93 protein-coding genes, 2 pseudogenes and 2 riboswitches (2 of these 97 running past the window's edge) are annotated in these 114,599 nt (G+C 72.2%); of the genes and pseudogenes, 62 read left to right on the top strand and 33 right to left on the bottom strand.

Going from position 1 to position 114,599, the window contains the following annotated elements; translation table 11 throughout:
* From ACIBVL_RS18275 to groL, 4 genes are all read left to right on the top strand, one after another.
* Positions 1-105: the 3' end of a polysaccharide deacetylase family protein gene (locus ACIBVL_RS18275; RefSeq protein WP_399098441.1), read on the top strand. Its footprint begins 780 nt before the window's first position; only the last 105 of its 885 coding nucleotides appear in the window; its start codon lies beyond the left edge, outside the window; its stop codon occupies positions 103-105.
* Positions 102-929, top strand: a complete 828-nt coding sequence (locus ACIBVL_RS18270) for a polysaccharide deacetylase family protein (protein WP_399098199.1) — start codon at positions 102-104, stop codon at positions 927-929. The genes ACIBVL_RS18275 and ACIBVL_RS18270 overlap by 4 nt, the downstream gene beginning before the upstream one ends.
* 243 nt (positions 930-1,172) lie before the next feature.
* Positions 1,173-1,481, top strand: a complete 309-nt coding sequence (gene groES, locus ACIBVL_RS18265) for a co-chaperone GroES (RefSeq protein WP_020132158.1) — start codon at positions 1,173-1,175, stop codon at positions 1,479-1,481.
* Positions 1,482-1,593: 112 nt separating this feature from the next.
* Complete coding sequence (gene groL / locus ACIBVL_RS18260) at positions 1,594-3,219, top strand: chaperonin GroEL (RefSeq protein ID WP_399098198.1); 1,626 nt, start codon at positions 1,594-1,596, stop codon at positions 3,217-3,219.
* A 103-nt stretch (positions 3,220-3,322) separates the two neighbouring features.
* Here the strand turns inward: groL and ACIBVL_RS18255 are convergent, their stop codons facing one another.
* The 3 genes from ACIBVL_RS18255 to ACIBVL_RS18245 form a co-directional block, all read right to left on the bottom strand.
* Positions 3,323-4,030, bottom strand: a complete 708-nt coding sequence (locus ACIBVL_RS18255; protein ID WP_399098196.1) for an ester cyclase — start codon at positions 4,028-4,030, stop codon at positions 3,323-3,325.
* An 86-nt stretch (positions 4,031-4,116) separates the two neighbouring features.
* Positions 4,117-4,890, bottom strand: coding sequence for an SDR family NAD(P)-dependent oxidoreductase (locus tag ACIBVL_RS18250; RefSeq protein ID WP_399098195.1), 774 nt, complete (start codon positions 4,888-4,890; stop codon positions 4,117-4,119).
* Between the two features lie 96 nt (positions 4,891-4,986).
* Positions 4,987-5,655 carry an MOSC domain-containing protein gene (locus tag ACIBVL_RS18245; RefSeq protein WP_399098194.1) on the bottom strand — a complete coding sequence of 223 codons (669 nt, stop codon included), beginning with the start codon at positions 5,653-5,655 and terminating at the stop codon, positions 4,987-4,989.
* Positions 5,656-5,735: 80 nt separating this feature from the next.
* On the opposite strand from ACIBVL_RS18245, the gene ACIBVL_RS18240 reads away from it, so the two are divergent.
* Positions 5,736-6,635 (top strand): LysR family transcriptional regulator, encoded by a 900-nt coding sequence (locus tag ACIBVL_RS18240; RefSeq protein WP_399098193.1) that lies wholly within the window; start codon positions 5,736-5,738, stop codon positions 6,633-6,635.
* A gap of 54 nt (positions 6,636-6,689) precedes the next feature.
* On the opposite strand, the gene ACIBVL_RS18235 is transcribed toward ACIBVL_RS18240, so the two are convergent.
* A complete protein-coding gene (locus ACIBVL_RS18235; RefSeq protein ID WP_399098191.1) occupies positions 6,690-7,019 on the bottom strand; it encodes a WhiB family transcriptional regulator in 330 nt (109 codons plus the stop codon).
* 379 nt (positions 7,020-7,398) lie between these two features.
* On the opposite strand from ACIBVL_RS18235, the gene ACIBVL_RS18230 reads away from it, so the two are divergent.
* The 4 genes from ACIBVL_RS18230 to ACIBVL_RS18215 all read left to right on the top strand — a co-directional run bounded on the left by ACIBVL_RS18230 (position 7,399) and on the right by ACIBVL_RS18215 (position 12,053).
* Positions 7,399-8,010 carry a response regulator transcription factor gene (locus ACIBVL_RS18230; RefSeq protein WP_003948568.1) on the top strand — a complete coding sequence of 204 codons (612 nt, stop codon included), beginning with the start codon at positions 7,399-7,401 and terminating at the stop codon, positions 8,008-8,010.
* Positions 8,011-8,590: 580 nt separating this feature from the next.
* Complete coding sequence (locus ACIBVL_RS18225) at positions 8,591-9,178, top strand: sigma-70 family RNA polymerase sigma factor (RefSeq protein WP_399098190.1); 588 nt, start codon at positions 8,591-8,593, stop codon at positions 9,176-9,178.
* A gap of 143 nt (positions 9,179-9,321) precedes the next feature.
* Positions 9,322-10,824 (top strand): IMP dehydrogenase, encoded by a 1,503-nt coding sequence (gene guaB, locus ACIBVL_RS18220; protein WP_399098189.1) that lies wholly within the window; start codon positions 9,322-9,324, stop codon positions 10,822-10,824.
* A gap of 104 nt (positions 10,825-10,928) precedes the next feature.
* The gene (locus ACIBVL_RS18215; RefSeq protein ID WP_399098188.1) at positions 10,929-12,053 is read left to right on the top strand and encodes a GuaB3 family IMP dehydrogenase-related protein; all 1,125 of its coding nucleotides are present in this window, start codon (positions 10,929-10,931) and stop codon (positions 12,051-12,053) included.
* Between the two features lie 157 nt (positions 12,054-12,210).
* Here the strand turns inward: ACIBVL_RS18215 and ACIBVL_RS18210 are convergent, their stop codons facing one another.
* On the bottom strand, positions 12,211-13,419 hold the full coding sequence (locus tag ACIBVL_RS18210) for a nucleotide sugar dehydrogenase (protein ID WP_399098186.1): 1,209 nt from the start codon (positions 13,417-13,419) through the stop codon (positions 12,211-12,213).
* A 291-nt stretch (positions 13,420-13,710) separates the two neighbouring features.
* On the opposite strand from ACIBVL_RS18210, the gene ACIBVL_RS18205 reads away from it, so the two are divergent.
* The 9 genes from ACIBVL_RS18205 (at position 13,711) to ACIBVL_RS18165 (ending at position 31,382) form a co-directional block, all read left to right on the top strand.
* Positions 13,711-15,417: a glycerol-3-phosphate dehydrogenase/oxidase gene (locus tag ACIBVL_RS18205; RefSeq protein WP_399098185.1), complete on the top strand. Its 1,707-nt coding sequence runs from the start codon at positions 13,711-13,713 to the stop codon at positions 15,415-15,417.
* 253 nt (positions 15,418-15,670) lie between these two features.
* A complete protein-coding gene (locus ACIBVL_RS18200) occupies positions 15,671-17,797 on the top strand; it encodes a serine/threonine-protein kinase (protein ID WP_399098184.1) in 2,127 nt (708 codons plus the stop codon).
* 166 nt (positions 17,798-17,963) lie between these two features.
* Positions 17,964-20,432 (top strand): protein kinase, encoded by a 2,469-nt coding sequence (locus tag ACIBVL_RS18195; protein WP_399098440.1) that lies wholly within the window; start codon positions 17,964-17,966, stop codon positions 20,430-20,432.
* A 168-nt stretch (positions 20,433-20,600) separates the two neighbouring features.
* Entirely contained in the window at positions 20,601-22,301 is a 1,701-nt protein-coding gene (locus ACIBVL_RS18190) for a serine/threonine-protein kinase (RefSeq protein ID WP_399098183.1), read from the top strand.
* 60 nt (positions 22,302-22,361) lie between these two features.
* Complete coding sequence (locus ACIBVL_RS18185) at positions 22,362-24,071, top strand: protein kinase (RefSeq protein WP_399098181.1); 1,710 nt, start codon at positions 22,362-22,364, stop codon at positions 24,069-24,071.
* A gap of 51 nt (positions 24,072-24,122) precedes the next feature.
* Positions 24,123-25,739, top strand: a complete 1,617-nt coding sequence (locus ACIBVL_RS18180; RefSeq protein WP_399098179.1) for a serine/threonine-protein kinase — start codon at positions 24,123-24,125, stop codon at positions 25,737-25,739.
* 20 nt (positions 25,740-25,759) lie between these two features.
* Entirely contained in the window at positions 25,760-27,592 is a 1,833-nt protein-coding gene (locus ACIBVL_RS18175) for a protein kinase (protein ID WP_399098178.1), read from the top strand.
* Positions 27,593-27,718: 126 nt separating this feature from the next.
* Positions 27,719-29,350 (top strand): succinic semialdehyde dehydrogenase, encoded by a 1,632-nt coding sequence (locus tag ACIBVL_RS18170; protein ID WP_399098177.1) that lies wholly within the window; start codon positions 27,719-27,721, stop codon positions 29,348-29,350.
* A gap of 250 nt (positions 29,351-29,600) precedes the next feature.
* On the top strand, positions 29,601-31,382 hold the full coding sequence (locus ACIBVL_RS18165) for a GMC family oxidoreductase N-terminal domain-containing protein (RefSeq protein WP_399098175.1): 1,782 nt from the start codon (positions 29,601-29,603) through the stop codon (positions 31,380-31,382).
* Positions 31,383-31,448: 66 nt separating this feature from the next.
* Here ACIBVL_RS18165 and ACIBVL_RS18160 read toward each other — a convergent pair whose 3' ends face one another.
* Both ACIBVL_RS18160 and ACIBVL_RS18155 read right to left on the bottom strand, forming a co-directional pair.
* Positions 31,449-32,504, bottom strand: coding sequence for an LPXTG cell wall anchor domain-containing protein (locus ACIBVL_RS18160; RefSeq protein WP_399098174.1), 1,056 nt, complete (start codon positions 32,502-32,504; stop codon positions 31,449-31,451).
* 658 nt (positions 32,505-33,162) lie between these two features.
* Positions 33,163-33,453: pseudogene (locus tag ACIBVL_RS18155) on the bottom strand (chorismate mutase); the annotation flags it as partial.
* A 324-nt stretch (positions 33,454-33,777) separates the two neighbouring features.
* Between ACIBVL_RS18155 and guaA the strand changes: the two are divergent.
* Positions 33,778-35,352 (top strand): glutamine-hydrolyzing GMP synthase, encoded by a 1,575-nt coding sequence (guaA, locus tag ACIBVL_RS18150; RefSeq protein WP_399098172.1) that lies wholly within the window; start codon positions 33,778-33,780, stop codon positions 35,350-35,352.
* Here guaA and ACIBVL_RS18145 read toward each other — a convergent pair whose 3' ends face one another.
* The gene (locus tag ACIBVL_RS18145) at positions 35,353-35,826 is read right to left on the bottom strand and encodes a pyridoxamine 5'-phosphate oxidase family protein (RefSeq protein WP_399098171.1); all 474 of its coding nucleotides are present in this window, start codon (positions 35,824-35,826) and stop codon (positions 35,353-35,355) included. It lies immediately after the preceding gene.
* Between the two features lie 148 nt (positions 35,827-35,974).
* Between ACIBVL_RS18145 and ACIBVL_RS18140 the strand changes: the two genes are divergently transcribed.
* A complete protein-coding gene (locus ACIBVL_RS18140) occupies positions 35,975-36,769 on the top strand; it encodes a class II aldolase/adducin family protein (protein ID WP_399098170.1) in 795 nt (264 codons plus the stop codon).
* Positions 36,770-36,788: 19 nt separating this feature from the next.
* On the opposite strand, the gene ACIBVL_RS18135 is transcribed toward ACIBVL_RS18140, so the two are convergent.
* Positions 36,789-37,676, bottom strand: a complete 888-nt coding sequence (locus ACIBVL_RS18135; protein WP_399098169.1) for a DUF4429 domain-containing protein — start codon at positions 37,674-37,676, stop codon at positions 36,789-36,791.
* Positions 37,677-37,878: 202 nt separating this feature from the next.
* On the opposite strand from ACIBVL_RS18135, the gene ACIBVL_RS18130 reads away from it, so the two are divergent.
* Both ACIBVL_RS18130 and ACIBVL_RS18125 read left to right on the top strand, forming a co-directional pair.
* Positions 37,879-39,168, top strand: coding sequence for a hypothetical protein (locus ACIBVL_RS18130; RefSeq protein ID WP_399098168.1), 1,290 nt, complete (start codon positions 37,879-37,881; stop codon positions 39,166-39,168).
* A gap of 138 nt (positions 39,169-39,306) precedes the next feature.
* Positions 39,307-39,819 (top strand): DoxX family membrane protein, encoded by a 513-nt coding sequence (locus ACIBVL_RS18125; protein WP_399098167.1) that lies wholly within the window; start codon positions 39,307-39,309, stop codon positions 39,817-39,819.
* Positions 39,820-40,160: 341 nt separating this feature from the next.
* On the opposite strand, the gene ACIBVL_RS18120 is transcribed toward ACIBVL_RS18125, so the two are convergent.
* Positions 40,161-40,406 carry a hypothetical protein gene (locus ACIBVL_RS18120; protein ID WP_399098166.1) on the bottom strand — a complete coding sequence of 82 codons (246 nt, stop codon included), beginning with the start codon at positions 40,404-40,406 and terminating at the stop codon, positions 40,161-40,163.
* Positions 40,393-41,811 carry a PspC domain-containing protein gene (locus ACIBVL_RS18115; protein ID WP_399098165.1) on the bottom strand — a complete coding sequence of 473 codons (1,419 nt, stop codon included), beginning with the start codon at positions 41,809-41,811 and terminating at the stop codon, positions 40,393-40,395. The genes ACIBVL_RS18120 and ACIBVL_RS18115 overlap by 14 nt, the downstream gene beginning before the upstream one ends.
* Before the next feature lie 143 nt (positions 41,812-41,954).
* On the opposite strand from ACIBVL_RS18115, the gene ACIBVL_RS18110 reads away from it, so the two are divergent.
* Both ACIBVL_RS18110 and ACIBVL_RS18105 read left to right on the top strand, forming a co-directional pair.
* Entirely contained in the window at positions 41,955-43,280 is a 1,326-nt protein-coding gene (locus tag ACIBVL_RS18110; protein ID WP_399098164.1) for a PspC domain-containing protein, read from the top strand.
* Complete coding sequence (locus ACIBVL_RS18105; protein WP_399098163.1) at positions 43,277-44,014, top strand: LuxR C-terminal-related transcriptional regulator; 738 nt, start codon at positions 43,277-43,279, stop codon at positions 44,012-44,014. Before ACIBVL_RS18110 ends, ACIBVL_RS18105 begins: the two co-directional genes overlap by 4 nt.
* Before the next feature lie 18 nt (positions 44,015-44,032).
* Here ACIBVL_RS18105 and ACIBVL_RS18100 read toward each other — a convergent pair whose 3' ends face one another.
* Complete coding sequence (locus ACIBVL_RS18100; protein WP_399098161.1) at positions 44,033-45,112, bottom strand: NlpC/P60 family protein; 1,080 nt, start codon at positions 45,110-45,112, stop codon at positions 44,033-44,035.
* A 496-nt stretch (positions 45,113-45,608) separates the two neighbouring features.
* Here ACIBVL_RS18100 and ACIBVL_RS18095 point away from each other — a divergent pair, with 496 nt between their 5' ends.
* A complete protein-coding gene (locus ACIBVL_RS18095; protein ID WP_399098159.1) occupies positions 45,609-45,962 on the top strand; it encodes a hypothetical protein in 354 nt (117 codons plus the stop codon).
* On the opposite strand, the gene ACIBVL_RS18090 is transcribed toward ACIBVL_RS18095, so the two are convergent.
* Together ACIBVL_RS18090 and ACIBVL_RS18085 are read right to left on the bottom strand one after the other, a co-directional pair.
* Positions 45,940-46,926: a tellurite resistance/C4-dicarboxylate transporter family protein gene (locus ACIBVL_RS18090; RefSeq protein WP_399098158.1), complete on the bottom strand. Its 987-nt coding sequence runs from the start codon at positions 46,924-46,926 to the stop codon at positions 45,940-45,942. The two genes, ACIBVL_RS18095 and ACIBVL_RS18090, sit on opposite strands and share 23 nt — an antisense overlap.
* 240 nt (positions 46,927-47,166) lie before the next feature.
* On the bottom strand, positions 47,167-48,315 hold the full coding sequence (locus ACIBVL_RS18085; protein WP_399098157.1) for an NlpC/P60 family protein: 1,149 nt from the start codon (positions 48,313-48,315) through the stop codon (positions 47,167-47,169).
* A 7-nt stretch (positions 48,316-48,322) separates the two neighbouring features.
* Positions 48,323-48,496: riboswitch (cyclic di-AMP (ydaO/yuaA leader) on the bottom strand.
* Positions 48,497-48,729: 233 nt separating this feature from the next.
* Between ACIBVL_RS18085 and pcrA the strand changes: the two genes are divergently transcribed.
* Positions 48,730-51,219, top strand: a complete 2,490-nt coding sequence (pcrA, locus tag ACIBVL_RS18080; RefSeq protein ID WP_399098156.1) for a DNA helicase PcrA — start codon at positions 48,730-48,732, stop codon at positions 51,217-51,219.
* 58 nt (positions 51,220-51,277) lie between these two features.
* On the opposite strand, the gene ACIBVL_RS18075 is transcribed toward pcrA, so the two are convergent.
* Together ACIBVL_RS18075 and ACIBVL_RS18070 are read right to left on the bottom strand one after the other, a co-directional pair.
* Positions 51,278-52,816: a M23 family metallopeptidase gene (locus ACIBVL_RS18075; protein WP_399098155.1), complete on the bottom strand. Its 1,539-nt coding sequence runs from the start codon at positions 52,814-52,816 to the stop codon at positions 51,278-51,280.
* A gap of 241 nt (positions 52,817-53,057) precedes the next feature.
* The gene (locus tag ACIBVL_RS18070) at positions 53,058-53,957 is read right to left on the bottom strand and encodes a lipase family alpha/beta hydrolase (RefSeq protein WP_399098154.1); all 900 of its coding nucleotides are present in this window, start codon (positions 53,955-53,957) and stop codon (positions 53,058-53,060) included.
* A 346-nt stretch (positions 53,958-54,303) separates the two neighbouring features.
* Here ACIBVL_RS18070 and ACIBVL_RS18065 point away from each other — a divergent pair, with 346 nt between their 5' ends.
* Positions 54,304-54,720: a cobalamin B12-binding domain-containing protein gene (locus tag ACIBVL_RS18065; RefSeq protein ID WP_399098152.1), complete on the top strand. Its 417-nt coding sequence runs from the start codon at positions 54,304-54,306 to the stop codon at positions 54,718-54,720.
* A gap of 134 nt (positions 54,721-54,854) precedes the next feature.
* Here ACIBVL_RS18065 and ACIBVL_RS18060 read toward each other — a convergent pair whose 3' ends face one another.
* Together ACIBVL_RS18060 and ACIBVL_RS18055 are read right to left on the bottom strand one after the other, a co-directional pair.
* Complete coding sequence (locus ACIBVL_RS18060; RefSeq protein ID WP_399098150.1) at positions 54,855-56,477, bottom strand: DUF5691 domain-containing protein; 1,623 nt, start codon at positions 56,475-56,477, stop codon at positions 54,855-54,857.
* A gap of 41 nt (positions 56,478-56,518) precedes the next feature.
* Positions 56,519-57,880, bottom strand: a complete 1,362-nt coding sequence (locus tag ACIBVL_RS18055) for an SWIM zinc finger family protein (RefSeq protein ID WP_399098149.1) — start codon at positions 57,878-57,880, stop codon at positions 56,519-56,521.
* Positions 57,881-58,036: 156 nt separating this feature from the next.
* On the opposite strand from ACIBVL_RS18055, the gene ACIBVL_RS18050 reads away from it, so the two are divergent.
* From ACIBVL_RS18050 to sucD, 7 genes are all read left to right on the top strand, one after another.
* Positions 58,037-59,167 (top strand): AAA family ATPase, encoded by a 1,131-nt coding sequence (locus ACIBVL_RS18050; RefSeq protein ID WP_399098148.1) that lies wholly within the window; start codon positions 58,037-58,039, stop codon positions 59,165-59,167.
* Positions 59,168-59,306: 139 nt separating this feature from the next.
* Complete coding sequence (locus ACIBVL_RS18045) at positions 59,307-61,913, top strand: DUF5682 family protein (RefSeq protein WP_399098147.1); 2,607 nt, start codon at positions 59,307-59,309, stop codon at positions 61,911-61,913.
* Positions 61,910-63,073, top strand: a complete 1,164-nt coding sequence (locus ACIBVL_RS18040) for a VWA domain-containing protein (RefSeq protein WP_399098146.1) — start codon at positions 61,910-61,912, stop codon at positions 63,071-63,073. Before ACIBVL_RS18045 ends, ACIBVL_RS18040 begins: the two co-directional genes overlap by 4 nt.
* A 126-nt stretch (positions 63,074-63,199) precedes the next feature.
* On the top strand, positions 63,200-64,042 hold the full coding sequence (locus ACIBVL_RS18035; RefSeq protein ID WP_399098145.1) for a hypothetical protein: 843 nt from the start codon (positions 63,200-63,202) through the stop codon (positions 64,040-64,042).
* Between the two features lie 108 nt (positions 64,043-64,150).
* Positions 64,151-65,926, top strand: a complete 1,776-nt coding sequence (locus ACIBVL_RS18030; protein WP_399098144.1) for a hypothetical protein — start codon at positions 64,151-64,153, stop codon at positions 65,924-65,926.
* A 471-nt stretch (positions 65,927-66,397) separates the two neighbouring features.
* Positions 66,398-67,576, top strand: a complete 1,179-nt coding sequence (sucC, locus tag ACIBVL_RS18025; protein ID WP_399098143.1) for an ADP-forming succinate--CoA ligase subunit beta — start codon at positions 66,398-66,400, stop codon at positions 67,574-67,576.
* 19 nt (positions 67,577-67,595) lie between these two features.
* The gene (gene sucD, locus ACIBVL_RS18020) at positions 67,596-68,480 is read left to right on the top strand and encodes a succinate--CoA ligase subunit alpha (RefSeq protein ID WP_399098142.1); all 885 of its coding nucleotides are present in this window, start codon (positions 67,596-67,598) and stop codon (positions 68,478-68,480) included.
* 97 nt (positions 68,481-68,577) lie between these two features.
* On the opposite strand, the gene ACIBVL_RS18015 is transcribed toward sucD, so the two are convergent.
* Positions 68,578-69,441: an RNA polymerase sigma factor gene (locus ACIBVL_RS18015; protein ID WP_399098439.1), complete on the bottom strand. Its 864-nt coding sequence runs from the start codon at positions 69,439-69,441 to the stop codon at positions 68,578-68,580.
* Positions 69,442-69,690: 249 nt separating this feature from the next.
* Here ACIBVL_RS18015 and ACIBVL_RS18010 point away from each other — a divergent pair, with 249 nt between their 5' ends.
* The gene (locus ACIBVL_RS18010) at positions 69,691-71,193 is read left to right on the top strand and encodes a DUF6350 family protein (RefSeq protein ID WP_399098141.1); all 1,503 of its coding nucleotides are present in this window, start codon (positions 69,691-69,693) and stop codon (positions 71,191-71,193) included.
* A gap of 26 nt (positions 71,194-71,219) precedes the next feature.
* On the opposite strand, the gene ACIBVL_RS18005 is transcribed toward ACIBVL_RS18010, so the two are convergent.
* On the bottom strand, positions 71,220-72,017 hold the full coding sequence (locus tag ACIBVL_RS18005) for a hypothetical protein (RefSeq protein ID WP_399098140.1): 798 nt from the start codon (positions 72,015-72,017) through the stop codon (positions 71,220-71,222).
* Between the two features lie 284 nt (positions 72,018-72,301).
* Here ACIBVL_RS18005 and purN point away from each other — a divergent pair, with 284 nt between their 5' ends.
* Together purN and purH are read left to right on the top strand one after the other, a co-directional pair.
* Complete coding sequence (purN, locus tag ACIBVL_RS18000) at positions 72,302-72,934, top strand: phosphoribosylglycinamide formyltransferase (protein WP_399098139.1); 633 nt, start codon at positions 72,302-72,304, stop codon at positions 72,932-72,934.
* The gene (gene purH / locus ACIBVL_RS17995; protein ID WP_399098138.1) at positions 72,931-74,499 is read left to right on the top strand and encodes a bifunctional phosphoribosylaminoimidazolecarboxamide formyltransferase/IMP cyclohydrolase; all 1,569 of its coding nucleotides are present in this window, start codon (positions 72,931-72,933) and stop codon (positions 74,497-74,499) included. The genes purN and purH overlap by 4 nt, the downstream gene beginning before the upstream one ends.
* A gap of 83 nt (positions 74,500-74,582) precedes the next feature.
* Here purH and ACIBVL_RS17990 read toward each other — a convergent pair whose 3' ends face one another.
* Complete coding sequence (locus tag ACIBVL_RS17990) at positions 74,583-75,263, bottom strand: hypothetical protein (RefSeq protein ID WP_399098136.1); 681 nt, start codon at positions 75,261-75,263, stop codon at positions 74,583-74,585.
* Between the two features lie 196 nt (positions 75,264-75,459).
* Between ACIBVL_RS17990 and ACIBVL_RS17985 the strand changes: the two genes are divergently transcribed.
* The 13 genes from ACIBVL_RS17985 to ACIBVL_RS17925 all read left to right on the top strand — a co-directional run bounded on the left by ACIBVL_RS17985 (position 75,460) and on the right by ACIBVL_RS17925 (position 90,812).
* Positions 75,460-76,314 (top strand): bifunctional methylenetetrahydrofolate dehydrogenase/methenyltetrahydrofolate cyclohydrolase, encoded by an 855-nt coding sequence (locus ACIBVL_RS17985; RefSeq protein WP_399098135.1) that lies wholly within the window; start codon positions 75,460-75,462, stop codon positions 76,312-76,314.
* Positions 76,304-76,777 (top strand): DUF3017 domain-containing protein, encoded by a 474-nt coding sequence (locus ACIBVL_RS17980; RefSeq protein WP_399098134.1) that lies wholly within the window; start codon positions 76,304-76,306, stop codon positions 76,775-76,777. The genes ACIBVL_RS17985 and ACIBVL_RS17980 overlap by 11 nt, the downstream gene beginning before the upstream one ends.
* A 371-nt stretch (positions 76,778-77,148) precedes the next feature.
* The gene (locus tag ACIBVL_RS17975) at positions 77,149-77,598 is read left to right on the top strand and encodes a helix-turn-helix domain-containing protein (RefSeq protein ID WP_399098133.1); all 450 of its coding nucleotides are present in this window, start codon (positions 77,149-77,151) and stop codon (positions 77,596-77,598) included.
* 63 nt (positions 77,599-77,661) lie between these two features.
* Positions 77,662-78,585 carry a DUF2690 domain-containing protein gene (locus ACIBVL_RS17970; RefSeq protein WP_399098131.1) on the top strand — a complete coding sequence of 308 codons (924 nt, stop codon included), beginning with the start codon at positions 77,662-77,664 and terminating at the stop codon, positions 78,583-78,585.
* Between the two features lie 355 nt (positions 78,586-78,940).
* On the top strand, positions 78,941-79,930 hold the full coding sequence (locus tag ACIBVL_RS17965) for a malate dehydrogenase (protein ID WP_399098130.1): 990 nt from the start codon (positions 78,941-78,943) through the stop codon (positions 79,928-79,930).
* A 267-nt stretch (positions 79,931-80,197) separates the two neighbouring features.
* Positions 80,198-81,940: a hypothetical protein gene (locus ACIBVL_RS17960; protein ID WP_399098129.1), complete on the top strand. Its 1,743-nt coding sequence runs from the start codon at positions 80,198-80,200 to the stop codon at positions 81,938-81,940.
* A complete protein-coding gene (locus ACIBVL_RS17955; protein WP_399098127.1) occupies positions 81,927-82,280 on the top strand; it encodes a hypothetical protein in 354 nt (117 codons plus the stop codon). Before ACIBVL_RS17960 ends, ACIBVL_RS17955 begins: the two co-directional genes overlap by 14 nt.
* A 10-nt stretch (positions 82,281-82,290) precedes the next feature.
* The gene (locus tag ACIBVL_RS17950; protein WP_399098126.1) at positions 82,291-83,385 is read left to right on the top strand and encodes a hypothetical protein; all 1,095 of its coding nucleotides are present in this window, start codon (positions 82,291-82,293) and stop codon (positions 83,383-83,385) included.
* Between the two features lie 264 nt (positions 83,386-83,649).
* Entirely contained in the window at positions 83,650-85,170 is a 1,521-nt protein-coding gene (locus tag ACIBVL_RS17945; protein ID WP_399098125.1) for an aldehyde dehydrogenase family protein, read from the top strand.
* A gap of 39 nt (positions 85,171-85,209) precedes the next feature.
* Positions 85,210-86,733, top strand: coding sequence for a GMC family oxidoreductase (locus ACIBVL_RS17940; protein WP_399098124.1), 1,524 nt, complete (start codon positions 85,210-85,212; stop codon positions 86,731-86,733).
* Positions 86,733-87,923: a glycine betaine/L-proline ABC transporter ATP-binding protein gene (locus ACIBVL_RS17935; RefSeq protein ID WP_399098123.1), complete on the top strand. Its 1,191-nt coding sequence runs from the start codon at positions 86,733-86,735 to the stop codon at positions 87,921-87,923. The genes ACIBVL_RS17940 and ACIBVL_RS17935 overlap by 1 nt, the downstream gene beginning before the upstream one ends.
* Positions 87,923-89,863 (top strand): ABC transporter permease subunit, encoded by a 1,941-nt coding sequence (locus tag ACIBVL_RS17930; RefSeq protein WP_399098121.1) that lies wholly within the window; start codon positions 87,923-87,925, stop codon positions 89,861-89,863. The genes ACIBVL_RS17935 and ACIBVL_RS17930 overlap by 1 nt, the downstream gene beginning before the upstream one ends.
* A gap of 1 nt (position 89,864) precedes the next feature.
* Complete coding sequence (locus ACIBVL_RS17925) at positions 89,865-90,812, top strand: ABC transporter substrate-binding protein (RefSeq protein WP_399098120.1); 948 nt, start codon at positions 89,865-89,867, stop codon at positions 90,810-90,812.
* A gap of 6 nt (positions 90,813-90,818) precedes the next feature.
* Here ACIBVL_RS17925 and ACIBVL_RS17920 read toward each other — a convergent pair.
* Positions 90,819-90,896: pseudogene (locus ACIBVL_RS17920) on the bottom strand (carboxymuconolactone decarboxylase family protein); the annotation flags it as partial.
* Positions 90,897-91,031: 135 nt separating this feature from the next.
* Here ACIBVL_RS17920 and ACIBVL_RS17915 point away from each other — a divergent pair.
* A complete protein-coding gene (locus ACIBVL_RS17915; RefSeq protein WP_399098119.1) occupies positions 91,032-91,517 on the top strand; it encodes a carboxymuconolactone decarboxylase family protein in 486 nt (161 codons plus the stop codon).
* A gap of 66 nt (positions 91,518-91,583) precedes the next feature.
* Here ACIBVL_RS17915 and ACIBVL_RS17910 read toward each other — a convergent pair whose 3' ends face one another.
* From ACIBVL_RS17910 to ACIBVL_RS17885, 6 genes are read right to left on the bottom strand one after another with little or no spacing between them, the layout of a single operon-like run.
* Positions 91,584-92,381 (bottom strand): aminotransferase class IV, encoded by a 798-nt coding sequence (locus ACIBVL_RS17910; protein WP_399098118.1) that lies wholly within the window; start codon positions 92,379-92,381, stop codon positions 91,584-91,586.
* 10 nt (positions 92,382-92,391) lie between these two features.
* Entirely contained in the window at positions 92,392-93,570 is a 1,179-nt protein-coding gene (locus tag ACIBVL_RS17905) for an FAD-dependent oxidoreductase (protein WP_399098117.1), read from the bottom strand.
* Positions 93,567-95,135 carry a class I adenylate-forming enzyme family protein gene (locus tag ACIBVL_RS17900; RefSeq protein WP_399098116.1) on the bottom strand — a complete coding sequence of 523 codons (1,569 nt, stop codon included), beginning with the start codon at positions 95,133-95,135 and terminating at the stop codon, positions 93,567-93,569. Before ACIBVL_RS17900 ends, ACIBVL_RS17905 begins: the two co-directional genes overlap by 4 nt.
* 23 nt (positions 95,136-95,158) lie before the next feature.
* Complete coding sequence (locus tag ACIBVL_RS17895; protein WP_399098115.1) at positions 95,159-96,721, bottom strand: benzoate-CoA ligase family protein; 1,563 nt, start codon at positions 96,719-96,721, stop codon at positions 95,159-95,161.
* On the bottom strand, positions 96,718-98,853 hold the full coding sequence (pabB, locus tag ACIBVL_RS17890; protein ID WP_399098114.1) for an aminodeoxychorismate synthase component I: 2,136 nt from the start codon (positions 98,851-98,853) through the stop codon (positions 96,718-96,720). Before pabB ends, ACIBVL_RS17895 begins: the two co-directional genes overlap by 4 nt.
* A gap of 29 nt (positions 98,854-98,882) precedes the next feature.
* Positions 98,883-99,479, bottom strand: a complete 597-nt coding sequence (locus ACIBVL_RS17885; protein ID WP_399098113.1) for a hypothetical protein — start codon at positions 99,477-99,479, stop codon at positions 98,883-98,885.
* 219 nt (positions 99,480-99,698) lie between these two features.
* On the opposite strand from ACIBVL_RS17885, the gene ACIBVL_RS17880 reads away from it, so the two are divergent.
* Positions 99,699-100,487, top strand: a complete 789-nt coding sequence (locus tag ACIBVL_RS17880) for a DUF3050 domain-containing protein (RefSeq protein ID WP_399098111.1) — start codon at positions 99,699-99,701, stop codon at positions 100,485-100,487.
* Positions 100,488-100,502: 15 nt separating this feature from the next.
* Here the strand turns inward: ACIBVL_RS17880 and ACIBVL_RS17875 are convergent, their stop codons facing one another.
* Positions 100,503-101,321, bottom strand: a complete 819-nt coding sequence (locus ACIBVL_RS17875; protein WP_399098438.1) for a hypothetical protein — start codon at positions 101,319-101,321, stop codon at positions 100,503-100,505.
* A 155-nt stretch (positions 101,322-101,476) separates the two neighbouring features.
* Between ACIBVL_RS17875 and ACIBVL_RS17870 the strand changes: the two genes are divergently transcribed.
* Both ACIBVL_RS17870 and ACIBVL_RS17865 read left to right on the top strand, forming a co-directional pair.
* Positions 101,477-101,833: a hypothetical protein gene (locus ACIBVL_RS17870; protein WP_399098110.1), complete on the top strand. Its 357-nt coding sequence runs from the start codon at positions 101,477-101,479 to the stop codon at positions 101,831-101,833.
* 13 nt (positions 101,834-101,846) lie between these two features.
* Positions 101,847-103,034: a glutathionylspermidine synthase family protein gene (locus ACIBVL_RS17865; RefSeq protein ID WP_399098109.1), complete on the top strand. Its 1,188-nt coding sequence runs from the start codon at positions 101,847-101,849 to the stop codon at positions 103,032-103,034.
* On the opposite strand, the gene rocD is transcribed toward ACIBVL_RS17865, so the two are convergent.
* Positions 103,024-104,238: an ornithine--oxo-acid transaminase gene (gene rocD / locus ACIBVL_RS17860; protein WP_399098108.1), complete on the bottom strand. Its 1,215-nt coding sequence runs from the start codon at positions 104,236-104,238 to the stop codon at positions 103,024-103,026. The genes ACIBVL_RS17865 and rocD overlap by 11 nt on opposite strands.
* 82 nt (positions 104,239-104,320) lie before the next feature.
* Positions 104,321-104,410, top strand: a riboswitch (ZMP/ZTP riboswitch).
* A gap of 49 nt (positions 104,411-104,459) precedes the next feature.
* Between rocD and ACIBVL_RS17855 the strand changes: the two genes are divergently transcribed.
* The 3 genes from ACIBVL_RS17855 to ACIBVL_RS17845 all read left to right on the top strand — a co-directional run bounded on the left by ACIBVL_RS17855 (position 104,460) and on the right by ACIBVL_RS17845 (position 107,831).
* Positions 104,460-105,911: a glycine hydroxymethyltransferase gene (locus ACIBVL_RS17855; protein ID WP_399098107.1), complete on the top strand. Its 1,452-nt coding sequence runs from the start codon at positions 104,460-104,462 to the stop codon at positions 105,909-105,911.
* Between the two features lie 113 nt (positions 105,912-106,024).
* On the top strand, positions 106,025-107,038 hold the full coding sequence (gene trpS / locus ACIBVL_RS17850) for a tryptophan--tRNA ligase (RefSeq protein WP_399098106.1): 1,014 nt from the start codon (positions 106,025-106,027) through the stop codon (positions 107,036-107,038).
* Between the two features lie 214 nt (positions 107,039-107,252).
* Entirely contained in the window at positions 107,253-107,831 is a 579-nt protein-coding gene (locus ACIBVL_RS17845; protein ID WP_399098105.1) for a 2'-5' RNA ligase family protein, read from the top strand.
* 47 nt (positions 107,832-107,878) lie between these two features.
* On the opposite strand, the gene ACIBVL_RS17840 is transcribed toward ACIBVL_RS17845, so the two are convergent.
* Both ACIBVL_RS17840 and ACIBVL_RS17835 read right to left on the bottom strand, forming a co-directional pair.
* The gene (locus tag ACIBVL_RS17840; protein ID WP_399098104.1) at positions 107,879-108,634 is read right to left on the bottom strand and encodes a decaprenylphospho-beta-D-erythro-pentofuranosid-2-ulose 2-reductase; all 756 of its coding nucleotides are present in this window, start codon (positions 108,632-108,634) and stop codon (positions 107,879-107,881) included.
* 16 nt (positions 108,635-108,650) lie between these two features.
* Entirely contained in the window at positions 108,651-110,000 is a 1,350-nt protein-coding gene (locus ACIBVL_RS17835) for an FAD-binding protein (RefSeq protein WP_399098103.1), read from the bottom strand.
* 133 nt (positions 110,001-110,133) lie between these two features.
* On the opposite strand from ACIBVL_RS17835, the gene ACIBVL_RS17830 reads away from it, so the two are divergent.
* The 4 genes from ACIBVL_RS17830 to ACIBVL_RS17815 are packed head-to-tail and all read left to right on the top strand — an operon-like array spanning position 110,134 to position 113,004.
* Complete coding sequence (locus ACIBVL_RS17830; RefSeq protein ID WP_399098102.1) at positions 110,134-110,658, top strand: phosphatase PAP2 family protein; 525 nt, start codon at positions 110,134-110,136, stop codon at positions 110,656-110,658.
* Positions 110,655-111,668, top strand: a complete 1,014-nt coding sequence (locus ACIBVL_RS17825; RefSeq protein ID WP_399098101.1) for a decaprenyl-phosphate phosphoribosyltransferase — start codon at positions 110,655-110,657, stop codon at positions 111,666-111,668. Before ACIBVL_RS17830 ends, ACIBVL_RS17825 begins: the two co-directional genes overlap by 4 nt.
* On the top strand, positions 111,662-112,099 hold the full coding sequence (locus ACIBVL_RS17820) for a GtrA family protein (RefSeq protein WP_399098100.1): 438 nt from the start codon (positions 111,662-111,664) through the stop codon (positions 112,097-112,099). Before ACIBVL_RS17825 ends, ACIBVL_RS17820 begins: the two co-directional genes overlap by 7 nt.
* On the top strand, positions 112,087-113,004 hold the full coding sequence (locus ACIBVL_RS17815; RefSeq protein ID WP_399098099.1) for a YihY/virulence factor BrkB family protein: 918 nt from the start codon (positions 112,087-112,089) through the stop codon (positions 113,002-113,004). Before ACIBVL_RS17820 ends, ACIBVL_RS17815 begins: the two co-directional genes overlap by 13 nt.
* Here ACIBVL_RS17815 and ACIBVL_RS17810 read toward each other — a convergent pair.
* Positions 112,958-114,304, bottom strand: a complete 1,347-nt coding sequence (locus ACIBVL_RS17810) for a D-alanyl-D-alanine carboxypeptidase family protein (protein WP_399098098.1) — start codon at positions 114,302-114,304, stop codon at positions 112,958-112,960. The genes ACIBVL_RS17815 and ACIBVL_RS17810 overlap by 47 nt on opposite strands.
* A 91-nt stretch (positions 114,305-114,395) precedes the next feature.
* Here ACIBVL_RS17810 and ACIBVL_RS17805 point away from each other — a divergent pair, with 91 nt between their 5' ends.
* A protein-coding gene (locus tag ACIBVL_RS17805; RefSeq protein ID WP_399098097.1) for an SCO4848 family membrane protein crosses the window boundary here: on the top strand, positions 114,396-114,599 show its 5' portion. It continues 36 nt past the right edge of the window; the window shows 204 of its 240 coding nt (coding positions 1-204); the start codon lies at positions 114,396-114,398; its stop codon lies off the right edge, out of view.

Raw genomic sequence — 114,599 nt, 5'->3', positions numbered from 1 at the left:
GGCCGGGGCGACTGGAAGGGCACGATGCCCGACATGGTCCGCCGGTTCCTGAACAAGGTCACGCAGAAGGGGTACGCGGTGGCACGCCTGGAGGACTACCTGTGAGAACGCGGGGGCTGCCGGCCGTCGTACTGGCGCTGACGGTGACGGTCACGACCCTGGCCGGCTGCGCCCAGTCCGTCGACCCGATCGAACGACTGGGCAAGAAGGCGGCGCAACGCGCACACGCGGCGCACCGGGCCGACGAGGAGCCGCCCCACCGCCGCTGGGGCCTGACGGCACCCCTGCGCCCCGCTCCCGCCCGCTCCTCGGGACCCCTGTACGGCAGCCGGGGTGATCGGCAGGCCCTGCCCCCGGTCGTCGACCACGTCCCCACCCACGACAAGGTCGTCTTCCTCACCTATGACGACGGCGCCGAACGCGACCCCCGCTTCGTCGACATGGTCCGCGAACTCCGCCTCCCGGTCAGCATGTTCCTCACCGACAGCGTGGTCGGCCCCGGTTACGGCCACTTCGCCCGCCTCCAGTCGGTCGGCGCGACCCTTCAGAACCACACCCTCGACCACGCCGCCCTGCGCGGCCTCCCCTACGCCGGCCAGCGCGCCGAGATCTGCGGCCAGCAGGAGAAGCTCCGCTCCCGCTTCGGGCTGCGCCCCCGCCTCTTCCGCCCGCCCTACGGCACCTACGACACCACCACCCTCCGCGCCGCCGCCGACTGCGGCATCACCGCCCTCGTGCTCTGGCGGGCCTCGATGGGCCCCACCGCCCTCACCTACGCCCACGGCCCCCACGACCTCCGCCCCGGCGACATCGTCGCCGTGGACCCGGACGAGGCGATGGGCCCGGGGCTGCGGGAGCGGACGACACGGCTGCTGCGGCGGGTGCAGGAACGGGGGCTGACGGTCGGCAGGCTGGAGGACTACCTGTGATCACCAGCCCGCCCGGAGTGCGGAGGCGGAACGCCCGAAGGGCCGAAAACCCTCCGACGCGCCGCGGGCATTGGCACTCCGCTTGACCGAGTGCTAATCCCGGTCATAGTCTCGGCTCTGGCACTCACCACTGGAGAGTGCCAACACAGCGACGGGCAGGTCCGGCACCCGCGACGACGGATCCACCTGGTCGCCACCTCAGACAGTTAACCCCGTGAGATCTCCGAAGGGGGAGGTCGGATCGTGACGACCACCAGCTCCAAGGTTGCCATCAAGCCGCTCGAGGACCGCATCGTGGTCCAGCCGCTCGACGCCGAGCAGACCACCGCCTCTGGCCTGGTCATCCCGGACACCGCGAAGGAGAAGCCCCAGGAGGGCGCCGTCCTCGCCGTGGGTCCGGGCCGCTTCGAGAACGGCGAGCGCCTGCCGCTCGACGTCAAGGTCGGCGATGTCGTCCTGTACAGCAAGTACGGCGGCACCGAGGTGAAGTACAACGGCGAGGAGTACCTCGTCCTCTCGGCTCGCGACGTTCTCGCGATCATCGAGAAGTAATTCACCCAGTTTTGCAGTGAACTGCGCCCCTGGCCCCCGCGACTTTGTGAAGCCGGGCGCTGGGGGCGCAGTTCGTTTCTCCCACGTTTTCCGAGAGGGCTGAACCGCTCCCATGGCGAAGATCCTGAAGTTCGACGAGGACGCCCGTCGCGCCCTCGAGCGCGGCGTCAACAAGCTGGCCGACACGGTCAAGGTGACCATCGGCCCCAAGGGCCGCAACGTCGTCATCGACAAGAAGTTCGGCGCCCCGACCATCACCAACGACGGCGTCACCATCGCCCGTGAGGTGGAGATCGAGGACCCGTACGAGAACCTCGGCGCGCAGCTGGTGAAGGAGGTGGCGACCAAGACCAACGACATCGCGGGTGACGGTACGACCACCGCCACCGTGCTCGCCCAGGCGCTCGTGCGCGAGGGCCTGAGGAACGTCGCCGCCGGCGCCTCCCCGGCCGCCCTGAAGAAGGGCATCGACGCCGCGGTCAAGGCCGTCTCCGACGACCTGCTGGCGTCCGCCCGCCCGATCGACGAGAAGTCCGACATCGCCGCCGTCGCCGCGCTGTCCGCCCAGGACCAGCAGGTCGGCGAGCTCATCGCCGAGGCGATGGACAAGGTCGGCAAGGACGGTGTCATCACCGTCGAGGAGTCCAACACCTTCGGCCTGGAGCTGGACTTCACCGAGGGCATGGCCTTCGACAAGGGCTACCTGTCGCCGTACTTCGTGACGGACCAGGAGCGCATGGAGGCCGTCCTGGAGGACCCCTACATCCTCATCAACCAGGGCAAGATCTCCTCGATCGCCGACCTGCTGCCGCTCCTCGAGAAGGTCATCCAGACCAACTCCTCCAAGCCGCTGCTGATCATCGCCGAGGACCTGGAGGGCGAGGCGCTCTCCACCCTCGTCGTCAACAAGATCCGCGGCACCTTCAACGCGGTCGCCGTCAAGGCCCCCGGCTTCGGTGACCGTCGCAAGGCGATGCTCCAGGACATGGCCGTCCTCACCGGCGCCACCGTCATCTCCGAGGAGGTCGGCCTCAAGCTCGACCAGGTCGGCATCGACGTGCTCGGCTCCGCCCGCCGCGTCACCGTCACCAAGGACGACACCACGATCGTCGACGGCGCCGGCGACTCCGCCGAGGTGCAGGGCCGCGTCGCGCAGATCAAGGCCGAGATCGAGAACACCGACTCCGACTGGGACCGCGAGAAGCTCCAGGAGCGCCTCGCGAAGCTGGCCGGCGGCGTGTGCGTGATCAAGGTCGGCGCCGCCACCGAGGTGGAGCTGAAGGAGAAGAAGCACCGTCTGGAGGACGCCATCTCCGCGACCCGCGCCGCGGTCGAGGAGGGCATCGTCTCCGGTGGTGGCTCCGCGCTGGTCCACGCCGCCAAGGTGCTGGAGGACGGCCTGGGCAAGACCGGCGACGAGGCCACCGGTGTCGCCGTCGTCCGCCGCGCCGTCGTCGAGCCGCTGCGCTGGATCGCCGAGAACGCCGGCCTCGAGGGCTACGTCATCACCTCCAAGGTCGCCGAGCTCGAGAAGGGCCAGGGCTTCAACGCCGCCACCGGCGAGTACGGCGACCTGGTCAAGGCCGGCGTCATCGACCCGGTCAAGGTCACCCGCTCCGCCCTGGAGAACGCCGCCTCCATCGCCTCCCTCCTCCTGACGACCGAGACCCTCGTCGTCGAGAAGAAGGAAGAGGAAGAGCCGGCCGCCGCGGGCCACAGCCACGGCCACGCCCACTGAGGCAAGCGGCCACGCCCACTGAGGCAGGCAGCACGAAGAAGCCCCCGTTCCGTTGCGGAACGGGGGCTTCCCCCTTCGCGGGCGGTCCTGTGGCCTACGGCTCTCAGGTCTCCAACGTGTCCAGCGCCCCCAGCTGCTCCATCAGCCCCAGCCGGTCGTACTCCCACCAGGCCTCGGCGATCTTGCCGCTCCGGTCGAACCGGTGGATGGTCGTCCCGGTCATGCTGACCTGCCTGTCGGTCGCCGGGAGGCCCATGAACTCGCCCTTGTGGGTCCCGCGCCAGGTCCACCGGTTGCACACCCGGTTCTCCTGCGCGATCTGGTCCTCGATCTCGAAGGAGAAGTCGAAGCCGGCCCGCCACAACCCGACGACGCGACGCATCGCGTCCATCCCCATGGTGTCCTGCTCGGTGGAGGGATCGTGGTCGTGGTAGTCCTCGGCGAGCAGCCCGTCGAGCGGCGGCAGCTCCCCGTGCACGGCCACCGTCTCGAAGAACCGCCGCGAGGTCTCCGCGTACAACGTCTCGTCCCGTACGACGTCGAGATCCGTGAACGTCGGCATCTCGTCGCACAGGGCCACCAGATCCCGGAAGATCTTGTCGGTCTCCGGCAGGTTCGAGTTCCGCATCGCCTCCTCGTACGACGGGAACTCCACGATCTCGATGAAGTGCGACGCGTCCGAGCGGTCCTTGCCGACCACCGCGTGCGTCGCCGTCCGCTTCCCCTTGGTCTGTTCGACCCACGTGTCCATCAGCCGGTTCATCTCGTCGAACCGGCTGGTCCTGCAGTCGATGAGCTGTACGAACGTCATGCGCGCCTCCGGCCCCCCTGGGTCCGGTTCCGTCAGGCCCATTTTCCCACCGGAGCGCCGACACCACCTGCCCACCACGGTCGTCGTCAGCGGGGCCCGTACTTCCGTCCCGTCCTGGAGCTGATCCCGCCCAGCAGCGAGCGGGGCGTCACCTTCACCAGACCCATCAGCGCCTTGTAGCGCGGGTCGGGGATCGACAACGACTTCCCGCGCGCCAGGTCGTCCAGCGCGGCCGCGACCAGCTTGTCCGCGTCCAGCCACATCCAGCCCGGGATGTTGTCCGTCCCCATCCCGGCCCGCTCGTGGAACTCCGTCCGCACGAAGCCCGGGCACAGCGCCATCAGACGAACGCCCGTACCGGCCAGGTCCCTCGCCACGCCCTGCGTGAACTGCACGACCCACGCCTTCGACGCCCCGTACGTCCCGCGCGGCACGAACGCCGCCACCGACGCGACGTTGACGACACCCCCGCGCCCGCGCTCCCGCATGGCCGCCGTGGCCGCGGACGTCAGCCGCAGCACCGCCTCGCAGTGCACCTTGAGCATCTTCAGCTCGTCGGCCACGGTGACGTCGAGAAAGCGGCCCTTGTTGCCGAAGCCCGCGTTGTTGATCAGCAGGTCGACGGGGTTCTTGCGGTCGCCGAGCCGGGCGGCGACCGCCTCGATGCCCTCGTCCGTGGCGAGGTCGGCGGTCAGCACCTCCGCCTCGACGCCGTGCCGGTCGTGCAACTCGGTCGCCTGCTCGCGCAGCCGATCGGTGTCCCGTGCCACGAGGACGAGATCATGCCCGTCCGCCGCGAGGCGCCGCGCGAACGCGGCGCCGATACCAGCGGTCGAACCCGTAATGAGAGCCGTTGTCATGCGAGAAGGGTAGTGACCCGGAGTGCGAGGGTCCGTTCTCTGCACCCGGCCTCCCGAACGTGAAGGACCCGTGCGGACCGCTCCCGCGGCGGCGGCTCAGCCGCCGTGCTGCGCCACGTACTTCCGGGCCGCCGCAAGGGCCTCCGGATGCAGGGCCTCGCCCGCGGCGAGCAGCCGCGGCAGCAGCTCCCGGTGTGTGGTGGTCGCCTGGAACTCCATCCGTGCCGTCACCTCGTGCTCCGGTACGTGGACGATCTCGATCGCGTCCCCCGCGCGGACCTCACCCGGCTCGATCACCCGCAGATACGCGCCGGTCGCCGCCTTCGCCGTGAACCGCTTGACCCACTGCTTCTCGCCCACATGGCCCTGGAAGGTGAGGCACGGTATCCGCCCGGAGGTCACCTCCAGCACCACGTCGAGGCCGATGCGCCAGCGCTCGCCGATCCGCGCCCCGGAGACGTCGAGGCCGGTGGTGGTGAGGTTCTCGCCGAACGCGCCGGGCGCGAACGTGCGCCCCAGCTCGCGCTCCCAGTCGTCGAGATCCTCGCGGGCGACCGCGTACACCGCCTGGTCGTCCCCGCCGTGATGGCGCAGGGAGCACACCGTGTCCCCGGCCAGCCCACTGCCGCCGACGCCCTTCGGCCCGGGTGCCGAGATCCGCACGGGTCCCTCGACCGGCCGCTTGTCGATGCCGGTCAGACCCTGCGGGTGGTCGGTGTAGGGCACGGCCTTCGGACGGCCCAGGTTGACGGAGAGAAGCCTCATGACCGCACGGTAGGTGACCGGAGCCCAAAGTGTCGACGTGTTTTTCGACGCCGTACCCAAGGTGGGCTTATGCTCGGAGGGTGATCGAGGCCCGTCATCTCCGCGTGCTGCGCGCCGTGGCCGCCACCGGCTCCTTCTCGGCCGCCGGGCGCGAGCTGGGCTGCACCCAGCCGGCGGTCAGCCAGCAGATGAAGGCCCTGGAGGCCTCCGTCGGCACGCCCCTGCTGGTCCGCAGCGGCCGGGAGATGCGCCTGACCCAGGCCGGCGAGGCCCTCGTACGGCACGCGGCCGGGATCCTCTCCGGTCTCACCGCCGCCGAGGAGGAGGTCGCAGCCATCGCGGGCCTGCGCGCCGGCCGGGTCCGCCTGGTCTCCTTCCCCAGCGGCAGCTCCACGCTCGTTCCCACCGCCCTCGCCGCCCTGCGCGCCGACCACCCCGGCACCCGGGTCTCCCTGGAGGAGGCCGAGCCGCCCGAGTCGGTCGAGATCCTGCGCGGCGGCGACTGCGACATCGCGCTCGCCTTCCGCTATCCGCGCGCGGGCGGCGCCGAGGAGTGGGACGACCTGGTCGTCCGGCCCCTGCTGACGGACCGGCTGGTCGCCCTCGTTCCGGAGCGCCACCGGCTCGCCCGCGCGGAGGCAGTCGCCATCGGCGAACTGGCCGCCGAGCCGTGGATCGCGGGCTGCCCGCGCTGCCGCGGCCAGCTGGTGGACGTGTGCGAGCGCGCGGGCTTCACGCCCCGTATCGACTTCGCCACCGACGACTACCCAGCCGTCGTCGGCCTGGTGGGCGCCGGGCTCGGCGTGGCCGTCCTGCCCCAGCTCGCGATCGAGTCCGTACGGCCCCGTGGCGTGCGCGCGGTGAACCTGGAGCCGGCGGTGCGGCGGGAGATCGTCGCGCTCACGCTGCCCGACCTGGCACAGGTGCCGGCGGTGGCGGCGACGCTGGAGCGGCTGGGGCGGGCGGCGCGGAGCAAGTAGAACGGCGGGCACGCACGCGTGCCCGCCGTTGATGCAGAAACGTTCCTTCAGGCGTCAGGTGTTCGACGAGACGTCTCTCGCACCCGACGACGCCGACACCAGGCGGTTGCGCGCCCGGCCCATGAGCTCCTCGCGCTCGTCCTCGGTCAGCCCGCCCCACACGCCGTACGGCTCGCGTACGGCCAGCGCGTGCGCCGCGCACTGCGCTCGGACCGGGCACCTCATGCAGACCTCCTTGGCCGAGTTCTCGCGAGCGCTCCGAGCCGCCCCGCGCTCACCCTCCGGATGGAAGAAGAGCGAACTGTCCACACCGCGGCAGGCGGCCAGGAGCTGCCAGTCCCACAGGTCCGCGTTCGGTCCGGGAAGGCGGGAGAAATCTGCCATTGCGTGACCCCTTGTAGCCGTTCTGAGCGGATACGGTGCCCACGACCGTACAACTACGATCTAAGGAGATGAAAATATGACTCATTGCGAATCTAGCCTCAGACACCAGCTAAAGGGAAGAAATAGGGCCGAATGGGGCACCGGTTGTGATGAAAGCTTGAGGGTCCGCGCGGCTGTCTCCACCGTGTCCGCACCCTCACGTAGAGTGCCGAAGAACGCACGCAGCCCCGTAACTCTTTCGAGTGACCGTCGTTGAGAGAGCGGTGGCGGTTGAAAACACAAACGCTCGGGCAGGCGTCCGAGCCGGTCGACCGCACAGGTGACGATTCGTACCAGCCTGGAGGCACAAGGTGACGCGCATCAGCTGCGGAGGGCGGCCATGACTTCCGTCCTCGTCTGCGACGACTCCCCGCTTGCCCGAGAGGCGCTCCGCCGCGCGGTCGCGACCGTGCCCGGCGTCGAGCGCGTGACGACGGCGGCCAACGGCGAGGAAGTCCTCCGCCGCTGGGGCGCCGACCGCTCGGACCTCATTCTGATGGACGTGCGCATGCCCGGACTGGGCGGCGTCGAGACCGTACGGCGGCTGCTGTCCGCCGATCCCGGCGCGCGCATCATCATGCTCACCGTCGCCGAGGACCTGGACGGCGTCGCCCTCGCGGTCGCCGCCGGCGCCCGCGGCTACCTGCACAAGGACGCCTCGCGCGCGGAACTGCGGGCGACCGTCACACAGGCCCTCGCCGACCCGACCTGGCGCCTGGCCCCGCGTCGGCTGCGCTCCGCCGAGATGGGAGCCGCTCCCACGCTCACAGCGCGTGAGATCCAGGTCCTCGAGGGCATGAGCCACGGCCGCTCCAACGCGGAGATCGGCCGCGAGCTGTTCCTCTCCGAGGACACCGTCAAGACGCACGCCCGGCGCCTCTTCAAGAAACTGGGCGCCTCGGACCGTGCCCACGCGGTGGCCCTCGGCTTCCGGTGGGGGCTGGTCCGTTAGGACTGCCCCGGCTTCCGGTGGGGCGGTCCGTCGAAGGGTCGCCTCGTGGATCCGGTTGAATCCGGTGGGGCGGTCTGCCGGGATCCTGCCTTTGGTCCCGGTGGGGCGGTCTGCCGAAAGGCGGCCTGATTTTCCGGTGTCGTCTCCGGTCCCGGTGGGGCCGGTCCCTCGTGGGGCCGCCGCCTCCGTCGGGGTCCGCGGCCCGGGTCCGGCCCGTGGGCGGGTTCGGGGCCGTTCGGCGGATCCGGCCGGTTTCGCCGGGCGCCGGTCGGTCGGTGCCCGGTCAGACAAGAGGAGCGGGGCATGAGGGAACCTCCCTGCTCAGGCAGGATCGAGAGCCCGGGGGAGAACCCCGCCCCCCGTGCGGTGGACGGGGGTGGCACGGGGCACCGCCCGGTGCCCGCTGCTCGTTTCGCCGCGGATGCCGCATCCTTGAGATGTGGAGTCTCTCGGGGACGAGTCGGTCGAGCGGAAGGGGAGGGCGCAGGGGATGAGTTCCGGCGCACCTGCTCATAACGCTTCGGTGCACAACGACGGGCACGGTGCCGCGGCTGGTCCGGCCGCAGTGCACCATGGACCGATGCGCGAGGACGAGGCGGTCACTGCCGTGGGGACGATCGGAGCACTCGTCCACCGCGCCGTCGACGGGGACGAGCAGGCCACCCACGACCTCCTCGCCCATGTCCACCCCCTCGCGCTGCGCTACTGCCGCACCCGGCTGTCCCGGCTGCCCGGCGACGCGCGCCACTTCGTGGAGGACCTCGCCCAGGAGGTCTGCGTGGCGGTCCTCCTCGCCCTGCCCCGCTACCGGGACACGGGCAGGCCCTTCGAGGCCTTCGTCTTCGCCATCGCCGCCCACAAGGTCGCCGACCTCCAGCGGGCCGCCATGCGCCACCCCGGCTCCACGGCGGTCCCCTCGGACGAGATGCCGGAGCGCCCCGACGACTCCCTCGGCCCCGAGGAGCGCGCCCTGCTCAGCAGTGACGCCGAGTGGGCCAAGAAACTCCTGGCCAACCTGCCCGAGAACCAGCGGGAGCTGCTCCTGCTGCGTATCGCGGTGGGTCTCACGGCCGAGGAGACCGGCCAGATGTTGGGAATGTCACCCGGAGCGGTCCGCGTGGCCCAGCACCGGGCCCTGAGCAGGCTGCGGGCGCTCGCCGAGCAGTAGTCGTGCCTTCGGTGAACAGGCGGCCTGTGATCTCCGTACGAACAGACGAAGCCCCGAGTCACCCCCAACCGTGGAATTCGGGAGGTGCTGCTTCCCGTTAGCATGGACATCCGCACCGATCAAGGCCATTTGGGGAAGGTGTCATGACTGCCAACGTCGACGGAGTGCCCGCCAAATTCGCGACCCTCGGGCTCACCTACGACGACGTGCTGCTGCTGCCGGGTGCATCCGAGGTGCTCCCCAACGCGGTCGACACCTCGTCCCGTATCTCCCGTAACGTCCGGGTCAATATCCCGCTGCTCTCGGCGGCGATGGACAAAGTGACCGAGTCCCGCATGGCGATCGCGATGGCCCGCCAGGGCGGCGTCGGCGTGCTGCACCGCAACCTCTCCATCGAGGACCAGGTCAACCAGGTCGACCTGGTGAAGCGCTCCGAGTCCGGCATGGTCACCGACCCCATCACGGTCCACCCGGACGCCACGCTGGCCGAGGCCGACGCCCTGTGCGCCAAGTTCCGCATCAGCGGTGTCCCGGTCACCGACGGCGACAAGAAGCTGCTGGGCATCGTCACCAACCGCGACATGGCCTTCGAGAGCGACCGCTCGCGCCGGGTCCGCGAGGTCATGACGCCGATGCCGCTGGTCACCGGGCACGTCGGCATCTCCGGCACCGAGGCCATGGAGCTGCTGCGCCGCCACAAGATCGAGAAGCTTCCCCTGGTCGACGAGGCGGGTGTCCTCAAGGGCCTCATCACGGTCAAGGACTTCGTCAAGGCCGAGCAGTACCCCCGTGCCGCCAAGGACGCCGAGGGCCGGCTGCTCGTCGGTGCCGCCGTGGGCGCCAGCCCCGAGGCGCTGGAGCGCGCCCAGGCCCTCGCCGAGGCCGGCGTCGACTTCCTGGTCGTCGACACCTCGCACGGCCACAACAGCAACGCCCTCAGCTGGATGTCGAAGATCAAGTCCAGCGTCGGAGTCGACGTGATCGGCGGCAACGTCGCCACCCGCGACGGCGCCCAGGCACTGATCGACGCCGGTGTCGACGGCATCAAGGTCGGCGTCGGCCCCGGCTCCATCTGTACGACCCGTGTGGTCGCCGGCATCGGCGTTCCCCAGGTCACCGCCATCTACGAGGCGTCCCTGGCGGCCCGTCCGGCCGGCATCCCGCTGATCGGTGACGGCGGCCTGCAGTACTCCGGCGACATCGGCAAGGCGCTGGCCGCCGGCGCCGACACCGTGATGCTCGGCAGCCTCCTCGCGGGCTGCGAGGAGTCCCCGGGCGAGCTGCAGTTCATCAACGGCAAGCAGTTCAAGTCGTACCGCGGCATGGGCTCGCTCGGCGCCATGCAGTCGCGCGGCCAGGCCAGGTCGTACTCGAAGGACCGCTACTTCCAGGCCGAGGTCGCCTCCGACGACAAGCTCGTGCCCGAGGGCATCGAGGGCCAGGTGCCCTACCGGGGTCCGCTGGGCAACGTGCTGCACCAGCTCGTCGGCGGTCTGCGCCAGACCATGGGCTATGTGGGGGCCGCCACCATCGAGGAGATGGAGAGCAAGGGCCGCTTCGTACGGATCACCTCCGCGGGCCTCAAGGAGAGCCACCCGCACGACATCCAGATGACGGTCGAGGCGCCGAACTACAGCAGCAAGTAGTCATACGCGTTCCCGAGGGCGGTTCCGGAGGCTCCGGGGCCGCCTTCGTCGTACCCGTCGGCGATACTGGAAGACGCTGAAACGCATCACGAAAGGCCACAGACGTGACTGAGATCGAGATCGGGCGCGGCAAGCGCGGCCGCCGGGCGTACGCCTTCGACGACATCGCCGTCGTCCCCAGCCGCCGTACGCGGGACCCGAAGGAGGTCTCGATCGCCTGGCAGATCGACGCCTACCGCTTCGAGCTGCCCTTCCTGGCCGCCCCCATGGACTCGGTCGTCTCCCCGGCCACCGCGATCCGCATCGGCGAGCTGGGCGGCCTCGGCGTGCTCAACCTCGAGGGGCTGTGGACCCGGTACGAGGACCCGCGGCCGTTGCTCGACGAGATCGCCGACCTCGACGCGGACACCGCGACCCGGCGCCTGCAGGAGATCTACTCCGCCCCCATCAAGGAGGAGCTGATCGGCGCGCGCATCAAGGAGGTGCGCGACTCCGGCGTGGTCACGGCCGCCGCGCTCTCCCCGCAGCGCACGGCCCAGTTCTCCAAGGCGGTCGTCGACGCGGGCGTGGACATCTTCGTCATCCGCGGTACGACGGTCTCGGCGGAGCACGTCTCGGGTTCGCACGAGCCGCTGAACCTGAAGCAGTTCATCTACGAGCTCGACGTCCCGGTGATCGTCGGCGGCTGCGCCACCTACACGGCCGCCCTGCACCTGATGCGCACCGGCGCGGCGGGCGTCCTGGTCGGCTTCGGCGGCGGCGCGGCGCACACCACGCGCAACGTGCTCGGCATCCAGGTCCCGATGGCCACGGCGGTCGCGGACGTGGCGGCGGCCCGCCGCGACTACATGGACGAGTCCGGCGGCCGGTACGTGCACGTCATCGCGGACGGCGGTGTCGGCTGGTCCGGCGACCTCCCCAAGGCGATCGCCTGTGGCGCCGACTCGGTGATGATGGGCTCCCCGCTCGCCCGCGCGACCGACGCGCCGGGCCGCGGCCACCACTGGGGCATGGAGGCCGTCAACGAGGAGCTGCCGCGCGGCAAGAAGGTCGACCTGGGCACGGTCGGCACCATCGAGGAGGTCCTCATGGGCCCGTCGCACACTCCCGACGGCTCGATGAACTTCTTCGGCGCGCTGCGGCGGGCGATGGCCACCACCGGCTACAGCGAGCTGAAGGAGTTCCAGCGGGTCGAGGTGACGGTGGCGGACTCGGTGCACCGGCGGTAGGCCGCAGGACGCGGGAAGGGGCCGGGCGCTCACCTGGATGAGCGACCGGCCCCTTCCGCGTGCCCGGGCGGGCTGGGCGTGTGGGGTGGGGGCGCGCGGTTGCGTGTCGTCCACCGGGTCGATGATCCCCGGGGCCCGGCCCGCCCACGCGCCCCCTTCACAACCGATGCGCTGCTCCGGTAGGCGTGGCCCCTCGCGTGTCCAGCAACAACTGCGCCTTCACCGACAGGCCCTGCAGGTCGTACGTGCGGTGCTGCTGGAGGAGGATCGTGAGGTCGGCGTCGGCGGCGGCCTCGTAGAAGGAGTCGGCTCGGGGGACCGGGCGGTCGAGGATGCTCCAGGACGGGACGTGGGGGTCGTGGTAGCTGACGGCGGCGCCGAGCTCCATCAGGCGGATCGCGATCTCGCGTGCGGGGGTGTTCTGCTGGTCGGCGAGGTCGGGTTTGTAGGTGACGCCGAGGAGCAGGACACGGGCGCCGCGGGCGGACTTGCCGTGCTCGTTGAGGAGGGCGGCGGCGCGCTGGACGACGTAGCGGGGCATACGGCCGTTGACCTGCTGGGCCAGCTCGACCATGCGCAGGGGACCGCCGAGGTGGCCCGTGCGGTCCAGGGGGACGGAGTGGCCGCCGACGCCGGGGCCGGGGCGGAAGGCGTGAAAGCCGAAGGGCTTGGTCTCGGCGCAGCGGATGACGTCCCACAGGTCGACGCCCAGGTCGTGGCAGAGGACCGCCATCTCGTTGACGAGGGCCATGTTGACGTGCCGGAAGTTGGTCTCCAGGAGCTGCACGGTCTCGGCTTCCCGCAGGCCACGCGCGCGTACCACCTTGTCGGTGAGACGGCCGTAGAAGGCGGCGGCGGATTCGGTGCACGCGGGTGTGAGACCGCCGATGACCTTCGGTGTGGTGGCCGGGGTGAAGGTGCGGCTGCCGGGGTCGACCCGGCTGGGGGAGTAGGCGAGGTGGAAGTCGCGGCCCGCGCTCAGCCCGGATGTTTCCTCCAGCAACGGTCGCAGGAATTCCTCGGTCGTCCCCGGGTACACGGGCGACTCCAGGATGACGGTGGTGTGCGGGCGCAGATGCCCGGCGAGGGTGCGGGCGGCCGCCTCGACCTGGCCGAGGTCGAGTCCGCCGTCCGTGTCGCGCGGGGTGGGGGCGCAGATGACGGCCGTACGAACCCGGCCCAGTTCCGCGGGGTTGGTGGCGGGCCGGAAACCCCCCGAGAGCATCCGGCGCAGTTCGGCGGGGCTGAGGGAACCCGCCTCGGGGCCGGTCCGGTAGCCGAGGGTGGGGATGCCGGCGGCCACGGCGGCCTGAGCGAGGGGCAGGCCGAGCGGGCCGAGTCCGATGACGGCGAGATCTGCGGGCATGGCGTGGGCCGTCCTTCCCAATAACCGAAGCGGGACAGGTGCGCAAACCCTGTGGACAGGATGGGCGAGCGCAATGTCAGACTAGGAGTAAATATGACCGTTATGCGGGATTGATCGGCTGTGTTGATCAGCCTTTTCCGGCTGGCCCGCTCCGGTTCCGTGAGAGTTGTCCACAGGCTGGGGGCCAGTGGTGGCTGAGGTCGGGCAAGCCGGTCAGAATTTGGGCAGGGGGATATGAAGCGGGTCTCGCCCTGACGGTGCGGCCGACGCTACGGACAGCGGGAGGCAGCGGTGAGGACAGCGACACTGGGGCCGGCGCAGCGAGCCGAGTCACTGGCGGCCATGGCCGAGCGCGAGCTGGACGTGCTGGTCGTGGGAGGCGGAGTGGTCGGCGCGGGCACCGCCCTGGACGCCGTGACCCGCGGCCTGTCCACGGGCCTGGTCGAGGCGCGCGACTGGGCGTCGGGCACGTCGAGCAGGTCCAGCAAACTGATCCACGGCGGCCTGCGCTATCTGGAGATGCTCGACTTCGCCCTCGTCCGCGAGGCGCTGAAGGAACGCGGTTTGCTGCTGGAACGGCTCGCACCGCACCTGGTGAAGCCCGTCCCGTTCCTGTATCCGCTCCAGCACAAGGGCTGGGAGCGCTGGTACGCCGGCTCGGGCGTCGCGCTCTACGACACGATGTCCATGGCCCGCGGGCACGGCCGCGGCCTGCCGATGCACCGTCACCTGACCCGCCGCCACGCCCTGCGGGTCGCCCCCGCCTTGCGAAAGGAGGCGCTGGTCGGCGCCTTGCAGTACTACGACGCCCAGATGGACGACGCCCGCTTCGTCGCCACCCTCGTGCGCACGGCGGTGTCCTACGGCGCGAAGGCGGCCAACCGCGCGCGCGTCACCGGCTTTCTGCGCGAGGGCGAACGGGTCGTCGGGGCGCGTGTGCAGGACGTCGAGGGCGGTGGCGAGTACGAGGTCCGCGCCCGCCAGGTCGTCAACGCCACGGGCGTGTGGACCGACGACACACAGGCGATGGTGGGGGAGCGCGGCCAGTTCCACGTCCGCGCCTCCAAGGGCATCCATCTCGTCGTCCCCAGGGACCGCATCAGCTCCTCCACCGGTCTGATCCTGCGCACCGAGAAGTCCGTGCTGTTCGTGATCCCCTGGGGCCGGCACTGGATCGTCGGCACCACCGACACCGACTGGGACCTCGACAAGGCACACCCGGCCGCCTCCAGCGCGGACATCGACTATCTGCTGGAGCATGTGAACTCGGTCCTGAGGGTGCCGCTCACCCGGGACGACGTCGAGGGCGTGTACGCCGGTCTGCGGCCGCTGCTGGCCGGTGAGTCGGAGGCCACCAGCAAGCTGTCGCGCGAGCACACCGTCGCCCATCCCGCGCCCGGCCTGGTGGTCGTCGCGGGCGGCAAGTACACGACGTACCGGGTGATGGCCAAGGACGCGGTCGACGAGGCCGTGCACGGGCTGGACATGCGCGTCGCCGACTGCGTCACCGAGGAGGTGCCGCTGCTGGGCGCGGAGGGCTACCGGGCGCTGTGGAACGCGCGGGCGCGGATCGCCGCGCGCAGCGGTCTGCACGTGGTGCGCGTGGAGCATCTGCTGAACCGTTACGGGGCGATGGCCGAGGAAGTGCTCGACCTCATCGCCGCGGACCCCTCGCTGGGCGAGCCGCTCCAGGCCGCCGACGACTATCTGCGCGCCGAGATCGTGTACGCCGCCTCGCACGAGGGGGCGCGTCACCTGGACGACGCCCTGACCCGGCGCACCCGCATCTCGATCGAGACCTTCGACCGCGGCTCGCGCAGCGCCCGGGAGGCGGCCGAGCTGATGGCGCCGGTGCTGGGCTGGGACAAGGGGCAGATCGAGCGCGAGGTCGAGCACTACGAGAAGCGGGTGGAGGCGGAACGGGAGTCGCAGCTGCAGCCGGACGACCAGACGGCGGACGCGGCCCGACTGGGGGCGCCGGACATCGTGCCCCTCTGACCCCCACCGCGACGCCGGACGTCGTGCCGCTGTCACGCAACCGTGACGTCCCAATTCCGTCGGTGCTGACCGCTGTTGACGGGGCGAAAGGGCCGTCGTGCCAGGATTTGGCCGGAGCGTGCCGCACCTTCTGGCCGGAATGCTCCCGTCCCGGGATGCGGTCAGGACGCGATGAGGGGCACCCTGGGCGTCGGGCACTTGTCGGGTGAGGGACAATGGAGGCTCTTTCAGGGCGGGTTGCATGAGGGGACGCATGTCGGAGGCGGAGCGGGCGGGGACACCCCGTCAGGACAAGAGCGCACGTCTCCTCGCCGGGCGGTACCGGCTGGGAGGCGTACTCGGCCGCGGCGGCATGGGGACGGTGTGGCGCGCCGAGGACGAGACCCTCGGGCGGACGGTCGCCGTCAAGGAGCTGCGGTTCCCGTCGAACATCGACGAGGACGAGAAGCGCCGCCTGATCACACGGACGCTGCGCGAGGCCAAGGCCATCGCACGGATCCGCAACAACAGCGCGGTGACGGTCTTCGACGTGGTCGAGGAGGACGACCGGCCGTGGATCGTGATGGAGCTCGTCGAGGGCAAGTCGCTCGCCGAGGTCATCCGTGAGGACGGCGTGCTGGAGCCGAGGCGGGCGGCCGAGGTCGGGCTCGCCATCCTCGACGTGCTGCGCTCGGCGCACCGCGAGGGCATCCTGCACCGTGACGTGAAGCCGTCCAACGTGCTGATCGCCGAGGACGGCCGCGTCGTGCTCACCGACTTCGGCATCGCCCAGGTCGAGGGCGACCCGTCCATCACCTCCACCGGCATGCTCGTCGGCGCCCCCTCCTACATCTCCCCGGAGCGTGCCCGCGGGCACAAGCCGGGGCCGGCCGCCGACCTGTGGTCCCTCGGCGGTCTGCTGTACGCCTCGGTCGAGGGCGCGCCCCCGTACGACAAGGGCTCCGCGATCGCCACGCTCACCGCGGTGATGACCGAGCCGCTGGAGGAGCCGAAGAACGCCGGTCCGCTGAGGGACGTCATCTACGGGCTCCTCACCAAGGATCCCGAGCGCCGGCTCGACGACGCCGGGGCGCGGGCGATGCTCAACGCCGTGATCCACGCGCCCGAACCCAAGGAGGCCGAACCGGCGGACGCCACCCGGCTGGTGCCGCTGCCGATCCAGCCGGACGGCCCCGACGGCAAGGGGAGTTCCGCCGGGGAGGCGGGCGAGAAGCTGCGCGGGGCGCTGCGTTCCGTGCGCAAGAAGGCCGCCGTCGCGGCGGGGGCCGCCACGGTCGCGGCGGTGTCCCGCACCAAGTCGGCCGGCAGCGGTACGGCGGCTTCCGGGTCCACCCCGGCCTCCGGGGCCACGGCTTCCGGGGCCACGGCTTCCGGTTCCACGGCGGCTTCCGCTTCCGTGGGGACCGACGAGGCGAGGAGGACCGAGCCGGTCACCAGGGCGACGACGGCCCCGGCCGCCTCGGCGTCCGCTGCCCGCTCCGCGTCCGTGTCGTCCTCCGGTTCCGCCGCGGGCGGCAGCCGGGGCGGCCAGGGGACGCAGGGTGCCACCGGGGTGAACGGCCAGACGGGCGGCCGCAGTTCCGGATGGCCCGTGATGACGCCGCCGGACCTGCCGCCGCGGCCCGTGCCCAGGGCACCGCTGACCGACGTGGTGCCGAAGCGGACGCTGGTGATCATCGCCGCGGTGGTGATCCTCGCGGTGCTCGGTACCGTGCTGGCCCTCACGTTCGGTGGCGGGGACGACGACGGCGCCGGCGGCTCGGGGAGCGGCGGCGGGTCCAAGACCGTCGCCGGCGGCAGCGCGAGCGCCGAGACCAAGGAGGACAAGGACAGCGGGACCCGCGCCGACGGCTCGGCCTCGCAGTCCGCCCCCGGCACCACGCCGAGCGGCAGCGACACCTCCACGACCGGCGGCACCGGGTCCGACGCCTCCACCGACGAGGCCGGCCGGACGGCGAAGACGTACAAGGGCGGCCAGGGGTACTCGATCGGGCTGCCCACCGGGTGGAAGTTCCAGAGGGCGAGCTCCGCGGGCGACCGGTTCACCGGGCCCGACGGACAGATGCTGCTGGTCGCCTGGACGACCACGCCCAAGGGCGATCCCGTCGCCGACTGGGAGAACCAGGAGCGCTACATGAAGCGCTCGCAGTACAAGAAGATCCGCATAGAGGCGGTGGCGTACCGGGGCTGGAACACGGCCGACTGGGAGTTCACCTACGTGGAGAGCGGGACGAAGTACCGCACCATCGACCGCGGGTTCGTGGTGAGCAACAGCCAGGGGTACGCGCTGATGTACACGGCGAAGGCCGCCAAGTGGGCCGGGGATCTGCGCGAGACCACCTGGAAGACGCTGGCGGATACCTTCACGCCCAAGAAGTAGCGGGGACCGTGCGGGCGCGAGATGTCGCATCCCCGCTCTGCGGGTTGCCTCAGGCACGTATCGTGAGTGCTTGCGGACCGTACGCATCCAGCTCCATGGCCGGATACGGCTGGAACGGCCCGCGAGGCGAGCGGAACTGACCGACCGGACGGCCGGGGGAGGCAACGTGGACGACTATGCGGGACGGGTACTCGCCGACCGCTACCGCCTGCCGCTGCCGCCCTCCGAGGAGTACGAACTCACCGAGACCCGGGCTTTCGACACCTACAGCGGGCAGGAAGTCCTGGTCCGGCAGGTGCCGTTGCCGGAGGTCGTCGAGGCCGAGGTGCTCGACGCGGAGGGGCTGCCCGAGGGGTTCACGGCGCGTGAGCGCAGAGGCGCCGGGCGGATGCCCGGCGCGCGCGGGGGCGGGAGCACACGGCGGCCCGCCGACCCCGTCGTACGGCGGGCGGTGGAGGCGGCGCAGGCCGCGGCGAGCATTCCCGACCATCCCCGTCTCGACCAGGTCTTCGACGTGTTCGCCGAGGGCGGTTCGCTGTGGATAGTGAGTGAGCTGGTGGCCGCGAGGCCGCTCGCCGCGCTCCTCGCCGAGCAGCCGCTGACCCCGTACCGGGCGGCCGAGGTCGCCTCCGACGTACTGATGGCCCTGCGGGTGCTGCACGCGCACGGCTGGATCCACCGGAACATCACCGCGCGTACCGTCCTCGTCTGCGACGACGGGCGGGTCATGCTGACCGGGCTGGCGGTCGGGGCGGCCGAAGAGGCGCTGTGCGGGTACGACCCGGTGCCCGTGGAGGAGACGGAGACCGGGAGGGGGCCGGCGGCGCCCGTTCCCGCGTCTGCGCGGCCGACGACTCCCGCCCCCCATCCCGGAACCGGCGGTTCCGGCGCCGTCGATCCCGAAGCCGCCCGGCGGGCCGCCATCGAGGCGCGGGCGGCCGGGGGGCTGCCGGGTCCGGCGGGTGAGCCGGCGAGCGGGAGTGGGGCGTCGGGTGCGGTGGCCCGGAGGGCGGCCGTGGAGACCGGCGAGGACATCCGTGCCGCGCGGGCCGGGGCGATCGCCGCGTACCGGGCCGGGGCACGGGCGGCGGCCCGGGTGCAGGAGGCCCAGGAGGCCCAGCAGAACGGCCGGGCGGCCCTGCCCGGCGCCCGCACACCGGCCGGGAACGACAACGGAACCGTGACGGCCTCGCCGTACGGCGCGCCCACCGGGAATCCCCCCGGCCAGGTCGCCGATCCCTACGGCGTACAGGGCGCGCCCGCGCCGAGTCCGGGTGCCGGCCCGCACCCGGCCGTTCCCGTTCCTGTTCCCCTGCCCGGCCAGGCTGCCGGGGCCCGTTGGGACGATCTCGTCGCCGCCGCACCCGGCGGTGCCCCCGCACGTCGTGGTCCCGCCACCGCGCTCGCCGCCGAACGCGCCCGGCAGGCGCGGATGGCGGTCGTCGGCCCCGTCACCGAGCGGTGGGCGCCCGAGCAGGCCGGCCCGGTGCACGAGAACTGGCAGCTGGCCGCGCCGATCGGTCCCGCGACCGATCTGTGGGCGCTCGGCGCGCTGCTCTTCAGGGCCGTACAGGGACACGCGCCCTACCCGGAGGAGTCGACGGCGGACCTGGTGCAGATGGTGTGTGCCGAACCGCCCGCTTTCGCCGAGGAGTGCGGGCCGCTCAGGCCGGTCGTGGAGTCGCTTCTGCGCCAGGACCCCACCGAGCGCCTCGACTTCGAGGAACTGCGCGGCTGGCTGCGCTCGCTGGTGCGGTCCGCGCCGGAGCCGGAGGCGGGGACGTACGTCGTCGCCGCGCCGCCCGACCCGCGCCGGCTGCCGATCGTGCGCCGCAAGGGCGAGCTGGTGCGCAGGCGGCGCGCCGGGCTGCCCGCGACGCACGGACGGCACAAGCGGTCCCGGCAGGAGACGGGCCGTTCGCCGCGCAGCCTGGGCCGCACCCTGCTGGTGCTGATACTGCTGTTGCTGGCCGGGGCCGTCGCGTACGCCGTGATGTTCATGCCCAAGGCCGGCGAGGAAGGCGCGGCCGGAACCGGCGGCACCCGGGCGACCGGGGCCACCGCCACCCCACCGGCCGGCCAGGCGCCCGAGGCGAGCAGCGAGCCCCGGCCCGACCAGACCTCGCCGGGCGGCAGCACCGGTGCGGAGGCCACCGAGACCCAGACCGGGTCCGGCTCCGGCGTCGCCGACGGCTTCACCCTGCGCAAGGATGCCGCCGGTTTCCGGATCGCCGTCGCCAACGGCTGGGGCCGCACCGGAAAGAACGGCCGGGGGCAGGTCGTGTACGCGCAGGGCGACTTCGAGCTGATCGTCGTACCCGGACGCGACAGCGCCTCCTCGTACGGCAGCGACCCGATGGCCTACCAGCGGGAGAAGGAGAGCGAACTGCAGCCGTACCGCGACTCCAGCTGGGCGACCGCCTCCGGGCTGCGGACGACGACGGTGGGCACGCGGACCATGGCCGAAGGCCAGTTCACCTGGACCGACGGCGGGCGCGAGCTGTACGTCCGCAACCTGGCGATTCTCATCGGCGGCCGGTACCACATCGTGCAAGTGAGGGGACCCGAGGCCGAGCGGGACGAGGTCACGCGGCTGTACGAGCAAGCAGCGGCCACTTACCAGTACACGGGCTGAGCAACGCCGTTCCTCCTTGATTCCCGCATGGCTTCTCCATGGTTCCCGTGCGGCCCCGCAAGCGACAACCGTCACAGTGGTGTCACCTTGGTACCCCGCTGGTTCCCCGGACGCGGCCCGGTCTTTACGCTGACCCTGTCAAGACCATTGCGGGGCAACGTGAATCAGATGCAGGGCCTGCTCCTCGCGGGCCGCTACCGGCTCGCCGACTCCATCGGCAGCGGCGGCATGGGCCGGGTGTGGCGCGCCCACGACGAGTTGCTGCACCGGGGCGTCGCCATCAAAGAGCTGACCGCCGCGCTCTACGTCTCCGAGAGCGAGCAGGCGATCCTGCTCGCACGCACCCGGGCCGAGGCGCGCGCGGCCGCACGGATCAACCACTCCGCCGTGGTCACCGTGCACGACGTACTCGAACACGACGGCCGGCCGTGGATCGTGATGGAGCTCGTCGAGGGCCGTTCGCTGGCCGACGCGGTCAAGGAGGACGGGCGGATCGAGCCCGTCGAGGCCGCCCGGATCGGCCTGTGGGTGCTGCGCGCCCTGCGCGCCGCGCACTCCGCCGGTGTCGTGCACCGCGACGTCAAGCCCGGCAACGTCCTGCTCTCGCACGACGGCCGCGTCCTCCTCACAGACTTCGGCATCGCCCAGATCGAGGGCGACACGACCATCACCCGCACCGGAGAGGTCGTCGGCTCCGTCGACTACCTCGCCCCCGAGCGCGTACGCGGCCAGGACCCCGGCCCGTCCTCCGACCTGTGGGCGCTCGGCGCGACGCTCTACACGGCCGTCGAGGGGCGCTCGCCGTTCCGGCGCACCTCGCCCCTGACCACCCTGCAGGCCGTCGTCGAGGAGGAGGCCGCCGAGCCGCGCCACGCCGGCCCGCTCGGCCCCGTCATCACCGCCCTGCTCCGCAAGGACCCGGCCACCCGCCCCGGCACCGCCGAGACCGAACAGCTCCTCGCCGAGGCGGCGGAGGGCCGCCGCCCGAGCGGGGCGCAGGCGTTCGTGCCGACGCAGTACGCCGGACCGGGCCCGTACGGCGGACCCGACCGGGGGACGAGCGGTACGGGAGGTACCGGGGCCCCGTATGCGCCCGCCGGAACGCCCGTCAGGCCCGTAGTACCCGCGGTGGGGGACGCGCCGACGCCGGCACCCGGAGCCACCGGCCCGACCGCCTTCGGGCCCGCGCACCCCGGCGCCGCATCCGCTCCGGCCCCGCGCCGTCGCCGGCCGCGCACGCTCGCGCTCGTGGTCGTCCTCGCCGCGTTGGTCGGCGGCGGTACGGCGGTGGCCTTCCAGAAGTGGGACGCGAGCCGGGGGACGACCGGCGGGACCGCCTCCGACTCCGCCTCCCCCTCGCCCAGCCCCACCGCGTCCGGCACGGGCGGCACAGCCGGCTCCTGGACGCCGATCAACGACCCGCTGGGCTTCGGGCTGTCGCTTCCCGACACGTCCTGGAAGCGGTCGGTCTTCCAGGACGACGGCGACCTCAAGCAGATCGACTACAGCCCCGACGGCGGCGAGCACTTCGTACGCATCGCCCTCGACACCTCGCCCGACTACGACGACCCGTACGCGCACCAGAAGGGCCTCGAACAGCAGCTCCAGGGGTTGGTCGACTTCCACACGGTCACCATGGAGAGGAACGACTACCGCGACCGCGAGGGCTCCGAGTGGGAGTGCACGTGGACCGCGCAGCCGAAGGACACGGAGTTCCCCGGTCCGCGCCGGGCGATCGAGGAGACGTACATCTCCCACGACGGCACGGAGTACGCGATCTACATGTCCTCCCCGGCGAAGGACTGGGCGACGACCGCCAAGCAGTTCAAAGCCGTACTGCAGAGCTGGCGGGAACCCGGCGCCTCCTGACGGGGGGTTGGCCGGTCGGCGACCCGGAGGCGGGGCGTCCGTTGGTGCATGATGGGGCGCATGGGGACCGAGGGGGACGCCGTCCGGGTCATCGCGGGCCGCTACCGGCTGGAGGCGAGACTCGGGCGGGGCGGCATGGGCGTGGTGTGGCGTGCCACGGACGAGCTGCTGGGACGGCGGGTCGCGGTCAAGGAGCTGGCCCAGGACGACACGCTCTCCGCCGAGGAGGCGCGCGGCCGCCGCGACCGGACGCTGCGCGAGGCCCGCGCCGTCGCCCAGCTGAGCCACCCGCACATCATCGTCGTGCACGACGTCGTCGAGGACGGCGAACGCCCCTACATCGTCATGGAGCTGATCGACGGGGGCTCGCTCGCCGACCGGATCGCCGCGCACGGCCCGCTCGACCCGCAGGAGGCGGCCCGGATCGGGATCGCCCTGCTCGGCGCCCTGCACGCCGCGCACGAGGCGGGGGTCCTGCACCGGGACATCAAGCCCGCGAACGTCCTGCTCGAACGCGACAGCGACCGTGTGGTCCTCACCGACTTCGGCATCGCGCAGGTCGCGGGGGCCACCACCCTCACCGAGACCGGGTCGTTCGTCGGCTCGCCCGAGTACACCGCGCCGGAGCGGATGTCCGGGGCCCGCACCGGCCCCGAGTCGGACCTGTGGTCGCTGGGCGCGCTGCTGTGCACCGCGCTGAGCGGCGAGTCGCCGTTCCGGCGCGACTCCTTGGGCGGCATCCTGCACGCCGTCGTCATCGCCGAGATCCGTACGCCCCCGCAGGCCGCGCCGCTCCTGCCCGTCGTACGGGGCCTCCTCGAGCGCGATCCGGAGCGGCGGCTGGGCGCGGCGGAGGCGGAGCGGATGCTGCGCGCCTTCCGGGACACCGGGCGTACGCCGCCGGTGACGTCCGGGTACACGCCGACCCAGGAAGAACTGCCCCAGCGGAGGCTGTCCCAGCACGGGCAGGCCCAGCAGGCGTTGTTCCAGCCGGGGTTGCCCCCGCAGGGTCAGTCTCGGTCGCCTGTGGATCCGCCCGTCCGGGAGCGGTCCACGCGGGGTGTGCTGATCGCCGCTCTGCTGGTCGCCGCGATGGCGGGCGCGGGCGTGTCGGCGGCGGCGCTGCTGGTGAACCGGGACGGCGAGGGGGGTGGTCCAGGAGGTTCCGCCACGAGCTCGGCGCCGCACGAGTCGACGAGCGCGGCGGTGAGTCCGTCGGCGAGCGGTACGCCGAGCCCCACGGCCGCCTCGCGTACGCCCGCGCCCTCTCCGACGGCCACGCACGCCCCCACCGCCCTCCCCACCCCCGCCTCCGACGACCGTCCCACCGCACCCTCGGGCTACCGGGTCGCCGACGACCCGGCCGGGTTCTCCCTCTCCGTGCCGGACGGCTTCACGCGCGTGCCGCAGGGCGAGCGGGTCTTCTACATGTCACCGGGGCAGACCTTCCGGCTCGGCATCAAGATCACCGACCCCGAACCGGACGGCCCGCTCGGCGTGATGCGGCGCGCGGCCGCCAAGGGCCCGGACACCAACCCCGGTTACCACGACGGCAGGGTCACCGAGACCACGCACGCCGGAAACCCCGCCGCGCTCTGGGAGTTCACCTGGGACGGCTTCAGCGCGGCGGAGGGCTCCCGGCACACCTACGACCTGTGCTGGGAGGAGGGCGGGCGGATGTACGACGTGTGGGTGTCGGCACCGGTCGGGAAGGTGCGGGAGGCGCGGGAGTACTTCGACGTCGCGGTCGACACGTTCGTGACAGGGTAGTTTCGGTTCTGCGGTGGATACCGGCCTGCCCGGCGCGATATGGATGGACGCATGAGTCACAACGGGGGCGTGGGCCACGAGTCCGACGAGACGACGAGTTTTGTTCTGCAACCGCCGAACCCGAGACCGGCCGCGGTTCCGGCACAGCCCGCCCCCGCGCAGGAACCCGGTGTCGGGCGGCTCATCGCCGGGCGCTACCGGCTGCTGGCCAAGCTCGGGCACGGTGGCATGGGGACGGTGTGGCGGGCCAAGGACGAGACGGTGGACCGCGAGGTCGCCGTCAAGGAACCCCGGGTGCCGGACCATTTTCCCGAACGTGAACGGGCCAACGCCTTCGAGCGGATGCGGCGCGAGGCCCGGGCGGCAGCCCGGCTCGACCATCCGGCCGTGGTCACTGTGCACGACGTCGCCGTCGTCGACGGCCGGCCCTGGATCGTGATGGAACTGGTCCACGGCCGTTCGCTCGGCGACGCGCTCCAGGAGGGCACGCTCGGCGCGCGCGAGGCGGCCCGGATCGGACTGGAGGTGCTGGGCGCGCTGGAGTCGGCGCACGCGGCGGGCATCCTGCACCGGGACGTGAAGCCGGACAACATCCTCCTCGGCCGCCACGACCGGATCGTCCTCACCGACTTCGGCATCGCCCAGATCGAGGGCGAGACGAATCTGACCGACACCGGCGGTTTCGTCGGCTCACCCGAGTACATCGCGCCCGAGCGGGTCCTCGGCCAGCGTCCCGGACCGGCGTCCGACCTGTGGTCACTCGGGGTGGTGCTCTACGCGGCGACCGAGGGCGTGTCGCCGTTCCGCCGCAGCAACACGCCGGCCACCCTCCAGTCCGTCCTCAACGCCGCGCCCGCCCCGCCTGCCGCCGCGCACGGCCCGCTGGCCCAGGCGATCAACGGGCTGCTGGAGAAGGACCCGGCCCGCCGCCCCGGCGCCGCGCGGGTACGGGCCCTGCTGGAGGCGGCGGCCAAACCGCCCGCGCCGCAGCCGACGGCGCAGCCGACGCAGGCCGTCCGCCAGGCGGAGGGTGCCGCGGGGCGGCGCCGGTTCGGCCGTACGGCGTGGATCGGGGTCGGGGCCGCGGTCGTCGCGGCGGCGGTGACGGCGTATCTGGTGCTCGCCGATCCGTTCGCCGGACCGCTGCCGGACGGCTGGAAGACGCGTCACGAGAAGGACGTCACCGCGACCCTCGCCGTGCCCGGCACCTATGTGCGGAGCGAACCGGAGAAGGAGGACCGGGACGACCAGCACTGGGTCAGCTACACCGACCCGAGCGGTGCGATCTCGGTCGTCCTGGAGGTGTTCCGCAGGGCGGAGGACACGAGCAAGGAGATCAAGGCCTCCGCGGCGGCCGAGATGTACGCCGACGACGGGGACTTCAAGGAGTCCGGCAGCTACGAACTCGACATGCCGAAGGCGCCGCGCACCCGCACCGACGACAACGCGAAGTACCGGAACAGACCGGCCGCCGAGAACACGGTGGTCTATACCACCGACGACAGTGCGGACCCGAGCCTGCGCGAGCTGAGGATCTTCTACTACAAGTCGACCACCGGTGACATGTACAAGCTGCTGATCGGGTATCCGGGCAAGGGCGATTTCACCGGGCGTGGCCGCGAGGTGGCCCGGACGGCGATCGCGAACCTGGACGTCGACAAGCTGTAGGTCGTGGTAGGCATGGGGGCATGAGCAACGACGGTGACGCCGTAGGCGCCAAGGACCGTACCGTGGGCGGGCGTTACCGGCTGCTCGAACGGATCGGCTCGGGCGGGATGGGCACCGTCTGGCGGGCCCATGACGAACTCGTGGACCGCGAAGTCGCCGTCAAGGAGCCCCGGCTGCCCGGCGAGCCGGGGGACGAGGCCCACCGCAGGGCCGCCCACCGGCTCTACCGTGAGGCCAGGGCCGCCGCCCGCGTCGACCATCCGTCCGCCGTCTCCATCTACGACGTGGTGGTGGAGGACGCGCAGCTCGATGCCGTCGGGGACGGACTGCCCTGGATCGTCATGGAGTTGATCCGTGGTGAGTCCCTGCACGAGGTGCTCGGGCGGGGGCCGCTCGACCCCGCCGAGTCCGCCCGCATCGGCCTCGCCGTCCTGGGCGCACTGCGTGCCGCGCACGCCGTCGGCATCGTCCACCGCGACGTCAAGCCCGCCAACGTCCTCCTCGGCGCGCACGGCCGCGTGATCCTGACCGACTTCGGCATCGCCCACATCCAGGGCGAGGAGCCCCTCACCGCCACCGGCGAGTTCATCGGTTCCCTGGACTTCATCGCCCCCGAGCGCATGTCCGGCCGCGGCGCCGGCCCCGCCTCCGACCTGTGGTCCCTCGGCGTCCTCCTCCACACCACGACCGAGGGCCGCCCCCCGTTCCGCCGTGCGACCCCGGAATCCACCCTCACCGCGATCCTCACCGAGACCCCGCCCACCCCCGAAAACGCCGGCCCCCTGACCCCCCTCATCCTCCGCCTCCTGTCCCGGACCCCGGAACAGCGCCCGGAGGCGGACGAGGTCGCGGCGGTGCTGGAGGCTGTGGCCGAGGGGCGGGGGGCGGTGTCGTCCGCTGTGGGCGCCGTCGCCGCCGTACCGGAAGCCGGGCCGGGGCTGCCCGCCGGGCCGGAGGCCGTACGCGCTGCCGATCCGGCAGCGGCGCCATTGCCGGCCGCTGCCGTCACCGCCGTACCGGACCCGGCGCCGGCGCCGCCCGCCACGTCGGAGTCGGTGTCCGCCGCCGCGTCGGATCCGGGCCTGTCTCCCGCGGCCGTGCCCGGCCGTCCGGAGGCGGCGCCGGTGTCGGTCCCGATGCCCTCGCCCGGCTCGGCGTACTCCGGCGGCCCGACCGTCTCCCCCGAGCCGCCGAAGCCCCCCGCCCCCCGAATACCCGCCCCCGCTCGCCTTCGTCCCAGCGGGCTTCGGCCCCTGTCCCTCGCCCTGCTCGCGGCGCTGCTCGTCGGCGGGGTCTGGGCGGTCGAGGTGGAGTGGGGCGAGTCGGACCGGGGGGCGATCACCGAGTGGACCGGGCGGTATACGGCGGCCCCGGAGCCCACGGGGTTTCCGTCGCCCTCCGACTGGGTCGCCCACGACGAGGCCGCCATGGACGCCGTGCTCTCCGTCCCGTTCGGCTACGAGGCGTCCGCCCGGCAAGGTGGCGCCGACGCACAACCGCGGCGGGCGGTCTACTCGGACGGGCCCATCGACGTGCGCCTCACCCAGTGGGACAAGGCCCCCGCCGCCCCGATGGCCCGGGCGGCCGAGGCGCACGAGACCTGGACGGGCCACGACCGGGACGCGCGCACCCAGACCACCCGCACCAGCTTCCACGGCTACGAGGCGGCCCTCGCCGACACCACCTACGGCCTGGACAAGACCCCGACCCGCGTCATGCAGCTGTTCGTCCGCACCGACGACGGCCGCATGTACGAGCTGCGCGTCGACATGCCGAAGGGGACGCCACGGGAGAAGCAGGGCACGTCCGTGTTCAAGGGGGCACGTGACCGCCTGAAGATCGAAAGCCCCTGAGACCTGGCACTCGACGCCCTGATCAGCAGGTTCGTTGCCAGTGAACACTGGCGTCGTGTGTGCGGTCGGTGAATGCCCATTACCGGCGGGTACCCAAAGTCCTCCCCGCGTCATACCCTGCGCGTCATGACGGACTCGCAGGCCCCGGAAGTGACCGGCACCAAGACCACGGCCGGTACGAACCCCCTCGCCCCCACCCCCGTCGGCGTCCGCACCGCCGCCGACGTGGTCACCCCCCAGCTCGTCGCCCAGCTCACCAAGGGCGTCGTCGGCTCCGGCCGTACCGCGAACCACACGCCGTTCACCGGCGAGAAGCTCGCCGACCTGCCCGAGTCCACCCCCGACGACGTACTCCAGGCCTACGAGACGGCCCGCGCCGCGCAGGCGGTGTGGGCACAGACGCCGGTGCGGGAGCGGGCCGCCGTCCTGCTCCGCTTCCACGACCTCGTCCTCGAGCGCCAGGCCGAGGTCCTCGACCTCATCCAGCTGGAGACCGGCAAGGCGCGGCTGCACGCCCACGAGGAGGTGCAGGCCGTAGCGGTGGCGGCGCGGCACTACGGCCGCAGGGCGGCCGCCTATCTGAAGCCGAAGCGGCACGCCGGCGCCATGCCGACCCTGACGAAGGTCACCGAACTGCGCCACCCGCGCGGTGTCGTCGGCCAGATCGCCCCCTGGAACTACCCCCTGGAGCTGTCCGTCGGCGACGCGCTCCCCGCGTTCGTCGCGGGCAACGCGGTGGTGATGAAACCGGACACCGAGACCTGCCTGACCGCCCTGTGGGCCCGTGACCTGCTCATAGAGGCCGGGCTGCCCGCCGACGTGTTCCAGGTCGTCCTCGGCGAGGGCCCCGTCGTCGGCCCCGAGGTCGTCAAGCACGCCGACTACGTCTCCTTCACCGGCTCCACCCGCACCGGCCGCGAGGTCGCCCAGGGCGCCGCCGCCCGTCTGGTCGGCGTCTCCCTCGAACTCGGCGGCAAGAACGCCATGCTGGTGCTGGACGACGCCGACATCGAGAAGGCGGCCGCCGGCGCCGTCCGCGCCTGCTTCTCCTCCGCCGGCCAGCTCTGCATCTCCATCGAGCGGCTGTACGTCCACGAGTCGGTGGCGGACGCGTTCCTCGAGCGCTTCGCCACCCGCACCAAGGGCATGCGCCTCGGCAACTCCCTCGCCTACGGCGCCGACATGGGCTCCCTGGTGGGGGAGCGGCAGCTGGAGACCGTCACCCGCCATGTCGAGGAGGCCGTGGCCAAGGGCGCGAAGGTCGTCGCCGGCGGCGTCGCCCGCCCCGACATCGGCCCCTACTTCTTCGAGCCGACCATCCTCGACGGCGTCACCGAGCCCATGGCGGTGTGCACGGAGGAGACCTTCGGGCCGGTCGTCTCGATCTACCGTTTCACGACGGACGACGAGGCGATCGAGCTCGCCAACTCCACGCCGTACGGCCTGAACTCCTCGGTCTGGACGAAGGACGCCCGCCGCGGCCGCGAGGTCGCCGCCCGGCTGCGCACCGGCACGGTGAACGTCAACGAGGGCTACGCGCCCGCCTACGGCAGCGTCCAGTCCCCGATGGGCGGCATGAAGGACTCCGGCCTCGGCCGCCGCCACGGCTCCGAGGGCATCCTCAAGTACACGGAGGCCCAGACGGTGGCCCAGCAGCGACTGCTGCCGATGGCACCGGCACTGGGCATGACCGACGAGAAGTACGCCGAGTTCATGAGCACGAGCCTGAGGGTGATGAAGGCACTCCGGCTGCGCTAGGGGGCGTTTCGAAAGTCCCGCACAGCACCCACGGCGCCCGGCACGCCCTCTCGCCGCAGCGGCCGAAAGCGCAAGTACGTCCAGTACGAGGGCTTCCGTCCGGCACACCGAGAGCACGCACCGGACACCGCGGGCACCGCACATGACTTTCGAAACACCCCCTGGTGCCGTGACCGGGAAGGTCCACCGGCTCGCGCACACGTCGCCTGCCGCGGCACCAGACACCACCCGTTCTCAACGAGGAGAGCCTGTGTCCCAGGACACCTACGACTACGACGTCATCGTCGTCGGATCCGGCTTCGGCGGCTCGGTGACCGCCCTGCGCCTGACGGAGAAGGGCTACACGGTAGGTGTCCTGGAGGCCGGCCGCCGCTTCACCCGCGCCACCCTCCCCAGGAACTCCTGGGATCTGAAGAACTACCTCTGGGCCCCCAAGCTCGGCATGTACGGCATCCAGCGCATCCACCTGCTGGGCAACGTCATGGTCCTGGCCGGCGCGGGCGTCGGCGGCGGCTCCCTCAACTACGCCAACACCCTGTACGTCCCGCCGAAGGCCTTCTTCGACGACCCCCAGTGGCGGGACATCACCGACTGGCAGGAGGAGCTGGAGCCGTACTACGGCCAGGCCCGCCGTATGCTCGGCGTACGGCTCAACCCCACCATGACCCCCTCCGACGTGCACCTGAAGGCGGCCGCCGAGCGGATGGGCGTGGGGGACACCTTCCACATGGCCCCGGTCGGCGTGTTCTTCGGCGACGGCGAGGACGCGGACGGTCGGATCAAGGCCGGGCCGGGGGAGCGGGTGGCCGACCCCTACTTCGGCGGCGCGGGACCCGACCGCAACGCCTGCACCGAGTGCGGCGAGTGCATGACCGGCTGCCGCCACGGCGCGAAGAACACCCTCAACGAGAACTACCTCTACCTGGCCGAGAAGGCGGGCGCGGTCGTGCACCCCCTGACGACGGTCGTGTCGGTCACGGACGACTCGCGGGGCGGCTACGCGGTGGCGACCCTGCCCACCGACGACCGCCGCAGGGCGAAGGGGCGGACCTTCAGGGCCCGCAGGGTCGTCCTCGCCGCCGGGACCTACGGCACCCAGACCCTGCTGCACCGTATGAAGGCGAACGGACAGCTTCCCCATCTGTCGGACCGGCTGGGCGACCTGACCCGCACCAACTCCGAGGCCCTGGTGGGCGCCCAGACCGACGACCGCCGCTACCGCAGGGCGACGGGCCGGGCGAGGGCCGACTTCACCCGCGGCGTCGCCATCACCTCCTCGATCCACCCGGACGAGAACACCCACATCGAACCGGTCCGCTACGGCAAGGGCTCCAACTCGATGGGCGGCCTGTCGATCCTGCAGGTGCCGTACGCGGAGGGTTCGTCGAGGGTGGCCGGCTGGCTGGCCAACGCCGTCCGCCACCCCCTCCTCGTCCTGCGTTCGCTCTCCAACCGGCGCTGGTCGGAGCGGACCATCATCGGCCTGGTGATGCAGTCGCTGGACAACTCGCTGACGACGTATCTGAAGCCGGCGGGCGTGGGCAAGGGCCTGCTGACCGCCCGCCAGGGGCACGGCGCCCCCAACCCCAAGCAGATCAGGGCCGCCTCGGAGGCCGCCTCCGCGATCGCCGCCGACATCAACGGCTTCGCCGGCTCCAACGTGGGCGAGCTGATGGGCACCCCGCTCACCGCCCACTTCCTCGGCGGCTGTCCCATCGGCGACTCCCGCGAGACCGGCGTCATCGACCCGTACCACCGCCTCTACGGACACCCCGGCATCTCCGTCGTCGACGGCGCCGCGGTCTCGGCGAACCTGGGCGTCAACCCGTCGCTGACGATCACCGCGCAGGCCGAGCGGGCGATGTCGTACTGGCCGAACAAGGGCGAGGCGGACCCGCGGCCCGCGCAGGGGGCGGGGTACGAGCGTCTGAAGCCGGTGGAGCCGCGTGAGCCTGCGGTCCCGGCGGACGCGTTCGGCGCGCTGCGGCTGCCGTTCCTGGGGACGCCGACGGTGCCGCCGAAGAAGCGGTGAACGCGGCAAGCGAAAGGGACCTGCACCCCCCTCCGAGCGCAGGTCCCTTCGCTGGTCTGCGGTGTGTTACGCGTGCGCGCCCGTCTTGCGGCGGCGGACGGTGAACACCGCGCCCGCACCGGCCACGACGGCGACGCCGCCGAGCAGGCCGATCATCGGGAGGGTGGAGTCGGCGCCGGTGGAGGCGAGGCTGCCGCTGATCGGCTTGGCGCTGCCCTGGGGCTTGGTGCCACTGCTGGGCTTGTCGCCGTTGGGCGTGGCGTCACCGGAGTCGCCCGTGTCGCTGCCGGCGGCGAGGATCTCGACGTCGTAGAAGTCACCGTTGAAGTGGCAGTCGGCGTCGTCGCCCACGTAGATGGCGTCGCTCATCGCGAACGACGAGCCCGCCGGGGCCGACGCCTTCACCTTCACCCGGAGGTCGAGGGTCGCGGAGGCGTCCTTCTCCAGATCGTCGAGCAGGGCCACGAAGGAACCGGTGACGTTGACCGTCTTGCCGTTCTCGTCCTCGTAGGAGTCCTGGTAGGCGTTGGTCCACTTGCCGTCCTCCTTGACCTGGATGACGGCGAGTCCTTCGGAGAGCCAGACGTCTTCGTTGTCCTCGTAGTCCAGGAACGTGGTCATGTAGACGTTCTTGAGGTCGGCGTCGCCGTTGTTCTCGACGACGTAGGTGAAGTCGTGCCAGCCGGATCCCGCGACGATCTTGCTCGGCAGCCCGTTGATCGTGGCCGAGAGGTTCTCGTCAAGGTCCAGGGACCTGCAGTCCGAGGGGTCGAACGAGTCGTCCGCACTGGCCGACGAACTCGAGGAGGACGACGCGGACGAGGAGGACGAGGACGACGCGGACGAGGACTGGGAGCTGGAGGCGGACGCCGAGCTCGACGACCCCTGGGTCTGCGACGACGTCGAGGGGGACGTGGTGTCCGACGAGGACGCGGACGCGCCCGAGGTCTCCGACTGGGACGGGGCGGAGGTGGTGTCCTGCGACTCGGTGATGCTCGCGGTCGGCGAGCCGCTCCCCTCCGCGAAGGCGGCGGGCGCGGACAGCAGTGCCAGGGGCGCCATCGCGGCCGTCGCGGCGGCGGTGACCAGAGTGCGGCGAAGCTTCATGAAGACCTCGGACATTCAGTTCGGGGGAGGCCTTCCGCGAGTGTGGGGCGCGGGAGTGACCCTTGTTTCGGTAGGTGTGACCCGCGAATCCTGTGAACAGTTGTCTTCGCCTCACAGACTCTTTATATGAACTGGATCACATCCGCGATGGCCGGCGGGCGAGGGCATGAAGAAGGGCCCCGCGGCGCGGGGCCGCGGGGCCCTTCTTACCGTCAGCACCGGCGTCAGGGCAGCGCCGGTGCCTGGGAAGCGGCGCCGGGGGGTGCGCCGCCTATTGGTCTAGACCTCTGGCAGTCATGCGGGACAATGCACGCAATGCGCTTGTCCAGGAAGGGACTTGGGGCTGTTGTGGGGCTTTCTACGCATCGTGCTGGATGAATGCGGCGCCCGCAACCGTTTGATCCGGCCCTTGTGCATTTTTGCCATTCCGCCGGTCGGCCCCGGGCGTCCCCGAGGCCGACCGTTTCTCTTGGGTGACCGGGCTGCTGTCCCCTGCCGTCCGGTCACTTCCCTGGAGCGAGGTCCCACGGCGCACGGCACGATCCGTCCGCCTCATCGCTCCAGTGAGCCACGCGTGGTTCTTCCGGGCCCGCCCCTGGCTGGAACGGACACCGGGACCAACGAAGCGTGCCCACGGCGGTCACGCGCCGTACGGGTGAGAGGGGGCCCGAACTCAGATGCGACCCCGGCACAGTTCGAGGAGCGTCATCGCGAGGGCCGTACCCGGCTTGCCCAGCGCGTCCCTGTAGTGGCCGAGGACCTCCATCTCCCGCGAGAGGTTCACGCGCCGGCCGCCGGAGGTGATCCGGGCCTCCTGGACGACGGCGGAGACCGCCATCCGTTCCTGGATCAGCCCGATGATCCGGTCGTCGAGGGCGTCGATCCGCTCACGGGCACCGGTGATCACGTCGGCGGCCTCGGGGGTGCGGGCGCCGGTCATGTCGAGGGCGGTCATAGGGGGCTCCTCATCCGAAGGGTGGGACGCCCCGGAACGGCGGGATCCGGAAAAACGCCAGGCGCCCCGGACCTTGTCGGCCCGGGGCGCCTGGGAAGTCGCTTGTCAGTTGCTCAAGCAGCACGACCATGGCAGCCGGTGGGCCGGATGCCATAGGTAAAGAGGAAGGTCGGGAGCTTGCGCATGGCGCCAGTATGCCACGGGAGGATGTCGGCGCGTGCCGCCGGGGGCCGGGGGCCCGGGGCGGAGGCCCCAGGACGAGGGCGAGGTCACCCACGCCCACCCCGTTAGACTCGTTACCACAGCCCCTCGCCCCACGCCGGAAGGCACCCCGTGTCATCAGCGACCCACGCCGCCCCCGACACCGTCCTGGTCGTCGACTTCGGCGCGCAGTACGCCCAGCTCATCGCCCGTCGAGTCCGCGAGGCCCGGGTCTACAGCGAGATCGTGCCGAGCACCATGCCGGTCCAGGAGATGCTCGCCAAGAACCCGGCGGCGATCATCCTCTCCGGCGGCCCCTCGTCCGTGTACGAGGAGGGCGCCCCCCGCCTCGACCGCGAGATCTTCGAGGCCGGCGTCCCGGTCTTCGGCATGTGCTACGGCTTCCAGCTGATGGCACAGACCCTCGGCGGCACGGTCGACAACACCGGCGCCCGCGAGTACGGCCGTACGGACCTGCACGTGTCGAAGGCGTCCTCGACCCTCTTCGAGGGCACCCCCGCCGAGCAGGCCGTCTGGATGTCGCACGGCGACGCCTGCTCCGCCGCCCCCGAGGGCTTCTCCGTCACCGCGTCCACGGACGTCGTCCCGGTCGCCGCCTTCGAGAACGACGAGAAGAAGCTGTACGGCGTCCAGTACCACCCCGAGGTCCTGCACTCCACGCACGGGCAGCAGGTTTTGGAGCACTTCCTCTACCGAGGCGCGGGCCTCACCCCGGACTGGACCACGGGCAACGTCATCGACGAGCAGGTCGCCGCGATCCGTGAGCTGGTCGGCGACAAGCGCGCCATCTGCGGTCTGTCCGGCGGCGTCGACTCCGCCGTGGCCGCCGCGCTCGTCCAGAAGGCCATCGGCTCGCAGCTGACCTGCGTCTACGTCGACCACGGCCTGATGCGCAAGGGCGAGACCGAGCAGGTCGAGAAGGACTTCGTCGCCGCGACCGGCGTCCAGCTGAAGGTCGTCGACGCGGAGGAGCGGTTCCTCAAGGCGCTCGCCGGGGTCTCCGACCCCGAGGAGAAGCGGAAGATCATCGGCCGCGAGTTCATCCGTGTCTTCGAGCAGGCCCAGGCGGAGATCATCGCGGACGAGGGGCCCGAGGTGGCCTTCCTGGTCCAGGGCACCCTCTACCCGGACGTCGTCGAGTCCGGCGGCGGCACCGGCACCGCCAACATCAAGTCCCACCACAACGTGGGCGGGCTCCCCGAGGACCTCGAGTTCCAGCTGATCGAGCCGCTGCGCAAGCTCTTCAAGGACGAGGTCCGCATGGTCGGCCAGGAGCTCGGCCTGCCGGAGGAGATCGTCCAGCGCCAGCCGTTCCCCGGCCCCGGCCTGGGCATCCGTATCGTCGGCGAGGTGACGAAGGAGCGCCTGGACCTCCTGCGTGACGCCGACGCGATCGCCCGCGAGGAACTGACGGCCGCCGGTCTCGACCGCGAGATCTGGCAGTGCCCCGTGGTCCTGCTCGCGGACGTCCGCAGCGTCGGCGTCCAGGGAGACGGCCGCACCTACGGCCACCCGATCGTCCTGCGCCCGGTCTCCTCCGAGGACGCGATGACGGCCGACTGGTCGCGTCTGCCGTACGACGTCCTGGCGAAGATCTCCACCCGGATCACCAACGAGGTGCGGGACGTCAACCGAGTCGTCGTCGACGTCACCTCCAAGCCGCCGGGCACGATCGAGTGGGAGTGATCACTTGCGCTTGATCACGCGCAAGGCCTCACCGGGCTTCCAGACCTGCACGACGAGATACGTCTCGTCCTCGACGTAGGTCCGTACGACCTCCGTCAGCTCGGTGCGGAAGAGGTGGAACGGCTCCGGCGGTTCCACCTCTTCCGTATAAGCGCCCTTGACCGCCGGATCGTCCACCTCGACCGCCCGCCCGCCGATCCGTACGTCCCCGCCGCCCATCCCCGTGCCCTCGCCCGGATTGGCCTGGAGGGCGAAGCGCGGGTCGCGGCGCAGGTCGAGCGCCTTGACCGAGCCCGGCATCATGCCGAGCCACAGCTCACCGCCCAGGAAGCGGACCTCCAGCCCGGTCGTCCGCGGGGATCCGTCCTTGCGCAGGGTCGCCAGAATGTGGTGGGTGAAGGCGGAGAAGCGCTCCTCGACGGTCTTCGCGAGTTCCGGTTCCGCCGCGGCGAACGCCGCCCAGTTCGATGTCATACGGGGAGTGTGACTCCGAATCGGGACATCTTCTGTCGGAGTTGTGTCGCGTTGCGGCGCCGCACGTCATCTTTGCATAACAACCCTGTTCTCCTGCGCTGACCGAGGGTAACTTCCGCCCGTACACCCACCCAGTGCTGGAGGACCGATGCACGGGCCCACGCCGCCTGCCCCGCTGCCCACCGACCGGCTGCAGTTCGCGATGCCGCCGATGCACGACTCGGTCGAGGACGAGCGCCGGCACCGCAAGGAACGTCTGGCGGGCGCCGTACGCCTGTTCGGGCGGTTCGGCTTCGAGGACGGGGTCTCCGGGCACATCACCGCCCGCGACCCCGAGTTCAGCGACTGCTTCTGGGTCAACCCGTTCGGCATGCCGTTCAAGCACGTCACCGTGAGCGATCTGGTGCTGGCCAACTCGGAGGGACAGGTCGTCGAGGGCCGCTACCACGTCAACCAGGCCGCCTTCACCGTCCACGCCCAGGTCCACGCCGCCCGCCCGGACGTCGTCGCCGTCGCCCACTGCCACTCGGTGCACGGCCGTGCCCTCGCCGCCCTCGGCGAACTGCTCGACCCCATCACCCAGGAGAGCTGCGCCTTCTACGAGGACCACGCCCTCTACGACGCCTACACCGGCGTCGCCGTCGACACCGAGGAGGGCCGGCGCATCGCGAGCGCCCTCGGCTCCCGCAAGGCTCTCGTCCTGCGCAACCACGGACTGCTCACCGTGGGCGACTCGGTCGACGCGGCGGCCTGGTGGTTCTTCTCCATGGAACGCTCCAGCCAGGTCCAGCTCACCGCCCGCGCCGCCGGCCGGCCCCTCCTGATCGACCACCGGGCGGCGGTGGCGACCCGGGAACAGCTCGGCGGCGACCTGGTCGCGTGGATCAACTACCAGCCCCTGTGGCAGGACATCAGCAGGAGCGAGCCGGACCTGCTGAGCTGATCGGCTCTCCGCCGGGTGCTCAGAAGTCCCGCAGTATCACTGCCTTCGTCATCGCGAACTCCTCGTCCGTGAGCACCCCGTCCCGGTGCAGCTCACCCAACTCGCGCAACTGCCGCAGCAGTACGTCGTGGTGGTCGCCCTGCGCCGGAACGGCTGCCGCGGGCCGCTCCGTCCGCTCCGCCCCGTCGACGCCGCCCTGCGTGGACGGGTGCGGCAGCCGCGCGGTGACCGCCGTCGCCACCAGCGCGGTCAGCAGATCCCGGCGCACACTGCCCCACAGGTCCAGCGCGTACGGGTCCTTCTCCGCCGGCAGCTTCGAGAACACCGTCTCGCGGGTCACGAACCGCAGAAAGCCGTCCTCGTAACCGGAGTTGGGCAGCCATTCGACCTGCACGAGGTCCCCGACGGCGATGATCCGCGGCCCCGTCGCCCGCTTCACCCGGTCCGAGGTGTCCGCCCAGTCGATCCGGACATGGGTGCCGTCGAAGGAGACCGTGCCGTCGGAGGAACGCACCGACACCGGCACCGGCGGGCCCGGCAGCAGATAGGTCTGGGTGGGCTCCTTCGGAACCTGGTCGAGCAGCAGCGCGTGCCGGATCTCCTCCGCGACGTACTCCGCCACCCCGGACCGGTCCACGTCCACCGCCAGCCGATACGGATCCGCCGCCTCGGGCAGCCGCCCGCCCGTCGCCTGCAGCAGCGGATCGGCGCCCTCCCTGAGCCGCATCCGCAGCCGCCCACGCCGGCGTTCGGGCTCGTAGACGATCCCGGCGACCGCCTCCAGCGGCACGGCGATCTCCCCGTACGTCTGCCGGAACAGCGGCACGGAACGGTGCAGGCCCGGCGTGATCCGGACCGTCGTGCCGTCGAAGGCCCAGCTCCCGTCCCGCTGGATGATCTCGGCCATACGCGAATTCTCGCAGCCGGGTCAACACGACCCCTGCCCCCTTCACCCGCTCTGACCAGACCTGCCGATGCCGGACGGTGTGCCGTAGGGCACAATTCGCTGACATCGCGGGGGAGTTGTCAGCAGGTCGGCGGCCGGAGTTCTCATCGGGTTCTTCAGGGGCCGCCGTCCGTTCGTGTCACGGGGAAGGCGGGCGTCGGACGTGGCGGTGCAGGAGGCGAGACAGGGCGCGAACCCGGGCACGGGCGCGGGCGCACACGACGGCGGCTGCACCTGCGGGGACTGCCCGCACGGTGCCCGCGAGGGACACCGGCGCGCGGTCGCCGCATTCCTGCTGAAACGCGACGAGTTCGCCGCCGGTCAGGGCCTTCCCGCCGCCGTCGCCCACTCCCCCTCGGCCTCCCGCCAATGGGTCTCCGAGGAACTCACCCAGTCCGCCGAACTCGTCGCCGAACGCGGCCGCGCCGAGGGCGAGGCCTGGCTGACCCGCCTCTGGCTGCGCACGGCGGTCGCGGTCTGGGCGTCGGTCGTGACGCTGTTGCTGGTCCAGGCCCTGACGGCGATCGGGGCGGGCTGGACCTCGGCCCGCACCGCTGGACTCCTCGCCGCCCTCCTCGTGGCGGGCGCCCTCACCACCGCCTCCTGGTTCCACCGTGCCCGCGGCGGCGCCCTCGCCCCCGTCATCGGTGAGGACAACCGCCTCTCCACCTCCCGCGCGGTCGCCGCCTCCTGGGTCCTCCTCGTCGCCTACGCCGTGCTCGTCCTCGTCGGCCGCCTCGCCGCCGCCTCCGGCCACGCCGAGCGCGACGCACTCGTCTCCGGGCTCGACCTGGCCCGCGGGGCCGGTGTGGTGACCGTCCTCGCCGTGGTCTGCGGCATCGCCGTCCTGGTCCGCCGTGTGGTCGGGCTGCGCGTCCTGGCCCAGCGCCTGCAGAAGGCACGGGCACACCGCCCCCGGGCCGCCGACCTCCTCACCGACGACTCCGGCCGAGGCAGCTTCGCCGACATCCAGTACGTCGTGATCAGCGCCGTGGCCCTGGTGTTCGCCGCGGTCCGCCTCGCCCGCCGCCCCGACCAGCTCCCCGACCTGCCCTGGGGGCTGGCGGTCGTGGTCCTGGTCTCGGCCGCGACCTACCTCGCCGGCAAGTACGCCGAGGGCGGCCGCCCCATGATCCTCTCCGTCGTCCGCTCCCGCGAGGCCGGCGACCTCGACGCCCCCATCCGCACCGGCGACGACATCGAGATCCGCGGCGCCGGCTTCGTCCCGCCCGGCGCCCAGTCCGCCGACCGCCTCTCCCGCATGGTCGTCCGCATCGGCCCCGTCCATGTCCACGTCCCCCTCGTCCCGGTCACCGGCGGCTTCAGCAACCCCACCGATGCCGTCCTCACCGTCCCGGTCCCCGCGGACGTGGAACCAGGCCGGGTGGACGTGCAGGTGGTCACCGCGGCCGGCGTGGAGACCAACCGGTACACGATCGACGTCACCGAGTGAGACGTCACCGAGTGAATGCAGGGGCGGAGTGAACCGACGGGGCGGAGAGCTCGTGCAAACAGGTGAGCGCACCCCCTATTTCGTACGTATGGTCTGTTGAGGGGTCCCACCACTCCGGGCGAGAGGCGGCTACGGGCGATGACTCACAGCATGCGGACGGACACCCACCCCCATCTCGACGGCGGGGGCCGGGGCTGGCGGGACACCGCCTCCCGGTATGCCCTCCTTCCTCTGCGGATCTTCCTTGGCGTCACCTTCATCTACGCCGGTCTCGACAAACTCACCGACAACGCCTTCTTGAAGGACGGCGGTGCCGGCTCGATCGGCGACACCATGCGGGCCGTCCGCGACTCCTCGGCCATCCCCGCCCTGGTCGACCTGGCGCTGAAGAGCCCGATCGGCTTCGGCTACGCCATCGCCCTCGGTGAGGTCGCCGTCGGCATCGGCACCCTGCTGGGACTGCTCACCCGCCTCGCCGCCCTCGGCGGCGCCCTGATCTCCCTCTCCCTCTGGCTGACGGTGAGCTGGGCCTCCGACCCGTACTACTACGGCAACGACCTCATCTACCTCATGGCCTGGCTCCCCTTCGTCCTCGCAGGCGCCCCCTATCTCTCCCTCGACGCAGCCTGGCGCAACCGACGCCGGCAATGAGCGGGTGGCGTCCGCCAGGGCGTGTGGTGAAAGTCCCGCCTGCCCGGCGGCGCCTGGCACGCACGCTCGCCGCGTTTTGTCGGGGTCCCACCGATATGTCCAGTATTGGGGGGACCCTCCGCCTTGCGATCGCACGCACCAGGCACCTCCGGGCCCGCCCTCCGGGCCCGCCCTCCGGGCGGACGACGCTACTTTCCCAACAAGCCCGAGTGCCGCGGCAGGCAACGTCTGCCCGTCAAGGAGCGGCGCGACGGGGCGAACGCTGCGTGCCGCCGCACTGGCCATCGGCCACAGCCCCGGTCCCGGCCTCGGTCCGGCGCGCGCGATCAGGCAGGCCGGGCTCAGCCCGGTGTCTCCGGGCCCGTGTCCCCGGGCGGTGCGGCCGGGCGGGGGCCACGTCGTCTGCGCAGGGAGCGGGTCGTCGCGCCCGTCGCCCCGGCCAGGGAGAGGCCGATCACGACCAGCGGGATGATCGCGAACCACGGTGTCTCCCAGAGGCCGCCCGCGTCACCTGCGTAGAGGACACCCCCGAGCGTGAAGAAGGCGCCGGCGACCAGCCTGCCCGGCTGGAACTCATGACGCAGCACGGGTCACCTCCACCTGTCCCACCCCGGCCTGAAGGTCGAGGTCGAGCGTCCCGGCGTCCTTGGCGCCCGACACCGGTGACAGTGTCACCGTCCTGTGCTTGCCAGGCTCCACGTCCACATCCTTCTTGTTCTCACCGGGCAGTTGTACGTCGCCCAGCCCGACATCGATGCTCACCTTCACCGTCACGTCCGACGGCACGATCACCCGCAGCCGGCCCGCCCCCACCTCCGCGTTGGTGCTCACCGTCTGCCCCTTGGCCAGGTCGAGCCGGGAGAGGTCCAGGGTTGCGTCACCGGTGCCGAGGTCGTAGGCCCCCCGCACCTCCGCCACCGTCGCGGGCCGCCAGCTCGTGTCGATCCAGTGGGTACTCACGTCCTTGGGCAGCACCGACGAGGAGGCCAGCAGGCCCGCCGTGACGATCGCCAGGAACACCGAGCCCGCGCCTGTGCGCCCCAGGAAGGAACTGACCGCGATGCCCGCGCCGAGCACGGTGAGCGCGGCCGCCAGACCGGCCTGCAGGCTGGTGCCGAGCGGATGATCGTCCCAGGTGAGCCGGGTGGTGAGGCAGCCCGCGAGCGCGGCGAGCAGGAAGAGCCAGCCGCCTGTCCAGCGGGGGCCGCGGGGTGCGGGGGAGCGGCCGGGCGGGGTGCGTATGTGCTCGCGGTGGCGGCCGGGGCCCAGGAGGTTGACGGTGATGGCCGCCGCGATGTCCCGGTCGCGCGGATCCCGCGGGCCCCACAGATAGCCGGTGCCCCCGACGTGTGTGCCGTCCTTGACTATGGGGTCGCGCCACCAGGAGGGGTAGGCCGCCGGGACCGGCGGGGCCTGGGCCTCCGGCGGGGCGTCGGCGACGGCCTGCGCGGCCAGTGGGTCAGAGTCCGAGGAGTCCCGGTGCCGCGACCAGTAGCCGGCGCCCGCGAGGAGGAGGGAGAGGACGACGGCGAAGGTCAGCACGCCGCCGTTGGTCAGCATCGACAGGAACACCCCGCAGCCGACCAGTGCGAACAGCACGGCCACGAGGGCCTGGCCGTCGACGCGGCCGGTCAGCAGCTTGCGCACCTCGTTCTGGTCCTCGCCGGAGTAGGGGACGAAGAGCCAGGCGAAGCCGTAGAAGATGAGGCCGATGCCGCCGGTCGCGGAGAGCACGGCGAGGGTGATCCGGAAGATCACCGGGTCCATGTCGCACTGCCGGCCAAGCCCCGCACACACCCCGGCGAGCACCTTGTGCCGCCGGTCGCGCCGGAACCCGGCGGGCCGCTCGACCGCCTCGGCACCTTCGCCCGCGCCCGGTACCGCCGCCGTGCCGGTTCCAGCACCCAAGCCCGCGCCCTTTTCCTCCGTGGCCGCGTCGGGCGCGGTGCCCCCGTCGGGCACGGCGTCCGCGGCGTGCTGGTGATCTGTCATGAGTCCATGGTGGCGGGCGCACGGCCCCGGCGGCAGTCGGTATGACCCTGGTCGGACCCTGATATCGGCCCTGAGCCCGGGCCCGGGAGGCGTTCGACCTGCGGCGGGGCCGAAGATCAGGGGCGTCTCCGGGGAGAACCCTGATGCCCGGCCCCGCCCGCCGTGTGACCATCGTTGGCATGCCGGAAGCCGCAGCAGCACCACTCGCCGAACCGCGGCCGCCGCGCAAGCTCTACCGCAGCAGCGACGGACGCTGGCTGGGTGGCGTGGCGCGGGGGCTCGCCGGGCATCTCGGGCTGCCCGTCGTATGGGTGCGGCTCGTCTTCGTCGGCCTGTTCATGGCGGACGGCCTCGGCGCCCTGCTCTACGCGGCCTTCTGGTTCTTCGTGCCGCTCGGCGTCGGCGGCGTCGGCGACCAGAAGCCCCCGTCCCTCGTCACCACCGAGACCGCGTCCGACGGCCGCCGCAGACTCGTCGCGCGCAGACCGGACCGGGGCCAGATCGTCGCCCTGCTCCTCATGGTGGTCGTCGCTCTGGTCTTCGTGAGCAACGTGAACCTGGGCAGCGGTGCCAAGGCGTATCTCCTGCCCGCCGTCCTCGTCGGCGCGGGTGTCGCCCTCGTCTGGCGCCAGGCGGACAACGCCCGCCGGGCCCGCTGGGTCGAGGTCGGCCGCAGACGGCGTACGCTCACGCTCCTGCGCGCCGGCGCCGGTGTCCTGCTCGTCACCGCCGGTGTCTCCGGCATCTTCGTCCTGCAGGGCTCCGCCGCCCACCTCGACTCCGTCCTGCAGGCCGCGCTCGCCGTGCTCGTCGGCATCACGCTCCTGGCCGGGCCCTACCTGGTCCGGATGACCCAGGACCTCTCCGAGGAGCGCCTGATGCGCATCCGGGCCCAGGAGCGTGCCGAGGTCGCCGCCCATGTCCACGACTCAGTGCTGCACACCCTGACCCTGATCCAGCGCAACGCGGAGAACGCCAACGAGGTGCGCCGACTCGCCCGTGCCCAGGAGCGCGACCTGCGCACCTGGCTCTACAAGCCCGAGGGCACCGGCAAGGACGAGGCGGACGAGCCCACCACGGTCGCCGACGCGGTCCGGCGCAACGCGGCGGAGGTCGAGGACAAGCACGGCGTCCCCATAGAGGTCGTGGTCGTGGGCGACTGCCCGCTGGACGAACGGGTCGGCGCACAGATGCAGGCCGCGCGCGAGGCGATGGTGAACGCCGCCAAGTACGGTGGCGAGGGCGGCGCCGTGCAGGTCTACGCCGAAGTCGAGGGCAGGACGGTCTTCGTGTCCGTCCGGGACCGCGGCCCCGGCTTCGACCTCGACTCGATACCCGCCGACCGCATGGGCGTTAGAGAATCGATCATCGGCCGCATGGAGCGCAACGGCGGCACGGCGCGGCTGCGGGCGGTCCCGGGCGGCGGCACGGAGGTCGAGCTGGAGATGGAGAGGGCGGAGAAGTCATGAGCGACCCGACCGAGGCGAACGGAACGGCGGAGGCGGCCGAGCCGGCGCGGACCTCCGGCGAGAACAGGGGCGGGCGGCGCGTGCGCGTGGTCCTCGTCGACGACCACCGTATGTTCCGCACGGGAGTGCAGGCCGAGATCGGCCAGACCGAGCAGACCGGCGTCGAGGTCGTCGGTGAGGCCGCGGACGTCGACCAGGCGGTCACCGTCATCACCGCGACCCGGCCCGAGGTGGTCCTCCTCGACGTCCATCTGCCCGGTGGCGGCGGGGTCGAAGTGCTGCGACGCTGCGCCGCGTTGATGGGCGACGCCGAGCGGCCGGTGCGGTTCCTCGCCCTGTCCGTCTCGGACGCGGCGGAGGATGTGATCGGGGTGATCCGGGGTGGCGCCCGGGGGTACGTCACCAAGACGATCACGGGGACCGACCTGGTCGACTCCGTCTTCCGGGTGCAGGAGGGGGACGCGGTCTTCTCGCCTCGTCTCGCGGGGTTCGTCCTGGACGCGTTCGCCTCCACCGACGCGCCGCCGGTCGACGAGGACCTCGACCGCCTCACCCAGCGGGAGCGCGAGGTGCTGCGCCTCATCGCCCGTGGCTACGCCTACAAGGAGATCGCCAAGCAGTTGTTCATCTCGGTGAAGACGGTCGAGTCCCATGTCTCGGCGGTGCTCCGCAAACTCCAGCTGTCCAACCGCCATGAGCTGACGCGGTGGGCGACGGCGCGGCGACTGGTCTGACGCCATGGCGACCGGGCCTCACACCACCCGCGTCGCCCCCGCGAACGGCATCTCGTCGATGGGGGCGATGCGTACCGGGGCCGACGGGTTCGGGGCGTGGATCATCCGGCCGTTGCCGATGTAGAGGCCGACGTGGGTGATGCCGGAGTAGAAGAAGACCAGGTCGCCCGGGAGGAGTTCGGAGCGGGAGACGCGTTGGCCGGCGCCGATCTGGGCGTAGGTCGTGCGGGGCAGGGAGATTCCGGCGGAGCGGTAGGCGGCCAGGACGAGGCCCGAGCAGTCGAAGGCGTCGGGGCCCGTCGCGCCCCAGACGTAGGGGCTGCCGAGCTTGGAGTAGGCGAAGGCGACGGCTTCGGCCGCACGGGAGTTGGGGGCGGCGGTGGGGCCGGTGCCGGGCGCCTGGAGGGTGTCGCGGGGGCTGGAGGTCCGGGAGGCGCGGTCGCCGTTTCCGGCGCCGCCGCTCGGGTCCGCGCCGATGCGGGCCCGTTCCGCCGCCGTCAGCCCGGAGAGCAGACGGCGGGCCGTCTCCAGCTTGTCGGTGATTGTCTTCTTGTGCTTCTCCAGTTCCGTCCGGCGGGTTTTGAGGGAGGACAGTTCGATGCGTGCGGCGCCCCGCAACTGCTCGATCTCCCGCAGCTGTTGACGCACCCGGGCGACGGCGGCCGACTGCCGGTCACCGGCGCGTTCGGCGAAGGCGGCACCGTCGAGGTACTGGTCGGGGTCGTCGGAGAGCGCCAGTTGCACGGCCGGGTCGAGCCCGCCGCTGCGGTACTGCGCGGCCGCCATCGCACCCAGCGTTTCCCGTGCCGAGTTGAGCTTCTCCTCCTTGCGTGCCGCCTCGTCCCGCAGGGTCTTCAGGTGCTGCTCGGCGGCGGCCGCCTTCTCCCGGGCGCCGTTGTACTTCTCGGTGGCTGCCTCCGCCTGCTGGTACAGCTTGTCCACCCTGGCCTTGACCTGCGCTGCGGTCAGCTGCGGTTCGGCCTGTCCGGTTCCGTCGAAGGCCGTGGCCGTCGCCGCACCGGCGAGGGCGAGGGTGAACGCCGAACGGGCCGTCTGGCCGCCGAGCGAGCGCTGTCGGGGCTTGCGGTGCGCTGCCACGTGGGACTTGCACGTCCTTTCGTACCTCCGCCTCGGCCGTACGGTCGTCGGACGGTCGTCGGACGGACCCACGGGATGTCAGTCGACCCCTCGGCCGTCGGGGGAGCGGACGGACGGCCGAGGAGAGCGGCTGACGTGTCCGGCGGCGGCCCGCACAGGGGGAGCGGGGCGCCGCCGGACCTTTCGGCGGTGGTGGCCGACTGCCGCCCCTGGTCCGGGCGGCGGTGGGGAGCCGGTCACCTGGGGGAGGACGCTAGGCCCGTCTGTGTCGGGTTGGTAACGCGATGTGCGGTAATGGCACGAGTGGATCACCAGGTGACCGTTTCTGCCCAGGGAGCCGGGCGGGGGCGTCGGATTCGCGCGGCGCGGTGACCGATGCGGCGATTCCGGGGCACTTCGGCACGGTCGGCTGCTACGGACGCATATATGCAGGCGCGATCACGTATGCGGGGCCGGTGTCGGGTGGCCGGAGCGGGGCTGATTAGCATCCGGGCTCATGGACGTACTCATCCATCTTTTCGTCGGCCTGCACATCATCGGCATCGCCGCGCTCCTCGGTGGCTTCCTCACACAGATGAAGGCGATGGGTCAGGGCACGGCCCGTTTCGTTCCCGCGATGCTGCACGGCGCGGCGACGATGCTGGTCACCGGGGTGATCCTGGTGGGCCTCAACCAGGCGGACGACCAGCCCGTCAACAACATCAAGATCGGCGTGAAGCTGGCGCTGCTGATCGTGATCCTCGGCCTGGTCTATGTGAAGCGGGACGACGAGAAGGTGGAGAAGCCCCTGTTCGGCCTGGTCGGCCTGCTGACCGTGGCGAACGTCTTCATCGCGGTCCTGTGGACCTGACCCGAGCGCCGGCCGCCGCCGACGCCACGGCCAGCCAGGCCGCCACCGCGACCCACAGCAGCACCTCCCCGGGCCCCTTCAGCCAGGGCACGCGCAGGGCGGCGGCGACGGCCGACGTCGCCACCGCCGTCATCCCCATCGGGAACACCGTCGCCCACCGCCGCACGTCGTAGCGCGGTCGCGGACGGAGTACCTCCGCGACGAGCAGAACGGCGTACCAGCACAGCGCGAGCACCAGCAGCGCGGCGGTCACCACCCGCAGAACGCCCCTGTCGTCGGCGCTCCACAGGTAGAGCTCCCCGCGGTCGGCGGTGATGAGACTCGCCCCCGCGAGCGCCGAGACGGCCGGCGCCCCGCCCGCAACCCACTGGTCCCCGGCGCCCTCGGTCAGTTGCCGCCAGTCGAACAGGGCCGGCATCGGCACGTAGAGCAGCAGCCCCAGCCAGAACAGCACCAGCGCGGTGTGCGCCGGCCAGGCCACCGCCTCCGCCTTGGCGAGCGTCGCGCCCAGCACCGCGAGCCCCTGGGTGGCCACGCAGCACAGGAACACGTCCCCGCGCATCCGCCCCAGGTGCCCCACCACGTGCCGTACGACATGCCGTACGACTCCTGCCATCAGCACCGGCCAGAGCACCGCCGACAGGGCCAGCAACGCCCAGGCGAGGCTCTGCCGGCCGAGCGCCGAGACCCGCGTGCCGAGCACGGTCGTGGCGGCCACGGCGGTCAGTCCGCCCGGCGCACCCGCCTCCGCCGACCACCGCTCGCGCTCCCGCACCAGCCGTACGACGAAGTCCGCGCCCAGCGCCACCCAGGCGGCGCCCGCCAGCGCCAGGGCGACGCGGGACAGGACGCCGTACCCGGCCGACTGCAGTCCGACCGACAGGATGCCGGTCGCCAGCACGGCGGCGCCGGCCGCCGGCGGACGCTGCGCCCACCGGGCGCGACGGGAGGAGGAGCCGGGCATGGGGCCGATGCTAGTGCCGCGGCAGGGCAGGCAACGTTCGCCCCGTCGCGACGCCCGGCACGCTCCCCCAGAGGGGGCGCCCCCACCCGCCGTGGCGAGCGGCTCGTTGCGGGGGGGGCACACGCGGGCCGTACGCGCGCGTAGCTACAGAAAACGGCCCACGCGCGTGCGTGGCCGGCGCGCCCGCCTCGGCCGGGTGCACCGCGCGGGCGCCTCGGGCCGGTCGTGCCGACCGGTGCCTCAGGCCGGGCGGACCACGCTGTGGATGCCCGACTCGCCGTCGTAGTAGATCGACTCCTCGCGGACGTACGCGCCCGGCTTCGGGGCGTGGATCATCATGCCGTTGCCGATGTAGATGCCGACGTGGCTGACGTCGTCGTAGAAGAAGACCAGGTCGCCGGGCTGGGCGTCGGCGAGGGAGACGGTGGTGCCGGCGTTCACCTGGTCGTAGGTGGTGCGCGGGAGGGTGACGCCCGCCGCCTTCCAGGCGGCCTGCGTGAGGCCGGAACAGTCGTAGGAGTCGGGGCCGGTCGCGCCCCAGACGTACGGCTTGCCGATCTGTGCGCGGGCGAAGGCGAGGGCCTTCTGGGCCTTGGTGGCGTACGAGGAGTCCGTCGTGGACGACGAGGAGCCGGCGGTCCCCGAGGAGTCGGCGCTCTGCTGCTGGGCGGTCTGTTCGGCGGCCTGCTGCCGGGCGAGCTCCGCCGCCTGGCGCGCGGCCTCCTCCTGCTTCTGCTTCTCGATCTCCGCCAGCCGCGCCTTCTCCTGGGCGGTCAGCTGCGACAGCAGCTCGCGCGCCGCGCTGAGCTTCTTCTGGACGGTCGCCTTGGCGGTCTTCAGGTCGCTCTGCGTGTCGGTGAGCGTGGCGAGGCTCTCGGCGGCCTCCTGCCGCTTCTTCATCGTCGCCGACTGCTCGGTGACGTAGTCGTCGACCGCGCCCTTCTGGCGGTCGGTCAGCCGACTCATCAGCTGCGTCCGGTCGAAGTAGTCCTGCGGGGAGTCCGCGAGCAGGAAGGTCGCCGTGTCGGGCGCGGAGGAGCCGGTGCGGTACTGGGCGGCGGCGAAGGAACCCAGCTCCTCACGTGCCTCGTTGAGTTTCTGGGTGCGCTGGGCCACGTCGTCCAGGAGGCCGTCCACACGCTTGCGCTGCTTGGTCGTCTGCTCCTTGGCGGCGTTGTACTTCTCGGTCGCCGACTCCGCCTGGCGGTAGAGGTCGTCGACCTTCTTCTCGACCTCCTCCAGGCTCGGCCTGCCGTCGTCGGACGGGGCGGCGTTCGCCGACTGGGAGAGCAGGGCCACGGACGTGAGGGCGGCGGTGGCGAGAGCGGGGGTGCGTATGCCTGCCACGCGTGTGCCCGGGAAGCGCGGCTTGCGGTGCTGCGACGCCAAGAGAGGCGACTCCTTCCATCGTCCGCCTACCGGGTTAGCTGTCGGGTTCGGGCGGATGGTTCGGAAGGGCGCCCTACGGCCCGTCCCGGGAGGGGAGGCGGGCCGATTCACCCCAGGGGTTCGGTGGGTCCCCGGCTCCGGCTGCCGCACAGGGGCGCACCGGACTCGGCGGAGGCCGTGCGGCCCGGCGAGGTTCGCCGGTGGGGATCCGTAGGGCCTGCCCGGCACGGTAGCCAACTGGTGTGGCCCCTGTGAAGGTTGATGGGCGATATGCCCGGTACATTTTCGTTACCTTGAGCAAAGCCCGTACGCGGGGTCACGTGCTGTGATAGGGCCGCCTCGGAAGGTGAGGGCGGGGGATGTTCCCGGGACGGCGTCCGCGTTGTCGGTGGGGCACCCTAGACTCGGAGAGCGATGAGCAGCCTCTTTGACGACAGCTTCCTGGCGGACCTCCAGGGCCCCCGCGGCCACGGGGAGGAACCCCCGCCACCGCCCGAGGACGATCACACTCCGGAATCGGTTCCGGACGATCTGTTCGGCGGGAAGTTCGACGTGCCACCGGACCGGGACGCCTACTATCGCGACGGCGCCGCGCGCCCGGCGATCGACACGGCGGCACTCCTCGAGGGGCTGAACGACAACCAGCGCGCGGCCGTCGTCCACGCCGGCACCCCCCTGCTCATCGTCGCCGGCGCCGGCTCCGGCAAGACGCGCGTGCTCACCCACCGCATCGCCCACCTCCTCGCCGAGCGCGGCGTGCACCCGGGCCAGATCCTCGCGATCACCTTCACCAACAAGGCCGCGGGTGAGATGAAGGAGCGCGTCGAGCAGCTCGTCGGCCCGCGCGCGAACGCGATGTGGGTGATGACCTTCCACAGCGCGTGCGTGCGCATCCTGCGCAGGGAGAGCAAGAAGCTGGGCTTCACCTCCTCCTTCTCGATCTACGACGCCGCCGACTCCAAGCGCCTGATGGCCCTGGTCTGCCGCGACCTCGACCTCGACCCCAAGCGCTTTCCGCCGAAGTCCTTCAGTGCCAAGATCAGCAACCTGAAGAACGAGCTGATCGACGAGGAGGACTTCGCCGCCCAGGCCACCGACGGCTTCGAGAAGACCCTCGCCCAGGCCTACGCCATGTACCAGTCGCGGCTGCGCGAGGCGAACGCCCTCGACTTCGACGACCTGATCATGACGACGGTCAATCTGCTGCGCGCCTTCCCGGACGTCGCCGAGCACTACCGCCGCCGCTTCCGGCACGTCCTGGTCGACGAGTACCAGGACACCAACCACGCCCAGTACGCCCTGGTCAGGGAGCTGGTCGGCACCTCCGAGCACCCGGTCGACGTACCGCCCGGCGACTACGACGTGCCACCCGCCGAGCTGTGCGTCGTGGGTGACGCCGACCAGTCGATCTACGCCTTCCGGGGCGCCACGATCCGCAACATCCTCCAGTTCGAGGAGGACTACCCGGACGCGACGACGATCCTCCTCGAGCAGAACTACCGCTCGACGCAGACCATTCTGAGCGCGGCCAACGCGGTCATCGAGCGCAATGAGTCCCGCCGCCCCAAGAACCTGTGGACCAACGCGGGCGCGGGCGCGCGCATCACCGGCTATGTCGCCGACACCGAGCACGACGAGGCCCAGTTCGTCGCCGACGAGATAGACCGCCTCACGGACGCGGGCGACGCCAAGGCCGGCGATGTCGCCGTCTTCTACCGCACCAACGCCCAGTCCCGTGTCTTCGAAGAGGTCTTCATCCGCGTCGGCCTGCCGTACAAGGTCGTCGGCGGTGTCCGCTTCTACGAGCGCAAGGAGGTCCGGGACGTCCTGGCCTACCTGCGTGTCCTCGCCAACCCGGAGGACTCCGTCCCGCTGCGCCGGATCCTCAACGTCCCCAAGCGCGGCATCGGCGACCGCGCCGAGGCGATGATCGACGCCCTCTCGCAGCGGGAGAAGATCAGCTTCGCGCAGGCGCTGAAGCGCGTCGACGAGGCGTACGGCATGGCCGCGCGGTCGACGAACGCCGTGAAGCGGTTCAACGCGCTGATGGAGGAACTCCGTACGATCGTCGAGTCCGGCGCGGGCCCCGCGACCGTGCTGGAGGCCGTGCTGGAACGCACCGGCTACCTCGCCGAGTTGCAGGCCTCCACCGACCCGCAGGACGAGACGCGGATCGAGAACCTCCAGGAACTCGCCGCCGTGGCCCTGGAGTTCGAGCAGGAGTCCGGCGAGGGCGAGACGTCCGGCTCACTCGCCGACTTCCTGGAGAGGGTCGCGCTCGTCGCCGACTCCGACCAGATCCCCGACGAGGACGAGGACGGCTCCGGCGTCATCACCCTGATGACCCTGCACACCGCCAAGGGCCTGGAGTTCCCGGTCGTCTTCCTCACCGGCATGGAGGACGGCGTGTTCCCGCACATGCGCGCCCTCGGCCAGGCCAAGGAACTGGAGGAGGAGCGCCGGCTCGCGTACGTGGGCATCACGCGCGCGCGGGAACGGCTGTATCTCACCCGTTCGTCGCTGCGCAGTGCCTGGGGGCAGCCGTCGTACAACCCGCCCTCCCGGTTCCTGGAGGAGATCCCGGCGACGCATGTGGACTGGAAGCGGACCGGGGCGACCGCGCCCGTGTCCTCCGGTCCGGTCTCCGGGGTGGCGGCCTCGCTGTCCTCGTCCCGCTCGCGCTCCTCGGCCGCCGGTGCCTCCGGGTTCGCGACGCGCCGGGCGGCGGCGGAGAAGCCGGTGGTCTCGCTGGCCGTCGGCGACCGCGTCACGCACGACCAGTTCGGGCTCGGCACGGTGGTCGGAGTGAAGGGCACGGGAGCGAACGCGGAGGCGACGATCGACTTCGGCGACACCAAGCCCAAGCGGCTGCTGCTGCGGTACGCACCGGTGGAGAAGCTGTAGCCGCACGAGGGGAGCCCCCGCTCGCGCAACGGGGGCTCAGGGTGCGGCGGTCGCGGTGCTACGTCGGGTCGAGCCCGTGGCTGCGCAGCCACGGCAGCGGGTCTATCGGGGAGCTTCCGGCCGGCCGGACCTCGAAGTGCAGGTGCGGGCCGGTGGAGTTGCCCGAGTTGCCGGAGTAGGCGATCGGGTCGCCGGCCTTCACCGTCGTACCGGAGGCGACGCGGTAGCTGGAGAGGTGGCAGTACCAGGTCTCCGTGCCGTCCTTCGCCGTCACGATCAGCATGTTGCCGTAGGCGCTGTTCCACTGCGTCCGTACGGTGCCGTCGGTGGCGGCCATCACGGTGGTGCCGTAGGAGACCGGGAAGTCGATGCCGGTGTGCTGGGACATCCAGTTGACGCCGGCCTGGCCGAAGTAGGCGCTGAGCCCGCGTTGGGCGACCGGGAGGGCGTACTTCGGGCGCAGCCGCTCCTTGCGGGCCGCCTCCGCCGCCGCCTTCTTCTGCTCGGCCTCCTGCTGCGCCTTGAGGTCGATGCGCTCCTGCGTCCGGCTGGCCCGGTCGGCGAAGTCGTCGGCCTCGGCGCTGAGGGTCTCGAGCTGGGAGTCCAGCTTGTTGTTGGCGGCGACCGGTTTCACCGCCTGCGCGTCCGAGGCGGAGGTCGTGGTGTCCTGGGCGTCGCCGCCGGTCAGCGTGGAGACGGAGGCGGCGGCGATGCCGGCGACGCCCATCACACACGCCGAGGGCACGGCCACGGTCAGCAGCGCTGAGCGCTTCGTGGGCGTACGGCGGCGGGAACGGCCGCCGTTGCGGGCGGCGGCGCGCGTCGTGGGGGCCGGAGTGGCCTCCTCCTGGTCGTCCAGGAGGGGGAGCTCGGAAACGGCGGGCAGCTCACCCGTGGCGGTCGACTCGTCGCCGTCCGGGGCCTGTTCGCCGTAGCCGACGGTGTCGAAGGTGGCGGTGGCCTGCTGGTCGAAGGGGATCTCGGCCGGCTGGTCGTACTCGTCGGAGGCCGGGGTGGTGGCCGCGCCGCCGTCGGAGTTCCACTGCGTGGCGTCGTAGGCGCCGGTGTCGAAGACCTGCGTGTCCCATACCCAGTGCTGGGTCTGGTCGGCCGGGCCGCAGGACTGGTCGGGCTGCTGCCAGGCGTTCGCCCCGCCCTCGGAGAGGGGTGACCCCCAGCCGTTGGTTTCGGGCGCCGTGGCCTGCGGCGGGACGACCGGCAGCGGCTGCTGGTCGGTGGGCCAGCCGGTGGTGTCGTACGCGCCCGAGTCGTAGGCGGCGTGGTGCTGGGCCGCGTACGGGTCGTAGTTCAGGGTGTGGTGGCCGCCCGTGTCGTGGAGCTGCCGGCCGGTGTCCACCATCGTCGGGTGGGCACTCGTGGCCCACTGCCCGTTGTCGTACACGCCGTCGGCGGTGCCCGTGCCGTCGCCGGGGAGGCTGCCGAAGAGAGGGTCGGTCACGAAGTGGCCGGTGCCGTAACCGCCATGGGTGAAGCCGTCGTACTGGGCTTCCTGGGTGCCGTAGGACGCGTAGTGCGTGGAGTCGGCGTCGGAAGCCGGAGCCGGGGTCATGGTCCCCGACGGGTGACGGTCGTTCACCAACTTCTCTCTCGCCTCGACAACAGGGGCTGCCAGAGCAGTGCGGCGACTGTACCCGGCGGTATGCGGGCGCGACAATCTTCCGCAGGTTTCGTGCCCGCAGGAAAGGGGCAATCGGCCGTGATTCGGGGGACGGCGGGCACGGGTTTGGCCCTATGTTCGAAGAGCGTTCGACGGGTGAGGGCCGTCCGATGGCTGTGCGGGGGCCCGGCCACCCGGTGAACGACGCCCCGGCAGGCTTTCAGGCCACCGTCAGTCCGCCGGTCCGCGGGTCGGCCGCGGCCACCGTCTCCGAGGCGTCGAGGGCCTGCCGTATGCCTGTCGCGACCGCCGGGTGGACGGGGAGGGCGAGATGACCGATGCCGGTCACCCGGACGTTCTGCGCGTGCAGGTCCGGGTGGTCGATGCAGGCGGTCTCCAGCGGGTCCATCAGGTGGTCCAGGTCGCTCCAGAAGCTGACGAAGTGCGTGCGGCAGCCGGGCGCGGGCCGGGACAGTTCCTCGATGACCTCCGAACCGGGGCGCATCTGGCGCACGATGGGGTGCGCGTTCGCCAGCGGCGCCACCCGGGTGCCGGAGTGCGGGGTGCCGAGTGTGACCAGGGTGCGGACCCGGACGTCACCGCCCAGCCGCTGGACGTAGTAGCGGGCTATCAGGCCGCCCAGGCTGTGCCCCACCATGTCGACCCGGCTGCTGCCGGTGCGTGCGCAGATCTCCTCTACGTGCCGCCCCAGCAACTCGGCCGCGATACGGATGTCACAGGTCAGCGGGGAGTAGTTGAGCGACTCCACGCGGTGCCTGCCGTGCTGGGCGAGACTGCGGCGCAACAGGACGAAGACGGAGCGGTTGTCGATGAAGCCGTGCAGGAGGACGACCGGCGGCGGGGCCTGGGTGGGAAGCCGCGGGGGGAACTCGGTGCCATTTTCCCCGATCGCGTCGTTCTTCGCTGCCGGAAGCGCGGGGCGGCGGCGCTCCTGGGTGATGCCGGAGGGGTAGAGCAGCAGATGGCCCGCGAGGATGGCGGCGTCCAGGACGGTGGCCTTCAGCAGTGCCGTGGAGAGGCCGGCCAGTCTGCTCGGGAGGCTCGGCAGCAGGCGCTGACACAGCGGAAGAATGGGCTGCAGCGCCCTGGTGACCTGCATGGCCGACCTCCTGTCGGCACGCCGAGGACGTCCCTGTCCCCCGTGTGCCCTCGAGGGAAGTCGCGGCGGAGGAGATCGGCCGAGCGGCGGAGGGCCGAGGCCCCCGGCGCCCGTCCTGCCAATGCCGATGCGCCGTACCGCCGCGGCGTGCGGCCTGCGGCGCGGCGGTACGGCGACCTCGTTTGCGGCTCCCGTTTCTGTCCCATTGTGTGATTTCCCCCTCGGCGCATGTCATGAAACTGCCGGTTGGGGAATGCTGGCGATAACGTTCGTTCACTTCCCCGGCCCGGTGGCACGGGGTGTCCGGACCATCGAGGACGGACGGAGTCGCTTCAGGGAGGCAGTGATGGGTGTGGCAGCCGGTCCGATCCGTGTGGTGGTGGCCAAGCCTGGACTCGACGGCCATGATCGTGGGGCCAAGGTGATCGCACGGGCGTTGCGCGACGCCGGTATGGAGGTCATCTACACCGGGCTCCACCAGACCCCGGAGCAGATCGTCGACACGGCGATCCAGGAGGACGCCGACGCGATCGGGCTGTCCATTCTGTCCGGAGCGCACAACACGCTCTTCGCCGCGGTGATCGAGTTGCTCGAGGAGCGGGACGCGGCGGACATCCTGGTCTTCGGTGGGGGGATCATTCCCGAGGCGGACATCGCGCCGCTGAAGGAGAAGGGGGTTGCGGAGATCTTCACGCCGGGGGCGACGACCGCTTCGATCGTGGAGTGGGTGCGGGCCAATGTCCGGCAGCCGGCGGGGGCGTGAGCCTGCGGCGCCTGGACCGGGTTGGGTGCGGGTGGTTCGGGGTGAGCGGCCCTGGGGCTCTGCCCCCAGATCCCCGTTCGGCCCTTGAGGGGCCTCGTCCCAGAACGCCGGCGGGCTGACTGCGCCGGGCGCTCTCAGGCGCCCCCGAGCTCCTGAGCCATCACCGCTCTCAAACGCAGCGTCGTTCCCAGGCGCTGGAATGCCTCCGCCCAGTAGCTCCCCGCTCCCGGTGACGCGTCTTCCGGTTCGTCGGGGACGGCCAGGAGGGCGTCCAGGTGGGAGGCCTCCGAAGGGTTCAGGCAGCGTTCGGCCAGGCCCATCACACCACTGAAGCTCCATGGGTAACTTCCCGCGTCCCGGGCGATGTTGAGGGCGTCCACCACGGCGCGGCCGAGGGGGGCGGACCAGGGGACGGCGCAGACGCCCAGCAGTTGGAACGCCTCCGACAGGCCGTGCCCCGCGATGAACCCGGCGACCCACTCGGCCCGTTCGCCCGCCGGCAGGGTGCCCAGGAGCTTCGCGCGCTCGGCCAGGGAGACCGCGCCGGGGCCGCCCGCCCCGGGTGCCGACGGCGGCCCGAGCAGCGCTCGCGACCAGGCGGCGTCGCGCTGCCGTACCGCGGCCCGGCACCAGGCGCCGTGCAGTTCGCCCAGCCAGTCGTCGGCCACCGGGAGCGCGACGATCTGCTCCGGGGTACGGCCGCCCAGTCGCGCCGGCCAGGCGGAGAGCGGGGCCGCCTCCACCAACTGGCCGAACCACCAGGACCGTTCGCCCCGGCCCGACGGTGCCTTGGGGGCGACGCCGTCGCGTTCCATCGCCGCGTCGCACTCGTGGGGTGCCTCCACGACGAGCGTCGGTGTGTCCCGCATGGGGTCGACGGCCACACAGGTGCCGGCCCGGACCGCCATCCGCGCGGCGAGCGCCGAACCCGGCAGCGCCGACAACAGCTCGGCGGCCGTCGCCCGTACATTGCGGCTGCGGTCGGCCAAGGCCTGTTCCAGGAACGGCTCGTCGCGTTCGCCGAGGCCGGTGCGGAGCGAGTCGAGGAACATCAGGCGGTCCTCGGCGCGCTCCGTCGGCCAGGTGGAGGCGAGCAGTTCGCGGGCGGCGTCGGGCGCGCGGGAACGGAGGGACGCGAGGAGGGCGACACGCTCGGCGAACAGGCCCTCCCCCCAGAGCTTCCCGATCCGGTCGGTCTCCTCCGGGCGCGGCAGTGAGGCGTCCCCGCCCGGTGCGGCACGGAGCGCGAACCGCCAGTCCGGGTTCAGTCCGGCCAGCCACAGGGCGCGGGGGCCCGCGAACCTCAGGGCCGCCGGACGCAGGTCCGTGCGCCCGCGGGCCGCGTCGAGCAGCGCGGGCAGGGACTCGGCGGGCGGGGCGAACCCATGGGCGTTCGCCGCCGCCAGCCACTGGGGCAGTAGTTCCATGAGGTCCGGTGCCGTGCTCCGGCGGCCGCCCGCGCCGGTGCCGGGTCGGTCGGCGAGCAGCAGCGCGAGTCGGCGGGCGGCGGGCCCGGGCAGCGGGGGGCGCGGATCGGCGGGGGCCGGTGCCGGGCGGGGTGCGGCCCGGCCCGGACGCAGGCCGGCCCGACGCCGTACGGTCTCGGCGGCCGCCGCGTCCAGCAGGGCGGTCGGCGCCGTGCGGCCGGGAGCGGCTCCCGGGGGTGTACGGCGGTCCGTGCCCAGCAGGGCCGCGGTGACCAGGTCCTCCCAGGAGGCCGTGGTGGTCGGCGCCGTGGGCGCCGGGGTGGTGTGCATGGGGCTCCCCTTCGTCCTGGTCACAGGCGCATCCTTCTCGGTCACAGGCGCACCGCCGCTCCCTCGCCGACCGGCCAGGCCGTCAGGGGGGTGAAACCCCGGTGGCCGCACTCGCCGAAGACCTTGACGGGGGCGCCGCCGGAGAGGGCGGCCAGGCGCCACAGGCCGGGGCGGGCGGCAGCGGCTGGGGTGAGCGGCAGGGCCGTGTCGCCGTCGGCGTCGGCCAGCTGCCAGGAACCGCCGTCCGGGACCGGTATGACGTCGTCCAGCGTCACGGGGATCGACTCCTGCCAGGGGTCGTCGCGCAGCGCCTCGCCGTAGCGGACGGCCGCCTCGGTCGTGCTGATGCCGGATGGGCGGGCCGTGGTCGGTGCGGGCGGGGCGAACCGTTCGCCCAGGGCGGCCCGTCGCTGTCCGGCGCCCGGGTAGGCGGACAGTTCGGCGTCCAGGGCCAGGCCGACCGGCAGGGCGAGGTCGGGGGCGCGGCCGGCGGCGCCGTAGGAGAGGACGAGGGCCGTGCGGCCCGAGGCGGTGCCGTGGAGCCAGATGCGGCGGGTCGTCAGTTTGGGATCCGGCGTGTCGTGCTGGGAGAGGACCAGCCAGTGGTCGCGCAGCGGGGGTCCGGCCGGAGCGGCGGTCAGGCCGACGCGGGTGCGGACCGTGGCCGCCAGGGCCTGTGGGAGCCGCTCGCGGTGCAGCCAGCCCTGGTCGAGGAGGTGGAGCAGGGCGCACTCCTCCAGCAGCCGCACCGGCCAGTCGGGGCCGGTCCCCGGGATCGACCCCAACTCCCGGATCCGCGCGGCCAGTCCGGGGGCCTGGGCGTCGATCATGCGGGCCGCCGTCTCCTCCCACAGGCCATGACCCGCCTGCTCGGCCGTGACCAGGCCGGAGCGCAGGAGGTCGGTCAGGCGCTGCTCCAGCTCCGTCGCCCCCGCGGTGATCCGCTCGGCGCGCCGCTCCGCTCTCCGGCGCGCCGCCTCCGGATCGGCGGAGCCTGCGGCCGAACCCGCCGTGCCCGCTTCCTCCTGCCCCCGAGTGGCCCGGCGCCGTCCCGCGACCCACTCCTCCGCCCAGTCCGGCGCCCGGCCCGCCGGGACGGCGGCCTCCCCGCCCGACCAGAGCAGCAGCAGCCCGAGCGCGTGCTTGCACGGGAACTTACGGCTCGGGCAGCTGCAGTGATACGCCGGACCGAAGCCGCCGGGCGTGTCCGCGGTGTCGACCACCGTCCGGTACGGCGTGCCGCCGCCGCCCGCGCACACTCCCCACACCGCCCCCTCCCGCGAACTGCCCGTGCCGGACCACGGACCGGCCGTGCCGAGTTTGCTTCCCGCTTTGCGTGACGCGGAGTCAGGCGCCAGTGCCAGCACCTGGTCCGCGGTCCAGCGCACCCCCTGCTCAGTCATGCCACCGACGGTAGATCCACCCACTGACAATCGGTCCCGCGAGCGTCCGGCGAGCACCCGATCCGGGGCGTTTCCGCAGGTCGGAACGCGTTGTCAGTGGTGTGGTGCACGGTGGACACCAGATCCGAACCGGCCGAGCTGGAGGGGGCCTCAGCCATGTCCGTGTCCGCAGACCCGACGTTCGTGAAACCCAGTCAGCAACAGCCGGCGGAGGCGTTGCGGCCGCATGCCGAGCACGCCTTCGCCGCCGAACTCACCGCGCTCGCCGCGCACGACGACCGCCCGCGCCCGGCCCGGTGGAAACTGTCGCCGTGGGCCGTCGCCACCTACCTCCTCGGCGGCACCCTGCCGGACGGCACGGTGATCACTCCGAAGTACGTGGGTCCGCGCCGCATCGTGGAGGTGGCCGTCAGCACGCTCGCCACCGACCGCGCCCTGCTCCTGCTCGGCGTCCCCGGCACCGCCAAGACCTGGGTCTCCGAGCACCTGGCCGCGGCGGTCAGCGGTGACTCGACCCTGCTGGTGCAGGGCACGGCGGGCACCCCCGAGGAGGCGATCCGCTACGGCTGGAACTACGCCCAGCTGCTCGCGCACGGGCCGAGCCGGGACGCCCTCGTCCCCAGCCCCGTCATGCGGGCCATGGCGGAGGGGACGACGGTCCGCGTCGAGGAATTGACTCGCATTCCGGCAGACGTCCAGGACACACTCATCACCATCCTCTCGGAGAAGACGCTGCCGATACCTGAGCTGGGGCAGGAGGTTCAGGCGGTCCGCGGCTTCAACCTGATCGCCACTGCCAACGATCGGGACCGCGGGGTCAACGAACTGTCCAGCGCCCTGCGCCGCCGCTTCAACACGGTGGTGCTGCCGCTGCCGGCGAGTGTCGACGCCGAGGTCGACATCGTCGCGCGGCGTGTCGACCAGATCGGCCGCTCCCTCGAGCTGCCGACCGTGCCCGACGGTATCGACGAGATCCGCCGTGTGGTGACCGTCTTCCGTGAACTGCGGGACGGCATCACCGCGGACGGCCGCACCAAGGTGAAGTCACCGAGCGGCACGCTCTCCACAGCCGAAGCCATCTCCGTCGTCACCGGCGGCCTTGCCCTGGCCGCCCACTTCGGCGACGGCGTGCTCCGGCCGGGGGACGTCGCCGCGGGAATCCTCGGCGCGGTCGTCCGGGAGCCGGCCGCCGACCGGGTGGTCTGGCAGGAGTACCTGGAGGCGGTGGTGCGCGAACGCGAGGGCTGGACCGACTTCTACCGGGCCTGCAGGGAGGTGAGTGCGTGAACGTGAACGACGAGGACTCGAGGTGGCCGAGAAGGCTCCGACCGGGACTGAAGGGAGGTGACGACGTGTACGAGGACGACGACTCGCGCTGGCCGCGCGGCTGACGACGGACGGACGACGAGATGACCGGGGGGTTGCGATGACGGGGAAGCGGAAGGCCGGCCGGCTGGTCGACGACTCCAGGTGGCCGTTGCTGCTCGGGGTGCGGCATCACGGGCCCGGGTCGGCGCGGACGGTGCGGGCGGCGCTGGAGGCCGCCCGGCCCCGGACCGTGCTGGTCGAAGGGCCGCCCGAGGCCGACGCGCTGATTCCCCTGGCCGCCGACCCGGAGATGCGCCCGCCGGTCGCGTTGCTCGCCCACGCCGTCGACGAGCCCGGGCGCTCGGCGTTCTGGCCGCTGGCCGAGTTCTCCCCGGAGTGGGTGGCGCTGCGCTGGGCCCTGGAGCACGGCGTGCCGGCCCGTTTCATCGACCTGCCGGCCACCCACACCCTGGCCTGGGAGACCGGCGCGGATCCGGAGGAAGGCCGGGGCGGCGCGCCCGGCGACGGGCTGCGGGTCGATCCCCTCGCCGCCCTCGCCGAGGCCGCCGGGTACGAGGACGCCGAGCGCTGGTGGGAGGACGTCGTCGAGCACCGGGGCGTGGGCGACGGGGATCCGGTCACCCCCTTCGCCGCGGTCGAGGAGGCCATGGCGGCGGTGCGGGAGACGCACGGCGGTGGGGAGCGCGACCGGGACACCGTGCGCGAGGCGTACATGCGGCTCCAAGTACGTGCCGCCCAGCGGCAGTTCGGTGACGGCGGCGTGGCCGTGGTGTGCGGGGCCTGGCATGTGCCCGCGCTGCGGCGCAAGGTCGCCGTCGCCGACGACCGGGCGCTGCTGAAAGGCCTGGCCAAGGTCAGGGCCGACCTGACCTGGGTGCCGTGGACGTACCGCAGGCTGGCGCGGGGCGGGGGATACGGCGCGGGGATCGCCTCGCCCGGCTGGTACGCGCATCTGTTCGGCGTGCCGGACCGGCCGATCGAGCGATGGCTGACCAAGGTCGCCGGGCTGCTCCGCGCAGAGGACCGGATCGTGTCCCCCGCGCATGTCATCGAGGCGGTCCGGCTCGCCGAGACGCTCGCCGCGCTGCGCGGCCGGCCGCTGCCCGGTCTGAGCGAGACGACCGACGCGGTACGGGCGGTGCTGTGCGAGGGGTCGGACGTGCCGCTGGCGCTGGTGCGCGACCGGCTCGTGGTCGGGGACGCGCTGGGGGAGGTGCCGGCCGGTGCGCCGGCGGTGCCGTTGCAGCGCGACCTCGACCGGGCCCAGCGCCGCCTCCGCCTCAAACCGGAGGCGGCGGAGAGGGAAGCGGAACTCGACCTGCGCAAGGAGACCGACGCCGGGCGCAGCAGGCTGTTGCACCGGCTGCGGCTGCTGGGTGTGGAGTGGGGCGAGCCGGTCGCCTCGCGCGGCAGCACGGGCACGTTCCGGGAGACCTGGCGGCTGCGCTGGGAACCGGAGTTGTCCGTGCGGGTGGCCGAGGCCGGGGTCTGGGGGACGACCGTACGCGCCGCGGCGACCGCGAAGGCGGAGACGGACGCGGTGGCCGCGCGGGGCCTTGCCGAGGTGACCACGCTCGCCGAGCGCTGCCTCCTGGCCGGCCTCCCGGAGGCGCTGCCCACGGTGATGCGGGTCCTCGCCGACCGGGCCGCCCTCGACACGGACGTCGGCCACCTCGCACAGGCGCTGCCCGCCCTGGTCCGCTCCTTGCGCTACGGCGATGTGCGCGGCACCGACACCGGCGCCCTCGCGGACGTCGCCGCCGGCCTCGCCGAGCGGATCTTCGTCGGCCTTCCCCCGGCCTGCACCGCCCTGGACGCGGACGCGGCGGACGAGATGCGGCGCCATGTGGACGCGGTGCACGGGGCGGTGGGGCTGCTGGAGGAGACGGCGGGTCCGCGGGGCGCCGCCGACCGGGCCGGCAGATCGGCCGACGGGGACAAGGACGGCGGCGGGCACGGGAGCGGAGCGGGGGACGGGGATCCGTCCGGGACCTCCGCAACGGGCGACGGGGACCTGCCCGGGAGCCCCGGCCCGGGCCGCGACGGGCCGCGTTCGGGCCACGGTCACCCGCTCCCCGGCCACAGGGATCTGCGGGCCCGCTGGTGGAGCGTGTTGCGGGGGCTGGCCGGACGGGAGCGGGTGCCGGGGGTCGTCCGGGGCCGGGTGGTGCGGTTGTTGCTGGACGACGGGGAGGTGGGACAGGACGAGGCGGCGCGGCTCATGGGGCTCGCGCTGTCACCGGGGACGCCGCCGGCGGACGCGGCCGCGTGGATCGAGGGCTTCGTCGGCGGCGCTTCCGGGGGCGGGCTGCTGCTGGTACACGACGAGCGGTTGCTCGGACTGGTCGACGGGTGGCTCACGCGGGTGCCGGCGGAGGCGTTCACGGATGTGCTGCCGCTGCTGCGGCGGACGTTCTCGGCGTATGAGCCGGGGGTGCGCAGAACGCTCGGCGAGCTGGTCCGGCGGGGCCCGGGTGAGCGGGCGGGCGCGGTCGGGGCGGGTGCGGCGGGAGTGCCCGGGTTCGCGGCCGAGCTCGACGGCGGCCGGGCCGACGCCGTACTGCCGGTGGTGCGGCTGCTGCTGGGGCTGGACGGCGGCCAAGCCGACGCCGAAACCGCCCCCACCAGCACGGCCGACGCCGACACCGATGCCGGTGACGCCGATGACGCCGACGACAACGACCTTGCGGGGGTGGGCGGATGACCGTTGATCCGGAACAGGCGGCGGCGGAGCGGCTGCGGCGGTGGCGGCTGGTGCTGGGCGGGGACGAGGCGGACGGGACGGGGCACGCGCTCTCCGGGCGGGACGCCGCGATGGACGGTGCGCTCACCGCGCTCTACGGGAAGGCGGACAGACGGGCGACGGGACGGGACCGTTCGGGCGGGCTCGGGGCGTCGGCGCCGTCCGTGGCACGGTGGCTCGGGGACATCCGGACCTACTTCCCGACTTCCGTCGTCCAGGTGATGCAGCGTGACGCGATCGACCGGCTCGGGCTGTCCGCGCTGCTGCTGGAGCCGGAGATGCTCGAGGCGGTCGAGGCCGATGTGCATCTCGTCGGCACACTGCTCTCCCTCAGCAAGGCGATGCCGGAGACAGTGAAGGAGACCGCGCGGGCCGTCGTGCGCAAGGTCGTGGAGGACCTGGAGAAGCGGCTCGCCGCCCGCACCCGGGCCACCCTCACCGGCGCCCTCGACCGCAGCGCCCGCGTGCACCGGCCGCGCCACCACGACATCGACTGGAACCGCACGATCGCCGCCAACCTCAAGCACTATCTGCCCGAGTACGGGACGGTCGTGCCGGAGCGGCTCGTCGGGTACGGGCGGGCGGCGCGGTCCGTGAAGAAGGAGGTCGTCCTCTGCGTGGACCAGTCGGGGTCCATGGCGGCGTCGGTCGTCCACGCGGCCGTCTTCGGGGCGGTGCTCGCGTCCATGCGGTCCATCGACACCCGGCTCGTCCTGTTCGACACGGCGGTCGTCGACCTCACCGACCAGCTCGACGACCCCGTCGACGTCCTCTTCGGCACCCAGCTCGGCGGCGGCACGGACATCAACCGGGCCCTCGCGTACTGCCAGTCGCGGATCACCCGGCCCGCCGAGACGGTGGTCGTGCTCATCAGCGACCTCTACGAGGGCGGCATACGCGACGAGATGCTGAAACGGGTCGCGGCGATGAAGGCGTCGGGCGTGCAGTTCGTCGCACTGCTCGCGCTGTCGGACGAGGGTGCGCCGGCCTACGACCGTGAGCACGCGGCCGCGCTCGCGGCGCTGGGCGCACCGGCGTTCGCCTGCACACCCGAACTGTTCCCGGAGGTCATGGCGGCGGCGATCGAGAAGCGTCCGTTGCCCGTGCCGGACACCGTGTGACCCGTACGGCGACAAAAGGGAGATGGACGACATGGCCACCCATCGGTAAGAGGGGGGTTGCGCTCCCTCGGGACCCGCGTGCAAGGATCGGCCGGACGTTCCGCCGCACGGGAGGATCCTCCCCTCTTGACCTTCGCCAGCCTTCTGCCCGGTGCCGCTCCCCGCGTCCTGCGCGAGGCGGTTGGGCGGCGTGCGCTGCAACTGGCGCTGCTCGTGGGTGGGTTGGTCGCGCTCGGGTTCCTCTGCGGAGGGCGCGCGCAGGCGGCGGAGGAGGCGCCGGCTGTGCCGGCGGCGGTGACGAGCCAGGTTTCGACGTCGACATCGGTGCCGCACACAGAGCGGGCCGTTCGGCCGGTTCGTGTGGCGGTGACGGCGGCGATGACGGCGGTGAAGGAGCAGGTGGACCGGGCCTCGGAGCAAGCCTCCTCGGCCCCCTCGGCCCCGGATCTCCCGCATCTCCCGGGCGTGGAGGATCCGGCGGACCTGGGAGGTCTGACGGACCTTTCCGGACTGCCCTCGCTTCCGGTGCGGACGCTTCCCGTGCCGACGCCTTCCCTGCCCGGCACCCAGGAGCCCCGGCCCGGCGCCCCGGTGACATCGTCGCCGCACGGGCACGGTTCCGCCGGCCGGAAGGCAGCCGACGGGGTGACGGCCCCGTCCACGGCGTCGTACGGGCCCCTGGTCTCCGTCACCGGCATCGGCGGTGCGGCCGGTGTGCGTATGGCGTCGCCCGACCCGGTGCACGCCCACTCCGGTGGGGTGCCCGCGAACCAGGGTCCCTCCGGTGACCCCAGCGGTGTGCTGGGTGGTGTGTCCGTTCTCGACGGCGGTGCGTCGCGGCACGGCGACGCGCATGCCGTCACGTCCGGTCAGGGGGTGCCGCTGCGGCTGGTGCCCGGCGGTGCCGTGCGGTCCTACGCGGCCGAGATCCAGGACAGGTACCGGGACGTTCCGGTCTTCCCCGGCTAGGGCCCGGCAGCGCTTCCCGCGCTGCCCGAGTGCCCGTGATGCCCGGAATGACCGGCATCTCCCCAAGCCTTCCGAAGTCTCGGAACCCCCTAAGGATCTGACGTACGCATGAACAAGAACATCCGCCGTTCCCTCGTCATAGCCGCCGGCGTCACCGGCGCGTGGGCGCTCGGTTCCACCGCGGCCAGCGCCGACGAGCTGCCCGGCGCCTCCCTGTCCACGCCGGACACCGACGTCACCGGCGCCCTCACCGACACGGTGGACGGTGTCGTCTCCGACGTGCGGGACACCGTCACCGGTGCCGAGGGCGTGACCTCGCAGGTCACTGACACCGTCGCCGGTGCCGCCACCCAGTCTCGGACCGGGGCGGAGACCAACACCGACACCGACACCAGGACCAGGACCGCGGACCGGGTGAAGGGCGGTGCCGCCCAGGTCATCCAGGGCGCCAAGGTCGCCCGCGCGGAGAAGGCGGAGCGGGCCGGGCAGGCGGCCGACAAGGCCGGGTCCGCCGTGCGGACCGGGGCTGCCGACGCCCGGTCGCAGGTCCAGGAACCCGCCCTTCCGGACCTCCCGTCGGACGACCGGAGCGCCGTCGACTACCTCTTCGGCCCCCTCTCCGCCTTCGCCCCCGAGCTGGAGCAGGCCCTCGCCGCCGCCCAGACCAAGCTCCAGGGCGTTCAGTCGGCCGCCCGCGCCCAGGCGCAGGGGGTCGACGGCGTCGTACGGACCAGGGCGCGGCAGACGGTCGCGGGCGCCGGCCGTACCGCCGCCGGAGCGACCGGCGCCGCGGGGGCCGGGCTCACCGGTGCCGAGGGCCGCGCGGGCGGGGCGGTCGCCACCGCCGAGTGCGGGGCCGCCGGGGTCGCCTCCGCCGCCGAGGCCTCCGTCTCCGCCGTCCCGGGCCATGTCACGGGCACGGTCGGCGGGGTCCGGGACCAGGTCGTCGGCACCGTCGCCGTCGTCCCCGGGACGGTCACGCCGGTCGTCGGGCGGACGACGGCCGCGGTCGTCCCGCCGGTGGCCACGACCGCCGTTGACGGCCTGTCGCCGGTCGCCGACCGGGTGGTGGCGGACACCGTGCCGCTCGCCGGGCAGACCGTGACCGGGGTCGCCCCCGTCGCCGCCCACGTGGTGAACGGGGTGCCGCCGGTCGCCACGGGCGCGCTGCAGGGGGTGACCTCGGTCGCCGACGGGGCCGTCTCGGGTGTCCGGCCGGTCGTCGGTGGGGTCGCCGCGGAGGTTCCCGCGTACGCCACCGGTGTCGTCTCCGCCGTATCCGCGTACGCGACCGGCGTGGCCGACCGTGCCGCGCCCTACGCGACCGGCGTCGTCGGCCGGGTCGCGGGCGATGCGGCGGACGCCGTCCTGCCGCCCGTGGTGAACACGGCCGTGCACGGCGTGGTGCCCGTCGCCGGGCAGGCCGTCGTGGACGCGGGTGGGCTGGCGTACGGCGTGGCCGGCGACGTGCGGCCCTTCGCCGGCGGGGTCGCCGGTGCCGTACCGCCCCTCGTGCACGGCGTGGCCGGGCAGGCGGACGGTCTGGCGTACGGCGTCACCGGGCACGTTCCGCCGTTCGCGGACGGGGTAGCCGGGACAGTGCAGCCGGTCGTGGACACCGTCACCGTGACGGTGACCGAGACCGTCCGGCCGGTCGGCGGCAGTGCCACCGCGCTGGCGTACGGCGTCGGGGGCGAGGCCGCTCCGTTCGCGGGCGGTGTCGCCGGTGAGGCCGGCACCTTCGCAGGCGGGGTCGCCGGGCAGACCGGGCCTTTCGCGGCGGACCTCACCGGGACCGTCGAGGCCGGCGGGGGCCCGCTGACCGATCACGCCCGCACCGGCGTCCGGGGCGTCGCCGAGTCGGTCGCCCCGTACGGCATCTGACCGCGAAGCCTCCAAGCGGTCCAGGTGGGTCGAGCGGTCCGGGCGGCCGGGCGGTCCGCCGATGCAGTGACTTCATGAGGCGGCAGGCCCGGACGGCCGAAAGCCGTCGGTGTGTCCGGCCGAAACCTCATGGATGAGGTCGAGGGGTCCCCATTGGGGTGGGGATCGCTCGGCCCAGGCTCCCTGAGGAGCTGGTCAGGGGGCCTCACCGGGTCAACCCCAACCCGGTGAGGTCCTTCCCCCTCGGCACTCCGTGCCAGTGAGCACGGCATCATGTGACAGGTATCACCGCTCAGGTGTGACCCTCGATTTAGGGGCCTCCTGCAAGCAGCGATAACCTGCGAGACGGACATGCCGCGCGCTCGGACACCGTGTGCGCTTCCCCTGTGACTCGAGCGGACGTCACGTTGCCCTTCGCGGCACGCCCACGCATCCAACGAACCGCGAGATCACTGATAGGGACGGAAGCGCGTGGACCTGTTCGAGTACCAGGCGAGGGACCTCTTCGCCAAGCACGATGTACCGGTGCTGGCCGGTGAAGTCATCGACACGCCTGAGGCGGCCCGCGCAGCCACCGAGCGTCTTGGTGGCAAGTCCGTCGTCAAGGCCCAGGTGAAGGTCGGCGGCCGTGGCAAGGCCGGTGGCGTGAAGCTCGCCGCCACCCCCGACGAGGCCGTCGCCCGCGCGACGGACATTCTCGGCATGGACATCAAGGGCCACACGGTCCACAAGGTGATGATCGCCGAGACCGCTCCGGAGATCCTGGAGGAGTACTACGTCTCCTTCCTCCTGGACCGTGCCAACCGCACCTTCCTCTCCATCGCGTCCGTCGAGGGCGGCATGGAGATCGAGGAGGTGGCCGCCACCCGTCCGGAGGCCGTCGCCAAGACCCCGATCGACGCCAACGAGGGTGTGACCCCCGAGAAGGCCCGCGAGATCGTCGAGGCCGCGAACTTCCCGGCCGAGGTCGCCGACAAGGTCGCGAACGTCCTGGTCACCCTGTGGAAGACCTTCATCGCCGAGGACGCGCTCCTCGTCGAGGTCAACCCGCTGGCCAAGGTCGCCTCCGGTGACGTCATCGCCCTCGACGGCAAGGTCTCCCTGGACGAGAACGCCGAGTTCCGTCAGCCGGAGCACGAGGCCCTCCAGGACAAGGACGCGGCCAACCCGCTCGAGGCCGCCGCCAAGGCGAAGAACCTCAACTACGTCAAGCTCGACGGCGAGGTCGGCATCATCGGCAACGGCGCGGGTCTCGTCATGAGCACCCTCGACGTCGTCGCGTACGCCGGTGAGGCGCACGGCGGCGTCAAGCCCGCCAACTTCCTCGACATCGGCGGCGGTGCCTCCGCGCAGGTCATGGCGAACGGCCTGGAGATCATCCTGGGCGACCCGGACGTCAAGTCCGTCTTCGTCAACGTCTTCGGCGGCATCACCGCGTGCGACGAGGTCGCCAACGGCATCGTCCAGGCGCTGAAGCTTCTCGAGGACCGCGGCGAGAACGTCACCAAGCCGCTCGTCGTCCGTCTCGACGGCAACAACGCCGAGCTGGGCCGGAAGATCCTCACCGACGCCAACCACCCGTTGGTCCAGCGCGTCGACACCATGGACGGCGCGGCCGACAAGGCCGCCGAGCTCGCGGCTGCGAAGTAAGGGACGAGGGAACACAGCCATGGCTATCTTCCTCAACAAGGACTCCAAGGTCATCGTCCAGGGCATGACCGGCTCCACGGGCATGAAGCACACCAAGCTCATGCTGGCCGACGGCACCAACATCGTCGGTGGCGTCAACCCGCGCAAGGCGGGCACCACGGTCGACGTCGACGGCACCGAGATCCCGGTCTTCGGCACCGTCGCCGAGGCGATCGAGAAGACGGGCGCCAACGTGTCCGTCCTCTTCGTGCCGCCGGCCTTCGCCAAGGCGGCCGTCGTCGAGGCGATCGACGCCGAGATCCCGCTGGCGGTCGTCATCACCGAGGGCATCGCCGTCCACGACTCGGCCGCGTTCTACGCGTACGCCGTCGCCAAGGGCAACAAGACCCGGATCATCGGCCCCAACTGCCCGGGTCTCATCACCCCCGGCCAGTCCAACGCCGGCATCATCCCGGGCGACATCACCAAGCCGGGCCGTATCGGTCTGGTCTCGAAGTCCGGCACGCTGACGTACCAGATGATGTACGAGCTGCGGGACATCGGCTTCTCCTCCGCCGTCGGCATCGGTGGCGACCCGGTCATCGGTACGACCCACATCGACGCCCTCGCGGCGTTCGAGGCCGACCCCGACACCGACCTGATCGTGATGATCGGTGAGATCGGCGGCGACGCCGAGGAGCGGGCCGCGGCCTTCATCAAGGACAACGTGAAGAAGCCGGTCGTCGGCTACGTCGCGGGCTTCACCGCGCCCGAGGGCAAGACCATGGGCCACGCCGGTGCCATCGTCTCCGGCTCCTCCGGCACGGCTGCCGCGAAGAAGGAGGCCCTCGAGGCCGCCGGCGTCAAGGTGGGCAAGACGCCCACCGAGACGGCGAAGCTGGCCCGCGAGATCCTCGCCGGCTGAGCCGCTTCCCGGCCGAACGTCGGTGGGCCCGTCCCCGGGTGGGGGCGGGCCCACCGACGTTTGTCGCGCGCCCGCGCCGGAGGGAGCCCCGGCGGGCTCACCGGGACATCGGCAGCAGCCTCTCCGGACCGTTCGCCGTTGCCGACCTCAGCTTCTTGCGCAGGGCGAGTTGTTTGTCCGACAGGGCGCCCGGGGCGGCTCTCGGGGGGATGCCCTCGACCGTTTCGCCCGGGGGGACCGGCGGGTCGTACTGGGTGGGGGCCGTGCGGACGGTCAGGGCCGTCGCACCGATGATCGCCACCGTGAACGCGATCGCCGCCCGGGTCCAGAAGCGGGCACGGCGTTCGCTGTCCGCCCGTACGGCCGGGGACCGGGCCGCGCGCAGGCGTTCCGCGGAGGCCACCTCGGCGAGACGCCGGTGCAGGACGGCGGGGTCGGCCAGCCCGGGCAGGCGGGCGGCGACGGCCTCGCGCGCGTGCAGCAGCCGGTGCGCGGTCGCCCGCGTGCTCGCCTCCGTCTCGGCCGCCGTCTCCGGCAGGTCGAGGCCCACACCGTCGTAGAGGACGAGCGTGCGGCGGTACGACGGCGGGAGCGCGAGGAGTACGGCGAGCAGGGCGCGGTCGGCGGCGTCGGGGGGCGGGGGTTCGGGGTGCCGGAAGCGGGGGCGGAACCGGTGCCAGGGGGAGAGCGCGTAGTCGTAGGCCGCCGCCCGCACCCAGCTCGTCGGGTCGCGGTCGACGGCCACCGTGGGCCAGCGCTGCCAGGCGAGCCGGAAGGCCTGTTCGACGGATTCGCGGGCGAGTTCACGGCGGCCGCAGAGGAGGTAGGTCTGGCGTACGAGGGCGGGGGCGCAGAACGCGTAGAGGGCGTCGAAGGCCTGAGCGGGCGTCTTCACGCGTACGCCTCCCGCTGGTGGCGGCGCCGGGAGGCCCATCGTACGAAAAAGAACATAACCGTATATTGAGTGACACGTCGGTGGTTGGCCTGTTACGCCGGTAAAGCGCGTGTCGTTGGGAGCATGGCGGGCGTGACCCGGATCCCCGCTCGCCGATCGTTCCCGTCTTCCTTGTTCTCGTGGTCCTCGTGGTCCTCGCGGTCCTCGCGGTCCTCGTGGTCGTCCTGGTCCTCGTGGCCCTTGTCGGCCTTGTCGGCCTTGTCGGCCTTGTCGGCCTTGTCGGCCTTGTCGGCCTTGTCGGCCCTGTCGGCCCGGATGCGCGGCCGTTCGCCCGGGCTGGTCGCCGGTCTGCTGGGCGGGGCGCTGGCGGCCGGGCTGGGGGCCGGGGCGTTCGCGGCGCTCGTGATGGTGCTGTGGATCAGTTCGCCGTATCCCGACAGCGGCCCGGGTGGGGCGCTGCATGTCGCCGCCGCGCTGTGGCTGTTGGCGCACGGGGCGGAACTGGTGCGCACCGACACGCTGTCCGGGGTGCCGGCACCGGTGGGGGTGACGCCGTTGCTGCTGCTCGTGCTGCCGGTGTGGCTGGTGCACCGGGCGGCGCGGGACGCGGCGGGCGACTGGGGCGGGGAGGAGGAGCGCCTGACCGGCGGGGCGTCCGTGGGCGCGAGGACGGCCTGGGCGGGGGTCGTCGCCGGGTATCTCTCCGTCGGGGCGGTGGTGGCCGGCTACGCGGCCGGGGGTGCGCTGCGGCCCTCCTGGGTGTGGGTGGCGGTGTGCGTGCCGGGGGTGACCGTCGTGGCGGCGGGGGTGGGGGTGTGGTCGGCCTGCGGGCGTCCTCGGGAGCCGCTCGAGCGGGTGTTGCCGGGGTGGGCGCGGAGGGTCGTCGGCGGTGGGGACGGACCGGAGTGGGGCGGGGCGGCCGTGCGGGCGGCGGGGGCCGGGGCCGGGGTGCTCTGCGGGGGCGGGGCGTTGCTGGTGGCGGCCTCGTCGGTGTGGCACGTCGGGGCGGCACGGGTGGCGTTCCTGCAGTTGACGGAGGGGTGGTCGGGGCGGTTCGCGGTGTTGTTGCTGTGCTTGGCGCTGGTGCCGAACGCGGCGGTGTGGGGTGCGGCGTATGCGCTGGGACCCGGGTGTTGGGTGGGCGTCGGGCATCCGGTGGGGCCGTCGGGGTCCGATCCGGCGCCGTTGCTGCCGCCGTTTCCGCTGTTGGCGGCCGTGCCGGAGGCCGGGGCGGGTACCGCGTGGAACTGGGTGGCGGGAGTGGTGCCGGTGGCGGCCGGGGTGGTGCTGGGGGTCTTCGTGGGCGGTGCGGCGGCCGGGTCCGGCGGTGGCGTGGCGCAGGCGCCGGTGGATGCCTGGTCGCGGTGGAGGACGGCGGGATGCGTGGTGATGGCGGCTGTGGGGTGCGGGCTGATGATGGCCGCGCTCGCGGCACTGGCCGGGGGACCCTTGGGGGTCGGGGCCATGGCGCGGTTCGGGCCGGTGTGGTGGCAGGTGGGGGGCGCGGTCGTGGTGTGGGTGGTCGCTGTGGCGCTGCCGGTGGGCTTGTGGGCACGCAGGCGGCGGGGGCGGCGCGTGCGGGAGTTCTCCTGGACGGCTCTGCCGGTCGAGGTGGAGGGGGGCTCGGCGGCCGGGGACCCGGTGGCCGGGGGTGAGGACTCCGGGTCGGAGGTGTACGACTTCGCCGCTGTCGAGGACGCGGGGACGGCGGACACGGGAGGGCCGGAGTGGCACGGGGATGTGGCTCGCGAACTGCGCTGGGCGGCGTTGCGGGAGGCGACGACGGACGGCCCTGACGCCCCGGAGCCGACCGCGTGAGCGCGTCCGTACCCCCGAAGGGCCCCTCAGGTGTTGGCGCCTAGGATTCCCTTCAGTTCCTTCGGGAGCAGGTCGCTGCAGGACTGCTTGGCCTCGCTGGTGAGGGCGTCCTTGGTGCAGGTGTAGTAGTCCCGGTAGACCAGCTGGGCGGTGAAGGTGACGGCCACGAGGGCCAGGGCGAGGGAGGCGGTGACCAGGCCGCTGATGGCGGCCGTGGTCTGGGGGCGGCCGTTCTGCGGGGCGGGCGGGGTGTCGGGGTCGGGGGTGCGGGGCTTGGCGCGCAGGGCGCTGATGCCCCAGTTGAGCGCGAGGGCGCCCAGCAGGAGTGCCACGTACGGCCAGCCGAAGAGGGCGAAGAAGAAGGCCCACATGCCGCAGATGAGGGCGTAACGGGCGCGCCGCTGGGCGGGGTCGGTGGGGTCCCAGCGCGGGTTCGGACCGGGGCCGGGGTTCTCCGGGCCGTTGCCCGGGCGCTCGCCGAAGCCGCCGCCGGGGGCGCGGCCGGGCTGCTGGTCGCTCCACTGGCTGCCCCACGGGGAGTGGCCGCCGCGGCCCTGCCCTGGGTCGCCCCCCTGGCCGTTCGCCGGGCGTCGGGGCTGCCAGGGGCGGTCGGGGGTGCCCTCGGGCGGTGGGGCGAAGGGGTTGTCCTCGGTGGCCGACGGGTTGTCCGCGTCGGCCGACGGCTCGGGCGGGGGCTTGGACGAGGAGCGGTCCGAGGGGGCGTCCGGGGGCGACGTCGGGCGCTCGCGCAGCAGGGCGCCGCGCTCCCCTCCCGGCAGGGACTGCGGGGGGAGCGGGTGGAGTCGCAGGCTGCGGTCCGGCATCAAGTGAGCGTCTTCCCCTAGATGAAACGGCTGTCTGGCATGAGCTCTCGCTCTGGGAACGTGCCGCACTGCCACCGCGTTCCCGATCGCACTCCTCGCAGACGCTACCTTCCGGCCACGCCCCCGTCCCGTGGGGGCCGTCCCGTGTGCCGGTATCGTTGCTGACGGCCGGCTGCTTCGTAGGCTTCCCCGTATCCAGGGGCTCGATGCATTCGTATGAATGCACAAGTCCGAGAGGCGCAGTCGGCCGCGATCAGCTGATTCCCCGAGAAAGGGCCCCCGCCGTGGCCGCCAAGCCGCCCGTGGCCAAGCGCCTCGTCGTACTGGTCTCCGGATCCGGTACGAACCTCCAGGCGCTCCTCGACGAGATCGCCGCCACCGGCGCCGAGGCCTACGGCGCCGAGATCGTGGCCGTCGGAGCCGACCGGGACGACATCGAGGGCCTCGCCCGGGCCGAGCGGGCCGGGATCCCCACCTTCGTGCGGAAGGTCAAGGACTACGGGACGCGGGCGGAGTGGGATGCCGCCCTCGCCGAGGCCGTGGACGCCTACGCGCCCGACCTCGTGGTCTCCGCCGGGTTCATGAAGATCGTCGGCAAGGAGTTCCTGGCCCGGTACGGCGGGCGGTTCGTCAACACGCATCCCGCGCTGCTGCCCAGTTTCCCGGGGGCCCACGGGGTGCGTGACGCGCTCGCGTACGGCGCTCGGGTCACCGGCTGCACCGTCCACTTCGTCGACGACGGCGTCGACACCGGCCCGATCATCGCCCAGGGCGTGGTCGAGGTCCGGGACGAGGACGACGAGAGCGCTCTGCACGAGCGCATCAAGGAAGTCGAGCGAAGACTGCTCGTCGAGGTCGTGGGGCGGCTCGCCCGCAACGGCTATCGCATCGAGGGACGAAAGGTAGTTATCCAGTGACCGCCGAGAGCAACGCCAAGCGGGCCATTCGCCGTGCGCTCGTCAGCGTCTATGACAAGACCGGGCTCGAGGAGCTCGCGCGCGGGCTGCACGAAGGCGGCGTCGAGCTCGTCTCCACCGGGTCCACGGCCGCCCGTATCGCCGCCGCCGGCGTTCCCGTCACCAAGGTCGAGGAGCTCACCGGCTTCCCCGAGTGCCTGGACGGCCGCGTCAAGACCCTGCACCCCAGGGTCCACGCCGGCATCCTCGCCGACCTGCGGCTCGACAGCCACCGGCAGCAGCTGGACGAGCTGGGCGTGGAGCCGTTCGACCTGGTCGTCGTCAACCTCTACCCGTTCCGGGAGACCGTCGCCTCCGGGGCCTCCGACGACGAGTGCGTCGAGCAGATCGACATCGGCGGGCCGTCCATGGTGCGGGCCGCCGCCAAGAACCACCCGTCCGTGGCCGTCGTCACCAGCCCCGCCCGCTACGGCGACGTCCTCGCCGCGCTGAAGGACGGCGGGTTCGACCTCGCCGCCCGCAAGCGGCTCGCCGCCGAGGCCTTCCAGCACACCGCCGCCTACGACGTCGCGGTCGCCTCCTGGTTCGCCTCCTCCTACGCCCCCGTCGACGAGTCGCGCTTCCCCGACTTCCTGGGCGGCACCTGGGAGCGCCAGAACACCCTCCGCTACGGCGAGAACCCGCACCAGCCCGCCGCCCTGTACACGGACGGCAGTGGCGCCGGTCTCGCGCAGGCCGAGCAGCTGCACGGCAAGGAGATGTCGTACAACAACTACACGGACACGGACGCCGCGCACCGTGCCGCGTACGACCACGCCGAGCCGGCCGTCGCGATCATCAAGCACGCCAACCCGTGCGGGATCGCCGTGGGCGCGGACGTGGCGGAGGCGCACCGCAAGGCGCACGCCTGTGACCCGCTGTCGGCCTTCGGTGGCGTCATCGCCGTGAACCGGCCCGTCAGCAAGGAGATGGCCGAGCAGGTCGCCGAGATCTTCACCGAGGTCATCGTCGCGCCCGACTACGAGGAGGGGGCCCTGGAGGCCCTCACCAAGAAGAAGAACATCCGGGTGCTGAAGGCGCCCCAGGGGCCCGCGAGCCCCGTCGAGCTCAAGCCCATCGGCGGCGGCGCGCTGCTCCAGGTCGCCGACCGGCTCCAGGCCGAGGGCGACGACCCGGCCAACTGGACCCTGGCGACCGGCGAGGCACTCGGTCCCGAGGAGCTGGGCGAGCTGTCCTTCGCCTGGCGGGCCTGCCGGGCCGTGAAGTCCAACGCCATCCTGCTCGCCAAGGGCGGCGCCTCCGTCGGCGTCGGCATGGGCCAGGTCAACCGGGTCGACTCCGCGAAGCTGGCCGTCGAGAGGGCCGGCGAGGAGCGGGCGCGCGGCTCGTACGCGGCGTCCGACGCCTTCTTCCCCTTCCCGGACGGGCTGGAGGTCCTCGCCGAGGCGGGCGTGAAGGCCGTGGTGCAGCCGGGTGGCTCGGTCCGCGACGAACTGGTCGTCGAGGCCGCGCGGAAGGCGGGCGTCACCATGTACTTCACGGGGACGCGGCACTTCTTCCACTGACACCGATCGGTGGTCCCCGCCAAGGAGACGGGCGGTCCGGCACTGCGCCGGGCCGCCCGTCTCCGTTCGCGGGTCGCGTCGTCTCAGTGGCGCGGGCGGCGGAACCAGTCCGCGCTCTCCCGTTTCGCGCAGAAGACGATCACCAGGATCGAGGCCGCGATGAGGAGCAGGCCCAGACCCCAGTAGGCGATCATGAAGATGCCGGTGACGATCGCGAACGAGCCGTAGACGATGGAGGACACGCGTACCGCGTTGCCCCCCTTGGCGTACTGCAGCAGCAGGACCAGGCCGAGGATCGCGAACACGGTGGCCAGGCAGAGGAAGAAGAGGACGACACCCTTACCCAGGTCCGCCCACCTCTCCGCCTCCGCGTCGTCGGTGATGCCCGACTCCTCCATCAGGCTGTCCCACTGGGACAGGAAGTAGACGTACGTCCCCGCGATGACCGCGTGGGCCAGCGCGATCAGACCGACCAGGATCCGCGCGACGCTCGTCAGACGCGGCATCACCTGCGGGCCGCCGGGGTAGCCGCCCTGGAACTGCGCGCCGCCCGGGTACTGCGGATACGGCTGCTGCTGCGGGTACGCCTGCTGCGGATAGGGCGGCTGTGGGTAGGTCGGTGCCTGCGGGGCGCCGTAGCCCGGGGCGGCCGGGGGCTGCTGAGGAAAGCCGTAGCCCTGGCCGGCCGGCGGCTGCTGCTGCGGTGGCGGACCGGGCTGCTGGGGCGGCGGCCCGTAGGGGTTGTTCGGCTCGCCGTGACTCATGGCGGTCCTTCCTCCGTGTGCACGCGAGTGCGGGGACGACGGGCGGCCGCTGTGGAGGAAGATCACAGATGCGGTGCGTCCCCCCGGTACTGCCCGACACTGTGCCGTCAATCGTTCTGCAACGGCCTGTTTCTTGTCCAGCGGCATTCGGGTCCCGGATTGGAACCGGCGCCCCCTCATCCGGGAGGATGGGGGTATGACCGCCCAGATTCTCGATGGCAAGGCCACCGCAGCCGAGATCAAGTCCGAGCTGACCGCCCGCGTGGCGGCGCTGAAGGAGAAGGGCGTGACGCCCGGCCTCGGCACGATCCTCGTCGGGGACGATCCCGGCAGCCAGAAGTACGTCGCCGGCAAGCACCGCGACTGCGCCGAGGTCGGCATCGCCTCCATCCAGCGCGAACTGCCCGCCACGGCCACGCAGGAGGAGATCGAGGCGGTCGTACGGGAGCTGAACGAGGATGCCGCCTGCACCGGGTACATCGTCCAGTTGCCGCTGCCCAAGGGCATCGACGAGAACCGCATCCTGGAGCTGATGGACCCGGCCAAGGACGCCGACGGTCTGCACCCGATGAACCTCGGCCGGCTCGTCCTCAACGAGCCCGCCCCGCTGCCCTGTACGCCCAACGGCGTGCTGACCCTCCTGCGCCGCCACGGTGTCGAGATCAAGGGTGCCGAGGTCGTGGTCGTCGGCCGCGGTGTCACCATCGGCCGCTCGATGCCGCTGCTGCTCACCCGGCGCAGTGAGAACGCGACGGTGACCCAGTGCCACACCGGCACCCGGGACCTCGCCGCGCACCTCAAGCGCGCGGACATCGTCGTCGCCGCCGCCGGTTCCGCCCATCTGATCCGCGCCGAGGACGTCAAGCCGGGCGCCGCCATCCTCGACGTCGGTGTCTCCCGCAACGCCGAGGGCCGGATCGTGGGCGACGTCCACCCGGACGTCCGTGAGGTCGCCGGCTGGATCTCACCGAACCCGGGCGGCGTCGGCCCGATGACCCGTGCCCAGCTGCTCGTCAACGTGGTCGAGGCGGCGGAACGCAGTGCCGGCTGAGGACGCCCCCGGCAAGGCCGAGGACATCGAGGTACGGGACCCCGTCAGCGCGCCGGACGTCGACGGCGTACCGCGCCGCCACACCCGCCGCTTCCCGCTGTTCACCCGGGACACCGCGCGCCCCGAGGGGGCCGGCCGGGCCGCGGCCGGTGACGCCCTGGCGGCCCGGCAGTGGCCGATCATCGCCGTCCTGGGGCTGGTCGCGCTCGGTCTGCTGATCACCGCTCTCGACCAGTTCCGGGTCGGCACCATCCTGATCGGCGTCGCCCTGCTGGCCGGCGCGGTACTGCGCTGGCTCCTGCCCGGCGTCGGCATGCTCGCCGTACGCTCCCGCTTCACCGACATCGTCACCTACGCCGTGCTGGGCACCGCGATCGTCCTGCTGGCCCTGATGGCACAGCCCGACCCGTGGCTGCAGATACCGTTCCTGAAGGACACCCTGCACTTCACCGTCAGCAGCTAGGTGTATTGATCACGAGCGTTGTTGACACTCGACGGTGCTTGATCATGGCGAAGACCTCCGGTGTGGTGGAGCTGTCTAGGACTGCACCGCACGGAGGTCTTCGTGTCCCACCGTAATGCCCGGCTGACCGTTCACGGCAGGCGGCTGCGTGCCGGCCCAGACGCGTACGGCGGCCCGTCCTCTCCCCCGAGAAGGACGGGCCGCCGCTCGCGTTCCACGCTGCCAAACCGTGAACCGGCTGTTCAACAGCTGTCCGAGGGCTGTGGCATGGAAGTGACCGTTCCGTGCCTCGGTCGCGCCCGGGTCCGCCGGGGGAACCGGCCGGCCGCCGGCTGTCGTCCCTCCATCGGACCGACGAGGAGGTGGGCGGGATGGGTGCCTGGCAGCCGCTGCCGGACGGGCTGCCGCCGGAGGTACGGCACTGCGTGGAGCGACTGCGGCAGCTCAAGGACGGCACGGGCCTCAGCCTGGCCGCGCTGGGCGCCCGCACCGCGTACAGCAAGTCGTCCTGGCAGCGCTACCTCAACGCCGTCCAGCCGCCGCCCCGGCAGGCCGTCGCCGCGCTGTGCCGGGTCGCGGGCCTGTCCGGCGCGGACGCCGAACGGCACGTCGTGCGCTGGGAACTGGCCGTCGAGGCCTGGCCGCGCCCGGCCCCGGCGAACCCCGGCGAGGAGTACGAGGACGACCCCACGGTCCCCTGGTGGGAGCGGCCGGATGAACCCACGCCGGCCCGCCCCGCCGGACGGCTCCTGCTCTACGCCGTCCTGCTGCTGCTCGCCCTGCTGCTCGCGGCGGTGGGAGGCGCGTTCGCCTTCGGTTGACGTGCTGTTGACACCGGGAGATGTGTCCCGAATCGTCAGTACATCGGTGCTGAAGGGGGTTCGATGTCGCGTTGGCGGGATCTGCCGGACGAACTCGACCCACAGGTGCGGGAGTTCGCCGAGCTGTTGCGCACAGTGGTGGACCGGGCCGGGCTGCGCCTCGGGGCGGTCGCGGACCGTACGGGCTACGGCAGGAGGTCCTGGGAGCGGTATCTCGACGGCAGGCTGCTCGCCCCCAAGGGCGCGGTCATCGCCCTCGCCGAGGTCACCGGCACCCCCACCGTCCATCTGACCACGATGTGGGAGCTGGCCGAGCGCGCCTGGAGCCGCTCGGAGACGCGGCAGGAGCGGACCCTGGACGCCGTACGGATCGCCCGGACACGGGCGGCGCCGGGGGAGTCCGGGCCGCCGGGGGGCGGGAAGCGGGACGGGGGGCGCGTCGCGGGCCCGGCGGGGGTGCCGCCGGACGCTCCCCGCAAGCTGGGCGGCGGTGCCGGTTCGCAGCGGTCGGCGCTCTTCCTCGCCGGGGTCGTGGGCGTGGTGATCGTCGTCGTGGGCGCGTTCCTGCTGACCGACGGCGGCACCCCGAAGCGGACCGTGGGCGCCGTCGAGTCGCCCTCGCCGTCGGCCGGTCCGAGCCGCGCCCTTCCCTCCGGGGTGCTGTGCGGTGGCTCCGGCTGCACCGGCAAGGACGCCGAGGAGATGGGCTGCAGCGGCGACCTCGTGACCACGGCGAAGAGCGCGGCGGTCGGTCCGGTCCTGGTCGAGGTCCGCTACAGCCGCACGTGTGGCGCGGCCTGGGGCCGCATCACCCAGGCCGTACCCGGGGACGTGGTGCGGGTGACCGTCGGCTCCCGCCGCCAGACCGGCAGCCTCACCGACGCCGGCGAGACGATCGCGTACACCCCGATGATCGCGGTACGCGACGCGGACCAGGCGAGGGCGTGCGCGGCGCTGGCGTCGGGCAGGAAGGGGTGCACGCGCTAGCGGGGTAAAAAACGGCGGGGTAAAACGGCGGGGCAAAAAAACCGGCGCGGGCAGGAATACCCGCCTCCGCCCCGGGCACGCGAACCGTACCCCCACGGGAGTCCGGCACGACCCGGTACCCCCACCCGGCGGCCGCCCGGTTTCACCTCTCCCGAACCGGCGGCCGCCTTTTTCGTGGTGCCCGCGCACGTGGTGTTCACTCTGTGGGACGGGCCACACAACCCCGGCCGTCCGGGATCCCGGATGCGCGATAGCCTGACCGCTGGTTGGATCTCTTGATGCCAAGAGATCGATCATTTGTACGTCCCACCCGGGGCAGGGACGCCCCACCGACAGCTGTCATACGGAGAACGCCATGACCCGCACTCCCGTGAACGTCACCGTCACCGGCGCGGCCGGCCAGATCGGTTACGCCCTGCTCTTCCGCATCGCCTCCGGCCAGCTGCTCGGCGCGGACGTGCCGGTCAAGCTGCGCCTCCTGGAGATCACCCCGGCGCTGAAGGCCGCCGAGGGCACCGCCATGGAGCTGGACGACTGCGCCTTCCCGCTCCTCCAGGGCATCGACATCACGGACGACCCGAACGTCGCCTTCGACGGCACCAACGTCGCCCTCCTCGTCGGCGCCCGCCCCCGGACCAAGGGCATGGAGCGCGGTGACCTCCTGGAGGCCAACGGCGGCATCTTCAAGCCGCAGGGCAAGGCCATCAACGACCACGCCGCGGACGACATCAAGGTCCTCGTCGTCGGCAACCCGGCCAACACCAACGCGCTGATCGCCCAGGCCGCCGCCCCCGACGTACCCGCCGAGCGCTTCACCGCCATGACCCGCCTGGACCACAACCGCGCGCTGACCCAGCTCGCGAAGAAGACGGGCTCGACGGTCGCCGACATCAAGCGGCTCACCATCTGGGGCAACCACTCCGCCACCCAGTACCCGGACATCTTCCACGCCACGGTCGCCGGCAAGAACGCGGCCGAGGTCGTGAACGACGAGCAGTGGCTCGCCGACGACTTCATCCCGACCGTCGCCAAGCGCGGTGCGGCCATCATCGAGGCGCGTGGCGCGTCCTCCGCCGCTTCCGCCGCCAACGCGGCCATCGACCACGTGTACACCTGGGTCAACGGCACGGCGGACGGCGACTGGGCCTCCATGGGCATCCCGTCGGACGGCTCCTACGGCGTCCCGGAGGGTCTGATCTCCTCCTTCCCGGTCACCACCAAGGACGGCGTCTACGAGATCGTCCAGGGCCTGGACATCAACGAGTTCTCCCGCGCCCGCATCGACGCGTCGGTGAAGGAGCTGGAGGAGGAGCGCGAGGCGGTCCGCGGCCTCGGCCTCATCTGAGCCCTTCCCGCTCACTGCCCACGGGCCCCGCTCCGGTTCTCCTCCGGAGCGGGGCCCGTGGCCTTTCCCGACCTTCCCTCTTTCTTCGCCGACCCCCGTACGGGGCCGAGTGGTCCCCCGGCCGGCTCCGCTGAACAGGGTCTTCCGGATCCTCCGGATCGCAGGCGCTCTTGACATTCCCGTTTCCCGGGAGGGAGTCGTCGCCCTATGCTGATACCTGCTCAACTCACTGTGAACAAGGGGCTTATCCTGCATCGGGGGAGTGACGTGAGCACTGCATTGGTGCCGCAACAACCGGAGCCGACAAGAGCAGACACACCACCGGCGCCACCGCCCGTTCCTCCCCACGCCAGCGAGGCCACCCGGCTGCTGTGCGCGGGTACCTATCTGGATTCCGCCTACCGGGACCGCGTCATCGAGGAACTGCATCTCAACGAGCAGCGGATCGTGGCGCCCTCGCTCGGCTTCGACGCGGCTCGCGTCCTGGCGCACGCGCTGCGGGCGCGGCGGCAGGAGCTGGCGTGGGCCGTGGTGATCGTGGCCGTGTGGGCGGTCGGCCTGCCGCTCACCGACTACTGGCTGGTCGGCTTCCTGTTCCCCGGCGGGCTGCTCGCCGTCGCCCCGTTGATCAGGGGCGACATGGCACAACCGCCCGTCTACCGCCGCCTGCCCGCCTTCATCGCGCGCTGGACGGGCCGCTGCGTCTACACGTTCTTCCTGGCCGCCACCCTGTACATCGCCCTCGGCGGCGGTGACGAGTCCTTCCGGTACCAGATCCAGACGACGTTGTACGACCTGCTGCCCGACCTGATCGCCCCGGACGCGCCCACCTCCTCGGACGACGTGATCGGACCGCTGCGGGCATGGCTGGCGGTCGGCGTGTTCCTGCTGGCCGCGGCGTGCACGATCGCGCAGCGCGACCGCTTCACCAGGGCCCTGGCCGACGAGCTGTCCCTCCAGCGTTTCCCGGACGCCGCCGCCGACCCGGCCGAACACGCGGAGGGCCGCCGCTTCCAGCGGCTCAAGCACCGCATCCGGCTGGAGCAGCACGCGCCGCTGATCATGTACCACGAGGCCCGGCCGTTCTGCGGGGCGGGCACCTCGCTGGACCCCTGGGTCCTCGCGGTCGAGCTGCGGCCCGACGGCATGAAGAAGCAACTGCCGCTCAGCAACCGCACGGTCCTGGAGAAGATCCGGCCGCGGCTCGAACGGCTGAGGCTGCCCGCCGAGCACGCCGGCCCCTCCGCCCGTGACCGGCTGCGCTGGCTGGAGATCGACGAGTGCGTGTTCCTGCCCGTGGAGGGACTCCTGCGCCGCGCCGAAGCACCCTACGACCCGGGGGAGTTCGAGAACCACCGGGCGCGCGCCGTGGAGGAGGGCGCCGAGAAACGTCGGCACTTCCTGCGCATCCGGGTCGGCGGCTGGGAGGAGGAACTGGTCGTGACGGTCTTCGTCCGCATCCACACGCAAGGCCGCATGCTGATGCTGGAGATCGCGCCGCACGTCCTCACCCCCGTCCGCGAGGAGTTCAAGAACGCCGACCGCACCGCCCACCGGTTCCGCAACAACAGCGTGGTCGGCAAGACCGTCTGGGCGCTCGCACAGAGTCCCGGTTCCGGGGTCCGGGCCGTGGCCACGGTGGGGCGGTCGCTGCGCTACCTGTGGCAGTTGCTGACGGGTGGTTACTCCGGGGCGCTGCCCGACGGGCCCGCGCTGTCCGTACGGGAGCTGGGCGCCGCGCCCGCCGGGTCGCTCTTCCAGGACATGGACGTCGAGCGCTACCTCAAGAGCGTCCAGGACCGCATCGCGCACGGGGTGAAGGCGGCGCTCGCCGAATCCGGCTACCAGACGGGCGAGTTCGTCCAGAAGATCGTGAACGTCAGCAACGGCGGAGTGAACATCGACTCGGTGGAGGGCAGCACCTTCGCCGTCGGCGAGCACGCCTCCGCCGCCACCGTATCCGGCGGCGCCGCGCCGCAGAAGGGAGCCGACACCGATGGCCACGGATGAGCCCGGCGTCAGCATCGGCGACGTCTCGAACAGCAACTTCGCCATCGGCAGCCACGCCCGGGCCGTGACCCACCACGGCACGGCCCCGCAGCGTGACGAGGCCGTCGAAGAACTGCTGGCCGCGGTGCGCGAGCTGCGTGCCGACCTGGCCCGGGTGCGTGCCGACGAGCGGACGGCCGAGCTGGACTCGGCCCTCGCCGACACGGAGGACGAGATCACCCGCACCGGCCAGGCCGCCCCGTCACGCCGCCAGCGCCTGCGGGAGCTGCTGTCCGACTCCCAGGCCCTGCTGAGTGTCCTCGCCTCGGCCGGGGCGGTCGCCGGGCTTCTGGGAATGTGAGGGCACGCTGATGACCGGGGGAGCGCGGTACTGGAACGAGGAAACCCAGCGCTGGGAGCAGGCGGACGGCACCCGGACGGCCACCCCGGCGACACCGCCGCCGCCCGCGCGGCCGGAGTTCGAGCCGACGCGGACGCCGGAGGAGACCGGCGAGACGGCGGGGACGGTTCCGGAAGCGGGGGCCTCCCGCTTGTCGAAAGACGGTTCCCCGGCGGGCGCGGCTCCCGTCGCGGGTGTGCCGTCCCCGCCTCCGGGCTGGCCGGCCGCAGCGGGCCCAAGCGCCTGGCACCGCCCGGGGGCCGGGGACACCGCGGCCGGGGACGGCGCGTGGCCCGCCGGGCAGTGGCCGCCCGTGGATCAGCCCGGCGCTCCTGCCCCCGCCAAGGGGCCGAGCCGGAAGACCCTGTGGACCGTGCTGGCCGGAGCCGCCGCTGTCGGCGTCGCCGTGATTGTGGTGCTGGCCCTGGTCGGGCTGCCCGGGGACGACGAGGACGGCGGGCCCGCCGCTGCCGAGAGCTCCGCGGCTCCCCGCACCTCGCCGGAGACGGATGTGTCCCCGTCCGCGTCGCCCGCCGACGAGACGTCCGCCACCCCCACGCCCACCGGGCCGGAACTCCCCTCCGGGTACGAGTCGTACGAGGACGACGAAGGGTTCCGCACGGCCATACCCACGGGGTGGACACGCAGCATCCGCGGCTCCCAGTACGGCATCGACATCGTCGACTACCGCAGCTCCGACAGACAGCACCGATTGCAGGTCTACCAGGTGGCGGAGGCGTCGCCGGCCGAGTCGTTCAGGGTGTTCCTGTCCGACGAGACCCCGAAGGCGGCCGGCTTCAGGAAGGTTTCCCTGCACACCCTCGACGGCCCCGACTTCACCGGCTCGCGCCTGGAATACCTGGCCGACTCCATCAAGGACGAACCCGACGTCGGCACCTGGCACGTGGTCGACGAGCGCTTCGTCGCCGCCGACGGCAACATCTACGCCATCGCCGCGTACGGCCCCGACTCCGATGGCCGTGAGGACGAACTCAAGCTGCTCACCACGGCGCTGGACTGGTTCTGCCCGCCCGGCATGAGGTGCGACCCGGCGTCGGCGGACTGAGAGCTCCGAGCTCTGACTCACCTGGTTCCGCGGCTCCTGCGGCAGCCTTCCCGTGCCCTGGGCCGGGCCATGGCGTCACCTCCCGGGCGAACACCCCTCCCGGACGTGCGTTATGTGTCATCTGTCCGAATATTCCGTGACGCGGCGCACTTTCCGCCTCGATTGCGCATGCAACCGGAGGTCGGGGGCAGGCGATCGCGGTCCCCGAGAGTGGCCCGCGGGGGACTGGGGGGGACGGAACAGGAACGGAAGGCAACACCGACCATGGTCGACAGAACGCAGCAGCAGGCATCCGAGACCATCCACGCAGGAGGCGAGTGGCGTGCGGCCGTCTCCGGCGCCACCCGCGAGATCCTCGACCCCGCCGACGGGCTCCCCTTCGCCGTGGTCGCCGAGGGCGACGAGAAGGACGCCGACCTGGCGGTCGCGGCCGCCCGGCACGCCTTCGACGAGGGCGACTGGCCGCGCACCCCCGCCGTCGCACGCGCCGCCCTGCTCCGCCGCGTCGCCGACCTGCTCATACGCGACCGCGAACGGCTCGGCCTGCTGGAGAGCCGGGACGCGGGCAAGACCCTCGAAGAGGGCCGGGTCGACATCGACTGCGTCGCCGACGCCTTCCGCTACTTCGCCGACCTGGTCGCGGCGGAGGCCCCCGGGCGGGTCGTCGACGCGGGCTCGGCGGACGTGCACAGCGTCGTCGTACACGAACCCGTCGGCGTGTGCGCGCTGATCACGCCCTGGAACTACCCACTCCTCCAGGCCAGCTGGAAGATCGCCCCGGCGCTCGCCGCCGGCGACACCGTCGTCGTCAAGCCCAGCGAGATCACCCCCCTCACGACCGTCGCCCTCATCGCACTGCTCGCCGAGGCGGGCCTGCCCGCCGGGGTCGCGAACATCGTCACCGGCCCCGGTCACACCGTCGGCGCCCGGCTCGCCGAACACCCCGACGTCGACCTCGTCTCCTTCACCGGCGGCCTGGCCAGCGGCACCAAGGTCGCGCAGGCGGCCGCCCCGACCGTCAAGAAGGTCGCCCTGGAACTCGGCGGCAAGAACCCCAATGTGGTCTTCGCCGACGCCTGCGCGACGGAGGAGGGCTTCGACACCGCCGTCGACCAGGCCCTCAACGCTGCCTTCATCCACAGCGGGCAGGTCTGCTCGGCCGGCGCCCGGCTGATCGTCGAGGAGTCGGTCCGGGGCCGCTTCGTCGCCGAACTCGCCCGCCGGGCGGAGCGGATCCGCCTCGGGCGCGGCACCGAGGACGGCGTCGAGTGCGGCCCCCTCGTCTCCGAGCAGCAGCGCGCCAAGGTGGAGGGGTACGTCGACTCGGCGCTCGCGGAGGGCGCGGTGCTGCGCTCCGGCGGCCGGCGCCCCGAACCGAGCGACGTGCGCCCCGCCACCGGCTACTTCTACGAACCGACCGTCCTCGACCACTGCCACCGCGAGATGAGGGTCGTGCGCGAAGAGGTCTTCGGACCCGTTCTCACCGTCGAGACCTTCCGCACCGAGGACGAGGCCGTCGCGCTCGCCAACGACACCGAGTACGGCCTCGCCGGAGCCGTCTGGACCGCCGACCAGGGCCGGGCGCGCCGGGTCGCGGGACGCCTGCGGCACGGCACCGTCTGGATCAACGACTTCCACCCCTACCTCCCGCAGGCGGAGTGGGGCGGCTTCGGAAAGAGCGGGGTGGGCCGCGAACTCGGGCCCGCCGGGCTCGCCGAGTACCGCGAGGCCAAGCACGTCTACCACAACCTCGCGCCGAAGCCCGTCCGCTGGTTCGCCGGCTGACCCGCTCCCCCTCCCTCAGACTTCCCCTGGAGTACCCCCATGTCCCCCCATGAGTACGACTATGTCGTCATCGGAGGCGGAACCGCCGGTTCCGTCATCGCCTCCCGCCTCACCGAGAACCCCGAGGTCACGGTCGCCGTCATCGAGGGCGGCCCCAGTGACGTCGGCCGCGACGACGTCCTGACCCTGCGCCGCTGGATGGGCCTGCTCGGCGGCGAACTCGACTACGACTACCCGACCACCGAGCAGCCGCGCGGCAACTCCCACATCCGGCACAGCCGCGCCCGCGTCCTCGGCGGCTGTTCCTCCCACAACACCCTCATCGCCTTCAAGCCGCTGCCGTCCGACTGGGACGAGTGGGAGGCGGCCGGCGCCAAGGGCTGGGGAGCGGTGCCGATGGAGGCGTACTACGCCCGGCTGCTGAACAACATCGTCCCGGTCGACGAGAAGGACCGGAACGCCGTCGCCCGCGACTTCGTCGACGCGGCCCGGGCCGCGCTCGGGGTGCCGCGCGTGGAGGGCTTCAACACCAAGCCGTTCACCGAGGGCGTCGGCTTCTTCGACCTCGCCTACCACCCCGAGACCAACAAGCGGTCGAGCGCCTCCGTGGCGTATCTGCACCCCGTGATGGACGAGCGGCCGAACCTCCACATCCTCCTGGAGACCTGGGCGTACCGGCTGGAACTGAACGGCCCCCGCGCCGAGGGCGTGCACGTCCGCCGAGCGGACGGCGAGGAGATCCTCGTACGGGCCCGCCGCGAGGTCGTGCTGTGCGCCGGCGCCGTCGACTCGCCCCGCCTCCTGCTGCACTCCGGCATCGGCCCGAAGGCGGACCTGGAGGCGCTCGGCATACCGGTCGCGCACGATCTGCCGGGCGTCGGGGAGAACCTCCTCGACCACCCCGAGTCGGTGATCGTCTGGGAGACGCACGGCCCGATCCCGGAGAACTCCGCGATGGACTCCGACGCGGGCCTGTTCGTGCGCCGCGACCCCGGCCACGAGGGCCCCGACCTGATGTTCCACTTCTACCAGGTCCCCTTCACGGACAACCCCGAGCGACTGGGCTACGAGCGGCCCGAGTTCGGCGTCTCGATGACCCCGAACATCCCCAAGCCGCGCAGCCGGGGCCGCCTCTACCTGACCAGCTCCGACCCGTCCGTCAAACCGGCCCTCGACTTCCGCTACTTCACCGACGAGGACGACTACGACGCCCGCACCCTCGTCGACGGCATCCGCATCGCCCGCGAGATCGCCCGGACCGAGCCGCTGTCCGGCTGGCTCAAGCGCGAGGTGTGCCCCGGTCCCTCGGTCACCGGCGACGAGGAGCTGAGCGAGTACGCCCGCCGGGTCGCGCACACGGTGTACCACCCTGCGGGCACCTGCCGGATGGGCTCGGTCGACGACCAACTGGCCGTCGTCGACCCCGAGTTGCGGATACGCGGCCTGGACGGCATCCGCGTCGCCGACGCGTCCGTCTTTCCCACCATGACCGCCGTGAACCCGATGATCGGGGTGCTGATGGTCGGGGAACGGGCCGCCGACCTGATCGGAGGCGGTGCGTGATGAGCACTCCGGTCTTCTCCGTGCACAACCTCTGGAAGGTCTTCGGCCCGAAGGCCGACCGCGTCCCCGCCGACCCCGAGCTGACCGCCCTGCCGCCCGCCGAACTCCGCTCCCGCACCGGCTGCACCGCCGCCGTCCGGGACGTCTCCTTCGACGTGCGCAAGGGCGAGGTCTTCGTCGTCATGGGCCTGTCCGGCTCCGGCAAGTCCACCCTGGTCCGCTGCCTGACCCGGCTGATCGAGCCCACCGCCGGCACCATCGCCATCGACGGCGAGGACGTCGGCGCCATGGACCGGCCCCGGCTGCGCGAACTGCGCCGCCACCGGGCCGCGATGGTCTTCCAGCACTTCGGCCTCCTCCCGCACCGCACGGTCCTCGACAACGTGGCGTACGGCCTGGAGATCCAGGGCATGGGACGCGCGGAACGCCGGGAGCGGGCGCGCGAGACGGTGGCCAAGGTCGGCCTGGACGGCATGGAACAGCGCAGGCCCGGCCAGCTGTCCGGCGGCCAGCAGCAACGGGTCGGACTGGCCCGGGCGCTCGCCGTGGACCCCGAGGTCCTTCTCTTCGACGAGCCGTTCAGCGCCCTCGACCCGCTGATCCGGCGGGACATGCAGGAGGAGGTGATCCGCCTGCACCGCGAGGAGGGCCGCACGATGGTCTTCATCACCCACGATCTGAGCGAGGCCCTCAGGCTCGGCGACCGCATCGCCCTCATGCGCGACGGAAGGGTGGTCCAACTCGGCACCCCGGAGGAGATCGTCGGCAGCCCCGCCGACGACTACGTCCGCGAGTTCGTCCGCGACGTCCCCCGCGAACAGGTCATGACGGTCCGCACAGCCATGCGCCCCGCGTCGGCGGGGACACAGGGCAACGGCCCGGCGGTGTCCCCCGACGCCACGGTCTCCGAGGCCATCGAGGCCGTGGCCAGGGCGGGAACCCCGGCACGGGTGGTCGACGAGGGCCGGTGCGTCGGGGTGGTCGACCACGAAACGCTTCTCGGAGTGGTGGCCGGCGTCACCGCGGACACCGACACCGACGCCTCCGCCGGCGCGGGCAGTCCCGCCGCCGGAACGGCACGCGTGGGCGACGGGGGTCCCCCCGCGCGAGCCAAGTCGAGCGTGGGAGAGGCACCCCGCGAGCGCGGGGAGACGACCCCGCCCCCGGGCGCCGAGCCGGAGGTGGTCTGATGGCAACGGTCACCGCACCCAGCCCCCGCCTGACACTCCCCGCACCCCTGAAGCACCAGGCCGTGCGCAAGCTCCTGCTGCTCGCCCTCGCCGCCGCGATCCTCGTACCCCTCGCCAACGCCCGCTGGTCCAGCGGGAGCTGGCCGGACGCCCTCACCGTCGACCTCACCAAACCCCTCACCGGCGCCAGCGACTGGATCATCGACAACCGGGACAGCCACCCCCTGTTCCTCTACTTCTTCGGCTACCTCAGCAACGGGGTCGTCCTGTCCGTACGCGCCGTCTACCTCGTCCTGCTCGGCGCGGGCTGGGCCGGCGTCACCGTGGCGGCCGGCCTCCTCGCCTGGCGCGCGGCCGGGGTGAAACTCGCCCTGGGCACGGCGGCGGCCTTCCTCGCCTGCGGCCTCCTCGGCATGTGGGTGCCGACCATGCAGACCCTCGCGCTCATGGTCGTCGCCGTCCTCGCCTCCGTCGTCGTGGGCGCCGTCCTCGGTCTCGCCGCCGGTCTCTCCGACCGCCTGGACCGCGCCCTGCGCCCGGTCCTGGACACCATGCAGGTCCTGCCGGCCTTCGCCTATCTGCTGCCGGTCGTCCTGGTGTTCGGCATCGGCGTCCCCGCGGCCGTCCTGGCCACGGTCGTCTACGCCGCCCCGCCCATGGCCCGCCTCACCGCGCTGGGCCTGCGCGGCGCCGACCAGGGCGTCCTGGAGGCCGCCGACTCACTGGGCGCGACCGCCCGTCAGCGCCTGCTGACCGCCCGGCTCCCGCTGGCCCGCAGGGAACTCCTCCTCGGCCTCAACCAGACGATCATGATGGCGCTGTCGATGGCGGTCATCGCGTCCGTCATCGGCGCCGGCGGTCTCGGTGACCGCGTCTACCAGGCGCTGGCCTCGGTCGACGTGGGCGCGGCCCTCGCCGCCGGCATCCCCATCGTGCTGCTCGCGGTCGTCCTGGACCGGGTCACCGGCGCCGCGGGCCACGGCACGGGGCGCACCACCCGGCGCGCGACCTGGGCGTACGCACTGGCCGCCGCCGTCGCGGTGGCGGTGGCCGGACGGCTGGCCGGCCGTCTCGACTGGCCGGACGCCTGGACGGTGAACTTCGCCGAACCCGTCAACCGCGCCGTCGACTGGATGACCGCGCACCTGTACTCGGGCGTCCCGGTCGTCGGCGGCACCGCCGACTGGGCGGGCCACTTCACCACCTGGGTGCTGGACCCGCTCCGGGACGGGCTGCAGGGACTGCCCTGGTGGGCGGTGCTGCTGCTGGTCGCGGCCCTCGCCTGGCCGATCGGCACCTGGCGCACCGCGCTCACGGCCGTCCTCGCGATGGCCGCGATCGGCGTGCTCGGCGTGTGGGCGCCGGCCCTGGACACGCTCTCCCAGGTCCTCGCCGCCGTCGCCGCCACCCTCGTCCTGGGCATAGCGACCGGCATCGCGGCGGCCCGCAGCGACCGCTTCGAGCGGCTGCTGCGCCCCGTCCTGGACGTCTTCCAGACCATGCCGCAGTTCGTGTACCTGATCCCGGTCGTGGCGCTCTTCGGCGTCGGCCGCGCCCCGGCCGTCGCCGCGGCCGTCGTCTACGCCCTCCCCGCCGTGGTCCGCATCACCGCGCAGGGCCTTCGCCAGGTCGACCCGGCGGCACTGGAGTCCGCCCGCTCCCTGGGCGCGACCCCCGGCCAGCAACTGCGCCAGGTCCAGCTCCCGCTCGCCCGGCCCGCGCTGCTGCTCGCCGTCAACCAGGGCGTGGTCCTGGTCCTGGCCGTCGTCATCATCGGCGGTCTGGTCGGCGGGGGCGCGCTCGGCTACGACGCCGTCTTCGGCCTCGCCCAGGGCGACCTGGCCACCGGTCTGGTCGCGGGGGCGGCCATCGTCTGCCTCGGCCTGATGCTCGACCGGGTGACCCAGCCGACGGAACGCCGCGCGAGGAACGGAGCCTGACATGCGTATGCGTACGACCGCCGCGACGGCCGCGCTGTTTCTGCTGACCGGCTGCGGCGCCGCCGACATGACCAAGCAGGCCTCGCCCTTCGCGAACGCCCAGGGCTCCAGGACCGTGACCCTGTCGGTGCAGTCCTGGGTGGGCGCACAGGCGAACGTCGCCGTCGCCCAGTACCTGCTGGAGCACGAGCTCGGCTACCGCGTCGACACCGTCCAGGTCGACGAGATCCCCGCCTGGGACGCGCTCAGCCAGGGCCGGGTCGACGCGATCCTGGAGGACTGGGGCCACCCCGACCAGGAGCAGCGGTACGTCGACGACAAGAAGACGATCGCGCGCGGCGGCGGCCTCGGCGTCACCGGGCACATCGGCTGGTACGTCCCGACGTACTTCGCGAAGCAGCACCCCGACGTCACCGACTGGAAGAACCTCGACAAGTACGCGTCGTCGTTCCGCACCCCGGAGAGCGGCGGCAAGGGCCAGCTGATGGACGGTTCCCCGTCGTACGTCACCAACGACAAGGCGCTGGTGGAGAACCTGAAGCTGGACTACCAGGTGGTGTTCGCCGGTTCCGAGGCCGCGCAGATCACCCAGATCAGGCAGTTCGCCAAGGAGAAGAAGCCCTTCCTCACCTACTGGTACTCCCCGCAGTGGCTCTTCAAGAAGGTCCCGATGACCGAGGTGAAGCTCCCCGCCTACAAGGAGGGCTGCGACGCCGACCCCGCGAAGGTCGCCTGCGCGTACCCCCACACCCCCCTGCAGAAGTACCTCAACGCGGACTTCGCGAAGGACGGCGGCCGGGCGGCGGCCTTCCTGAAGAAGTTCAAGTGGACGACGGAGGACCAGGACGAGGTCTCCCTGATGATCGCCGACCGGAAAATGACCCCGGAGGAGGCGGCGAAGAAGTGGGTGGACAGCCACACCTCCACCTGGAAGGAGTGGCTGTCCTAGACAGGTTCACCCGTGCCGGCCCGGCTGGTAGTGGCCCGGTGTCATCCGGGCGGTCACCCCGAAGCGGTTCCAGGCGTCGATGACCCCCTGGAGGCCCTCGTCGTCGGCTACGGCACCCCGCCGGACCACGGGTGGTCGGGGGCGCTGGACGCGTTGTGCACGGCATTGTCTTTCCACGACCGTGTCTCGGGAATGTGAATTCATGGATATAGTCACCCCATGAGCAACAGTGATCAGATATCCCGTGTGGCCCTGAAGAAAATCACGCCCGACGTCTCCTCCGCGATGGGCTCCCTGCACGCCGCCGCTGTTTCCGCGGCGCAGGACGCCAAGGTCGAACCGGAGATCCTGGAACTGGTCAGGATCCGCGCCTCACAGCTCAACGGCTGCGGGTTCTGCCTCGACATGCACACCAAGGACGCCCGTGCCCAGGGCGAGACCGAGCAGCGGATCTACGCGCTCAACGCCTGGCGGGAGACCCCCTTCTTCACCGAACGGGAGCGCGCCGCCCTGGCGTTGACCGAGGCGGTGACCTTCGTCCACGACGGTCATGTGCCGGAGGCGGTGTACGCGGAGGCCGCGGAGGTCTTCGACGAGGCGCAGATCGCGGCGCTCATCTGGGCGGCCACCGTCATCAACGCGTACAACCGGATCGCCATCGCGACCCGAATGGTTCCGGGGGCTTATCAGCCCGCCCAGAAGTAATACGGAAAAAGTAATGCAGAATTCGGGCATCGGCGTTTTCCGCCGATGCCCGTCATATTTCTGCCGTCAATTTTCCGGAAGTGGTTCCACGAGGCCGTCCAGCCATTCCCGCCATTCCGGGGCCCGTACGGCCGGCCCGGCCGTCAGTTCCCCTTCCACCCAGCCCGTCACGGGCCGGATCCCGTGCAGCGCGTTGACCAGCCACACCTCCCGGCCGTCCAGTTCGGCGAGGTTCCGATCGCGGTGGGCGACGCGGACGCCGTCGCGCACGGCCCGCTCCTGGATCAGCCCGGCCGTCACCCCCGGAAGCAGGGGCAGCCGGGGCGAGGGCAGGCACAGGGTGTCGTCCTCCCACCACAGCACGCTGGCCGTCGGCGACTCCAGCACCACCCCGGACGGCGTCACCAGCACCGCCTCCTGGGCGCCGGCGCCGGACGCCCGCCCGCGCACCCGCGCCAGCGCCTCCAGGTCCGGCCCCTTGCGGCGGGGCACGGTCCGCGCGTCCGGCTGGCCGACGCCCCAGAGCCGGATCTCCCGTCCCAGCGGCGGGGCGTGCCGCAGCCGCAGTCTCAACTCCATCGATCCGGCGCCCAGTTCCACCCGGGGGAACCACTCGCCCGTGCGCGGCAGTACGGCGGTGACGTCCTGCCAGAACTCCACGAGCCGACGCGGCCCCGGCCCGCCGCACTCACCGCAGGCCCGCAGAAACCGCTCCCGGTGCCGGCCGTACGCCCGCACCCGGCCCTCGCGCACCAGCCACGAGTCGGCGACCAGCAGCGGTTCCTCCGCCTCCGGCGCCGGGATCAGCCCGCGGTCGGGCGACCAGCTCAGCAGCCCCTCTTCAGCGGCCAGTCCTGCAACCACTCGGTCCTCCTCAGTACTTCCCGCCCGCCACCGCCGGCGCCCCGCCCCGGGGACCGTACGGCGCGTGTTCCAGCCATGACCCGCACGACGGCAGCACGGGGGAGAGGGCCGCCGCCGCGCGCTGCCGGAGCCGTACGATCCGGCGCCGGGGCCGCAGATGGTCCAGCGCGATCCCGGCGGCCTCGCTGTTGAACAGACCCGCCGCGCGCCGTACGTCGGCGAAGGCGGCCACCGCCTCCGGCGTCCCGGCCGCGACCGCCTCCGCGGCCGCCGCCGCGTCGGCGATCCCGCTGTTCATGCCCCGCGCCCCGAACGGCGGGAACAGATGCGCCGCCTCCCCGACCAGCAGCACCCGCCGGTGCGGATCGGTGAAGGAAGCCGCGACCTTGCGCAGGAAACGGTAGGTCGACACCCACAGGACGCGCTCCGCGTACCCGTCGCCCACGACCCCGGGGAGCCAGCGGCGTACGGCCTCCTCGGTGCCGTACTCCTCCTCCACGTCGTCGTCGCGGCACTGCAGGTCCACCTGGAAGCCGCCGGTGAACGGCACCCGCATCACACTGCGGCCGCCGACGCCCGGATGCTCGTAGTGGAAGACCCGCTCCAGCGGCAGCCCGGCGTCCGGCACGTCGGCCACGTCGACCACCACATGGAAGCCCTCGCCGCGCTCGCCCTCCATGGCGATGCCCAGTCCGCCCCGTACGGCGGAGCGCGCGCCGTCGGCGGCGACCACGTACCGGGCGGTCCACTCGCGCCCGTCCGCGCCGGTCAGCGACACACCCGTCGCGGTCGTGCGTACCTCCGTGACGCGGGCGTCCCAGACGAACTCCACCTCCGCCCGCTCGCAGGCGGCCCGCAGGAAGCGCTCGGTGTCCAGCTGGCGCAGGCTCGTGAACGGCGGCAGCCCCGAGGGGGGCGGGAAGCTGCGGGAGTACACCTCGCGGCCCCGGTAGAGAGTGCGACGGGTGTGCCAGGTCCGGCCGTACGCCGTGATCTCGGCGGCGAGCCCCGGGCACATCCCGTCCAGCAGCCGCAGCGTCTCCCGGTGCACGAACAGGGCCCGGCTGCCCGGCCGTTCACGATCCTCCGGGTCGGCCTCCAGCAGCACCACCGGCAGCCCGCGCGCCCGCAGCGCGAGCGCCGCCGACAGGCCGACGGGGCCGGCGCCGACCACCACGACGGGCTTCACGCGCGGACGCTTTCGGCCAGCATGCGGGTGATCTCCACCCGCTTCACCTTCCAGGTGGCCGTCATCGGCAGCTCCTCGAACCGCCACTGCCTCGGCTCCGCCATCGCGGGCAGATCGGCCGTGGCCTCCCGCCAGCGCTCCGGGTCCAGCGGCCGCTCACCCCGCACGCACACCACCGGTACCGGCTCCCGGTCCGCGCCCGGCACGATCACCACCTCGCGCAGCTCCTCCAGCCGGTCCATCAGCGTGTCCTCGACCTCGAGGTTGCTGTGCACCGAGTCGATCTGGTCGATCTCCCGGTCGATCAGGTGCAGGGACCCGAGGCGGCTGCGGTAGCCCATGTCGCCCATCTGCCACCAGTCGCCGTCCAGCTGACGCTGGTACTGCTCCCGCGCGCCCAGATAGGTGAGGATGCGTCCCCGGGTGCGTGCCTCGATCCGGCCGGGCGTGCCGGATGCCACCCGGCGGCCGTCGGGGCCGGTCACCCGGACCCGGGTGAAGCCGGGGATCCCGGTACCGACCCGGCGGCCGTCCGCGCGCCCGGCCGAACGCCGGGTGAACCACTGGAACGCCACCGGCCCGGTCTCGCTCTGCCCGTACAGCTGGATCAGCCAGGGCGTACGGCGCTTCGAGGCGTCCAGCAGCCGCCGTACCGTGCGCGGATGGATCGCGTCGAACGTCGATCCGTAGGACTTCACCCGGGACAGCGGCGCGCCGGGCGCGTCGGCCAGCTCCTCCCACAGCACGAAGGTGTTGGGGTGGGTCTCGACGATGCCGGGCCGGTGGCGGACCAGGAGCGGGCCCACCGAGGCCGGGTCGGGGTCGGTGATCAGCAGCAGCGGGCTGCCGAAGTGCAGCAGCACGCCGAGCAGATGGTAGAAGCGCGAGTGCACGAAGGACATGTGCAGCGCGGCGACCTCGCCACGGGTGGGCCAGCCCATCGCCTTCTGCGGGACGAGCCGGTTCCACATGGTGTTCGCGCAGTGCACGGCGAGCTTGGGGTCGCCGGTGGTGCCCGAGCTGTGGGTGATCAGGGAGGGTTCGCGGGGGTGCAGCCGTACGGGCGCGGCAGGTTCGGCGCCGGCGTACTTCTCCAGGGACTCGGCGCCCGGACCGCCGGTCACGCTGAGGGTCCGCCGTACCAGCCCGGTCAGCTCCACCTCCTTCAGCGGGCCGTCCAGCTTCGCCGCGTCGGTGACGAGCCAGGGCTGCTGCAGACGGCCGAGGAGACGGCCCACCACCGGCCCGGCCAGCGCCGGCGACAGCAGCACGGGGACCGCGCCGATCCGGGAGACGGCACAGGTCAGCAGCACGATGTCGACGTTGTCCGTCTTGTGCACGACCACCTGCTCCGAGGGCCGCACCCCGGCCTCCCACAGGCGTCCCGACAGCTCGTCGACGGCGTCGGCGAGGACCGTGTAGCTGAGGTGGATCCCGAGCGAGGGGTGGGTGTCCAGCGGGCGGTCCAGGGTGACGAACACCGATCCGTGCCGGTCGGCCGCCCGCCGGAAGACCGGTCCCAGGTAGAACGCGCGGTCGGTGAGGGTGGACGCCTGCTGTCGCATGAGGCGGTTCCTTTCAGTCATGGTCACCACGCGCCCTGGCGGACCAGATGGCGGCGGAGCTTCCCGGTCGGGGTGCGGGGCAGGGAGGGGACGAGGCTGACGCTTCGGGGGACCTTGAAGGGGGCGAGCCGCTCACGGGCCAGCCGCAGCAGGTCCTCCCCGAGGCCCGCGGGGGCGGGCGAGGCGGCGGGGACGACGAAGGCGCGCAGCCGACTGGAGCCGCCGCCGTCGGTCACGGCCGCGACCGCCACCTCCTTCACCGACGGGTGGGCGCGCAGCACGGCCTCCACCTCCAGCGGGGAGACGGTGATCCCGCCGACCATCTCCATGTCGTCGGCGCGGCCCAGGTGCCGGTAGGTGCCGTCCGGTTCGCGGCGCGCCCGGTCGTGGGTGGCCAGCCAGCCGCCGACCAGGGTGCGGGCGGTCTCCTCGGGCCGGTTGAGATAGCCGGGCGTGACCGTGGGTCCGCGCACCCACAGTTCGCCCTCCGCCCCGTCCGGCACCGGCCGCCCGGCACGGTCGCGCAGTTCCACCTCGAAGCCGGGAACGGGACGGCCGACGGTGCCGGGGCGATTGTGGCCGAGGCTGTTGGCGCAGAAGGCGTGACCGGCCTCGGTGGAGCCGATCTGCTCCAGGACCGGCGCGCCCAGCAGGTCGGTGACCCGCCCGCCGAGCCCGTCCGGCATGCCCTCGCCGGCCGACACGGCGGCCCGCACGGAGGCGAAGCAGGCCTCGTGCCCGCTGCCCCGGTCGGCGACCAGCGCGGCGTACGCGGACGGCACCGAGTAGAGCAGGGTCACCCGGTGCCGGGCGACCAGCTCGTCCACGGCGGCCGGTGTCGGGCGCCGGTCCACCAGGACGGCCGAGGAGCCGGAGAACAGGGGGAAGACGAAGGCGTTGCCGAAGCCGTAGGCGAAGTACAGCTTGGACACCGACAGGGTGACGTCGTCGGGGGTGATCCCGAGCAGGGGCCGCCCGATGAGCTCGTGGTACGCCTCCGGATCGGCGTGCGTGTGCACGACCCCCTTGGGCCGCCCCGTCGTCCCCGAGGTGTACTGCACGTACAGGGGGGCGTCCGCGGCCACCGGGTGGGCGGGGGCCGGCTCGGTGCCGGGGGCGAGCGCGAGGAGCTGGTCGGCACCGAGTCGGGGCCGGCCGGCGAACCGGTCCGCCAGTCCCGGGCGGCCGCCGAACAGGTCGTCCTCCAGCCCGGGCCCGGTCACACAGAGCACGGCCTCGGTGTCGGCGGCCATGAACGCGTGGTCCGCGGCCGGGAGTTCGGGGTTGACCAGGACGGCCACCGCGCCGAGGCGCGCGACGCCCAGGAAGGCCGCCACCCAGGCGATCGAGTCGGGCAGCGCGAGCAGTACCCGGTCCCCGGCCCGTACCCCCTCCCTGGCGAGCACCCCGGCCACCCGTGCCCCGAGCCCGTGCACCTCGCCGTGGGTCCAGGTCCGGTGACCCTGGTGGAAGGCGGCCCGGCCGGTCCAGCCGTGCCGGCCCGCGAGTTCCGCGAGGTGGGCGGCGAGGTTGGCGGGCGGGGCCGGCGCGACCCGCGGGACGGCGACGGGCTGGGAGATCGTCATCGGGCGCCCTCTTCCATGACGTCCGGCGCCTCCACCGGGGACGCGCCCGCGTACGCCCGCATCTGCGCGGCCGTCTTCAGCAGCATCTCGTCGTACTCGGCGACCGGATCGGAGTCCAGGACGATCGCCCCGCCCGCCCCCAGGTGCATCCGGCCGTCGGCGAGTACGGCGGTGCGGATGACGATGTTCAGGTCGGCGCCGCCGCTGCACCCCAGATAGCCGAGGGCCCCGGAGTACACGCCCCGCGCCTCGGTCTCGATCTCGTCGATGATCTCCAGGGTGCGCAGCTTCGGCGCGCCGGTCATCGACCCGCCGGGGAAGCAGGCGCGGACACAGTCCACCGCGTCCGTGTCGGCACGCAGCCGTCCCTCGACGGTGGACACCAGCTGGTGCACGGTCGCGTACGTCTCGACGGCCATCAGCCGGGACACCCGCACGGTCCCGGTCCGGCAGACCCGGCCGAGGTCGTTGCGGAGCAGGTCGACGATCATCAGGTTCTCCGCGCGGGTCTTGGCGTCCGCCGCCAGCGCGTCCCTGAGCCGGGCGTCCGCGGACGGGCTCTCGCCGCGCGGCGCGGTGCCCTTGATCGGCTTGGCCTCGGCGATCCCGTCCCGGGTGATCCGCAGGAACCGCTCCGGCGAGGCACCGGCCACGTCGAGGTCGCCGAACCGCAGGAAGGCCGCGTACGGCGCCGGGTTGCCGCGGCGCAGTTCCCGGTAGAAGGCGTAGGCGTCGGGCGGGGCGGGCAGCCGGGCCGCGTCGGTCAGACAGATCTCGTAGCTGGTTCCGGCCCGCAGCTCGCGCTGGCAGGCCTCGATGTCCGCGAGGTACGTGGCCCGGTCGCGCACCAGCCACGGCTCGGCGGCGCCGAGGTCGGGCTCGGCCGGAGCGGCCGGGGACGGCCGGGGCCCCTCCTCGGCGGCGACGAAGGTGAGCTGGGCGACCGTGCTCTCCAGCCAGTCGGCGGCCTCCCGCGCGGCCTGCGGGGTATCCTCCGCCACGCAGACGGCGTAGGTGAAGTCCTCCTCGTGGTCCACCGCGATCAGCCGGTCGGCGAACAGCCAGCAGGCGTCGGGGGTTTCGGCGCGATGGCGGTTGGGGGACCCGCAGTCGGCCTTCGTCTCGTAGCCGAAGTAGCCGACGTACCCGCCGGTGAAGTCGAAGGGCAGTCCGGTCGCGTCGACCCGGCGGTTCGTCAACTGCCGTTTCAGGTAGTCGAAGACGGACGCGGTGACCTTTCTCGGCGGCCGTCCGGCCCGCTCGATCTCGCACTGGCCGGTCTCGACGTCGTACCGGACGAACTCGGCGAGCGGGCCGCTGTCGTCGCCGAGGAAGGAGAAGCGCGACAGCCCCTGCTCGACCCGTGAGCTGTCCAGCCAGAACGCCCGCGGCGAGGCGGCGAACATCCGGGTGAACGCGGCCTCGGTGTCCACCGCGCCGGCGATCCGGCGGGTGTGCAGCCGGTAGGAGGGGAGGTTGGTGCCCTGCCGGGGCCGGGGGATCGTCGCTCTGGCGGTCGTGGCCGCGGGGACGGCGGTGTTCTTCGTACGGGGCCGGCGGGCCCGCTCGGCCGTGAGGTTGCGGAAGTTCACCAGCATGCGGTGGCCGAACTCGGTGAGCACCGACTCGGGATGGAACTGCACGCCCCACAGCGGCCGTTCGCGGTGGCGCAGCCCCATCAGGACACCGTCCTCGGCCCAGGCGGTGGCCTCCAGGGTGTCGGGGAGCGGCTCGTGCACGGCGAGGGAGTGGTAGCGGACCGCGGTGAAGTGCTGCGGCAGCCCCTGGAACAGGTCCCGCCCGTCGTGCCGTACGGCGGTCAGATGCCCGTGCCGGGGCTGTGGGGCGGGCTCCACCCGGCCGTGCTCCCCGAGCGCGATGCCCTGGTGACCGAGGCAGACGCCGAGCACCGGCACCTCGGACTCGGCGAGCACCCTGGCGCTGATCCCGAAATCACGGGCCGTTCCGGGGTGGCCGGGCCCCGGAGACACCACGACATTGTCGAAACCACTTAAAGTGTCGAGCCTGCCGTCATTGTGGATCACCACCGGCTCCTCGCCGTTGACCTCGGCGATCAGCTGGAACAGGTTGTACGTGTACGAGTCGTAATTGTCGATGAGCAGGGTCTTCACCCGCCCACCTCCTTCGGTCGTTCACGAACCTAAACGGTCCGTCGTTTGTGCCGCCCACGCAGCGCCTGGAGCGGTGGATACAGCCATTTCTTGAAGAAACGCTGAAGGCGCGGCATGAGAATCCAGGTGACGATGGCCGTCACACACAGGCAGAGGAACAGCGTGCGAATGAAAGGGTTGATGCCGCCGAGATAGGGCAGCACGATCAGGTTGAACAGGAGCACCGGCGGGAACACCGCGCTCATATTCACGAACCACAGTTTCCATTTCGCCGGCGGGGCGGGCGGAGCAGGCGGGGCGGGAGGCGGTGGCGCGGGGGCCTGGGAGTCGAACCACTCCTTGGACCCCTGCACGCTCCTACGGCCGGCCCGCTGGGCGATCCCCTCCGTCCGGACGTCCCACTGCACCCGGTCTGGCGAGACTTCCCAGGCCAGAGCCGTGTCTTCGTCGGCGAAGCGATAGACGACATGCCACTCCGCCTCTCGATCGACAAGGACGCCACCTCCGAGGAAACCCGGATGCCGGGCGCTGGCGCCCAGCATGGCCCACCCCCAGTTGTGGAAGTCGGCCTCGCGGCCCGGCACCACGTGATAGGCCACGGTGACGGTGACGGGATTGCTGCTCACGGCGTGGAGTACGGCAGGAAGAGCGTTCGCGTTCAAACTTCAACGAAGTTTTTCAAGGCTCTCACGGTTGTCCGAAACGTAACTTTTTACTGCCCTTTGGATGTCCTTGGCTCCTTCTGTCGGGCAATACTGCCGGTAACTTTCCGGGAATTCTTGGAAGCGCTTGCCGGTAACTCGGAAAAAGTGCACGATCGGCCTTCCGGAACGAAGGAGATTGCCATGTCCAGGTACGACTGGAATCTGACCGAAGAAGGACACCAGGGAATCGAACGGGCCCGTTCCGTGCTCGAATCCGCTCGTAAAGAAGTGACCTCCCACCCCATTTACCAGCGGATATCCGGACCGGAACACCTCAGGACGTTCATGGCGCACCACGTGTTCGCCGTCTGGGACTTCATGTCCCTCCTCAAGTCGCTCCAGCACGAGCTGACCTGCGTCGACGTGCCCTGGGTACCGCGCGGCTCGGCGCTGGCCCGCCGGCTCATCAACGACATCGTGCTGGTCGAGGAGAGCGACGAGCTGAACGGCGGCTTCACCAGCCACTTCGAGCTGTACCGGGCGGCCATGGCCGAGGCCTCGGCCGACACCACCCGCATCGACACGTTCCTCTCCCTCGTCGCCGAGGGCCACGACGTGGCGGCGGCCCTCCGCGTGGCCCAGGTCCCCGCCCCGGCGGCCGACTTCGTCGCCACGACCTTCGACATCATCGCCAACCGCCCGCTGCACTGCCGCGCCGCCGCCTTCGCCTTCTCCCGCGAGGACCTGATCCCCGACATGTTCGACCAGGTGATCAAGGAGGAGGGCACCGACCGCTTCCCCCTCTTCCGCGACTACCTCGCCCGCCACATCGAGGTCGACGGCGAGGAACACACCCCCATGGCCCTCCAGATGGTCACCGACCTGTGCGGCACCGACGACACCCGCTGGGAGGAGGCCGTCGAGACGGTGACCCTGGCCCTGGAGGCGAGGTCACGCCTGTGGGACGGGATCACGGAGGCGATGGGCTGAGGGGACGGCGGGCGCTCACGCCGGCTCCGGTGCCTCCCCGAAGCGCGCCAGGGCCAGTGCTCCCGCCACCGCCACGGTGAAGCCCAGGACGGCCGGCCACGCCCACCCCTCCCGGGTGCGGTCGCCCAGCCAGGCCACGCCCACCGCCGCGGGGCCGATCGTCTCCCCGATCACGATCCCCGCGGTGGCGGTCGTCACCGAGCCGCGCTGCAACGCGGAGGTGAGCAGCAGGAACGCGGCCCCACCGCCCAGCAGCAGCGCGTACACCGCCGGATCGGTGAGCAGCGCGCCCGGCGAGAGGTCGTCGATCAGCCGCACCGCCACCTCCACCACCCCGAACCCGCACCCGGCCCCCAACCCCAGCACCAGCGCCCGCCCCCGCTCAGGCAGCCGCCCACCCACCGTCCCCAACCCCAGCACCGCACCCGCCACCCCGAGCATCACCCACGGCAACGGCCCCGGCCCCGCCGCCTCTCCCTCCGTGCCCGCCGCCAGCCCCAGCACGGCCAGCCCCGCGCACACCACCCCCACCGCCGCCCACTCCGTCCGGCTCAGCCGCACCCGCAGCAGCCGCGCCGCCACCACCGCCGTCACCGCGATGCTCGACGCCAGCGCCGCCGCCACCGCGTAGATCGGCACCGACCGCAGCGCGGCGATCTGGAACAGGAACCCCAGCCCGTCCAGCCCCAGCCCCGCCCCGTACCGCCACTGCCGCAGCGCCCGCAGCAACAGGACCGCGTCCCCGCCGCCCCCACCGGACGCGGCCCGCGCCGCCATCGCCTGCAACACGGTCGCCGTACCGAAGCACACCGCCGCACCGAGCGCACACACCATTCCCCACAGCACGAACGGACTGTAGGCGAACGGGCGGGACGGGGGGCCCGTGCGGGCGGACTCTCACCGATCTCTAGGCTGACAGCCGGAAAAATCGGCTCGATCACCAGCGACGATCACAGGCCATCGGCTTGACCTCAGGGGGAGACGGGAACATGGCGGAAGCACGCAGGCGACTGCGGTCCAGCACGGTCGTACTCGGCGGCATGGGCGTCGTCGCCGCGGCCCTCACCTCCTGCGGCTCCGACCCGGACCGCCGCTGCGTGGACCGCGACAGCTACGACTCCGTCTACGGCTACAAGGTCGTCGCCGACAAGAACTGCAAGTCCTCCACCTCCGGATCCTCCGCCGCCGGCAAGGGCGGGAGGACCACGACCAGGAAGACCGACGCCGCCTGGTACTACGACGCCGACGTCAGCCACGGCCGGGCCGACTCCGGCACCTTCAGCAAGAGCGAGGCCGTCGACCGCGGCGGCTTCGGCTGCTCCGGATCCGGCAGCGGCGGCGGCTGAGCGGACGTACGCCATGCAGCGCCACACCGTCGAACCCCGCCCCGGCTGGCAGCGGACCGTCGAGGAACAGGGCCTGATCTACCCCCTCACCCGCCACCCGGACGGCAGCCTGCGCCCCTACTGGGACGAGAGCGCCTACTACGCCTTCACCCTCGACGAGGTCGAGGCCCTGGAGGAGACCGTCGAGGAACTCCACCGCATGTGCCTGACGGCGGCCGAGCACCTCGTCTCCGCGGACCGTCTCGCCGACCTCGGCATCACCGACCCGCGGGTCGCCGCCGCCGTCACGGAGGCCTGGCGCCGCCGCGCCGAACTCCCCTCCGTCTACGGCCGCTTCGACCTCCACTACGACGGCACCGGCCCGGCCAAGCTCCTGGAGTACAACGCCGACACCCCCACCTCCCTGGTGGAGGCGGCCTCCGCGCAGTGGTTCTGGATGGAGGACCGCTTCCCCGGCGCCGACCAGTGGAACTCCCTCCACGAACGCCTCGTCGCCGCCTGGCGGAAACAGGCCCCCCTCCTCCCGCCCGGCGGCCCCCTGTACTTCGCGCACTCCACCGCCGACGAACTCGGCGAGGACCTGATGACGGTCGCCTACCTCAAGGAGACCGCCGAGCAGGCAGGACTCGACACGGCCTTCATCCCCATGGAGGACATCGGCTTCGACCGCCTCTCCGGCCGCTTCGTCGACCACCGGCTCCGTTTCATCCGGAGCTGCTTCAAGCTCTATCCCTGGGAGTGGCTCACCACCGACCGCTTCGCCGGCCACGTCCTCGACACCCTCGACAACGGCGGCGGCACGGGTACGACGATGTGGATCGAGCCCGCCTGGAAGATGCTGCTGAGCAACAAGGCGCTCCTCGCGATCCTCTGGGAGCTCTACCCCGACCACCCCAACCTCCTCCCCGCCCACCTCGACGGCCCCCGCGAGCTGGCGGTCACCACCGGATACGTCGCCAAGCCCCTGCTCGGCCGCGAGGGAGCCGGCGTCACCGTCCACGAGAAGGGCGCCGACCCCGTCGTACGGGACGACGAGCCCTGCTGCTACCAGCAGTTGGCCCCCCTGCCCGCCTTCGACGGCAACCACGTCGTCCTCGGCGCCTGGGTCGTGGACGAGGAGTCCGCGGGCCTCGGCATCCGCGAGTCCGCCGGCCTGATCACGGACGAGTACGCCCGCTTCGTACCGCACGTCATCCGGTAGCTCTCTCCAGTACGGCCGACAGCTGGGACAGCCCCCAGTCGAGGTCCTCCTGGGAGATCACCAGCGGCGGCGCGAGACGGATCGTGGGTCCGTGCGTGTCCTTCACCAGGACGCCCCGGTCCATCAGCCGCTCCGACACCTCCCGCCCCGACCCGTACCCCGGCGCGACGTCCACCCCCGCCCACAGCCCGCGCCCCCGTACCGCCGTCACCCGCCCGGTGCCGACCAGCGCGCCCAGCGCGTCGTGCAGACGCTCCCCGAGCCGCGCGGCCCGCGCCTGGTACTCGCCCGACCGCAGCATCGCGATCACCTCCAGCGCCACCGCGCACGCCAGCGGGTTCCCCCCGAACGTCGACCCGTGCTCCCCGGGCCGGAACACCCCCAGGACCTCGGCGTTCGCCACCACCGCCGACACCGGCACGATCCCGCCCCCGAGCGCCTTCCCCAGCACATACACATCCGGTACGACCCCCTCGTGCTCGCACGCGAAGGTCCGCCCGGTCCGGCCGAGCCCCGACTGGATCTCGTCGGTGACGAACAGCACCCCCCGTTCCCGGGTCACCTCCCGCACCGCCGCCAGATAACCGGCCGGCGGGACGACGACGCCGGCCTCGCCCTGGATGGGCTCGAGGAGCACCGCCACCGTGTTCTCGGTCACCGCCGCCCGCAGCGCCGTGAGGTCCCCGTACGGCACGATCTCGAAGCCGGGCGTGTACGGCCCGTAGTCCGCGCGGGCCTCGGAGTCCGTGGAAAAGCTGATGATCGTTGTCGTCCGCCCGTGGAAGTTGTTCCCCGCGACGACGATCTTCGCCGTCTCCGCCGGGACCCCCTTCACCCGGTACCCCCACTTCCGGGCGGTCTTCACGGCCGTCTCCACCGCCTCCGCGCCCGTGTTCATCGGCAGCACCATCTCCATGCCGCACAGCTCGGCCAGCTCCGCGCAGAAGGCCCCGAACCGGTCGTGATGGAACGCCCGCGACGTCAGCGTCACCCGCTCCAGCTGAGCCTTCGCCGCGTCGATCAGCCGCCGGTTGCCGTGCCCGAAGTTCAGCGCCGAATAGCCCGCCAGCAGATCCAGGTACCGCCGCCCCTCCACATCCGTCATCCACGCCCCCTCGGCCGTGGCCACGACGACCGGAAGGGGGTGGTAGGTGTGCGCGGTGTGCGCCTCGGCGGCGGCGATGAGGGCGTCGCTGGTGCTCACGGAACCTCCAGGGTGCTTCCCCCCATGGTCGCTCGCATGGTGGACGCGGCACCTGCACGCCACGGCCCGCCCGGTAGGCTTTCGAGCGGGCCGTGACTGGCGCGCTGGGATGGGACGGACCATCGGGGAGCGGCCCGGGAGTGAACAAGTGCCGTGCGCCTGGGCCGAACCGTGAAACCGTGATCGCTTTTCAGCACCCACGCCACCCGGAGGCCGACGACATGTCAGAGCAGCAGCCCCTCTCCACCGAGTCCACCGCCTTCCGCGCCGCCCTCGAGGTGGTCCGCGCCGTCGAGCCGCGCGTCGCCGACGCCATCGGCCAGGAGGTCGCCGACCAGCGCGAGATGCTCAAGCTGATCGCCTCCGAGAACTACGCCTCCCCGGCCACCCTCCTGGCGATGGGCAACTGGTTCAGCGACAAGTACGCCGAGGGCACCGTCGGCCGGCGCTTCTACGCCGGCTGCCGCAACGTCGACACCGTCGAGTCCCTCGCCGCCGAGCACGCCCGCGAGCTCTTCGGCGCCCGTCACGCCTACGTCCAGCCGCACTCCGGCATCGACGCCAACCTCGTCGCCTTCTGGGCGGTCCTCGCCGACCGCGTGGAGGCCCCCTTCCTGGAGAAGACCGGCGCCCGCCAGGTCAACGACCTCACCGACGCCGACTGGGCGGAGCTGCGCCAGGCCTTCGGCAACCAGCGCATGCTCGGCATGTCCCTGGACGCCGGCGGCCACCTCACCCACGGCTTCCGCCCGAACATCTCCGGCAAGATGTTCGACCAGCGCTCCTACGGCACGGACCCGGCGACCGGTCTGATCGACTACGAGGCGCTGCGGACGTCGGCCCGCGAGTTCAAGCCGCTGATCATCGTCGCGGGCTACTCGGCGTACCCCCGTCTGGTGAACTTCCGGATCATGCGCGAGATCGCCGACGAGGTCGGCGCCACGCTCATGGTCGACATGGCGCACTTCGCCGGCCTGGTCGCCGGCAAGGTCCTCACCGGCGACTTCGACCCGGTCCCGCACGCCCAGATCGTCACCACGACCACCCACAAGTCCCTGCGCGGCCCGCGCGGCGGCATGGTCCTGTGCGACGACTCCCTCAAGGACCAGGTCGACCGCGGCTGCCCGATGGTCCTGGGCGGCCCCCTCCCGCACGTCATGGCCGCCAAGGCCGTCGCCCTGGCCGAGGCGCGCCAGCCCGCCTTCCGGGACTACGCCCAGCGCATCGTCGACAACTCCCGCGCGCTGGCCGAGGGCCTGATGCGCCGGGGCGCCACCCTGGTCACCGGCGGCACGGACAACCACCTCAACCTGATCGACGTGGCCACCTCCTACGGCCTCACCGGCCGCCAGGCGGAGGCCGCCCTCCTCGACTCGGGCATCGTCACCAACCGCAACGCCATCCCGGCCGACCCGAACGGCGCCTGGTACACCTCGGGCATCCGCGTCGGCACCCCGGCACTGACCACCCGCGGCCTGGGCACGGCGGAGATGGACGAGGTCGCGGGCCTGATCGACCGTGTCCTCACCACCACGGAGCCCGGCACCACGAAGTCGGGCGCCCCGTCCAAGGCCTCCCACCTCCTGGACGAGAAGGTGGCCCAGGAGATCTCCCAGCGCGCGACGGACCTGGTGGCGGGCTTCCCGCTCTACCCGGAGATCGACCTCGGCTGAGGTTCCTCGTAGGCGCGGGGGGAACCGCGCGAACGGCCCCCGCCGGCCCGCGGTTCCCCCCCCGCGTCCCCTCGCACCGAAACCACCCACCGCTCTCTGAGACAATGATGAACATGGCCTCAGATCGACCCCGTGTGCTCTCCGGAATCCAGCCCACCTCCGGCTCGTTCCACCTCGGCAACTACCTCGGCGCCGTCCGCCAGTGGGTGGCCCTGCAGGAGACCCACGACGCCTTCTACATGGTCGTGGACCTGCACGCGATCACGGTCCCGCAGGACCCGGCCGACCTGCGCGCCAACACCCGTCTGGCCGCCGCCCAGCTCCTCGCGGCGGGTCTCGACCCCGAGCGCTGCACCCTCTTCGTGCAGAGCCACGTCCCCGAGCACGCCCAGCTCGCCTGGGTCATGAACTGCCTCACCGGCTTCGGCGAGGCGTCCCGCATGACCCAGTTCAAGGACAAGGCCGCCAGGCAGGGCGCCGACCGCGCGAGCGTCGGACTGTTCACCTACCCGATCCTCCAGGTCGCGGACATCCTGCTCTACCAGGCGCACGAGGTCCCGGTCGGCGAGGACCAGCGCCAGCACGTCGAGCTCACCCGCGACCTCGCCGAGCGCTTCAACGGCCGCTTCGGCGAGACCTTCACCATCCCGAAGCCGTACATCCTGCGCGAGACGGCGAAGATCTACGACCTCCAGGACCCGACGATCAAGATGAGCAAGTCGGCGTCCACGCCGAAGGGCCTCATCAACCTGCTCGACGAGCCGAAGGCCACCGCGAAGAAGGTCAGGAGCGCGGTCACGGACACCGACACGGTCGTCCGCTACGACGCCGAGAACAAGCCGGGAGTGAGCAACCTGCTCACCATCTACTCCACCCTGACCGGCACGAGCATCCCGGAGCTGGAGCAGCGGTACGAGGGCAAGCTCTACGGCGCGCTCAAGACGGACCTCGCGGACGTCGTCGTCGACTTCGTCACGCCGTTCCGGGACCGCACCCAGCAGTACCTGGACGACCCGGAGACGCTGGACTCGATCCTGGCCAAGGGCGCGGAGAAGGCGCGCGCCGTGGCCGCGGAGACGCTCTCCCAGGCGTACGAGAAGGTCGGCTTCCTGCCCGCGAAGCACTGAAGGCGCTCGGAAGCACCCGGGGCGCACCGCACACACGTTCCTCCGGGCAGAGCGCTGCACATCACTTCTCTTGCGCCTGCCCAGAGCACAGCCGTGGCCGTACAGTCGATAGCCGTACGACTGAGTACGAACCCGGCACCAGGACCGGCGGCATCGCCGGCACCAACCGGCAGACACAAGCGACCGCACTTCCGGCATGACGACAGGAGAAGACGTGGGGACCGTAACGATCGGTGTGTCGATCGCGGTCCCGGAGCCTCACGGCAGCCTGCTCCAGGAGCGGCGCACGGGCTTCGGCGACGCCGCGGCTCACGGCATCCCCACCCACGTCACCCTGCTTCCGCCGACCGAGATCGAGCCGGACGCGCTGTCGGCCGTCGAGGCGCACCTCACCCGGGTCGCCGCGGCCGGCCGCCCCTTCCCGATGCGGCTGTCCGGCACCGGCACCTTCCGGCCCCTGTCGCCGGTGGTGTACGTGAAGGTCGTCGAGGGCGCCGAGAGCTGCGCCTGGCTCCAGCAGCGGGTGCGTGACGCCTCCGGGCCCCTCGTGCGTGAGCTGCAGTTCCCGTACCACCCGCACGTCACCGTCGCGCACGGCATCGACGAGGCGGCGATGGACCGGGCCTACGAGGAGCTCGCCGACTACGAGGCCCAGTGGTCCTGCACCGGCTTCGCCCTGCACGAGCAGGGCGCCGACGGTGTCTGGCGGCAACTGCGCGAGTACCCCTTCGGCGGCACGGTGGTCCCCCCACAGGCGGCCCACGTCGACCGCGGCTCGCTGCCCACGCGCTAGCCAGAGGTATGCCCGCAAGGGGTGACCGGCCCGCCCATCCGGTCGCCCTAGACGGGCAGCCTGCGGAAAACCCCGCGCGGCACATGCCGCAGCACCGCCATCACCACCCGCAGCACCCCCGGTACCCACACCGTCTCCGACCTGCGCCGCAGCCCCAGCTCCACGGCCGCCGCGACCGCCTCGGGGGTGGTGGCGAGCGGTGCCTCGGTCAGCCCGGCCGTCATCCTCGTACGGACGAACCCGGGGCGTACGACCATGACGTGCGCGCCGGTGCCGTGCAGCGCGTCACCCAGGCCCTGGGCGAAGGCGTCGAGGCCGGCCTTGCTGGAGCCGTAGATGAAGTTCGAGCGGCGGGCGCGCTCCCCGGCGACGGAGGACAGGACGACGAGCGAGCCGTGGCCCTGCGTCTGGAGTGCGCGGGCGCTCACCAGGCCGGCCGACACCGCGCCGGTGTAGTTGGTCTGGGCGACGCGCACCGCCGCCGACGGTTCGCGCTCGTCCTGCGCCTGGTCGCCGAGGACGCCGAAGGCGAGCAGGACGAGGTCGATGTCGTCCTCGGCGAACACCTTGCCGAGGACCGTCTCGTGGGAGTCGGGGTCGAGCGCGTCGAAGGCGACCGTACGGACGTCGGCGCCCAGCGCGCGCAGACCGGCGGCCGCCGACTCCAGGGCGGGGGAGGGGCGGCCGGCCAGCCACACCGTGCGGGTGCGGCGGGCGATCAGCCGGCGGGCGGTGGCCAGCGCGATCTCGGACGTACCGCCGAGGACGAGGAGGGACTGGGGGAGGCCGAAGGCATCCTTCACTGCGACTCCTTGAGGCTTAGAGGGCCAGTCGGCGGGAGAGGTCCGAGACGAACAGCCCGCGCGGGTCCAGTTCCGCGCGCAGGGCGCGGAAGTCGTCGACGCGCGGGTACATCGCGGTGAGCAGGTCCGGGCGCAGCCGGGAGTCCTTGGCGAGGTAGACCCGTCCGCCGGCGGTGACCACCTCCTCGTCCAGTGCGTCGAGGAAGGCGCCGAGGCCGGGCAGGGCGGCCGGGATGTCCAGGGCGAGGGTCCAGCCGGGGCGGGGGAAGGAGAGCCAGCCGGGGTCGGCCTCCCCGAACCGCTTGAGGACGGCGAGGAAGGACGGGCAGCGGTGCGCGGAGATCCGGCGCACGATCCGGCGCAGGGCGTCCTCATGGCCGTATCCGACGACGAACTGGTACTGGACGAAGCCGTCCCGGCCGTAGACGCGGTTCCAGTGCGGGACGCCGTCGAGGGGATGGAAGAAGGCGGGGAGCTTCTGGAGTTCGCCGGTACGCGCGCGTGGGGCCCCGCGGTACCAGAGTTCGTTGAACAGTCCGACGGTCGTGCGGGACAGGAGGCCGTTCGGCAGGAAGGCGGGGGCGGGCGGGAGTTGGGAGGGGCGGAAGGCGAGCGGCTCCCGGCGCGCGCGCGGGGGCAGCGCGTCCAGGGGCGCGTGGTCGCCCCGGGTGAGGACCGCGCGCCCGGTGGCCGTCCCGCGCGCGAGGAGGTCGATCCAGGCGACCGAGTAGCGGTAGCGGTGGTCGGTGCCGGTCAGCCGGGACATCAGGTCGTCGAGGTCGGTGGCGCGTTCGGTGTCGACGGCCATGAGGGAGGTCTCGACGGGCTGGAGCCGGACCGTGGCCGTGAGGATGACGCCGGTCAGGCCCATGCCGCCGGCGGTCGCGTCGAACAGGGGGGTGCCGTGGCCCACCGTGCGGATCGTGCCGTCGGCGGTGAGCAGCTCGAAGGAGAGGACGTGGCGGGCGAAGGAGCCGGACACATGATGGTTCTTGCCGTGGATGTCGGCGCCGATCGCCCCGCCGACGGTCACATAGCGGGTGCCCGGGGTCACCGGCACGAACCAGCCGAGCGGCAGCAGGACCTCCATCAGCCGGTGCAGGGAGACGCCCGCGTCGCACAGCACGGTCCCGCCGGCGGCGTCGATGACATGGATCCGGTCCAGGCCGGTCATGTCCCACACCGCCCCGCCCGCGTTCTGCGCCGCGTCCCCGTACGCCCGCCCCAGCCCCCGCGGGATACCCCCGCGCACCCCGCAGTCCCGGACGGCCGCGACGGCCTCCTCGTAGGTCCGCGGGCGGATCAGCCGGGCGGCGGAGGGAGCGGTGCGGCCCCATCCCGTGACGGAAACGGTGTCGGCAGGCATGGTGGCGACCGTATCGCCCCTATGTGAGCGGTTACTTTTGAAACATCCCCTCGCTCCCCGAAATGGGTGATTAATGGGATGTCGCTCTATATTGCCGGAGTTCCGTAGGTGTCGACGTGAACAGTGAGTCCCCATGGACGGACTCGACGACATGGACCACCGAATCCTTTCGGCGCTCCGCGCCCGGGGCGCGGACCCACACGTCGCCCGCGCCGCGCGCACCCTGTCCCGGGTGGGCGAGCACGGCGCGCTGTGGCTCGCCGCCGGCCTCGTGGGAGCCGCCGTGGACGGCCCGCGGCGCGGCGCCTGGGTGCGGGCCACGGCGCTCACCGCGGGTGCGCACCTCGCCAGCATGGGGGTGAAACGGATCGTGCGCCGGCCACGTCCCGCGCACGTCGACCCCCTGGTCCGCACCGCCGGCCGGCACTCCTTCCCCAGCTCGCACGCGACCTCCGCCGCGGCCGCCGCCGTGGCTTTCGGCGCCCTCGGCGCGCCCGCCGTCACCCCGCTCGCCGCCGCGATGTGCCTCTCCCGCCTGGTGGCCGGCGTCCACTACCCCTCCGACGTGGCGGCGGGAGCCGCCCTGGGTGCGCTGACGGCCCGTCTGGGGGCGCGGTGGATGAGAGAGGCCGCAGAGCGTGCGAGCGGGCGCTCATGACCGAGACCACGCCCCTCACCGGCACCGGCCGCCCGGCGGAGGCGGCGCTCCTGGAGCAGCGCACCCGCGGCCGCCTGCCCACACCTGTGCCGGGCGGCGGGAAGACGGGCGCCCCGCTCCCGCGTCCCGGCACCCTCCTGCGCGGCCTCCTTCGGACCGCCCGCCCCAAGCAGTGGGTGAAGAACACCCTCGTCATCGCCGCCCCCGCCGCGGCCGGACGGCTCCTCTCCCGCGGCGTGCTCACCGAACTCGCCCTGGTCTTCGCCCTGTTCACCGCCTGCGCCGCCGCCGTCTACCTGATCAACGACGCCCGCGACGCCGAGGCCGACCGAGCCCACCCCACCAAACGGCACCGCCCGGTCGCCGCGGGACAGGTCCCGGTACCGGTCGCGTACGCCGTCGGAGGCGCCCTGGCGGCCCTCGCCCCGGCCCTCGCGGCCTGGCTGACCAACCCGGCCGTCGCGGCGCTCCTGAGCGGCTACCTCGCCATGCAACTGGCGTACTGCGTCAGCCTGAAACACGTCCTGGTCGTCGACCTCGTCGTCGTCACGACCGGCTTCCTGATGCGCGCGATGGTCGGCGGGCTCGCGCTCGGCATCCCGCTGTCCCGCTGGTTCCTGATCACCACCGGCTTCGGCGCGCTGTTCATGGTCTCCGCCAAGCGCTACTCCGAGGCCGTCCAGATGGCCGGGAAAGCGGGCGCCACGCGCGCGTTGCTCAGCGAGTACACCACCGGCTACCTCCGCTTCGTCTGGCAGCTCGCCGCCGGGGTCGCCGTCCTCGGCTACTGCCTGTGGGCCCTGGAGGAGGGCGGCGTGCCCCACACCAGCGTGCTGCCCTGGCGTCAGCTGTCGATGGTCGCGTTCATCCTGGCCGTCCTGCGCTACGCCGTCTTCGCCGACCGGGGCACGGCGGGCGAACCCGAGGAGGTGGTGCTCGGCGACCGTGCCCTCGCCCTGATCGGCCTGGCCTGGCTCGCCATGTACGGGCTGGCGGTGGCCAATTGGTAGGCGGCCGACGGGAAGTGCTCGGCTTCGCCGCCGTCGGCCTGCTCGCCTACGCCGCCGACCTCGCCCTCTTCACCTGCCTGCGCGGCCCGGCGGGCCTCGGCCCGCTCACCGCCAAGGCGGTCTCCTTCCTCGCCGGCTGCGCGGTCGCGTACGCCGGCAACGCCCTCGGCACCTACCGGCACACCCGCGCGGGCGGCCCGCGCGCCTACGCCGTGTTCTTCGCCGTCAACATCGCCGGGGCCCTCGTCCAACTCCTCTGCCTCACCGTCAGCCACTACGGCCTCGGGCTCACCTCGCAGCGCGCGGACACCCTCTCCGGGGCCGTGATCGGCATGGCACTCGCGACTGTCCTGCGCTTCTGGGGTACCCGCACCCTGGTCTTCCGCGTCGGACGTCGCGAGAGGGGCAGAGTCGGATCATGGACTGGCTGAAGAAGCTCCCCGGGATCGGGCCGTGGGTCACCCGCCTCATGGCCACGCACGCGTGGCGGTCGTACGAGCGACTGGACCGGGTGAAGTGGACACGGCTCGCGGCCGCGATGACGTTCATCAGCTTCATCGCGCTGTTCCCCCTGCTCACCCTGGCCGCCGCGGTCACCGCCGCCGCCCTCAGCGAGTCCCGGCAGCAGACCCTCCAGGACAAGATCGCCGACCAGGTCCCCGGCATCTCCGACCAGCTCGACATCGACGGCCTGGTCCAGAACGCCGGCACCATCGGACTCATCGCCGGAACCGTGCTGCTGTTCACCGGCATCGGCTGGGTCGGCCAGATGCGGGACTGTCTGCGCGCGGTGTGGGAGCTGCCCGACCAGGAGGAGAACCCGCTCCTGAACAAGGCCAAGGACGCGGGCATCCTGCTGGGGTTCGGCGGCGCGGTCCTGATCACCCTCGCCATCTCCACCGTCGCCTCGGCCCTGGTCGGCCGGATCATCGACACCCTCGGCATCGACAAGCAGGGCTGGGGCAGCATCCTGCTGCACATCGCCGCCTTCGGCATCGCCGTCCTCGCCGACTTCCTGCTCCTGCTGTACGTCCTCACCCTGCTGCCCGGCGTCGAACCGACCCGCCGCCGGCTCTTCGTCGCCGCGCTGATCGGCGCGATCGGCTTCGAACTGCTGAAGCTGCTGCTGAGCGGCTATCTGCAGGGCGTGGCCGGCAAGAGCATGTACGGCGCGTTCGGCGTGCCCATCGCCCTGCTGCTGTGGATCAACCTCACCTCGAAGCTGGTCCTGTACTGCGCCGCATGGACGGCGACGGGCAGCGCTCCCGACAGCGTGTTCGACGAGGACGTCAGCGGCGACGGCGTACCAGATCCGGCAGCGGCCACCGGCGGTTGACCAGGAACGCCCCGGCCGCCAGCAGCACCAGCACCCCGCCGGCGATCGCCAGCGCGGTCCACATACCGCGGGTGCCGTCCTCGGCCACGGCACCCGCCACCGGCTGCTGCGAGGTGCCGCCCTGCCCGGCGCTCGCGGACTCCCCGGAGGACGGGTTCGCACCCGGCTGGGCGCCGGCGCTGGCCTGCGGGCTGGCCTGCGTGGTGCCCTTCGGCGGGACCAGCTCGCCCACCGGCGTCACCTTGCCGGCCGCCGCGAAGCCCCAGTCGAACAGCTTGGCGGTCTCCTTGTAGACCTCGTTGTGGTCGCTCTTCTCCGGGTTCATCACCGTGACGAGCAGCACCCGGCCGTCGCGCTCGGCGACACCGGTGAAGGTGGCGCCCGCGTTGGTGGTGTTGCCGTTCTTGACGCCCGCGATGCCCGGGTACTGCGAGATGTCGTAGTCGCCCGCCAGCAGCCGGTTGGTGTTCTGGATCTCGAAGGACTTCCGGACCGTCTTGCCCTTCTTGTTCTTCTTCGTCTCGCCGGGGAACTTGGCCCGCACCGTCGAGCAGTACTCCCGGAAGTCCTTCTTCTGCAGCCCCGAGCGCGCGATCAGGGTCAGGTCGTACGCCGACGAGACCTGGCCGGGCGCGTCATAGCCGTCCGGGGACACCACGTGCGTGTCCAGGGCCTGCAGTTCCTCGGCGTGCTCGTTCATCTCCTTGACGGTGCCGGCGACACCGCCGTTCATCGACGACAGCACACGCACCGCGTCGTTGCCGGAGCGCAGGAACACACCCAGCCACAGGTCGTGGACCGTGTACGTCTCGCCCTCCTTTATGCCGACGAGGCTGGAACCCGACCCGATGCCCTCCAGGTCCTTCGGCGTCACCTTGTGCTTGGTGGTCCTCGGGAACCTCGGCAGCACGGTGTCGGCGAACAGCATCTTCATCGTGCTCGCCGGGGGCAGCCGCCAGTGCGCGTTGTGCGCGGCCAGCACGTCGCCCGACTCGGCGTCCGCGACGATCCACGACCGCGCGGTGAGGTCCTTCGGCACCACCGGCGCGTCCCCCGCGAGCGCCACCTGCGTTCCGGCCTGCCCCAGGCGGGCACCGCCGACGGAGGACATGGCGGCCGGGGGAGTCGCCGAGGGACTCGCCGAGGCACTCGCCGACTTCGAGGCCGAGGGCGACCCACTGGGGGACGGTGAGGGACTCGGCGCCGCCGAGGAGACGGGCGCGGTCAGCGCGAGGGACGTGAGGGACGCTGCGGTGACCAGCAGGGATCGCCTGACGGTCTGCTTCAGAGGTGCGGGCACGACGGAGAACGTACCTGGCAGGCGACGGGAAGTCCCACCACCCTGCCCACCCCGGTCATCGAACCGGACACCCGATGGCGATACTGAACCCATGAAGCTCAGCCGCCCCCTCTCCTGGTTCCTGCTCGCCTTCGGGGTGTGGAGCTGGGTCATCTGGGTCACTTTCGTCAAAAACCTGGTCAAGGACAGCAGCGGGCTCGCCTTCGACGACGGTGATCCCACGGCGTACTTCTGGGTGCACCTGACGCTCGCCGTCGTCTCCTTCGTATTGGGGACGGCCATCGGGGTCATCGGG

Source organism: Streptomyces sp. NPDC049687, assembly GCF_044465285.1.
GTDB lineage: Bacteria > Actinomycetota > Actinomycetes > Streptomycetales > Streptomycetaceae > Streptomyces.
This window is presented reverse-complemented; position numbering and strand designations above follow the sequence as displayed.

What these genes read in the sequence shown, in the direction of transcription:
- ACIBVL_RS18200 (WP_399098184.1), top strand. Translation starts at nt 15,671, where the DNA reads ATGTCGGAGGCGGAGCGGGCGGGGACACCCCGTCAGGACAAGAGCGCA.
- ACIBVL_RS17815 (WP_399098099.1), top strand. Translation starts at nt 112,087, where the DNA reads ATGGACTGGCTGAAGAAGCTCCCCGGGATCGGGCCGTGGGTCACCCGC.
- ACIBVL_RS17965 (WP_399098130.1), top strand. Translation starts at nt 78,941, where the DNA reads ATGACCCGCACTCCCGTGAACGTCACCGTCACCGGCGCGGCCGGCCAG.
- ACIBVL_RS18175 (WP_399098178.1), top strand. Translation starts at nt 25,760, where the DNA reads ATGAGCAACGACGGTGACGCCGTAGGCGCCAAGGACCGTACCGTGGGC.
- ACIBVL_RS18050 (WP_399098148.1), top strand. Translation starts at nt 58,037, where the DNA reads ATGTCCGTGTCCGCAGACCCGACGTTCGTGAAACCCAGTCAGCAACAG.
- ACIBVL_RS17825 (WP_399098101.1), top strand. Translation starts at nt 110,655, where the DNA reads ATGACCGAGACCACGCCCCTCACCGGCACCGGCCGCCCGGCGGAGGCG.
- ACIBVL_RS18190 (WP_399098183.1), top strand. Translation starts at nt 20,601, where the DNA reads ATGCAGGGCCTGCTCCTCGCGGGCCGCTACCGGCTCGCCGACTCCATC.
- guaB (WP_399098189.1), top strand. Translation starts at nt 9,322, where the DNA reads ATGACTGCCAACGTCGACGGAGTGCCCGCCAAATTCGCGACCCTCGGG.
- ACIBVL_RS18225 (WP_399098190.1), top strand. Translation starts at nt 8,591, where the DNA reads ATGCGCGAGGACGAGGCGGTCACTGCCGTGGGGACGATCGGAGCACTC.
- ACIBVL_RS18095 (WP_399098159.1), top strand. Translation starts at nt 45,609, where the DNA reads ATGGACGTACTCATCCATCTTTTCGTCGGCCTGCACATCATCGGCATC.
- ACIBVL_RS18060 (WP_399098150.1), bottom strand. Translation starts at nt 56,477, where the DNA reads ATGCACACCACCCCGGCGCCCACGGCGCCGACCACCACGGCCTCCTGG.
- ACIBVL_RS17970 (WP_399098131.1), top strand. Translation starts at nt 77,662, where the DNA reads ATGTCGCGTTGGCGGGATCTGCCGGACGAACTCGACCCACAGGTGCGG.
- ACIBVL_RS18135 (WP_399098169.1), bottom strand. Translation starts at nt 37,676, where the DNA reads ATGGCCGAGATCATCCAGCGGGACGGGAGCTGGGCCTTCGACGGCACG.
- ACIBVL_RS18105 (WP_399098163.1), top strand. Translation starts at nt 43,277, where the DNA reads ATGAGCGACCCGACCGAGGCGAACGGAACGGCGGAGGCGGCCGAGCCG.
- ACIBVL_RS18005 (WP_399098140.1), bottom strand. Translation starts at nt 72,017, where the DNA reads ATGCCGGACCGCAGCCTGCGACTCCACCCGCTCCCCCCGCAGTCCCTG.
- ACIBVL_RS17835 (WP_399098103.1), bottom strand. Translation starts at nt 110,000, where the DNA reads ATGCCTGCCGACACCGTTTCCGTCACGGGATGGGGCCGCACCGCTCCC.
- ACIBVL_RS18090 (WP_399098158.1), bottom strand. Translation starts at nt 46,926, where the DNA reads ATGCCCGGCTCCTCCTCCCGTCGCGCCCGGTGGGCGCAGCGTCCGCCG.
- ACIBVL_RS18235 (WP_399098191.1), bottom strand. Translation starts at nt 7,019, where the DNA reads ATGGCAGATTTCTCCCGCCTTCCCGGACCGAACGCGGACCTGTGGGAC.
- ACIBVL_RS17855 (WP_399098107.1), top strand. Translation starts at nt 104,460, where the DNA reads ATGTCAGAGCAGCAGCCCCTCTCCACCGAGTCCACCGCCTTCCGCGCC.
- ACIBVL_RS18010 (WP_399098141.1), top strand. Translation starts at nt 69,691, where the DNA reads ATGCGCGGCCGTTCGCCCGGGCTGGTCGCCGGTCTGCTGGGCGGGGCG.
- trpS (WP_399098106.1), top strand. Translation starts at nt 106,025, where the DNA reads ATGGCCTCAGATCGACCCCGTGTGCTCTCCGGAATCCAGCCCACCTCC.
- ACIBVL_RS18250 (WP_399098195.1), bottom strand. Translation starts at nt 4,890, where the DNA reads ATGACAACGGCTCTCATTACGGGTTCGACCGCTGGTATCGGCGCCGCG.
- ACIBVL_RS18140 (WP_399098170.1), top strand. Translation starts at nt 35,975, where the DNA reads ATGCACGGGCCCACGCCGCCTGCCCCGCTGCCCACCGACCGGCTGCAG.
- ACIBVL_RS17955 (WP_399098127.1), top strand. Translation starts at nt 81,927, where the DNA reads ATGGCCACGGATGAGCCCGGCGTCAGCATCGGCGACGTCTCGAACAGC.
- pcrA (WP_399098156.1), top strand. Translation starts at nt 48,730, where the DNA reads ATGAGCAGCCTCTTTGACGACAGCTTCCTGGCGGACCTCCAGGGCCCC.
- ACIBVL_RS18210 (WP_399098186.1), bottom strand. Translation starts at nt 13,419, where the DNA reads ATGCCCGCAGATCTCGCCGTCATCGGACTCGGCCCGCTCGGCCTGCCC.
- ACIBVL_RS17940 (WP_399098124.1), top strand. Translation starts at nt 85,210, where the DNA reads ATGTCCCCCCATGAGTACGACTATGTCGTCATCGGAGGCGGAACCGCC.
- ACIBVL_RS18245 (WP_399098194.1), bottom strand. Translation starts at nt 5,655, where the DNA reads ATGAGGCTTCTCTCCGTCAACCTGGGCCGTCCGAAGGCCGTGCCCTAC.
- ACIBVL_RS17925 (WP_399098120.1), top strand. Translation starts at nt 89,865, where the DNA reads ATGCGTATGCGTACGACCGCCGCGACGGCCGCGCTGTTTCTGCTGACC.
- ACIBVL_RS18065 (WP_399098152.1), top strand. Translation starts at nt 54,304, where the DNA reads ATGGGTGTGGCAGCCGGTCCGATCCGTGTGGTGGTGGCCAAGCCTGGA.
- ACIBVL_RS18045 (WP_399098147.1), top strand. Translation starts at nt 59,307, where the DNA reads ATGACGGGGAAGCGGAAGGCCGGCCGGCTGGTCGACGACTCCAGGTGG.
- ACIBVL_RS17900 (WP_399098116.1), bottom strand. Translation starts at nt 95,135, where the DNA reads ATGCGACAGCAGGCGTCCACCCTCACCGACCGCGCGTTCTACCTGGGA.
- ACIBVL_RS17830 (WP_399098102.1), top strand. Translation starts at nt 110,134, where the DNA reads ATGGACGGACTCGACGACATGGACCACCGAATCCTTTCGGCGCTCCGC.
- ACIBVL_RS18160 (WP_399098174.1), bottom strand. Translation starts at nt 32,504, where the DNA reads ATGTCCGAGGTCTTCATGAAGCTTCGCCGCACTCTGGTCACCGCCGCC.
- ACIBVL_RS17880 (WP_399098111.1), top strand. Translation starts at nt 99,699, where the DNA reads ATGTCCAGGTACGACTGGAATCTGACCGAAGAAGGACACCAGGGAATC.
- ACIBVL_RS17990 (WP_399098136.1), bottom strand. Translation starts at nt 75,263, where the DNA reads ATGAGTCACGGCGAGCCGAACAACCCCTACGGGCCGCCGCCCCAGCAG.
- ACIBVL_RS18180 (WP_399098179.1), top strand. Translation starts at nt 24,123, where the DNA reads ATGAGTCACAACGGGGGCGTGGGCCACGAGTCCGACGAGACGACGAGT.
- ACIBVL_RS18125 (WP_399098167.1), top strand. Translation starts at nt 39,307, where the DNA reads ATGACTCACAGCATGCGGACGGACACCCACCCCCATCTCGACGGCGGG.
- groL (WP_399098198.1), top strand. Translation starts at nt 1,594, where the DNA reads ATGGCGAAGATCCTGAAGTTCGACGAGGACGCCCGTCGCGCCCTCGAG.
- ACIBVL_RS17935 (WP_399098123.1), top strand. Translation starts at nt 86,733, where the DNA reads ATGAGCACTCCGGTCTTCTCCGTGCACAACCTCTGGAAGGTCTTCGGC.
- sucD (WP_399098142.1), top strand. Translation starts at nt 67,596, where the DNA reads ATGGCTATCTTCCTCAACAAGGACTCCAAGGTCATCGTCCAGGGCATG.
- ACIBVL_RS17895 (WP_399098115.1), bottom strand. Translation starts at nt 96,721, where the DNA reads ATGACGATCTCCCAGCCCGTCGCCGTCCCGCGGGTCGCGCCGGCCCCG.
- ACIBVL_RS18070 (WP_399098154.1), bottom strand. Translation starts at nt 53,957, where the DNA reads ATGCAGGTCACCAGGGCGCTGCAGCCCATTCTTCCGCTGTGTCAGCGC.
- ACIBVL_RS17865 (WP_399098109.1), top strand. Translation starts at nt 101,847, where the DNA reads ATGCAGCGCCACACCGTCGAACCCCGCCCCGGCTGGCAGCGGACCGTC.
- ACIBVL_RS17950 (WP_399098126.1), top strand. Translation starts at nt 82,291, where the DNA reads ATGACCGGGGGAGCGCGGTACTGGAACGAGGAAACCCAGCGCTGGGAG.
- ACIBVL_RS18040 (WP_399098146.1), top strand. Translation starts at nt 61,910, where the DNA reads ATGACCGTTGATCCGGAACAGGCGGCGGCGGAGCGGCTGCGGCGGTGG.
- ACIBVL_RS18230 (WP_003948568.1), top strand. Translation starts at nt 7,399, where the DNA reads ATGACTTCCGTCCTCGTCTGCGACGACTCCCCGCTTGCCCGAGAGGCG.
- ACIBVL_RS17985 (WP_399098135.1), top strand. Translation starts at nt 75,460, where the DNA reads ATGACCGCCCAGATTCTCGATGGCAAGGCCACCGCAGCCGAGATCAAG.
- ACIBVL_RS17875 (WP_399098438.1), bottom strand. Translation starts at nt 101,321, where the DNA reads ATGGTGTGTGCGCTCGGTGCGGCGGTGTGCTTCGGTACGGCGACCGTG.
- ACIBVL_RS18170 (WP_399098177.1), top strand. Translation starts at nt 27,719, where the DNA reads ATGACGGACTCGCAGGCCCCGGAAGTGACCGGCACCAAGACCACGGCC.
- ACIBVL_RS18110 (WP_399098164.1), top strand. Translation starts at nt 41,955, where the DNA reads ATGCCCGGCCCCGCCCGCCGTGTGACCATCGTTGGCATGCCGGAAGCC.
- ACIBVL_RS17930 (WP_399098121.1), top strand. Translation starts at nt 87,923, where the DNA reads ATGGCAACGGTCACCGCACCCAGCCCCCGCCTGACACTCCCCGCACCC.
- ACIBVL_RS18030 (WP_399098144.1), top strand. Translation starts at nt 64,151, where the DNA reads ATGAACAAGAACATCCGCCGTTCCCTCGTCATAGCCGCCGGCGTCACC.
- ACIBVL_RS18055 (WP_399098149.1), bottom strand. Translation starts at nt 57,880, where the DNA reads ATGACTGAGCAGGGGGTGCGCTGGACCGCGGACCAGGTGCTGGCACTG.
- ACIBVL_RS18255 (WP_399098196.1), bottom strand. Translation starts at nt 4,030, where the DNA reads ATGACGTTCGTACAGCTCATCGACTGCAGGACCAGCCGGTTCGACGAG.
- ACIBVL_RS17975 (WP_399098133.1), top strand. Translation starts at nt 77,149, where the DNA reads ATGGGTGCCTGGCAGCCGCTGCCGGACGGGCTGCCGCCGGAGGTACGG.
- ACIBVL_RS18145 (WP_399098171.1), bottom strand. Translation starts at nt 35,826, where the DNA reads ATGACATCGAACTGGGCGGCGTTCGCCGCGGCGGAACCGGAACTCGCG.
- ACIBVL_RS18115 (WP_399098165.1), bottom strand. Translation starts at nt 41,811, where the DNA reads ATGACAGATCACCAGCACGCCGCGGACGCCGTGCCCGACGGGGGCACC.
- ACIBVL_RS17945 (WP_399098125.1), top strand. Translation starts at nt 83,650, where the DNA reads ATGGTCGACAGAACGCAGCAGCAGGCATCCGAGACCATCCACGCAGGA.
- ACIBVL_RS17915 (WP_399098119.1), top strand. Translation starts at nt 91,032, where the DNA reads ATGAGCAACAGTGATCAGATATCCCGTGTGGCCCTGAAGAAAATCACG.
- ACIBVL_RS18185 (WP_399098181.1), top strand. Translation starts at nt 22,362, where the DNA reads ATGGGGACCGAGGGGGACGCCGTCCGGGTCATCGCGGGCCGCTACCGG.
- ACIBVL_RS17870 (WP_399098110.1), top strand. Translation starts at nt 101,477, where the DNA reads ATGGCGGAAGCACGCAGGCGACTGCGGTCCAGCACGGTCGTACTCGGC.